Genomic DNA, 110,217 nt, shown 5'->3' on the forward strand with positions numbered 1-110,217 from the left:
CGCGTTCGAGCTTCCGGATCGACGCGCTCAGCGCGGACTGCACCACGTGCACGTCCTGCGCGGCCCCGGTGAAACTGCCGCTGCGCACCACCGCGAGGAAGTGCTCGACCTGCCTCAGCTCCATCGGCCGACCTTAATGCCCGGCGCGCTCCTCCCCCACCGGGGTGACACCCCCGCACATCATCCAGGACGGCCGGAAAACGATCGTCACGCTGGGGAAGACAAGTCCACTCCGTCGTGTGGCCACTTCAAGATCAACATCCGAGGAGTGGCCGTCCTCCGTTGACGCACGGTGTTTTCCGGCCCGAGTAAAGGTTTTCCGGCCCCGACCGGGCGTACGGAACCGAAGCACGGCACCGCGGCCCGGTCGCTGGTAGCGTCCGCCCGGCCCGGCCAAGATCGCGTTTTTCCGCGCCCGGCCGGTGATTCCCCTCCGAAGCACACTTCAGACAAGGCGACCGTTGACCCACCTGACCCACCTCGCCCCGCGGGAGCCCGCCCCGCCCGGCACGCCCGACTGGCACGTCACCGCGTTCCTCGGACCGCGGCCGGGCGCCGGCGACCCCGCGCAGCTCGACGCGGTGCGCGACCTCCGCGCGCGCATCCTCTTCGACCACGGGCGGCGGCCGGCGTTCCTGCGCGCCGACGGCACCCCCGTGGACGACCAGGACCTCGACTTCGGCGCGTGGCACTTCATCGCCCGGCGCAGTCCCGCCGGACCGCCGCTCGGCTACATCCGGCTGTCCACACCGGACACCGGCGCGCTCTTCCAGTCCCGGGTCTTCCTCGGCGACGCGCGGTACGAAGAACTCCTGGCCGCGGAAGGGTTCGCCGGCAGCGAAGTGTTCGAGCACAGCCGGCTCGTCGTCGAGCACCGGGCGCGCAAGCTCGGCCTCGGGCAGTACCTCAACGCGCTCGCCATCGCCGCGGCGCACCACCTCGGGGCGCGGGCGATGATCGGCACGTCCGGCACGAAGGACGGCCAGGACCGGTTCCACGAGCGGTTCGGCTTCCGGCCGGTGCCGGGCACCCGCCGGTACGTCCAGCGCTACACCGAAGACGTCGTGATCATGCTCCACCGCGTCGCCGACGGCGCCGGCCGCCACCACGACCTCGTCACCCGGCTGCGTCCGGAGTTCCCGGTGATCGCGGCCGCGGGCGGGGGCCCGGTCGCCGGCGCCCCGCCCGCGTCCCGCACCGCTCCGGCCGGCCTGACCACCGCGGCCGCGCCGGACCGCGACCGGTGGCGGCCGGAGCTGTTCACCCCCGCCGAGGCCGCGGGCCTCGACGGGCTGAACCGCCTGCTCGCGTCCGGCGACGTCCGCGAGGTCCACGACACGCTCGACGACCAGCTCACCGAACTGGTCCGCAGCCGGGAGCCGGCGTGCCGGGAAGCCGGCGAGCTCGCGCGCAAGAAGCGGGACCAGCTGGGCGGCCTCGAGCCGTGGCAGTACGGCACCTGGGTCTGGTACCCGTGGTCCGGCCGGCTCGTGCACCTGCTGCCGCGCGAGGAGTTCCGCCTCGTCCGCACGGACCGCAACCGCGGCCGGATCGAGCGGCCCGAGCAGCGCCGCCTGTTCGGCAAGCGGATCGGCGTCATCGGCCTGTCGGTCGGCAACAGCGCCGCGCTGACGTTCGCGCTGGAGGGCGTCGGCGGGGCGTTCAAGCTCGCCGACTTCGACGCCTTCGGCCTGTCGAACCTCAACCGGCTGCGCGGCGGGGTGCACGACCTCGGGGTCGGCAAGGCGGTGCTGTCGGCGCGGCAGCTGGCCGAGGTCGACCCGTACCTCGACATCGAGATCGAGCGGGACGGCCTGACTCCGGACACCATCGAGGCCTTTTTCGACGGCGGCCTCGACCTCCTCGTCGAAGAGTGCGACACGCCGTGGGGCAAGGTCGCGGCCCGCGAGTACGCGCGGGACCTCGGCATCCCGGTGGTGATGGACTGCAACGACCGCGGCATGCTCGACGTCGAGCGGTTCGACCGCGAGCCCGACCGGCCGCTGCTGCACGGCCTGCTCGGCGACGTGAAGTCCGTCGACCTGCTCGACCTGAGCCCGCAGGACAAGGTCGGCCTGGTGCTCACGATGGTCGACCCCGAGCGGATCAGCCCCGAACTGGCGGCGTCGTTCGGCGAGCTCGGGCGCACGCTCAGCAGCTGGCCGCAGCTTGCTTCCGGCGTCGCGCTCGGCGGCGCGCTGTGCGGCGAGGCGGCCCGGCGCATCCTGCTCGGGCTTCCGTGCGGGTCGGGGCGGTTCTACACCGACCTCGAGCAGCAGCTGCGCCCGTCCCGGAACGTGTACGCCGGGGGTGCGGTGTGACCGGCCTCGGCGTGCCCGTGACCATCGCCGGGACCGGGGTGCACCTGCCGCCGGAGGTCGTCACCAACGCCGAGCTCGCCGAGACGCTGGACACGTCCGACGAGTGGATCACCAGCCGCACCGGCATCCGGACCCGGCGGCGCCTCGCGCCCGACCGGGCGACGTCCGACATGTGCGTGCCGGCGGCCCGCGCGGCGCTGGCGGCGGCCGGGCTCACCGCGCTCGACGTCGACGCGATCGTCGTCGGCACCTACACCTACGACCAGCCGCTGCCGTCGACGGCGCTGATCGTCAAGGACCTGCTCCGCGCCGACCGCGCGCTCACCCTGGACGTCACGCAGGCGGCGTGCGCCAACGGGGTGCAAGCGCTGTTCCTCGCGGCGCACCTGCTGCAGACGTCGGCGGCCTCGACGGTGCTGGTCGTCGCGGCCGACTGCGCGTCCCGGGTCACCGACCCGGAAGACCGCACCACCCGGGTGTTCTTCGGCGACGCGGCGGGCGCGGCCGTCCTGACCCGCGCCGCGGCGACGGGCGCGGGCCTGCTGGGCTGGGACTTCGGTGGCGAGCTGTCCCACGACGTCGAGATCCCGGCCGGCGGTTCGCGGCTCCCGGCGGGCGCCGGGACCTTCGCCGAGCGGCGGCACTACCTGAAGATGGACGGCCGCGCGGTCTGGAACACCGCGACCCGCTGCCTGCCGGACAGCATCCTGCGGGCCGCCGGCCACGCGGGCGTGCCGATCGAGGACGTCACGCACTTCTTCCTCCACCAGGCGAACCTGAACATCGTCACGGCGGCGCTCGACAAGCTGGGCGTACCCCGCGACCGGGCGCCGATCACGGTGGACCGGCTCGGCAACACCGGATCGGCGGGAGTGTTCACGGCACTGGACGAGCGGTTCGGCCGCGGCGGGGTCCGGCCGGGCGACACGTACGTGGTGTCGTCGATCGGGGCGGGGTTCCAGTGGGGCACGCTGTGCTTCCGGCACGCGTGAGCTGAGCCGTCCGGGGCCGGCCTGGTAGAAACGGCAGGTCCGATTCCACCGTTCGCCGTACCGGGGGTGTGATGACCGCCGGGCCGGTCGAGGCGCAGTTCCGGGCGGCCGTGACGCGGTTCGCCGGACCAGCGCGGGCGGGGGCGACGTCGGTGGTCGGGGTCTTCGGCGTCGTCGCGGCGCCGGTGAACGCGGTGCCGCTGGCGTTCGGGCTGCTGGCGCTCACGCTCGTGGCGAGTGCGGCGGACGTCTTCACGCGTCGTTCGTTCGTGCTGTCGGTGCTCCGGGCCGGCGCGGTGTGCGGGTGCCAGCCGTGGCTCACCTCGGTGCCCGGCGAGGCGAGCCTGTGGGCGCTCAACGTGCTGACGATCACCGCGATCACGTGGCAGTGGGAGCACCCGCCGCGCGTGACCGGCCCGGCGCTGGCCGTGTTGCTGGCGACGGGGATCGTGGCCGGTCCCGGCGGGTGGCTGCCGGTGGTGCTGCGGGTGGTGGTGGAGTCCGTGCTGGCGCGGCTGGCGTTCGTCCTGCTCATCCGCTCGACGGCGCGCACGGACGCGGTCCGCGCCGAACAGGCGGCGCTCGTGCAGGCCGGGGCCCTGGACCGTGACCGCCGCCGCCGTGAGCGCGAGTACCTGGCCCTGCTGCACGACACGGCGTCGGCGACGTTCTTGGCGGTGGCCACGGGCACGGCCACCGACCCGGCGGCGGTGGCCGGCTACGCGGCCCGCGACCTGGCGATCCTGACGGACGACGCCGACCGCACCCCGGTCGACCTCGAAGCCGGCCTCCGCATGGTGCTGACCGGCCGCGCGCTGCCGGTGTCGGCGGTGTGGGAGCCGGTCCCCCGGATCCCGGCGGCCGCGGCGCTGGCCCTGGTGCGCGCGGCGGAGGAGGCCCTGCGCAACGCGGAGCGTCACTCGGGGGCGGAGGCGGTTTTCGTGCGCCTGGCGGCGGGCCCGGGAGGGGTGACGGTGACGGTTGCGGACAACGGATCGGGCTTCGATCCGGCACAGGTCTCCCCGGCCCGCCGCGGCGTCCGCGGCTCGGTCGTGGAGCGCATGAGCGCGGTCGGCGGGACGGCGGAGGTCGAATCCCGGCCCGGGGCGGGGACAACGGTGACGTTGCGGTGGTCGCGTGCCTGACTTCGCCCGTCTCGAGGCGGCTCCCGAGATGATCGGGTCCCGCTCCGCCGCCACCCCGAGCGGTCTTCTCACCGACCCCGCTGTCCGGCTGGCCGCCGCCATCCGGATCATGCTCGTCGGCGTCACCGTCTCCATCCAGTTCGGGCTCGGGCTCGTTCCGCTGCTCCGGCACCACTCCGCCTACCGGCCGCCGCTCGCCGCCGATCTCGCCTTCGTCGCCTTTGCCCTGGTCACCGGGGTGTGCGCCGGGTGGGTGCTGCGCCGCAAGGCGTTGCCCGTCGCCGTCGCCGCCGCCGGGACGCTCGTGGTGCTCGCCGCCTCCGGCGCCGCGACCGCCGCACTGCCGGCGGACACCTACTTCCGGGAGGCGCACTGGTCCTTCGGGCTCGCCGGCTGGCCGCTGCTGGTCCTGCTCGCCGACCGGACGCCCGCTCTGGTCACCGCGATCGCCGCGCACACCGCCCTCACCGTCACCCAGTTCCTGCTCGACGGCACCCCGATCCGCACCGAGCTCGGTGACGCCGCCATCGTGCTCTTCGGCGTCACCACCTTCCAGCTCGCCATCGCCGCTCTCATCCGGCTGCTCGACCGGCGCGCGGGCGAAGCCGCCGCGGCCGCCGCCGAAGGGGAACGCCTCGCCACGCGGGCCGCGCTCACCGCGCAAGCCGGGCACGAGCTGCGGACCGGGTTCGCCGAACAGCTCGGCGCCACCCTGCCGCTGCTGGCCGGCCTCGCCGACGGCACCGTCGACCCCCGCACACCCGAGGCCCGCGCCCGGTGCGCCCTCGCCGCCGCGCAGCTGCGACGGCTCTTCGCGGAGAACGACGACGTGCCCGACCCGCTGGTGCACGAGGTCGGCGCCTGCTTCGACGTCGCCGAGCGGCGCGGGGTCACCGTGGTGCTCGCCGTCAGTGGCGACCCTGTCGACGTCCCGCCCGCGGCGCGGCGTGAGCTGACCGGGCCCGTGCTCGCCGCCCTGACCACGGCCCGCACCCGCGCGCGGGTGAGCGTGCTGCGCACCCCCGGCCTGGTCCGGGTCGCCGTCGTCGCGGACACTGCGGGCGGCGACCCCGGTTTCGCGGGATCGGCGGCGGTCCCCGTCACGTCCCGGTCCCGGGACGGTCAGCTCTGGATGGAGGCGCAGTGGCGACCCGAGTGACGGCGGTCGTCGTCGACGACCACCCGGCGGTGCGCGCCGGGGTCGCGTACTGGCTGGCGGCCGGCGCGCCGCCGATCGACGTCGTCGCCGAGGGCGAGGACGTCAAGGCCGCCTGGCTCGGCGCCGGCGCCACCGCCGACGTCGTGATCTTCGACCTGCACCTGGGCGGGCCGGCACCCGCGTTCGGCGACCTGCGGCGGCTCGCCGAGGCCGGCCGCCGGGTCGTCGTCTACTCGATGCGCGCCGACGACGACGTCGTCCTGCAGTGCCTCGAGCTGGGCGCGCTCAGCTACCTGACGAAGGCCGAAGGCGGGGAGCACCTCGTCGAGGCGACCCGGGCGGCCGCCGCGGACCGGCCCTACACGCCGCCGTCGCTGGCCGGCGCGCTCGCCGGAGACCGGTCGGAGACGCGGCCCGCGCTTTCGGCGCGGGAGGCCGAAGTGCTCGTCGAATGGTTCCAGTCGGAGTCGAAGGAGTTCGTCGCGCACCGGCTCGGGATCTCCGCGAGCACGGTGAACTCCCACCTCGAACGCATCCGCGTCAAGTACGCGCGCATCGGCCGCGAGGCGCCGACCAAGGCCGCGCTCGTCGCGCGCGCCATCCAGGACGGCCTGATCGGCGTGGACGACTTGTGACCCCGGTGTGGTGCGAACAGCCCACACCGCGGCCCGGCCGGCCGGGTTAGCGTCCCGCTACGGTGCCGCGCGGGCGCGCCCGCGAACACCCTGGGGGTGCGGTCGCGCGGCGCCCGCGCGGCGCTCTCCCCCGCCGGAACTCCTCCGGCGGGCAGCACGAGGAGATCCATGAAGCACATCCGCACCACCCTGCTCGCCGCCTGCGCCGCCACGCTCCTGCTGTCCGCGTGCTCCGCCGAACCCGGTCAGGCGGCGCCCGCCGCGCCCCCGAGCGCCCCGGAGTCTTCCGCCCCGGCCAAGCCGAGCGAGTCCGCGACCGGCGCGGCCGCGCCCGCCGGCGACGTCACCAAGCCCGGTACCGAGCTGAAGCTCGGCGACCGCGCGGTCGTCCCGTTCAAGTACGGCACGAACAAGTCCGGCACGATCGCGATCACCGTCACCGCGATCGACAAGGGCGCCAACGCCGATCTCGCGAAGTACGGCGACAAGGCGAAGGGCATCACGCCCTACTATCTGCGCGCGACGATCGAAAACGTCGACGGCGCCGACCTTTCCTACTCCTCGGTGACCCTGCGGGCTCTCGGCGCCGACGGCCGGTCGACCGGCGTGATCATCACCGGCAGCACCGACCAGTGCAAGTCCGGCACGGCGGGCAAGGACTTCACGACCCCGGGCGCGAAGTTCGAAAGCTGCACGCTGCAGGGCGCACGCGAAGGGTCGGCGGTCGCGGCCGCGACCTTCGACAAGGGTGACGGTTACGACAAGTCGCCGCTGGTGTGGAAGAGCTGACCCAGCGTCATCAGCGTGGTCCTGCTCAGCGGCCGGTGACGTCCATCCGCACGTCGCCGGCCGGGACGACGTAGACCGGGTCGGAACCCTGGCGCCAGTGGTCCGAGACCAGCAGGTAGCGGTCCGGGAGCGGCCGGAGCAGCACCAGTCCCGTGTACCGGAACTTGTACTTCGTGTCCGGCTGCGCCAGCGCCACGACCGTCACCCCGGGTCCGGACACCGCGAGCCGGTCGACGCTGTAGAGCGTGATCGCCGGGCGGGACGGCAGGCTGGTCGCCACCGCGACCGCCGCCTGCTCACCCGTGCGGCGCGCGTAGTCCGCGACACTCCACAGTAGACCGATGAGCGCCAGCACCGCGAGGATCAGCGGCCGCAGCCCCGGTTTCGCCGGTTCCGCCGGCCGCGGGGCCGCCCGCAGCCGGTCCGCGTAGGCGAGCAGGCCGGCCGCGGTCAGGAGGGTCAGCGGCAGCGCGATGTCCGGCGCCCAGGACACCGTCACCGGCACCAGCATCCCCATCGCCAGCACGCCCAGCGCCACCCCGCCGAGGACGTACGCCGTGGTGATGCCCGCGTCCGCGAGCACCCGGCCGCGCGCCGGACGGCTGGTCAGCGCCGCCGGCAGCACCACCGTCCGGTGCACGGTGACCGCCAGCAGCGCGAGGATGCCGACGCCGATCAACGGCAGGAACGTCGCGTTGACGCTGCGCAGGGTGTAGTCGGCGGGCGAAAACCCCAGCAGGCTCACGTCGATCCCGAAGTACCCCCACGTCGCCTGCGTGCGCACCCAGCCGAAGTAGAACAACACCGACGACAGCAGCACGGTCTGCGAGAGCACCGCCGTCGCACGGGTCCACCACCCGGCCGGCCGCGCGACGGCGGCCGGGGCCGGGCGGCGGGTGTCACGGAGCCGAGCCGGTCGACGGCGCGGGCGCACCGCTGTCCTCGGGCTCCGTGGTGGTCGGCGCCTGCGACATGGTCGGCTCGGGCAGTGTCAGCGACGGGCCGGTCGGGTCCGCCGCCTGCGGGGACGGGCTCGCGCCGGGCGGCAGCGAGTCACCACCCACCGGCGCGGTGTCCGACGACGTCGCCGGCGCGCCGGAGCCACCGCAGCTTTCGGCCGACACCAACGGAACCAACCCGAGCACGGCGACAACACCGGCCACGCGGATCAGGGATCTCATGCCCGGGACAGTCGCCGGAGCGCGAGCCGGCGTAACCGCGCTCCCCCGGATTCCCCCCAACGGCCGAACTACTTCGGCGCGGCCCGGACGTGGGCGCGCTCGCCCTGGCGGCCGATGAGGCTGAGGAACTCGACCGGCCCGTCGCCCGTCGCCCCGAACCAGTGCGGGGTGCGGGTGTCGAACTCCGCGGCCTCCCCCGGTTTGAGGACCAGGTCGTGCTCGCCGAGGACCAGGCGCAGCGTCCCGTTCAGCACGTAGACCCAGTCGTAGCCCTCGTGCGTGCGCGGGCTGGGTTCGACGTCCCCGGCGGGCAGGACGAACTTGTACGCCTGGATTCCGCCCGGGCGGCGGGTCAGCGGCAGGATCGTCGAGCCGTCCTGGCCGGCGATCGGCCGCAGGTGCACCCGCGGGTCGCCGGTCGGGGGCGCGTCGACCAGCTCGTCGAGCGTGACCTCGTAGGCCCGCGCCAGCGGCAGCAGCTGTTCCAGCGTGGGACGGCGCAGGCCCGCTTCGAGCCGTGACAGCGTGCTGGCCGAAATCCCGGTCTGCTCCGCCAACGCCGTGAGCGTGGTCTCGCGCTGCAGCCGGAGCCGCTTCAGCCGTGGCCCGACGGCGTCGAGCGTCCGGTCGGTCGTTTCGTCCATCCGGCCATTTTGCCATTCGGCAAGAAACTTTGCCAGATGGCGCGGTCCGGGCGCACGGTGGCCCGGTGAACGCATTCGACCAGCCCTACTGGGAAGACCACTGGCGGCAGGCCCACCACGGCCCGGGCACGCCCAACCCCCACCTGCTCCGCGAAACCGGTGACCTGACGCCCGGCACGGCCCTCGACGCCGGCTGCGGCCAGGGCAGCGAAGCCCGCTGGCTCGCGGCCCGCGGCTGGGCCGTCACGGCGGTGGACATCGCCGCCGAAGCCCTCCCCGCCTCGGCGGGCGTCCGGTGGGTCCGCGCGGACCTGACCACCTGGGCGCCCGGCGAGCGGTTCGACCTCGTCGTGACGCACTACGCCCACCCCGCGATGCCGCAACTCGCCTTCTACGAACGCATTTCCGGCTGGGTGGCCCCCGGCGGCACGCTGCTCGTCGTCGGCCACCGGCACGGGCACCACCACCCCGACGAGGCGTCGGTGACGCCCGAGGCCATCACCGGAGCACTCGGCGACGGCTGGCGGACCACCACCGCCGAAACCCGCACCCGGTCCGCGCTGAACGGCCGCGGCTCGCTGCACGACGTCGTCGTGCGCGCCACCCGGGAGGACGCATGACCACCATCACCGACCCGCGCCGGCGGCGCACCGTCCTGGTCGGCGTCTGCCTCGCGCTGATGGCGGTGATCGCGTCGGTGTCCGGGCTCAACGTCGCCCAGCCCGAGCTCGCGGTCGAGTTCGGCGCGTCGCAGGGCACCGTCATGTGGATCATCAACGGGTACACGATCACCCTCGCGGCGCTGCTCCTGCCGCTGGGCGCCGTCGGCGACCGCTGGGGCCGGAAACCGGTGCTGCTGGGCGGGTTGACGCTCTTCGGGCTGGCGAACGGCGTGGCGGGTCTCGCGCCGTCGGCCGGGATCCTGATGTCCGCGCGGCTGCTGAGCGGGGTCGGCGCGGCGATGATCATGCCGGTGACCTTGGCCGTCATCACGGCGACCTTCCCGGACGAGGAACGGTCCCGGGCGATCGGCGTGTGGACCGGTGTCGCCGGGGGCGGCGGCATCCTCGGGATGTTCCTGTCGGCCGTGCTGGTGGACGTCGCGAGCTGGCGGTGGCTGTTCGTCCTGCCGGTCGCGCTCGTCGTGGCCGCGGTGGCCGTGACGCTGCGGGCGGTGCCCGACTCCCGCGAGCAGACGCGGCACGGCTTCGACGTCCTCGGCTCGCTGCTGTCCGTGGTCGCCGTGGTCGGCTTCGTTTTTGTGCTGCACGAAGGGCCGGAACGCGGGTGGGCCGCGCCGGTGACGCTGCTGAGCCTGGCGGCCGGGGTCCTCGGCGCGGCCGGTTTTGTGGCCTGGGAACTGCGCAGCCCGGCGCCGCTGCTCGACGTCCGCCTCTTCCGCGAGCGCGGCCTGGCCAGTGGTTCCGTGGCGCTGCTGGCGGTGTTCGGGGTGCAGGCGGGGATCTTCGTGGTGCTCTTCCCCTACTTCGAAGCAGTCCTCGGCTGGTCCGGCTTCCGCTCGACCCTGGCGCTCATGCCGACGGCGCTGCTGATGATGGTCGCGTCCGGGCTCGCGCCACGGGTGGCCGAGCGCGCCGGGGTGCGCGCGACGATGGCGGCCGGGATCGTCCTGGGCGCCGCGGGCCTGGTGCTCATGGCGGTCTTCGTCTCGGTCGGCGGCGGCTACCTTTCGGTGCTGCCCGGCATGCTCGCGATGGGGCTGGGCATGGGGTTGACGATGACGCCGGCCACCGAAGCCATCACCGGCGCCCTGCCGCGGGAGCGCCAGGGTGTGGCGTCCGCGCTCAACGACGTCACCCGGGAGCTGGGCACCGCGCTCGGGGTCGCGCTGCTCGGCACGGTCCTGGCCGCCGGTTACCGCGGCGCCCTCGGTTCCCGGTTCGACGGCGTTCCTGCGGAGCTCGCCGAGAATGCGCGCCGGGGTGTCGCGAACGCCGTCGCGGCCGGCTCGCCGGCGGTGGCCGACGCGGCGCGGCAGTCCTTCGTGGACGGCTGGCAGCAGGCGATGTGGGCCGGCGCCGGGGTGCTGGTGGTCGTGCTCGGCCACGTGCTCCTGCGCGGCCCGGGGCGAAAACCGTCTTTTCGCCGGTATACAACCAGCAGGAAGATCGGTTAGCTTCCGCTGGTGAAGTTCACGAGTGCGCTGCTCTCTACGATGCTGGCAGTAGGCGCCCTGGTCCCCCTCGCCCCGGCTCCGGCCCGGGCCGAGGCGGACCCGGCGCCGTGGGCCGGCCCGCTCAGCACGCGCGGCCGCTACATCGTCGACGCGAACGGCGACCGCTTCAAGCTGAAGGCCGCCAACTGGCACGGCGCGAGCGGCACGTGGACCGGCTCGGGCGACGTGAACGACCCCGCGAACCACCACGCCGGGGAGATCGCCTACCAGACCCCGCTCGGCCTGGACCGCGTCTCCGTCGACACGGTGATCGACGGGCTCGCGCGGCTGGGCCTCAACAGCGTGCGGCTGCAGTTCTCCAACGCGATGATCCACGACACCCGGCCGGTCCCCGACCTGCCGGCCAACCCGGACCTCCACGGCCTGACGCCGTTGCAGGTCTACGACCGCGTGGTCACCCGCCTCACCGCGCGCGGGTTCGCCGTGATCCTCAACAACCACACCACGACTTCGCGCTGGTGCTGCGGGCTCGACGGCAACGAGCGCTGGAACACCGCGCAGACCGAGCAGCAGTGGCAGGACGACTGGCTGTTCATGGCCCGCCGGTACGCCGCGAACAAGCGCGTGGTCGGCGCGGACCTCTACAACGAGGTCCGCCGCAACACCTTCGACGACCCGAACTGGGGCTGGGGCAACGACAAGGACTGGCAGCGCGCGACCCAGCAGGTCGCCGACCGCATCCTGAGCGAGGCCAACCGGGACCTGCTGATCATCGTCGAGGGCATCAACTGGACCGGCCTGCCCATCGACGGCTTCGCCCACGGCCGCCCGACCCTCGAGCCCGCCCGCACGCTGTCCCACACGCTCGTCGAGTCCGGGAAGCTCGTCTATTCCGCGCACTTCTACGGCTACACCGGGCCGAACCACTCCGGTGCCACCGGCATCGGCGAGACCCACGACCCGCGCTACCGCGACCTCTCGCCGCAGGAACTGCGGGACACGCTGTACCGGCAGGCGTTCTTCGTCTCGGCCGACACCGGCAAGCACTACACCGCGCCGCTGTGGATCAGCGAGTTCGGCGAGGGCCGGCACACGACCGACCCGGCGTCGCGCGCGTTCTTCGAGAACTTCGTGAACTACCTCGCCGAGACCGACACCGACTTCGCCTACTGGCCGGCGGTCGGCTTCCAGACCGACGGGACCGGTGACGGCTGGTCGCTGCTCGCCTACGACACCGCCGGGCGGCGCATCGACGTCCTCGACGGCACGGACTGGCGCGGGCCCGCGTGGCAACGGCTGATCACCGCGCCGTCGCGCACCGGGCGGATCCCGGCGGCCGACCACTGGTCGATGCTCAACCTCGACTACGCGGACTTCCCGGCGTCACTCACAGTCCGCGCCAAGCCCGACTGGGATCCGGGTGCCCGCAAGGGCGCCTGCCCCGACGGCCAGCGGCTGACGGGCCTGGCCCACACCGGCGGCCGCGGCCTGTGCACCGGCACGCTCCTGGTCCCGTCCGCCTACACCACGGTCCGCGACGAGTCCTTTGTGGACACCGACTGGGCGTCCGGGTACACGAAGGTGCAGTGCCCGGCCGACTCCGCCGTGGTCGGGTACAGCGTCAAGGGCGCGGCCTTCTCCGCCGTGCTGTGCGGCAGGTCCGCGACACCGCTGGGCCGCACCGGGCGCACGGTCTGGTTCGACCGCGGGGACAACCGGCCCGCCGGCGACCCCGGCGGCGACTTCGCCTCCGGCAACTACAAGGGCCAGTGCGCGCCGAACGAGTACGTCGCCGGCGTCGCCTACACCGGCCGCATCGGCTCCGGCAAGACGCCGGACGCGCTGTTCTGCCGCTCCTGAGTCACCTCCAGGCTCAGCGCGACCGCCCGCTCGGCCAACGGGGACAGCGTCCGGTCGGCCGGCCACGCCAGCCAGATCTCCCGTGGCGCCGGCGCGGGCTCGAGCGGGTGCGTGACCAGCCCGTCGTCGTCCGGCCGGCCGTCGAGGGTCAGCATCGGCATGACGGCGATGCCGAGGCCGGCGCGCACCATCGACAGCACACCCTGGTTGTCCGCGGTGCGGAACACGATCAGCGGCGAGACCCCGGACTCGGCGTACACGCGTTCCACGCGCGCCTGATCGCAGATCGGCGGCTGCGCGACCATCGGCGTCCCGTGCAACGCCGTGAGCGGCACCGGCCCCGGCGCGAACGTGCCGCGGCGGGCGACCACGGCGTACGGATCGGCCAGCACCCGCGTCTGCTCGACGTCCCCGCCGACCCGGCCGTCGAAGAACAGCAGGTCCAGCTCGCCGATCCGCGGCTCGTCCGTCTCCTCCTCGAAGAGGCGGACGTCGGCCGCCGGGTGCTCGTCCCGCAGCCGCCGGACCACCGCGGGCAGCAGGACGTTCGTGACGCTCTGGAAGGTGCCGATGTCGACCCGGCCGTCCCCGGCCTTGAACCGCTCGACGGCGTCCTCGGCCGCCGCCGCGCGGGCGAGGAGCTCCCGGCCGTGGGCCAGGACGACCTCGCCGAGCGGGGTCAGGCGCACCGCCTTCGGGCCGCCCGGGCGGTCGAACACCGCGCCGCCCACGGACTTCTCCAGCGCGGCGATCTGCTGGCTGACGGCGGACTGGGTGTAGCCGAGGCGCTCGGCGGCCCGGCCGAAGGTGCCTTCGGCCGCGACGGCTTTTCGCGATCACTCGGGGCCCCTAACGTCCCTTTCATGACTCCTCGGCACGCCCTCTGGCTCCCCTTGTTCGACGCCCTGGCCGACCCCGCGCTGATCGCCCGCCTCGCCGCCGAAGCCGAAGAAGCCGGCTGGGACGGCCTGTTCGTCTGGGACCACCTGCGCTGGCGCGAGCCGGTCACCGCCGTCGCCGACCCGTGGATCACTCTGGCCGCGGTCGCCACCGCCACCTCGAAACTCCGTTTCGGCCCGATGGTCAGCGCGATCACCCGCCGCCGCCCGGTCAAGCTCGCCCGCGAAACCGCCACCCTCGACCGCCTCGGCGGTGGCCGGCTCACCCTCGGGGTCGGCCTCGGCAGCGACCGGTTCGGCGAGGAGTTCTCCCGCACCGGCGAGGAAACCGACGACAAGGTGCGCGGCCGCATGCTGGACGAGGCCCTCGACGTCCTGGCCGCCGCCTGGTCCGGCGACGTCGTGCACCACCACGGTGAGCACTACACGGTGGACGGCATCCGGTTCCTGCCCACGCCGGCGCGGCGGATCCCGGTGTGGGCGGCCGGGTTCCCGGGCAAGCTCCGCCCGATGCGCCGGGCCGCGCGTCTCGACGGCTTCTTCCCGGTCAACCTCACCTCACCGGACCAGTTCGCCGAAGTCGTCGCCCAGGTCGAAGCCCTGCGCACGACGACCGGGCCGTTCGACCACGTCGCCGAAGTCACGCCCGGCCAGGACAGCTCCCCGTACGCGCGGGCCGGCGCGACCTGGCTGCTGACCGCGTTCGACCCGGAGTCGCTGTCGGCCGACCACGTGCGTGGGGTGCTGCGCGACGGCCCGCGCTAGCGGATCCGCAGCTTCCGCATCAGCTTCAGCCCGGAAAGCATGCCCTCGACGTACTTTTCGTAGCTCTGGCCGGCCCGCGGCCCCATGACCTGCTTCTTGAGCACGGCCCGGTTCTGCACGTCGGTGTACTTGAGCAGCCCCTGGTCGCCGTGGCGGGCGCCGACCCCGGAGCTCTTGACCCCGCCGGACGGCGTGCCCTTGGCCGCGAACGCCGTGGCGAGGATGTCGTTGATGTTGACGTTGCCCGACTCGATGCGCGCGGCCACGGCGGCCGCGGCGCCGACGTCGCGGCCCCAGACCGAGGCGTTGAGGCCGTAGTCGGTGTCGTTGGCGAAGGCGACGGCCTCGTCGACGCTGCCGTACTTGTGCAGCGCCACCACGGGCCCGAAGGTTTCGGTGACCCCGCAGTCCATGTCCTTCGTGACACCTTCGAGGATCGTCGGCTCGAAGAACGCCGGGCCGAGGTCGGGCCGCGGCTTGCCGCCGCAGAGCACGGTCGCGCCCTTCGCGACGGCGTCGTCGACGTGCGCCTTGACCCGGCGCATGTGGTCGACCGAGACGAGCGAGCCCATCTCGGGCCCGAAGTCGTAGGCGGCGCGGACGTCGAGCGCCTTCGCCTTGGCCACGAAGGCGTTCTTGAACTCGTCGTAGCGCGACTCGGGCAGGTAGATCCGCTCGATGTGCATGCAGATCTGGCCGGTGTTGCCGAACGCGCCGAAGATCGCGCCCTGCGCGGCTTCGGCGAAGTCGGCGTCTTCGAGCACGATCATCGGGTTCTTGCCGCCGAGCTCGAGGCAGCAGCCGATGAGGTTCCGGCCGGCCCGTTCGCCGATCACCCGGCCGGTGGCCGTGGAGCCGGTGAACATCACGTAGTCGGCGTGGTCGATCAGCGTCGGCCCGACGTCCGGGCCCTCGCCGCAGACCACCTGGAACAGGCCCGCGGGCAGGCCGGCCTCCTCCAGCAGCTGGACGCCGTAGAGCGGCGACAGCGCCGTTTTGTTGTCGGGCTTGAGCACCACGGCGTTGCCGGCCATGAGCGCCGGGATCGCGTCGGAAATGCCGGTGGCGAACGGGAAGTTCCACGGCGCGATGACCCCGACGACCCCCTTGGGCCGCCGGATCTCGGTCGACGTCGTCAGCAGCGGCACCGGCCCGCCGCGCTTCGTCGGCGCCAGCAGTTTCGCGGCCCGCTTCAGGTAGTGGCTCATCACCATCGCCGGGTCGCAGGTCTCTTCGATCGCCATCCGGCGGTTCTTGCCGCTCTCGACCTGGATGAGGTCGGCGACGTCGGTCGCGTGGGCGACGAAGAGCGCGTGTGCCCGCTTGAACACCGCCAGCCGCCGCTTGAGCGGGGTCGCGGCCCACTTCGCCTGCGCCGCGCGGGCGACGGCGAAGGCCGCCTCGATGTCGGCCGGCGCCGACTGCGGCAGCTCGACGAGCGTCTCGCCGGTGTAGACCTCGGTGAGCGGCCAGGTCGCGCCGGCCGGGCCCGGCACCCGGGCGACGAGCCGCCGCAGGAGCGCGTCGGTCACCGACGCCGGACGGGTGAGCTGGAGCGGGGTGAGGGTCATGGCCGGCTTCCCGTCAGTGGTCCGCGAGCACGAGGTGCGCGCCCATCTCGCCGATCATGATGCTGGGCGCGTTGGTGTTGCCGCCGGTGATCGACGGCATGATCGAGGCGTCGCAGACCCGCAGGCCGTCGACCCCGCGGACCTTGAGGTCGGGTCCGACGACGGCGAGCTCGTCGACGCCCATCCGGCAGGTGCCGACGCCGTGGTAGACCGACGTCGCGCGGTTGAGGATCGCGTCGCGCAGCTCCTGGCCCTTGAGCTGCGTGCCCGGGTGGATCTCTTCCTTGACCGAGCCGTTGAACGCCTTCGACGCGAAGATCTCGCGCACCAGCTCCGAACCCTCGCCGAGCACTTCGAGGTCGGCCGGGTCGGCCAGGTACTGGAAGTCGATGAGCGGCGCCGCGGTCGGGTCGCCCGACGCGAGCCGCAGCGTGCCCCGGCTCTTCGGGTAGATCAACGTCGTCAGCACGGTCAGCGCCGGGCGCTTGTCGACGTCGTGGCGGATCGGCGCGTCCTGGTTGGGCGAGACGTACGCCCACGGCAGCAGGTGCAGCTGGAGGTCGGGGACGGCCTCGGCCTGGGACGTCTTCAGGAACGCGACCGCTTCGAAGACCGAGTTCGCCAGGAAGGTCGTGCCGGGGCGCATCAGCTCCCGGGCCAGGCCGCGCGCGAAGTAGCCCGGCGTGCCGGAGTTGCGGCTCGACGAGACGTGGAAGGTCAGCGCGTGGAACATGTGGTCGTGCAGGTTGTCCCCGACCGGCAGGTCCGCGACGACGCCGATGCCGAGCTCCCGCAGGTGCGCCGCGTGGCCGATCCCGGAGAGCATGAGCAGCTGCGCGGAGCCGACGAACCCGGCCGAGAGGATGACTTCCTTGCCGGCGCGGATGGTGCGCCGGCGGCCGCGGTCGAGGACTTCGACCCCGGCGGCGCGGCCGTTCTCGATGAGCACCTTCGTCGCCAGCACCCCGGACTGCACCTGGAGCGTCGCGGGCGCGAGACCGTGGACGTAACCGCGCGACGCGCTGTAGCGCAGGCCGTCGGCGGCGTTCTGCTGCATCCGGCTGACGCCCTCTTGGGACTCGGCGTTGTAGTCGTCGAGGATCTTGCAGCCGACGGCGTCCGCGGTGGCCTGGATGAACTGCAGGGTCCCCTCTTCGGGGCGCTTGTTGCGGGTGACGCGGATCGGGCCGCCCGCGCCGCGGAAGGCGTTCTCGCCGTCCTCGAAGTCCTCCATCCGCTTGTAGGCGGCGTTCACGCTGTCGGCGTCCCAGCCGGTATTGCCTTCGGCGGCCCAGGAGTCGAAGTTGGCGCGGTTGCCGCGGACGTAGACCATGCCGTTGATGGAGCTGGACCCGCCGACGACCTTGCCGCGCGGCACCGGCATCCGTCGATCTAGAACGTGTTTCTGCGGGACGGAGTAGTAGCCCCAGTCGAAGGGCTTCTTGAGCTGGGGCACGGCGTGCATGGGGCCGACCAGCCCGGGCTTCTTGATCATCATCTTCTGGTCGGACTTGCCGGCTTCGAGGACGATGACACTGGCTCCCGCGGCAGCCAGCCGCCCGGCGACCGCGGCACCCGAACTCCCCGACCCGACGACCACGTAGTCGGCCTCATCGCCGCGCGGCGCCCTGTTCGCCATTTCCGCTCCTCGGTCGGCCCGCCCCAGAACTGTAACCTGTTCTAGTTCGGTCAACCGTATAGCGTCCCGGCCGGGTTCCGCAATGGCGGACGCGTCGCTCAGCCCCGGGCGTTCGGATCGATCACGTCGCCGGCCAGGCCGGTGGCGGTCTCGCTGAGGGAGCCGGTCGAGTCGAGGAACTCCTGCCCCTGGGTGGTCGCCGACCCGACCGCCTCGGTGGCCCCGTCGACGGGCAGGTCGACGCCGGTCAGTTCGGTGACCTTCTCCCCCACTCCGCCGAGCTGCCCGTCGTCCAGTTCGCCGGGCGCTCAAGGGGTCGTGAGTGTTTAGTCGGGTTAGAACCCTACTTACCACTCACGACAAGCCACGCCAGACCACCAAACGTTCGCCGCGACCACCCCGGCGCAGGACGCGTGCGTGACGACAGTGAAGCGCTGCTTGTCGTCAGACGACCGTGAAGCTCGCCGTCAACGTCGCCGCCGAGCTCGTGCCCACGTAGACCTCGATCTTCCCCGGCTCCACCCGGAACTTCGCGCCGTTGTCGTAGAAGCCGACGTCCTCCGGGGTGAGCGTGAACGACACCGTCTTCGACGCGCCCGCGGCCAGCGTCACCCGCTCGAACCCGCGAAGGCGACGAACCGGCTGAACGATCGAAGCGACCGGATCACGCAAGTACAGCTGCACGACCTCATCGCCCGCACGGCCGCCGGTGTTGGTCAGCCGCACGCTCACCTGGACCCGCCCTCCCCGCGCCGGCATGCGGGTGTCCGAAAGACGCAGGCTGTCGACCCGGAACGTCGTGTACGACAAGCCGTGGCCGAACTCGTAGAGCGGTCCGGACTCCAGGTCGAGGTACTTGGACGTGTACTTGTTGACCGGGTCGGCCGGGCGGCCGGTGTTCTCGTGGTTGTAGTAGATCGGGACCTGCCCGACCGCGCGCGGGAAGCTGACCGGCAGCTTGCCGCCCGGGTTGACCACGCCGAACAGGACGTCCGCGACCGCGTGCCCGCCCTGCACCCCGGGTGCCCACGCCTCGAGGATCGCCGGCGCGTTGTCGTGCAGGTACGGGATCGTCAGCGGCCGGCCGTTGACCAGGACCACCACGAACGGCTTCCCGGTCGCCTTGATCGCGGCCACCAGCTGCTGCTGCACCCCGGGCAGGTCGATGACGCTGCGCGCCGCCGCCTCGCCGCTCATCGCGGCGGTTTCGCCGACCACCACGACCGTCACCTCGGCCGCGCGGGCCGCCTGCTGCGCGGCGGCGAACCCGCTCGTGTCGGCGCCCTCCACCGTGCAGCCGGCGGTGTAGGTCACCGTGGCCCCGGGCGCCGCCGCCTTGATGCCGTCGACCACCGTCACCGGCGGGGTCGTGCCCGCGCCGGTGCCGAGGCCCGACCAGGTGCCGTTCAGGTCGTAGGTCGCCGTGCCGAGCGGGCCGACCACCGCCACCGAGCGCACGGTCTTCGCCAGCGGCAGCAGTCCCTCGTTCTTCAGCAGCACCATGGACCGCCCGGCGGCCTGGCGCGACGCGGCGAGCGCGGCCGGGGAAGGCGCTTTCACCTCGCCCGGCTCGTCGACGTACGGACGCTCGAACAGCCCCAGCCGGACCTTCACCAGCAGGATCCGGCGGACGGCGTCGTCGATCTGGTCGCGGGTGATCCGCCGCTGGTTCAGCAGCTGCTCGCCGTACTTCACGTAGTTGGTGCTGACCATCTCCATGTCCACGCCCGCGGGCAGCGCCGCCGCCGCGGCGTCCGCGCCGTCGCCGGCGAGCCCGTGGTTGATCAGCTCCTCGATGCCGGTGTAGTCGCTGACGACGAACCCGCGGAAGCCGTAGGCGCCCTTGAGGACGTCGTGCAGGACGTAACCGTTGCCGTGCGCGGGCACGCCGCTGATCGTGTTGAAGCTGGCCATCACGGTCGCCACGCCGGCCTCGACACTCGCCTTGAACGGCGGCAGGTAGAGGTTGTGCAGCCGCTGCAGCGAGATGTCGACGGTGTTGTAGTCCCGGCCGCCTTCGGCCCCGCCGTAGGCGACGAAGTGCTTGGCGCACGCGGCGAGGCGGTCCGGTGACGAGTAGTCGTCACCCTGGTACCCGCGGACCTTCGCCACGGCCATCTTCGAAGCCAGGTAAGGATCTTCGCCGTACCCCTCGGCGATGCGCCCCCAGCGCGGCTCGTGGGTGACGTCCATCATCGGCGCGTAGGTCCAGTGGATGCCGCTGTGGCGGGCCTCCTTCGCCGACACCGTCGCGTCGGCCCCCGCCACGGCCGGGTCGAAGCTCGACCCCTGGGCGAGCGGGATCGGGAAGTTGGTCGTGTACCCGTGGATGACGTCGAGGCCGAAGATCAGCGGGATCCGCAGCCGGGTCTGCTCGACGGCGATCTTCTGCAGCGCGTTCAGCTTCGCGGCGCCCACCACGGAGAACACCCCGCCGAGCTGCCCGGTCGCCAGCGACGTCCGCGCGAGGTCTTCGGTGCCGACCAGCTGGAGCTGGCCGAGCTTCTCGGCGAGGGTCATCTTCCGCAGCAGGGACTCGACCCGTTCGTCGCGGTCCGGCCGGCCGGCCGGACCCGCCGGGTCCGCGGCGGCGGCGCCCGGGGCGAGCAGGCCGACCCCGCCCGCGGTGAGGATCCCGCCGACCCCGGCGAGCAGGCTCCGCCGGTTCACACCGTCGGCGGCCGGGCGATCGGCAGCGTGGCTCTCGGACTGCTCCATGGCGGGGACCCTTTCGCGAGAGAACTCGGGGCGCACAGGATAGGCACGAAAGGCCGCCGCCAGCAGCACGAATGGCGCCCTCTGTTCGGCCCTTCGGCGGGTTGTGGTCCGGGCCGGGAAGCCCCTACGGTCGGAAATTCGCGAGCCACTGGGGGAAGCCGTGCGAATGTCCGGAGCTGTCCTCACGAGTGTGCTGCTGCTGACCGGCGCCACTCCGGCGACCGCCGGCACGGAGTGGGCGCCGTCGCCGATCACGTGGACGACCTGCCCGGACGAGCCGGACGGCGAGTGCGGCACACTGCGGGTGCCGCTGGACTGGGACCGGCCCCGCGGGCCGGAGATCACCCTCGCGGTGGCGCGGCACCGCGCCACCGATCCCGCGCACCGCATCGGCGTGCTGCTGGCCGACGCCGGCGGCCCCGGTTCGTCGGGCGCGGAGTTCGCGCTGGCGCCGGGCTACTTCAGTCCCGAGGTGCGGGCCCGGTTCGACGTGGTCGGCTTCGACCTGCGGGGCACCGGGAACAGCGAGTTCATCCGGTGCGAGCCCGAGCCGGGCGGCCCGGACGACACGCCCGCCAGCCCGGCCGAGTTCGACGCTTTCCGGCGGTACAACCGGCAGGCGGTGGCGGACTGCCGGGCGCGGAACCTACCCGTGTTCGACCACGCCGACACCGCGGTCAACGCCCAAGACATGGACGCGCTCCGGCGGGCCCTCGGCGAGGAGAAGATCAGCTTCCAGGGCATCTCCTACGGCACCCTGCTCGGGCAGCAGTACGCCGAGGCGCACGGCGACCGCGTCCGCGCGATGGTCCTGGACGGCACCATCGACCACAGCGTCGACACCCGGCACTTCGTCGGCGACCGCGCCACCGCCGCCGACGACCTGTTCGGGCAGTTCACCGCGTGGTGCGGCCGGACCCCTTCGTGCGCGCTGCACGGCCAGGACGTCCGGGCGGTGTGGGAGCGGGCGCTCGTCGCGGCCGACGGGATGCCGTTGCCGTCCGGCTGGCTGCCGGAATGGGCGTTCTCGGACATGTACACCCCCGACTGGGACGCCCTCGCGACGCTGGTCGCCGACACCGCCGCCGGCCGGCCGCCGGTGCGCGCGCAGTTCGAGTACAACTACCGGTCGGTCCGCCTCGCCGTCGTCTGCCAGGACTTCGACCTCCGGATCGGCACTTTCGCGCAGTACTCGGCGATGCGCGCCGAAGAGCTGCGCCGGGCGCCGATCATGCGGGGCAGTGTCCTGGGGCACGGTGAGGTGATGGCCTGCACCGGCATCCCCGGCCCGCCCGCGAACCCGCCGCACCGGCTCGACCTCGCGCGGGCGCCGCGGATCCTGCTGCTGAGCTCGCGCCACGACCCGGCGACGCCGTACGCGTGGGCGCTGAACATCCACCACCAGGCGCCGGCGAACACCACGCTGCTGACGTACGAGGGCTCCGGCCACGCCGTCTACCAGCGCACCCCCTGCACCCGGGCGGCCGTGGACGGCTACCTGCTGACCGGCCGGGCGCCCCGGCACGACCTCAGCTGCCCGGGCTGACCCGCGCGTCGCGGTTCACCACCCGCAGGATCAGCCACTGGTCGAACCACGCGCCGGCCGTCGTGACGACCAGCATCACCAGACCGATCACCAGGTGCGTGTAGCTGTGCAGCGGCGCGGCGCTGTCGGTCAGCTTCGTGAGCCCGAACTGCAGTCCCAGCCGCAGGACGAACAGGACCGCGACCAGGCCGAGCGCCTGCTTGCTGCGCCACACCGCGCGCAAGTACTTGCGGCGGCGGGAAAGCAGCGTGAACCACAGCGTCAGGTGCACCGCGACGAGCACCAGCGGCAGCAGGGCGACCCACGAGTAGCGGTCGCTGAACTGCCGGGTCAGGTCGTTGCTGGCGACCAGCAGCCCGACGAGCACGAAGTACCAGCCCGGCAACCCTTCGACCGGTCCCTGGACGGGTCGTGCGCCGGTGATGAACTCTGCCTCCCGCATGGGAACCCTCCGTCTGTCGTCGTCTCGTCCCGAGTCTCACGGGAACCACGGGCGCCGCGATCAACCGGCGGTACGAGATCGCCCGGCCGTCTCGTACCCGGGTATGAGTTCCGGCCGCGGAGGCGGCGCGGGCGCGTCTCGTGAGGCACCATCGGCAGATGACCTTCGAAGGCCGTCCGTGATCACGCGGATCCCGTGGAGCGGCCGCCGGGGCCCGCTCGTGGCCGAGGCGGTTGTGCTCGCCGTGCTGGTGGTGCTCGACATGGTGCTCGCGGTCCGGGCGGGTCCGGTGCGGGGCGAGCTCTCCACCGTCGCCCTCGAGTTCGCGCCCGGGGTCGGCCCGGTCGTCGCGCTGCTGGCCGTGCTGCGCCGCCGGTTCCCCGACCACATCGCCGTCCTCGCCACCGCCGTCTCGGGGCTTTCCTTGCTGGGCACGGTGATCACGGCCGCCGTCGCCGCGGCGGGCTCGCGGCTCCCGCCGCAACCCGGCGCCGCCGAGACCCTGGCGATCGCGCTCGTGGTCGGCGCCTGCTGCCACCGGCTCTCCCCGCGTTCCGCCACCGCGCAGGCGGTTCTCGGCGGCTGCGCGGTGACGCTCGCCCCGATCCTGCGTTACGGCACGGACACCCCGGCCGCGCTCTACTCCGCCGGAGCCGCCGTGGTCTGGGGCGCCGCGCTGGCCGGCGGCCTGGTGCTGCGCGACGCCGAAGTCCGCGCCCGCGTGGAAGTCCTGGAGGTCCGCAACACCGAACGGCTGCGCCTGGCCCGCGAGCTGCACGACCTGGTCGCCCACCAGGTCACCGGGATCGTCGTGCGGGTGCAGGCCGCCCACCGCGTCGCCGAACGCACCGGCGGCGACACGACGACGTTCGCCGAGCTCGAAACCGCGGGCGCCACGGCCCTCGCGGCCATGCGCCGGCTGGTGGGCGCGCTGCGGACCGGCGAGGAGGACCTCTTCGTGCCGCCCACCGATCTCGCCACCGCGGTGGACCGCGCGGTCGGCGACGACGAGCGCATCCACCTCGACGTCGGTCCCGGCCTCGCCGGGGTGCCGGTCGCGCCCGAGGTCGTGACGACCGCCCACCGGCTGCTCACCGAGTCGCTCACCAACGTCCGCCGGCACGCGCCCGGCGCTGCCGAGGTGCGGGTGCTCGTGCGGCACGAACCGGACGGCGCGCTGCGGATCGAGGTGGTCAACGACGGCGCCGCGAAACCCGCCCGCCGGGGTGGCTACGGCCTGCTCGGGATGGCCGAGCGGGTGGCCGCGGTGGGCGGTACGGTGCAGGCGGGACCGGCGGACGGGCAGCGCTGGCGCGTCGTCGCGCGGCTGCCGCTCGAACCGGGCTGACCGCCGACGAGGGGAACCGGGTGCCGACGCGAGTGCTGATCGCCGACGACCAGGCGATGGTCCGCGCGGGGTTCCGGCTCATCCTCGAGGGCGAACCGGACATCGAGGTGGTCGGCGAGGCCGCCGACGGCGACCAGGCGGTGCGGCTCGCCCGCGAGCTGCGCCCCGACGTCACGCTGATGGACATCCGGATGCCCGGCGTGGACGGGCTGCGGGCGACCGAGCTGCTCGCCGGCCCGGACGTCCCGGAGCCGCTGCACGTCGTGATGGTGACGACGTTCGGGCTGGACGAGAACGTGCACGCGGCCCTGCGCGCCGGCGCCTGCGGGTTCCTGCTCAAGGACGCGGGGCCGAACCTGCTCGTCGAGGCCGTGCACGCCGCCGCCCACGGCGAAGCGCTCGTCTCCCCCGCGATCACGACCCGGCTGCTGGCGCACTTCGCACGCCGCGACCCCGGGCGCGCGACGGAGCTGGCGAGCCCGCTGACCCCGCGTGAGCTCGACGTCGTCCGCGCGGTCGCCCGCGGCGAGACGAACGACGAGATCTGCCGCTCGCTGGTGGTGTCACTGCCCACCGTCAAGACGCACATCGGCGCGGCCAAGCGCAAGCTCGGGGCGCGCAACCGCACCGAAATCGCCATCTGGGCCTGGGAAAGCGGCCTGGTCCGCTGACCGCGGCACCCGCACGACGACGGTGCGCGCGACAACGTCGCCGAACCGCTGACGGCGGCGGGTCACCAGCATCACGACGATCCCGACCAGCCCCCAGGCGAAGCCGTCGACCATCATCAGCAGCTCCCGCACGACGAACACCGACAGCGGCGGGTGGCCCCCGTCGAGCGTCACGACCCGCAGCCGCAGCCACCGCATCGCCGGGGTCTGGCCGCCGTGCCGCCACGGCCACCAGGTGGTGACGAACCAGAAGCCGACGAAGTCGAGCGCCAGCATCGTGTAGACGACGGCTTTGAGGAACCCGAGCAGCGCGGGCCCGTGCGGGTGGAAGAGCCAGATGACGGCGATGGCGAGCAGCAGCATGGGGAGGAAGACGAGCATCTCGTCGAGCAGGAACTGCACGAGCCGCCGCCCGACGATGCCGCGTCCGGTCCGGGAACCGCTCATCAGCCCATGATCTCCGCCCGGCGGCCCCGGCGCGCGCTGAGCGCGTGTCTCATACCCCGGGCCGAGGCGGAACCGGCGAGTTCGTCCTCCGGGCTGATCACCGGCGCGCGCGGCGAGGCCAGGCTCGGCGCGGACGACCCGACGACGGAAGGACTCCCGGTGCGCACCACCCGGACAGGATTGGCCGCCCTGGCGGCCCTGCTCGTCGCGACCACGGCCACCACGGCCGCGGCCGCCGATCCCCTCACGCCCTACACGACCCAAAAGCTCACCTGGGGCGACTGCCCGTTCAAGCCCGCCGCGAACGACGCGCCCGTGCAGTGCGCCCGGGTGGTCGTCCCGCGGGACTGGGCCGACCCGGCGTCGGGGCACGACCTCGAGGTGTCGATCAGCCGGGCCGCGGCCACCGGGGAGCGGCGCGGCGCCCTCCTGCTGAACCCCGGCGGGCCCGGCGGCCAGGGCACCACGCTGGCGGGACCGCTCGCGGCGCTGGAGCCGTCGGTGCACGCGCTCTACGACTTCGTCGGCATGGATCCGCGCGGGACCGGGCAGGCCGGGACCGACGACCACGGCTTCCAGTGCCAGGTCCCGGCCGGCCGGCTCCCGCAGGGCGCCCTCGACGCCCGGGACCGCTCGGCCGGAAGCATCGCGCGGCACCAGCAGGTTCCGCGCGCCATCGCCGAGGCGTGCCAGAGCGACGCGCTCGCGCCGTTCGTCACCACCTGGCAGACGGCGCACGACATGGACCTGGTCCGCGGCCTGCTCGGCGACGAGAAGCTCAACTACCTCGGCTACTCCTACGGCACCTGGCTCGGCGCGAAGTACGCGTCGCTGTTCCCGGAGCACACCGGCAAGACCGTGCTCGACTCCAGCGTCGACTTCGAGGGCCGGCTGCAGGCCGACTTCGAGGCCTTCCCGGTCATCGACCAGCGGCAGTTCGACGACGTCTACCTGCCGTGGCTGGCCCGCACCTTCCCGGACCAGCTGGGCCGGACGGCCGCCGAGGTCAAGGCGAAGTGGGAACGCGTGCGCGCCTACTACGGCACCCAGGGTGTCTCCCCCGACACCTTCGACAGCATCTTCGTCGGCAACGGCAGCCCGATCCAGTGGCTGCTCGGCGCGCTGGTGTTCCTCCAGGGCGCGGCCGCGCTCGACGGGACGTCCGCCACGCCGCCGCCCGCGCTGGCCGGGCCGCTGGACGCCGCGTCGCGCGAGAAGTTCGGGGTGCCCGCGGCCGAGCTGACCCCGGCGCGGGTCGTCGCGCTCGCGCCCGACTACACCCAGGTTCCCGGCACGCGCTACGCCGTCGCCTGCGGTGACCAGCCCACCCGCAGCTCGGCCTGGTACAAGCGGCTCAGTGACCGGCAGGGCCCGCAGTACCCGCTGTTCGGCTGGGCGTACGGACTCGGCGAGGCGTGCGGCTTCTGGTCGGACGCGCCCCGGCACGAGCTCCCGGACGTGCCCGCGGAAGTGGCGGCGAACATCCTGGTGGTGCAGGGCGAGTTCGACCCGCAGACCGGCTACGAGCAGGCGAAGTCGGGGGCGCGGGCGGCGGGTGTCCCGCTGGTCTCGGTGGACGACTCGCCGTTCCACGGCCAGTACGCGCTGGCCGGCAACCCGTGCGTCGACGGGCTCGTGAACGTGTTCCTCACCAAGAACTCCCGGCCCGGCGCGACGACCTGTCCCGGCGTGCCGCTGCCCGGCGAGGATCAGGTGTACCCGGTGGCCGGGCCGGTGCGGAACGGAGCGCCGTCCGTCCAAACGCGACTCGCGGACGGGACTTCGGCGCTGCGCGGCCGGCTCCAGGACGAGGTCAGCGCCCTCAACCGGCGGTGAGCTCGCGGCTCTGCTCGCGGATCGACTCCACCGTGAACCCGGACAGCACCACCCGGGCGGAGCACCGGCTCACGCCGGACCCGGCCGAGGGCACCCGGCGGAGCACCACCTCGTAGCGGCGGTCCCGGGCGGCCACGACGACCGTCCGGGAGTCGCCGTGCGGGTGCTCTTCGAGCGCCAGCACGGCGTCGAGGCTCCGGAGACCCGTGCGGTTGCGGACCGCGATCTCCGCGTACTGCGCCCACGGGGTCTCCGCCGAGGTGCGGCCGCGCAGGTGGTCGAGGCGGACGTTGCCGTGCAACGCCTCCTTGGCCACCAGCTCGGCTTCCGGCATGCCGAGGCCGCCGTGGATGAAACCGTCGGGGACCGTCAGGAGGTTGCCCGCCCAGCGGTCGCCGCCGACGTGGCTGACCTCCCAGACCAGGCCGGGGTGGTTCTGGGCCAGGCCGGTCGCCACCGGGCGGCCGAAGACCGCGCAGCACATGTCCTTGCTGCCGTGCGTGCAGACCAGGAACAGCGGCCCGGCCACCGGGGCGCCGTGCCCGCGGCGGCCGGCGGCCACCGCTTCGAGGTCGACGTCGGAGAGCTCGTCCAGGGACAGGCGTTCCAGCCAGCGCTTGCCCGGCCGGCCGCTGGCGACGAACACCGTGCGCGACGAACCCGGCACCCGCGCGTGGCGGCCCGGTTTCCGGATGAGCAGCGGGCGCAGGCCGGCCTCCCGGGCGGCGTCGAGCCGCCGCCCGGGGAACAGCTCGTCCAGCGTGGTTTCGAGGGCATCGGGCGCCCAGGCGCCGGGCTGCTCGATGAGCAGCCAGGACGTCATGTGGCCGGCGGTGCCGGCGGGCTCACCCCCGAGGGCTCGGGTGAGCGCGGCGCACCCCGGCGCCGCACCTGCGTGTCCGGCGCAAGCTCCTCCTGGTGCCTCGGAGCTCGACTTAGGCATGCCTAAGCGTACCTGACTAAGCGGGCGCCAGCAGCCCCTGTGTGACCAACTCTCCGAGGAACGCTCTCAGCGTCGCCCGGTCGAGTGCCGGCGCGGCCTCGGCGAGCGCCCCGAACGAGCGGGGTGAGCCGCTCAGCAGAGCGTCGAGCACCGGCCGGGCGGCCGCGGCGAAGACCAGCCGTTTTCCGGCCGCGAGCAGGGCGATCGTGCCGTCGCCGTCCGCCAGTGCGGCCCGCGGGGTGAGCATCCGGACCTCGAAGTCGTCTCCCGGCGGGAGCCGCTCGCCGGTCGCGGCCCACGGCAGGCCGACCCGCGGGTGCGCGGGCGCCTGGGCGTCGCGGTCGGCGAGGAACCGGTCGACGAGCTCGTCGGTCATCAGCTCGGTGATCCGCTGCCGCAGCTCCGCCGCCCGTTTCGTCCGGTCTTCCGGCGCGGCGAACCGCGGCAGGTCGGCGCGGAACAGCTCGTCCGCGCGCACCTGGTCGGCGAGCCACGCCACGAGGTCGACGCCGTTGGCCGCGTTGAAGCCGATGGTCAGGTGCAGGGACTCCTCGCCGACGGCGGAGACGTCGTGCCAGTGCCCGCGCGGCACGTAGAGCACGTCGCCCTCTTCCAGCAGGAAGTCCTCGAGGGGCTCGCCCTCCGGTTTCGGCGGGAGCTCGACGTCGCGCTGCAGCGGCGAGGGGCGGGTGAGGCCGTGCAGCCGCCACCGCTTCCGGCCGGAGATCTGGATGATGAACGCGTCGTGGTCGTCCCAGTGCACGTCGAAGCCGTGCGTGGTCCCCCACCCGGCGTAGAGGTTGACCTGGACACGCTCGCGCAGGTCGTGTTCGAGCCGGGCCGTGAGGTCGCCGACCTGGTCGACGAGCTCGTTGACCGAGTCGAGCACGAGGGTGGCGCCGGCGCGCAGGTGCTCGGCGAAGGGCGCGGACAGCACGCGCGGCACCAGGCCGGTGCGCCGGGTCGGCACCATCTCCGTGTAGGTGTGCGCCGGCACGACCTCGCCGTCGAGGGCGAGGCGCAGGCGCGGGAAGTCCAGGCGGTGCTGCCGCAGCACGCGGTCGATCTCCCGCCACGGGAGCAGGGCGGCGAAGCGCCCCTTCTCCCCCGGGAACCGCCGCGGGGACTTCCCCAGCACGTCGTCGAAGAACTGGCCGGCCTCGAGGGGTGCCACGAGGTCGGCCAGTCCGGGAATCTCCGTCACGACGGCTTCGGCTAGTCGTTGCCGTCGTTGTCGGCGACCGCGCCGTTGGCCTTGCCGCGGTCGACGGCCGTCGGCAGCGGCTCGACACTGAGCAGCAGACCGCTGGCCTGGTTGTCGCTGACCGTGTTTTCCTGCGCCATCCGGGACCTCCCAAACGTCGACGACTGGATTTCCCACGCTACGTGAGAGAAGCGTGACGGTCATCGATCATTTGAGTAGTCCCGTTCCCCCGTCCGGCGAAGATCAGCGCGGGGTGACCAGCGCCGGGATCGAGGTGTGGCCGTTGGAGAGGAACGACGGGACGCCGGTCAGCTCGCCCGGATCGACGGCCAGCCGCAGGCCGGGGAACCGGTCGAACAGCGCCGGCAGCGCGATGGCGGCTTCGAGCCGGGCCAGGGGCGCGCCGAGGCAGAAGTGGACGCCGTGGCCGAAGGCCAGGTGCTGCTTGTCTTCGCGGCCGAGGTCGAAACCGTCGGCGGTCGCGCCGTGCTCGGCCGGGTCGCGCCCGGCGGCCGCGTAGGCGGCGAGGATCGCCTCACCGGCGCCGATGACCACCCCGCCGCCGAGCGTGATGTCGTCGACGGCGTACCGCAGCGGCAGGTACGGCACCGGCGCCTGCCAGCGCAACGTCTCTTCGATCACCTCACTCCACGTGTGCTCGCCGCGCCGGACGGCCGCCAGCTGCTCCGGATGGGTGAGCATCGCGGTGACGGCGTGGTCGAGCAGGTTCACCGTCGTCTCGTGGCCCGCGGTCAGCATCAGGATCAGGGTGTCGACCAGCTCGTCGGCCTCGAGCCGGCCGGTGTCCTCGGCGCGGGCCGCGATCAGCCCGCTGGTGAGGTCGGCACCCGGGTCGGCGGTCTTCTCGGCGACGAGCCCACGCATGATCTCGTACAGCTCCAGCGCGTTCGCCTGCGCCCGGGCCGGGGTGACCGTGGTGTCGAAGATCGTGTCGACGACCGTGCGCAGGGCCTCGCGCCGCCCGGCCGGCACCCCGAACAGCCGGCAGATCACCTCGACCGGCAGCGGGTAGGCGTAGCCCTCCCGCAGGTCGACCGGCTCGCCGCCGGCGCCCGCGCGCTCGATCTCCGCCAGCAGCCCGGCCGTGATCGTGGTGATGTCCGGGCGCATCGCCTCGACCTGGCGCGGGGTGAACGCCTTGGCCACCAGCGTCCGCAGCCGGCGGTGGTCGGGGCCGTAGGTGGTGAACATGTTGCGCACCGAAACCCAGATGCGCAGCGGCCAGTCTTCGGAGATCCGGCCTTCGCGCCAGGCCGTCCAATGCCGGTTCGGGTCCTTCGAAACCCGGGGATCGGTAAGGAGTTTCCGCAGGACCGCCGCGTCGGGAACGGCCCAGGCCCGGACACCGCCGGGCAGTTCCACCAGCCGGGCCGGACCCGCGGCCCGCAGCCGCGCTCCCTCCCCGTGGACGTCGTGACCGAAGGTGTCGAGGACCAGCGCGTCGCCAGTTGTCATTCACCCGACGATATTCAGTTCCCGGCGACGCGCGGGCGCCGCGGGAAAACCTGTCACAGCAACGTAAGACTCGCTCAGGCGGCGCGGGCCCGCCGGTCGACGTCGTGGCGGCGGCCGCCGTGGAAGACGAGCGGCTGTTCGCCGGCGCCGCGGCCGGCGGCGACCACGCGGCCCAGGAAGATCGAGTGGTCGCCGCCCGCGCTCGCCTGCTCGAGCTCGCACTCCAGCCACGCCAGCGCCCCGGTGAACAGCGGTGCGCCGGTCTTCGGCCCGATGCGGTGGCCGACCGGGCCGAACTGGGCCATCCCGCCGGGACGGCGCCAGTCGGCGAAGTAGCCGGCCAGCTCGTGCTGGTCGGCCGCCAGGACGTTCACCCCGAACGAGCCCGCGGTGACGATCGCGGTGTGCATCCGCGCCGCCTTCGCCACGCAGCACAACACCATCGGCGGCTCCGGTGACACCGGCGCGAACGCGCTCGCGGTCATCCCGTGCGCGTCCTCGCCGCCCACGGTCAGGACCGTGACGCCGGTCGCGAACTGGGCCATCACCTGACGGAACCCGGGTTGCGGCGCGAGGCGGCGAGCCCGCGCCGCCGGCACCCGCTTCAGCGCCCGAACCGGTCCGGACATGGCACACCTCTTTCTCCGCCGTCGAAAACCCTCGCCTCCAGTGCAGCCCGCGCGCCGCACACCCGCTACTCGTGCGCTGCGCATCCCCGGGGCGTGAGCGCTTCACATCCGTTCCTCGACCCGCGGGGCGGATCGTGGTCGGCACGCAAGAACGGCAGCGGAACGGAGGAACCCATGGAAACGACCGCGACCACGGCCGACCGGCGCACGGAGGCCGTGCCCGTCCAGCGGGGCGAGCACCGGCGGATCGACATCCCGGCGCAGCGGACCGGCGCGCCGCCGGCGGAACGCGAATACGTCCGCGAGCACATCGTCCTCGGGTACAACTGAGCCGCGCGGCCCCGGCGGCGCCACCCAGGGTTCCGGCAAGGCCGGATTCGCGCGGCCGAGCTGCCGTCGGCTCCGACCGCGACCTTGTGTGTCGCGAACCGGGTGTCAGAGCGTGCCGGGGCTCGGGCCACCGGGGCCGGCGCTCAGCCGAGCGCGACGTCCGTCGACCGCACCGGGACCGCGTCCAGCGCGGCGAGGGCCGGCTCGTCGAGCTTGATCCCGCCCGCGGCGACGTTCGCCTCGAGGTGCGCGGTGTCCGCCGTGCCCGGGATGAGGTGCACGTTGGGCGCGTGGTGCAGCAGCCACGCGAGACCGACCTGCGACGGCGTGCAGCCGAGCGACTCCGCCGCGGTGTGCACGGCCGGCTCGTCGGTCACCTTCGGCAGGCCGGGGAAGGCGCCGCCGAGCGGGAAGAACGGCACCCACGCGATGCCTTCGGCGACGCACAGCGCGAGCATGTCCTCGTCGGCGCGCCCGACGAGGCTGTAGGCGTTCTGCACGCAGGCGATGCCCGCCGGGAGCGCCCGGCGCAGGATGTCCGTGGTCACGGCGCTGAGCCCGATCGCGCCGATCTTGCCCTCGTCGCGCAGGGCCGTCATCACCTCGAGCTGGTCGTCGAGGTCCACCACCTGGTCCCCTTCGGCCGTGACGCCCGGCCGGGTGTCCGCGCGGCGCAGGTTGACCAGCGGGATCCGGTCCGTGCCGAGGCTGACGAGGTTCTGCTCGACACTCGCCCGCAGCTGTTCCGGCCGCTGCGCCAGCCGCAGCGGGATCGGGCCGTCCGGGTCGGGGTCGGCGCCGACCTTGGTGGCGACCAGGACGTCTTCGCCGGACTCGAGCGCCTCCCGGATGACGCCGTTGACAAAGCCGTTCCCGTAGAACTCGGCGGTGTCGACGTGGTCGACACCGAGCTCGAAAGCCCGGCGCAGCAAGGAGACGGCGGCCGCGCGGTCGCCGCGGAGGCGTTCGAGCTGCATCGCCCCGTAGCCGACCCGCGAGACGGTGCGGCCGGCGAGCGGGCCGGTGGGTGCGTTCGAGGTCATGGTGATCCGCCTTCGTGCGATGATGGAGAAGCGGAGGGACCTCCGCTAAGCCGAAGATAGCACAACCGGAGGGGCCTCCGTTTTGACTTCGCCCGATCGAGCCGTCCGCGCCGACGCGCGCCGCAACCGCGAGAAGCTCGTCACCGTGGCGCGCGACGCCTTCGCGGCGGCCGACGGCGCCGTCTCGCTGGAAGCCGTCGCGCGCGAGGCCGGCGTCGGGATCGGCACGCTCTACCGGCACTTCCCCACGCGAGAGGCGCTCGTCGAAGCCGTCTACGCCGCCGAGCTCGACGACGTCGCCACCAGCGCCGCGACGTTCCTCGCCGAGCTCCCGCCGGAAGCCGCCCTCCGCGCGTGGATGAACCGCTACGCGGCGTTCGTCGAAACCAAGCGCGGGATGGCCGACGTCCTGCGTGCCGGCTGGGCGTCCGGCCGGATCGCGACGCCGGTGACGCGGCAGCGCATCACCGCGGCGATCGGCTCGATCCTCACCGCCGGCGCCGAAGCGGGCGTCTTCCGCGCCGACCACGACCCCGAAGACGTCACGACGTTGCTGCTCGGGATCTTCCTGGCCACCTCGCCCGGGCCCGAGCCGGAGCGGATCGCCCGGCTGCTCGACCTCGTCGTCGACGCCCTGCGCCCCCGCTGAACCCGGCCGCCACGCTAGGGTCGGTCCCACCTTTGACCGTTGAGGAGACATCAGTGGTAGCCGAAAGCGAGCGGCCCCATCGGCTGGCCGGAATGCTCGGAACCGAGCGTGAGCGGCTGATCGCCCGGTGGGCCGAACTGGCGGGCTCGGCGGTCCGCGGCCGGCTGACCACCGTCGAGCTCGAGCGCGACCTCCGTGACCTGTACGGCTCGCTCGTCCCCGTCGTCAGCCTGGACGGGAACCTCGACCGCGCCGAGTACGGCGAGATCAAGGCCCAGCTCGCCGACCTTTCGCGGTCCCGGGCCCGCCAGGGCTTCAGCCCGTCCGAGACCGCTTCGAGCGTCTTCGCGCTCAAGCAGGCCGTCTCCGAGCTGACCGAAAACGAGGACAGCGCCGAGGTGTTCCGGGAGGTGCTCGCCTTCTCCAGCCTGCTCGACACGCTCGGGCTCTGGACGTTCGAGACCTACGCCGCCGCCCGCGAAGAGATCATCAAGGAGCAGTCCGAGCAGCTGCTCGAGCTGACGACCCCGGTCGTGAAGCTCTGGGAAGGCGTGCTCGCGGTGCCGCTGGTGGGCACCCTCGACTCGGCGCGCACGCAGGTCGTGATGGAGAAGCTGCTGGAGTCGCTGGTCGAGACCGGCTCCGAGCACGCGATCATCGACATCACCGGCGTGCTGGCCGTCGACACGCAGGTCGCGCAGCACCTGCTCAAGACCGTCGTCGCGGCCCGGCTGATGGGCGCCGAGTGCACCATCTCCGGCATCCGGCCGCAGATCGCGCAGACCATCGTCGCGCTCGGGATCGAGTTCGGCGACATCACCACCAAGGCGACCCTGGCCGACGCGCTGCGGCACGCGCTGCACCGCGACGGCGTGGTCGTGAGCCGCTCCGGCGAGCGGACCCGCTGATGGACCGCGTCCCCATCCTCAAGATCGGCGACATGCTCCTCGTGTCGATCCAGATCGACCTGCAGGACCAGAGCGTGCTGGCCCTGCAGGAGGACCTCGCCGAGAAGATCAGCACGACCGGCGCGTCCGGCGTGGTCATCGACATCTCCGCGGTGGAGATCGTCGACTCGTTCATCGGCCGGATGTTCGCGACCATCGCGTCGCTGTCGAAGCTGTTCGACGCCGAGACGGTCGTGGTCGGCATGCGGCCCGCGGTGGCGATCACGCTGGTCGAGCTCGGCCTGACCCTCGGCGACGTGCACACCGCCCTGGACCTGGACCGCGGGATCTCGGTCCTGCAGAAGCTCACCGCGCGAAGGAGGGGTGCGTCGGTCGAGCAGGACGATGAATCCGTCCGGGTCACCGGATGACCGGCGCCGCGGACGGACCCGACGAGATCGCGATCCGCGCCGACGAGGACGTCGTCCGGGTCCGGCAGCTGGTCCGCGCCTACGCCCTGCGGCTCAAGCTGTCGCTGGTGGACCAGACCAAGCTGGTCACCGCCACCAGCGAGCTCGCCCGCAACACGCTCATCTACGGCGGTGGCGGGTCGGCCCGCGTCGAAGAGGTCGACAACGGCCGCCGCAAGGGCGTGCGCGCCACCTTCCACGACGACGGCCCGGGCATCCCGGACGTCACCGTCGCCCTGGCCGACGGCTGGAGCAGCGGCACCGGCCTCGGGCTCGGCCTGGGCGGCGCCAAGCGGCTGGTGGACCAGTTCGACCTGGACACCGAGGTCGGGCGCGGCACGAAGGTCACCGTCGTGAAGTGGGCCCGATGATCGACGGCGCCTGCCTCCCGGTCACCGAGGACCTCGCCTGGGTCCGGGTGGAGCACGGCACCGCGCACGGCCGGGCCCGGCGCGCCGCGGCCGGGCTCGCCACCCGGCTCGGGTTCGACGAGGTCCGCGCGGCCGAGGTCGGCCTCGCGGTCACCGAGCTGGAGACGAACCTCGCCAAGCACGCCACCGAAGGCGTCCTGGTCGTGCGGGTCGTCCGGGCGGTGACCGAGGCCGCCGTCGAGGTGGTCGCGATCGACCACGGCCCCGGCATGGCCGACGTCGACCTGTCCCGCCGGGACGGCGAGTCCACCACCGGCTCGCTCGGGGTCGGGCTGGGCGCCGTGGCCCGGCTCGCCGACACGACCGCCGTGCTCTCCGAACCCGGCCGCGGCACGGTCGTCACCGCGCGCTTCCACCCCCAGCGCACGGCGCCGGCCGAGCTGTCCGGGGAGACTGCCACGGGCATCACCCGGCCGATCGGCGGCGAAGACGTCAGCGGCGACGCCTACGCCGTGCACCAGGAACCCGGGCGGCTGCGCCTGATGATGTGCGACGGGTCGGGGCACGGCCCGCTGGCGGCCGCGGCGGCCCGCGCCGCGGTCGAAACCTTCTGCGCCCACGCGACCGAACGCCCGGAGGTGCTGGTGAAGCGCATCCACGAGGCACTGCGCGGAACCCGCGGCGGCGCGATCGCGATCGCCGACGTCGACGCGGCCGCGGGGACGGTCCGGTACGCCGGCCTGGGCAACATCGCCGGCAGTGTGGTGGCCGACGGCCGCAAGCAGGGCATGGTCTCGGTCCCGGGTGTCGCGGGCTACCAGGCCCGCACGATCCGCGCCTTCGACTACGCCCTCCCGCCCGGCGCGACCGTGGTCCTGCACTCGGACGGCCTCACCGAGCGCTGGAGCGTCGAAGGCCGCGAGCGGCAGTTCGCGGCCGGCCCGCTCGAGATCGCGGCCTGCCTGCTGCGTGACGCCGGGACCCGCAACGACGACGCCGGCGTCCTCGTCGGCAAACCACGCCCATGACCGCGCGGCGGCGCGACGAGCTCATCCGCCTGCCGATCGCGGCCGAGACCGACGTGTTCGCCGTGCGCCGCTGCGGCCGGGAGGTCGCCGCGGCCGTCGGCTTGGAGGGCCAGGACCAGGTCCGCGTCGCCACCGTGCTCAGCGACGTCGGCCGCGACCTGGTCGCCGCCGGAGTCCAGGCCACCGTGCGGTTCGTGCTCGCCGACGCACCGGCGGCGCTCGTCGCCGAGTTCAGCTGGCGCGGCCGGGCGGCCGAAGCGGTCCTCGACGCCGGTCGCGCTACCGCGGAGCGGCTGATGGACGGCCTGGACGTCACCTGCGAGGCCGGGCAGAACGTGGTCTCGCTGCACAAGCTGCGTTCCTCCGGGCTCCGGACGCCCGCACCCGCCGACCTCGCGCGGCTGCGCGAAGTCCTGGGGCAGCACGGGATGAGCACGCCGATGGACGAGCTGCGGGCCCAGAACCAGGACCTGCTGGAGACCCTGGAAAGCCTCGAAGCGAAGAGCCGGGAACTCATGCGGGTCAACGAAGAGCTCGAGGAGACCAACCACGGGGTGGTCGCCCTCTACAAGGAGCTTTCCGAAGAGCTCGAAGAAACCAACCGCGGGGTGGTCGCGCTCTACGCCGAGCTGAACGAGAAGTCCAGCCAGCTCAAGGCGGCCAGCGAGGCGAAGACCCGGTTCTGGTCGAACATCAGCCACGAGCTGCGCGCGCCGATCAACTCCGTCATCGGCCTCGCCCGGTTGCTGAGCGGGCCGGGCGCCGACCCGCTCACCGACGACCAGCGGCGCCAGGTGGGGCTGGTCAACGACGCCGGTTCGACGCTGCTGTCGCTGGTCAACGAGCTGCTCGACACCGCGAAGGCCGAGTCCGGCCACCTGGTCGCGCAGCCGTCCCAGGTGGACCTGGTCGCCGTCTGCCTCCAGCTGCGCGGCGCCCTGCGGTCCACGGTGGCCTCGCCTGAGGTCGAGCTGGTGATCGAGGTCCCCGAACCGGCTCCGCAGCTGATCACCGACGAGACGATGCTGGTGCGCATCCTGCGCAACCTGCTGTCCAACAGCCTCAAGTTCACCGAGCGCGGCGAGGTCCGGCTGACCGTCGGCGCGGACGACGACGACGTCCGCTTCACGGTGTCCGACACCGGCATCGGCATCCCGGCCGACCAGCAGGACCGCGTCTTCGAAGAGTTCCACCAGGTGCCCAACGACCTGCAGGCGCGGGCGCCGGGCACCGGGCTCGGCCTGCCCTACGCACGGCGGCTCGCGGAGATCCTGGGCGGCGGCCTGGAGCTGTCCAGCGAGCCCGGCACGGGCACGACCGTCGTGCTCCGCCTGCCGCGCCCCGACCCGCGCCGGGCGACCCCGGTCCGCGTCGGCTCGCTGCTCATCGTCGACGACGACGCCGACTTCCGCGTCCGGCTCGCCCGGCTGGTCGGCGACCTCGCCGCCGACGTCCGGCACGCCGCGGACGGGCGGGAGGCGATCGAGGTGTTCGACGGGCACCGGCCGGACCTGGTCTTCCTCGACCTGCTGATGCCCGGCATGAACGGCCGCGAAGTGCTGCAGGTGCTGCGCGAAAAGCCCGGCCTGCGCGACATCCCGGTGGTCGTGGTCTCCTCGGCGGTGCCGGAGGGACTGGACCTCACCGGCGCCGGGCTCCGGGCGGGTCTGCTGCTCAAGTCGCAGGTCTCCCCCGAAACCCTCAGACTGGCGGTCGGTGAAGCCTTCGCGGTCGTGGCCAGGACGGTGCCCAGATGAGTGATCCCGGCGAGCGCGCGAGAGCGAGCATCCTGGTCGTCGACGACCTCGAGGCGAGCCGGTACCTGACCAGCAGCTGGTTGCGCCGCAACGGTTACCGCGTCACCGAGGCCAAGACCGGCCGGGAGGCACTGGCCGCGCTGGACGCCGAGCCGCTCGACCTCGTCCTGCTGGACGTCAACCTCCCGGACATGAGCGGCTTCGACGTCTGCGACCGGGTCAAGGGCGACCCACGGACCGCGGCGATGCCAGTGATCCACATCTCGGCCACCGCCATCGAGGTCGAGGACCGCACCACCGGGCTCGACCGCGGCGCGGACGGCTACCTCGTCGAGCCGGTCGACCCGGGCGAGCTGGTGGCCACCGTCGAGGCCGCCCTGCGGTACTACCGGGCCCGGACGCGGGCCGAACGGCTGGCGGTGCGGCTGGACCGGCTGACCCACGCCACCCGCGCCATGAACAGCGCCACCACGTTCGACGACGTGCTCGTCGCGGCCGCCGCGGGCGCCGCGGCCGTCTTCGAGGGCCCGGCCACGGTCCTCAGTTCGAGTCACCACGGTTTAGCCCGCTCGGCCGCCACGGACGGGCCAGGCCGGACGCCGCTCGTGCGCTCCGACACGTTCCGCGCGTTGGCGGAGGTCACCCGGTCGGTGAGCGCGGCGAACCCGGGCACGGAGGCTTCCTTCGCCCAGCTGGTCACCTCCCCGGACGGGACCACCCTCGCGTTCGCCCAGGCGAACCCGTCGCTGGTCCCCCTCGTACTGACCGTCGAGCCGGGCGCGATCCGGTCGGACGACGACCGCAACCTCCTGCTGCAGCTCGGCCAGGCGACGGCGCTGGCGTGCGAGGCGATGCGGTCGTTCACCGAGGAACACCAGCTCGCCCTCACCCTGCAGCGCAGCCTGCTGCCCCGACATCTGCCGGTGTCGCCCGGGCTGGAGATGTGCGCCCGGTACGCGCCCGCGAGCGCCAACGCCGAGATCGGCGGCGACTTCTACGAGGTGTCCGACCTCGGCGGGCGCCTGCTCATCGCCGTCGGCGACGTGGTCGGGCACTCCCTCGAGGCGGCCACGGTGATGGGTGAGGTCCGCCACGCCCTGCGCGCCTACGCCGTCGAAGGGCACGGGCCGGTCGAGATCCTCGAGCGGCTGGACGCCATGCTGCGCCGCTACCACCCGCGCGGGCTCACCACGGTCAGCCTCGTCGTGCTCGACCCGGCGACGGGCGCCGCGGAGGTCGCGAACGCCGGGCACATCCCGCCGTTGCTCGCCGACGCGTCCGGCGCGCGCTACCTCGGCATCAAGGGGCCGCTGCTGGGCCTCGGGCTGCCGCGGCCCGCGGCGACGTCGCTCACGCTCGACCCCGGCACGCTGCTGCTGCTCGTCACCGACGGCCTGGTCGAGCGGCGGGGCAGCGTCGTCGACGACGGCATGGAGCTGCTGCGCACGGCCGTCGCCCACGACGCCGATCTGGAAACCCTGTGCGACACCCTGCTCGCCCGCTTCGGCGCGGCCGCGGAGGACGACATCGCGCTCCTGGCGCTGCGACGCAGCTGAGGCCCAGGCGCGGCTGCTAACGTTTCCGCAGACGCGGTTGAGCACCAGCCGCGGTGCTCTAGCCGTGTGCTCCCTGCCGGCGCACGCCGATCCGGAGGAGCTCACCCTTGGCGGCCCCGCCCGACTTCGCCATCGCCATCACCTCGACCGACCACGAGACGCTGCTCCGCGCGGTCGGGGAGATCGACTCGGCGGTTTCCGAAGACCTGCGCACCCAGCTGACGACCGCGATTGGCGACGGGCGTCCCGTCATCGCCGACCTGACGGACGTGACCTTCTGCGACTCCAGCGGCCTGACCGCGTTGGTCCACGGCCACACCACCGCCGAAGAGGCGGGCACGGAGTTCGTGATCGTCACCGCGCAGCGCGCCATCCTCCGGCCCGTCGCCCTGCTGGGGCTCGCCGACCTCCTGCGCATCCACCCGGACGTCGAGACAGCCCGGGCCGCACTGGGCCCGAAACGCGAGTAAACGTCGCGAACCTGGGTATTCTCGACGTGGAAACGATCACATCCGGGCGGTTCCGCGCCACCGGGCCGTCGACGGGAGGAGTTTCACCGTGGCGGTGACCTGGGATCGGGATGACCAGGCCGGCTGGCAGAGCCTGGACCTCACGGGCGCCGACCTGACGGACCTGGCCGCCGCCCGGCACTGGGCCGCGGCCCGGCTCGCCACGCTCGGCGAAGCGCACCGGATAGACACTCTGCTGGTGGTGGCCGAACTGCTGGACAACGCCTACCGCCACGCCAACGGCCCGGTGCAGCTACGGCTGTTGCGCAGCCACGACCCGTGCGAGACCGCGGTGGCGGTCACGGACACCGGCGCCGAAGCGCCGCGGCTGCGCACCCCTGACGGCGAGGGCGGGCGCGGGCTGCGGCTGGTCGACCAGATCTGCTCGGCCTGGGGTGTGAGCCACCACGACGAGGGCAAGGTCGTGTGGGGCCGGCTGGGGTGCGCGAACTCGGGGCTCGCCTGCCCGCCGGTTCCCGGGTAGCACTCTCCTTTGTGGACGGTTCCGCGGGCGCCTAGTCGCCGATCTGGGCGCGCAGCTGGTGCAAGGTCTTGGTGAGCAGCCGGGAAATCTGCATCTGCGACAAGCCGACGCGAGCGGCGATCTGCGACTGCGACAACCCCTCGAAGAACCGCATCTCGAGGATCGCCCGCTCGCGTTCCGGCAGCCGTTTCACCAGCGGGGCCAGGGATTGGCGGTCCTCGACGAGCTCCATCCGGGCGTCCGGCTCGCCCACCGTGTCGGCCAGTGACAGCCCGCCTTCGTCGAGCGGGCGGTCCAGGGACGACGTCTCGTAGCAGTTCGCGGCGAGCAGGCCTTCGCGCACGGTCTCGACGTCGAGGCCGAGGTGGCTCGCCAGCTCGCTGGGCGTCGGCGCCCGGCCCAGCTGCTGCGCGAGGTGCGTCGTGCCGCGGGAAAGCCGGCCCTGCAGCTCCTGCAGGCCGCGGGGCACCCGCACCGCCCAGCCGCTGTCGCGGAAGAAGCGGCGTACCTCACCCATCACCGTCGGCACCGCGAAGGACAGGAAGTCCGCGCCCTTCGTGGGCTCGAACCGGTCGACGGCCTTGACCAGGCCGATCCGGGCCACCTGCACCAGATCGTCGCGGGACTGCCCGCGCCCGCTGAACCGCACCGCGACGTGTTCGGCGAGCGGGAGGAACTCGATGATCAGCCGCTCGCGAAGGGGTTCGCGGGCGGGGTCGCCGTCGGGCAGCGCGGCCAGCCGGTCGAACAGCGGGCGGCAGTGGGAGTAGTCGTCCCGCTTGCGCGGGCGGGGAGTGTCCACAGTGACCGGCGCGACGGGCAGGACCGCGGGAGCGCTCATCGAACGCACACCCCGCCGGGCCGAGTGGCACTGATGCGCACCGCCATGCGATCCTCCTTCTTCGCGCGAGGAAGTACCCACGACGGGGAACCGGCAAACCACGTGCCCACCACACTGCGGACACCGCCCGCTCCGGGGAAACTGGAGCCGTGTCCGGCAACGAAACCCCCGAAGTCCCCCACGACCCGTCGATCTTCCGGTGCACCGTCAGCCGGCGCGGCGACGCGGTGGTGCTCGCCGTGCTGGACGAGCTCGACCTGTTGACCGTCCCCGAGTTCGGCCGCACCCTGACCGCCGTCCAAGCCGCCGCGACCGGCCCCGTCGTGCTCGACCTCACCGGTGTGACGTTCCTCGACTCGAGTGGCATCAACGCCATCGTGCTCGCGGGCCGTCCCCCCGAAGACTCGTCGCACCGGCTGCGGGTTGTCGCCACCGGTCCCACGGTCCTGCGGACCATCCGGCTCGCCGGCGCGCACGAGCTGCTCGTGCTCGCCCCGACCGTGGACGAGGCACTCGCCATGCGGTGATCTCAGCCCCGCTTCGGTGCGTGCCGGGTCACGACCCGACGCGCGCCATCGCGCCCGCGATCAGCGTCGCGAGCGCGTGTTCCAGCGCGGGCGCCATGTCCAGGCGGAACCCGGCCAGGCACGGGTCCGCCTCGTAGGCGGCGAGCGCGCTGGCCGAGGGCTGGGTGTGCGTCCAGAGCCCGCCGGTCAGGATCATCGCCAGCAGGCAGACCGACTCCGCTTCGGCGCCGACCTCCGGCAGGTACCGGCGCATCAGGCCGACCATCGTGTCGAGGCCGGCGAGCGCGGACCGCTTGTAGCGCACGACGACGTCCACCGACACGTTGTGCTCCAGGACCGCGGCCTGGGCGGCGACGAGGTCGCACAGCACCGTCCGCCGGGCCAGCGTGCGCGCGACGATCGCGGCGAACGCGTCGGCCCGCGCGCCGGCCGGCAGGCTCGGGTCGACGCCGCCGGCGAGCTCGCCGGCCGCCTCGGCCAGCCAGTCGTCCAGCGCCTGCTGCAGCAGTTCGAGCAGCACCGCTTCCCGGGATTCGAAGTAGCGCAGCACGTTCGACTTGGCCAGGCCGACCCGGCGGCTCAGCTCGGTGAGGCTCACGTCGGCCACCGGCATCTCGTCGAGCATCACCAGCGCGGTGCCGAGGATCTTGCGGCGCCGCTCCTCCCGCTGCTCGGCGCTGCGCGCCCGCTGGAACGTCATGCGACCCAGCGTAACCCCACCGGGGCGGATTACGGACTGGCGGTCTCTTGACAACAGACCGCCGGTTCCTTAACGTCGGTCTTAACAGACCGACGGTCCGCAAAGGCCGGCAACGAGTAGGGGAACCGCCATGAGCAAGCAGTGGAGCGACCAGGACGTCCCGGACCAGAAGGGCCGCGTGGCCGTCGTGACCGGCGCCAACACCGGCCTCGGCTTCGACACCGCGAAGGTGCTCGCCGAGCGCGGCGCGTCGGTGGTGCTGGCCGTTCGCGACGTCGAGAAGGGCAAGCAGGCGGCGGCGCGCCTCGGTGGCGACGTGACCGTGCAGGAGCTGGACCTGGCCTCGCTGGACTCCGTCCGCGCCGCCGCGGCCGACCTGCACACGACGGTGCCGAAGATCGACCTGCTGATCAACAACGCCGGCGTGATGTACCCGCCGCGGCAGACCACGCGCGACGGGTTCGAGCTGCAGTTCGGCACCAACCACCTCGGCCACTTCGCGTTCACCGGCCTGCTCCTGGACCTGCTCCTGCCGGTGGCCGGCTCCCGCGTGGTGACGGTCGCGAGCATCGCCCACCGCATCCGCGCGGCGATCCACTTCGACGACCTGCAGTGGGAGAACTCCTACGACCGCGTCGCGGCGTACGGGCAGGCGAAGCTGGCCAACCTGATGTTCAGCTACGAGCTGCAGCGCCGCCTCGCCCCGCACGGGACCACGGCGGCGGTGGCGGCGCACCCGGGCGTGGCCCGCACCGAGCTGATGCGCAACTCCCCCGCGATCACCCGCGCGCTGTTCCCGGTGGTCGCCCCGCTGATCAGCCAGAGCTCGGCGATGGGCACCCTCCCGATCCTCCGGGCGGCCACGGACCCGGCCGCCCTCGGCGGCCAGTACTACGGCCCGGCGGCCCCGGGCGGCTACCGCGGACGACCGGAAGTGGTGGCCTCGAGCCCCCAGTCCTACGACCTGGCGACCCAGCGGCGGCTGTGGGCGGTTTCGGAGGACCTGACCGGGGTGAAGTACCCCCTCGCCTGACGCGGCGGGGAGTTCACGAGCGCCGCCGGTGCCGCTCGTGCCCCGCCCCCACTGCCATGAGTGACTCATTCACCTCGCCGGACGACATGAATGAGTCACTCATGTCGTCCCGGCCGAGCTCGAGCCGGCGCGCTCCCACAGCCGGATCCGGACACCGGACTCCCGCCCCCGCGGCCAGTTCCGGACATTCCCGCCCCATTCCCGGCGAACCTCCCACCCCTGCGGGCACGATCGAACCGAACCCACCAGGCGGCAGCGCGCCACCGGTGTTGATTGTCTGGTGGTTTCTGAGTTGTTCCGTTTGTCCTTGTCTCGTGTTATGTTCGGTTCGACGAGCCCGCCGTAGTGCTCCGGGCTCCGCGTGCACCCCCGTTCGCCGTCCCGCCCGGAGTTCTCCGCCGTCCCCGCCAGGGCGGTTCACGGCTTCCGTGCGCATTCCGTCCGAGGAGTCCGATGCGCCGCCTCGTCACCCTGGTTCTCGCGCTGCTGTGCGCGATCGTCGTGAGCCCCGCGCTGCCGGCCGCGAACGCCGCACCGGCCGCCGTCGTGCCGAAGACGCCGCCGCTCACCACGCCGTGGACCTCGCAGGTGAGCACCACCAACCCGCTGCCCGAGTACCCGCGGCCGCAGATGACGCGGCCCGAGTGGCAGTCGCTCAACGGCGAATGGGAGTTCCTCAACCCCGCCGCCGGGCCGAACAACAGCGTCGACCGGTACGCCACGCCGCCGTTCGGGCAGACCCTGCCCGAACGCATCCTCGTGCCCTACCCGGTCGAGTCCGCGCTGTCGGGCATCATGCGCAACGACAACCGCGACGTGATGTTCTATCGCCGCACCTTCACCGTCCCCGCGGCCTGGGCGGGCCGGCACGTCCAGCTGCACTTCGGCGCCGTCGACTACGAGGCCACCGTGTGGGTCAACGGCGTCCAGGTGGCCACGCACAAGGGCGGTTACGACCGGTTCGAAGCCGACGTCACCGCCCAGCTCACCGGGGGCACGAACGAGATCTTCGTCCGCGTCTACGACCCGACCGACGGCCGCGGCGAGAAGCAGCCGCTCGGCAAGCAGGTCACCAACCCCTCGGGCATCTTCTACACGCCCAGCTCGGGCATCTGGCAGACCGTCTGGCTCGAGCCGACCGCCGCGTCGTCCATTTTCTCCGTCGACGTCTACCCGAACCTGGCGAACAACACCGCGCGGGTGCGCGTCTTCGGGCGCGGTGACGTCAGCGGGTACTCCGTGCTCGCCGAGTCGATGACCGGCGGCGCCGTCGTGGGCAGCGCGACCGGCGGGTTCACCGAGTTCTCCGTGCCGGTGCCGAACGCGCGGCGGTGGTCACCCGACGACCCGTTCCTCTACGACCTGCGCGTGTCCCTGCGCAACGCCGCGGGCACCACGGTCGACCAGGTCGTCAGTTACTTCGGCATGCGCGAGGTCGGCACGAAGACGATCAACAGCGTGGTGCGCCCGACGCTCAACGGCGAGTTCGTCTTCCAGATCGGCACCCTCGACCAGGGGTTCTGGCCGGACGGCCTGTACACCGCGCCGACCGACGACGCGCTCGCGTCGGACCTCCGGAAGCACAAGGACCTCGGCTTCAACATGGTCCGAAAGCACATCAAGGTCGAACCCGCACGCTGGTACTACTGGGCCGACCGGCTCGGGTTGCTGGTGTGGCAGGACATCCCGTCGACCACGGCCGCCGAGTCGAACCGGACGCCGGCGCAGATCGCCGAGTTCGAGACCGAGGCCCGCGAGATCGTCGACGAACACCGCTTCTCCCCCGCCGTCGTGACCTACGTGCCGTTCAACGAAGGCTGGGGCGAGTGGAACTTCGAGGACACCAAGCGCGTCACGAGCAGCCTGGAGAGCTACGACCCGACCCGGCTGATGAACCCGCACAGCGGCATCAACTGCTGTGCCGCCAAGGGTGACCCGGGCACCGGCGACCTCATCGACTGGCACGTCTACACCGGACCGGACGCGGCCCCGCCGTCGGCGACCCGCGCGTCGGTGCTCGGCGAGTTCGGCGGGCTCGGGCTGCGCAACCCCGGCCACGAATACAGTCCGGACGGCCGGTTCTTCGCCTACGAGCAGATGTCGAGCGCCGACCAGCTCAACGACCGTTACACCGGCATGGTCCGCGACGTCCGGCAGCTGATGACCACCAAGGGGGTCTCGGCGTCGGTCTACACCGAGATCACCGACGTCGAAGGCGAATACAACGGCCTCTACACCTACGACCGGCGGGTGCAGAAGGTCGACACCGCCCGCGTCCGCGCGGCGCACGCCGACCTGATCGCCGCGTCGAAGAACCTGAACGCCGCCGTGCCGCTGACCCTGGGGCACCTCCGGTCGTTCAAGGTGACCACCCCCGGCTTCACCGACCGGTACCTGCGGCACTCGGACTCCTTCGCCCGCACCGACGTCCTGACGACGGCGAGCCCGGACGGCGCCCGGCAGGACGCGTCGTTCCGCACCGTCGCGGGGCTGGCGAACCCGCGGTGCTATTCGTTCGAGTCGGTCGACTTCCCCGGGAAGTACTTGCGGCACAGTGAAAACCGCGTCCGGATCGACAGTGACACCGGTGGCTCGTTCACCGCGGACGCCACCTGGTGCGACCGCCCCGGCCTCGCGGCCGGCGGGACGTCGTTCGAGTCGTTCAACCTCCCGGGCCGCTTCCTGCGGCACTACAACGAAACCGTGTACCTGGCCGTCAGCGGTGGCCCGAACCCGTGGGACACGGCGACGAGCTTCGCCGCGGACGCGACCTGGAACGTGGCCGCGCCGGCGTTGTGGCGCAGCTCGGTGCCGCTCGCGGTGAACGCCCGGCAGTCCCTGCGCGTGACGACGTGGGGCTACACCGACCGCTACCTGCGGCACGCCGGCGGCCTGGCCTACACCGAGGTGGTCAACAGTGCCAGCAGCGCGCTGCTCAAGCAGGACGCCACCTACACCGTCCGGCGCGGGCTCGGCGAGTCGTCGTGCTACTCCTTCGAGTCGGTGAACTTCCCCGGCCAGTTCCTGCGCCACCAGGACGGCCGCGTCCGCAACTCACCGGACGACGGCTCGGCCCTGATGCGCGCGGACGCGACGTTCTGCACCCGGCCGGGGCTCGGCGGCACGGGGGTGACGTTCGAGTCGCTCAACATCCCGGGTGCGTTCCTGCGGCACTACGACTCCCAGGTCTACATCGCCTCGGGCGCGGGGGCGAGCACGGGCTCCGATCGGCCGCAGACGCTGACGGCGGACAGCAGCTGGGCCGTCTCCCCGCCCTGGGCCCCGTAAGCCGTCACCAGCTGACCGGGACGGCGGCGGGACCTTGGCATCCGGCGCCACGGGAGCTCCTCGACCGGGCCAGCGCCGCACCGAGGCAGTGGTGCGGCCCGTGGCCGAAGGTGAGGTGCCCCGGCGTGCGGGTCGTGTCCACTGTGGCCGCCAGCACGCCGTCGAGCCAGCCCCGCAGCTCGTCCCGCGCCGGCGGCGGGATCCCCAGCAGCTCGTCGAGCACCGCGAGCGCGAGCGGGATCGAATACCCGGCCAGCACGTCCCCCGGCGGGCCCGCCGCGACGAGCCGGGCGGCCAGGTCCGCGTTCGAGCCGCAGTCGGCCAGCGGTGAGCTCGCTGATCGAGATGTCCGGCACCTCGACGAGCACCAGGTAGATCTCCGGCACGTCGGGATCCGATTCGTCGCGCATCCCCGGGCCGCGAGCTCCATCAGGTGCTTGCCGAGCAGGTACAGCTCGCCGGCACGTGGCCGGTCCCAGAGTTCCGGAACCGGCCACGGCAGTGCGTCAGCGAAGGTCCTCACGGGACAGTTCGACCGGCGCGGGCCGCACCGCGAGGGCGTGCACCGCCAGCCGTTCGGCGAGCTGCAGCGACTCCGTCGACGCCGGCAGCTCGTAGAGGTCGGCGGCTTCGAGGTCGACCTGGTAGCCGAGGTCGTCCAGCGACGCGGCGGTGAGCCGGCTCAGCGGGTTCGGCGCCGGGTTGACGAAGCCCGTCATCAGCTCGTTGCCGAACGTGCGGTCCCGCCAGTGGACGTCGCGAGTGCCCGGCTGGCCGGTGTTCTCGACCGGCACCCGCACCGGGTCGCCCGAACCGTTGCGCAGCTTGTGGTACTCGGCCATCGCGGCCGGCCCGGAGAACGTCGGGTCCGTGGTGCCCTTGCCGACCAGCAGGCCCTTGGCCTCCCAGAGCGAGCCGACCCCGACGACGTGGCCCATCTCGTGGGTGATCACGTCGCCGAGGATGCCTTCGGCCTCCATCTTGGCCAGGTCGACCTTGTCGAAGGTCATCTCGCCGCGCGCCGGCAGCAGCGCCGTCCGCTCGCCGCCGGCCGGGCGCACGTGGGTGATGTGGGCCTGGCCGAGGATGTGACCCTCGCCGTCGATGTCGGCGCCGCGCGCGATGATGAGGACGTCGTCGACCGCCTCGTCGCCGACGACGACGTCCGGCAGGTCACCGACGATCACCTTGGCCCACCGGTCGGCGGCCGCGGCGAAGGCGTCCATCTGCGACTGGGTCAGGCCGCCCGCGAAGCGGACCGTGATGGTGAACGGCGACGTGGTGCCCGCGAGCAGCAGCGCGCGTTCGGCGTCGGCCCGGGCGTGGTAGAGCTGGGGTTCCGGCATGGTCGTTCCTTCCCGATGGTGGGCATACCAGTCGGATCCGGGAACGGCCGGGGAAATACACCGCTCAGTACGTCGGGGCCGCGGAGCTCTCGCACCACCGCGCGGTCGGCTTGACGATCGCGAGGGTCAGCGTCGCGCCCGCCGGGAGCAGGACCAGCAGCAGCCCGAAGATGGCGCCGCCCAGGTAGGCGCCGCCGACGCCGCTGTCGAGCAGGCCCAGGCCGATCGCGCTCAGCACCAGCGAAACGAGCGCTGTCAGGATGGCGACGCCGCTGCCGATGACCGTGAGCAGCCGGCCCAGCGGCTTGCGCAGGAACAGGAGGATGCCGCCGGGGATCAGCGTGCCCACGAGCACCAGGTCCTCGACCACGGACAGGACGAACAGCCAGTCCACAAACCCCCGGCTCAGCGTGATCACGCCGCCGATCAGGCCGATGGCGCTGAACAGGCCGCCGAGGATCGCGAGCACCCCCGCGGTGATCGCGGTGGCGCCGCTCGGCTTCGGCGGCTGCATCCCGTAGCCCGGGTACGGGGCCTGCGGGTACGGCTGACCGTAGGGCTGCGCCGGGAAACCACCCGTGGGCGACGGGTACGGCGGCTGCCCCGAGTAGGGCTGCTGGGCGGGGTACGGCGGCTGCGGCTGGCCCGGGTACGGCGGCTGGCCGGGGTTCGGCGGATACGTCATGGCGTCCTCGGTCTCGCTGACCGCCCCCCTGCGGTGCGCCACCTCGCTCCGGTGGCTACGGCCGAGGTCAAGCCTCTCACGAGCGGCCCCGCCGTGGGGCCCGCAGGCCTACCGCGCGCCGGGACCGCGCTCGGACAGCTCGACGACGCGGCCGTCGCCGTCGGACGGCGCGTGCTCGGAGGCCGGCTCGTCCGGCGGCCGGGCGTCGAGGATGTCGGTCGCCCGCACCAGTCTCGACGGGGTGTCCGGCGCCGCGCTGCGGGGCCGCACCGGCACCCAGGTGGTGCTGGTGTGCTCGTCGCGCAGGCTGGGGCCGGCGATGGTGCCGGTCCGTTCCGGCGCGGCCGCGCCGGACCGCTGCCCCGGCTCCCGGCGTCCGCGGTACCGCACCTGCCAGCCCGGCGGGTACCCGCCGCCGTGCCGCGCCGGCCAGTGCCGGCCCGCCTCGGTGCCCTCGGCCATGCGTCCACCCCGCTCGCTCGAAGATCGTCCAGGGGCGCCGGAGCGCGGCCCCAGCTTAGGCCAACTGGCGGAGTGCGGCCGTCATCCGGCCGGGTGGTTCCGCCCCGCGCGGGGTCCATTGAGGACGGCTACTTCTCCGCTTCTCCGGCGGGCCCGGCCTCGAGGCGGGCGTGCAGCCGCTCCCGGATCTCCTCCGGCGTGTAGGCCCGCCGCCGGCGCTCCTGCCGGGCGATCACCACCCCGGTCGCCGCCACCCCGACCAGCCCGGCCAGGCCCACTGTCTTCCACCAGCGCATCGGCCTAGGCTACTGCCGTGCCGGGCACCGAGGTCGAACTGGACGAAGCCGTGGCCGTGACGCGCACCGGCGACCTGTGGCTGTTCCGGGGGCACTCCGCCGCCGACCGGACCATCCGCGTCGTGACGAACAGCCCCGTCAACCACGTCGGCATGGCCGTGGTGATCGAGGACCTCCCGCCGCTGCTGTGGCACGCCGAGCTGGGGCGCGCCCTGCCGGACGTCTGGTCGGGCACGCACCAGCGGGGCGCCCAGCTGCACGACCTGCGGCGCGCCGTGCTGGTCTGGGCCGAGAAGTACCACCAGCAGGTGTGGCTGCGGCAGCTCGACCACCCGGTCGGCCGGGAGCTGGAGGACGCCGCCCTGCGCACGGTCGCCCGGCTCGACGGCACGCCGTTCCCCTCGACCGCCCGCCTCGCGGCCCGCTGGCTCGGCGGACGGCTGCCGTCACGCAAGCGCGACAACCGGGACGTCGCGCTCGAAGCCGCCTATTGCGCCGAGATCGTCGCGCTGACCTACGAAGCGATGGGGCTGCTCCCGGCCGGCCGCCGCCCGAACTGGTACGACGCCGGCCGCTTCTGGAGCGGTGACGAGCTCGAGCTCACCGGCGGCGCCGAGCTGGGCGCCGAGATCGCGGTGCGCCTCCCCGGCTGACCCGGCGGTCCACAGTGGACGATCACGCGGCCGGCCTCGATCGACGCCGGCGGGAACCACGGCCCCGCCGCGTACGACCTGTGGGAGGGAGAAACGCCGACCACAGGGAGACGGACATGGAACGCAGGGACTTCCTCCGGGTGTCCGCGGCCTCGACCGGGGCCGCGGCCCTGGGCGGCTTGGCCACGGCGGGGACGGCGTCGGCCCGCTCCGGGCCGCCGGCGGTGCGGATCCTGATGTACGACGGTGTCGAGGAGCAGGACGTCATCGGGCCCGTCGCGGTGTTCGGCCACGCGGGCCACACGGGCGGCGACGTCCGGCTCAGCCTGGTCAAGCCGGGTGGTCCAGGAGAGGTCGCGGGCACGTTCGGCACCCGGTTCGCGGTGCCCGCCGCCTGGGACCCGGCCGAGGGCGACATCCTCGTCGTTCCCGGCGGCGGTTACGCGGCGAAGGACGGCCCGGGGGTGAACACGCTGATCAAGGATCCGGCCGTGCTGCGCGGCCTGGTGCGCGCGCACCGGTCGGGCGTCCTGGTGGCGGGCGTCTGCACCGGCGTCATGGCGCTCAGCGCGGCCGGCCTGACGCACGGACGTCCGTGCACGACCCACCACCTCGCGAAGGCGGACCTCGCGGCCCAGGGCGCCCAAGTGGTCGACGCCCGCGTGGTCGACGACGGTGACCTGGTCACCGCGGGCGGCGTCACGTCCGGGCTGGATCTCGCGCTTTGGCTGGTCACGCGGTATCTGGGCGCCGCGGTGGCCGTGAGTGTCGAGTCTGTGCTGGAGTACGAGCAGCGGGGAGCGGTCTGGCGCCGCCCTTAGTGCAGCTGCCGCCAGGCTTCCCGACGGCGGCGCTGGGCATCAGGATCCGCGACCGGCGCCGCCGACAACAACCGGCGCGTATACGCGTGTGCCGGTGCCGTCAGCACCTCCTTCGTCGGGCCCTGCTCGACCACGTGGCCGCGGTGCATCACCGCCACCCGGTCGGCCAGCTGCTCGATCACCGCCAAGTCGTGGCTGATGAACAGGCACGCAAAACCGAACTCGTGCCGCAGCTCGCGCAGCAGGTCGAGGATGCGGGCCTGGATCGTCACGTCGAGGGCGCTCGTCGGCTCGTCGGCGACCAGCAGGTCCGGGCGCAGCGCCAAGGCACGCGCGATGCACGCGCGCTGCCGCTGCCCGCCGGACAGCTCGTGCGGGTAACGCGTCCGCAGCGACGGCGAAAGCTGCACCGCCGACAGCAGTTCGGCGACCCGTCCGTCCACTTCGGACGAACGAACGGCCTTGTGCAGCCGCAGCGGTGTCGCGACGCTCTCCCCCACCGTCGTCCGCGGGTTGAGCGACGACAGCGGGTCCTGGAACACCACGCCGATGCGCCGTCGCAACGCCTTCGCCGCGCGGCCGCGGACCCGGGTGATGTCCGCGTCGCCGATGTGGATCGAGCCGGCCGTCGGGGCGAGCAGCCCCGTGACCGCGCGGGCCACCGTGCTTTTGCCCGAGCCCGACTCGCCGACCAGGCCGAGGATCTCCCCCGGCTCGACGTGCAGGCTCACGCCCTCCGCGGCCCGCACGGCGTGGGCCCGGAACCGGCCGCGGTAGGTGACCGAAAGGTCCGCCACCCGCAGCAGCGGCGCCTGGGCGGGAACATCCGAAACCGACTCGACGGCGGGGTGCTCGGCGGCGGCCACGTGCCCCGGCGCCACCTCGACGTCCGCGGAGAGGGCCCGTTCGAGCCCGGTGGTGGCCGCGCTGCTCAGCGACACCACCGAACCGAGCAGCTGCCGCGTGTAGTCCTCGGCGGGCGCGGTGAAGACCGAGCGGACGTCGCCGTGTTCGACCACCCGGCCCTCGTGCATCACCACGACCCGGTCGGCGAGGTCGGCGACCACGCCCATGTCGTGCGTGATCAGCAGGATCGCCGTGCCCAGCCGCGCCCGCAGGTCCCGCAGCAGCTCGAGGATCTCGGCCTGCACGGTGACGTCCAGGGCGGTGGTCGGCTCGTCGGCGATCAGCAGCTTGGGCTCGTTCGCCACCGCCATCGCGATCACGACGCGCTGCAGCTGGCCGCCGGACAGCTCGTGCGGGTACGACCGGAACCGCTCACCCGGCGAAGGCAGCCCGACCAGGCCGAGCAGCCCGACCGCCTTCTCCCGGGCAGCGGCGGCGGACAGCTCCTGGTGCGTCCGGATCGCCTCGACGAGCTGGTCGCCGATGGTGAACACCGGGTTCAGCGCGCTCATCGGCTCCTGGAACACCATGCCGACCTCGCCGCCGCGGACCTCCCGCAGCTCGGCCGGCGTCATCGTGTAGAGGTCCCGCCCGGCCAGCTCCGCCCGCCCGGAAACCCGGGCCGTGGGCGGGAGCAGGCCGAGCAGGGACATCGCGGTGACCGTCTTGCCCGAGCCGGACTCCCCGACCACCGCGACGACCTCGCCCGCGTGGACCTCGTAGCCGACCCCGCGGACGGCTTCGACGTCCCCGAACGAGACCGTCACGTCGTGCAGGCCGAGGAGTCCGGTCACTGGACGATCCCGAACTTGCGGTAGTCGACGTAGGCCGGGAACTTCCCGATCTGCACGGCACCGACGTTCGACCCGTGCAGGAACGAGTTGCGCGTGTAGATCAGCGGCACGACCGGCGAGTCGGCGAGGATCTTCTTGTCCAGCGCCGCCCACTTCTTCCCGGCTTCGGCCGGGTCGACGGTGGCCTGGGCTTCACCGATCAGCCTGTCGACGTCGGGGTTGCTGTAGCGCGACTCGTTGTACCCGCCGTTGCCGATCTCGGTCGACTGGAACAGCGGCTGGATGTTCGCGTTGGCCGACGGGATGTCCGGCTGCCACGAGGTGAGCGTCAGGTCGTAGTCCGACAGGCCCTTGGTGTCCACTTCGGACGTGTAGGTGTCCTGGTCGAGCGGCTTGATGGTGATCTTGATGTTCGCCCGCGCGAGCGCGGCCTGGATCGCCGCGGCCTTCTCCGGGTAGCCGTTTTCGTTGTGGGTGGCCAGGACCAGCCCGTCGAGTCCGTTCGGCAGGCCCGCCTCGGCGAGCAGCTGCTTGGCCTTGGCCGGGTCACCGGACGGCGGCGCCGGGAAGAGGTCGTACTGCTCGCGGCCCTGCAATCCCGGGGTGATCAACGTGGTGGCGACGTCCCCGGCCAGCTGGGCGCTGCCCGCGCTGGCGACCTGGTAGGCGGCCTTGTCGACGGCGTACTGGAACGCCTCGCGCACCTTCGGGTTCGTCAGCTTGCCCCGCTGGACGTTGAGCGAAAGGTAGGCCAGCGCCCCGGATTCCGACGTCACGAGCCGGGACTTCGCCGACGCGCTGCCCTGGATCTGCGCCAGCTGGGCCGGCGAGGCGAAGGACATGCCGAAGGCGTTGCGGTCGTTGCCGGTGTCGTCGATCAGGCGCTTGGAGATGACGCTGGTGTCCTGGCCGAGCTCGAAGGTGATGGTGTCGGCGTTGGCGCTGCGCGTCGGGTCGGTCGCGCGGTCCCAGTTCGGGTTGCGGACCAGCTTCGCGGACTTGCCGCGCTCGTAGCTCTGGATCTGGTACGGGCCGGTCGCGACCGAGTGGTCACCGTAGTTCGCTTCGGCGCCCTTGCCCTTGGGCACCGGGGTGAACGCCGGGGTGCTGGCGACCCAGTTCCAGTCGCCGTACGGGCGCGCCAGGTGGAAGACGATCGTCTTCGCGTCCGGCGTCTGGATGGAGTCGAGCTCCTTGTTGCCGTCGTACGGGCCCTTGTACGCCAGGCCCGGCGAGAGCAGGTCCTTGTGGTAGGCCAGGCCACCGGAGAACGCGGGTGCGAAGGAACGTTCCAGGCCCCACTTGACGTCCGCCGCCGTGATCGGCGTGCCGTCGCTGTACTTCAGGCCGTCCTTCAGGGTGAACGTCCAGGTCTTGCCGCCGTCGCTCGGGCGGCCGGTGTCGGTGGCCAGGTCCGGCACGACCGTGGTGTCCTTGCCCGGCGCGACGTCCCACGACGTGAGGCGGCGGTGGACCAGCCCGAGGGTGGTCACGACGAGGTTGGAGCTCTTCGCCGGGTCCCAGGTGATCGACGGCGAGTCGTTGAGCAGGACCAGGTTCCCGCCGGGCTTGACCGTGCCGCCTTGCGACGTCGGCGCGTCGTTGGCCCCGCACGCCGTCAGCAGCATGATCGCCGCCGTGGCCCCCGCAACGAGCCAGTGTCCCCGTTTCATCAGTTCCCCTTCAGACAAGGCGGGCTCGCGGATCGAGCGCGCCGTAGCAGAGATCGACCAGGAAGTTCAGGAGCGTGACCAGCAGCGCCGAGAACAGCGTCACGCCGAGCAGGACCGGGAGGTTGAGCGAGGCGATCGCGTCGACGAGCAGCCGCCCGACCCCGGCCATGCCGAAGATCCGTTCGGTGATCACCGTGCCGGCCAGCAGCGACCCGAGGTCGACGCCGAACACCGTCACCACCGGCAGCAGGACGTTGCGCAGCGCGTGCCGGCCCACCACCTTCCGCTCGGTGAGGCCTTTCGCCCGTGCGGTGCGGATGTAGTCCTCACCGAGGGTCTCCAGCATCTGCCCGCGGGTCAGCCGGGCGTAGATCGCGGCGTGCAGGAACGCCAGCACCAGCCACGGCAGCACGAGGTGCCACGCCCACTGCGCGGGATCCTCGGTCAGCGGCACATAGCCGTTCTTCGGCACGACGTCGAGGGCGAAGGCGAAGATCGTGATGCCGATCATCCCGGCCAGGTAGGCGGGCATCGACACCCCGGCCATCGCGGCGGCCATGGTGATCCGGTCGACGGCGGAACCGCGGCGCAGCGCGGAAAGCACACCGAGCCCGACACCGAGGACGATCCAGATCACCGCCGCGCCCAGCGCCACCGAGAAGCTGACCCCGATCCGGCCGCCGATCTCGCTGAGGACGTCGACGTCGTTCTGGAAGTCGTACCCGAAACACGGCGCGGTGCAGTGGATCGCGGTGACACCGACGCCGAACGTGCGGCCGCCGAAGATGCCGCCGAGGAACTCGAAGAACTGCTGGTACCAGGGACTGTTGTAGCCCATGAACTCCCGCGCCAGCTCGAGGCTTTCCGGCGAGCACGGGCGGCCGCACGCCATCCGCGCCGGGTCGGCGGGCAGGACGTAGAAGACGACGAACGTCACGAAGGCGACGACCAGCAGGACCAGCAGCATCCCGGCGAACCGGGTCGCGACGAAGCGGGCGGTGCGCATCAGGCCGCGCCCCCGGACCGCGGGTCGAGCGTGTCGCGGATCGCGTCGCCGACGACGTTGAACGCCAGGGTGATGAGGAACAGCAGCGCCCCGGGGAAGACCAGGTACATCGGGTCCGTCTCGAAGAAGTCGATGGCCGCGCTGATCGTGCGGCCCCAGCTCGGGGTGGGCGGCAGCACGCCGACGCCCAGGAACGACAACGCGGCTTCGCTGCCGATCATCGACGGGATGCCGAGGCTCGCGACGACGATGATCGGCGCCCAGAGGTTCGGCAGCAGCTCCTTGGTGAACACGTGCCACGGCCCGCCGCCCAGCACCCGCGCCGCGGCGACGAAGTCGCGCTTGGCGAGCGTCAGCGCCTGCGCACGCACGATCCGCGCCACGCGGGGCCAGCCGAACAGCCCGAGGACGACGACCAGCGTGAACTGCCGCGGGAAGTCGACCGGCAGCACCGCGCCGAGCGCGATCATGAAGATCAGGTACGGGAAGCCGAGGATGACGTCGGCGGTCCAGGTGACCAGCCGGTCCCACCAGCCGCCGAGGTACCCGGCGCTGACGCCGATGACGACGCCGAGCGCGGTGGCCAGCACGGTCGCGCCCAGGCCGACCAGCAACGACGTCCGGGCGCCGTGGGCGACGAGCGCGAAGAGGTCGACGCCGGTCAGCGGCTCGACGCCGAACCAGTGCGCCGCGCTCACCCCGCCGAGCGACCCGGCGGGCAGGCCGGTCGGGCCCAGCGTCGAGATGTCCGGGACCAGGCTCTGCCCTTCGGCCAGCACGAACAGGTCGGCCCCGGCGGCCAGCAGCACGATGACGACGACGAGGAGCGCGCAGACGGACGTCCACCACCCCGAGCGGACGGCACGCCACACCGCGGCGGGCAGGGAACGCGCCGCGAGCGGCGGGAGGGCGGGGGCGGGCAAAGGCACCTTCAAGGTTCAGCCGATCGAGTGACGTCCCGGACCTTAAGCAGTTCCGCGGGTGAATAACGGGCCGTCCCACGATGTGGACGGATACTTCCCTCCCTTGCCCGTAGCGTGGAACTCGGGCACCACGACCCGTCGCCGGGAATCGCGGACCGGGGCCCAGGTTATTCCCGGGACGGCGAACCGTCCCAGCAGTTGGCCGTCCCGGCCCGGCACCCGCGATCGGGCGCAGACTGCAGGCACCTGCCGAGGAAGGGAACGCCGGGATGGCCTCAGGAAACGGACCACGGATCGCCGTCGCGCTGGACGGCGCCGGCTGGCACCCCGCCGCGTGGCGCGAGCCCGGGGCGCGGCCGGCCGAGCTGCTCACCGCCGGCTTCTGGGCCGACCAGGTCCGGGAGGCCGAAGCGGCCAAGCTCGACTTCGTCACCTTCGAGGACTCCCTGGCGCTGCAGACCGCGCAGGCCCTCGACCGGCCCGGCGAGCGCACCGAAGTCGTCCAGGGCCGGCTCGACGCGGTCCTGATCGCCGCCCGGGTGGCGCCGCTGACCTCGCACATCGGGCTGGTGCCGACCGCCGTGGTCACCCACACCGAGCCGTTCCACCTGTCGAAGGCGATCGCCACGCTCGACTACGTCAGCGCCGGCCGCGCCGGTGTCCGCGTTCAGGTCGCCGGGCGCGCCGAGGACAACCGGCACTTCGGCCGCCGCGAGTTCGGCGAGTTCCGGCTCGAGGACTCCACCACGCCGGACGTGCCGAGCCCGCTCGTGGACCTGTTCGACGAGGCCGCGGACTACGTCGAGGTGCTGCGCCGGCTCTGGGACTCCTGGGAGGACGACGCCGAGATCCGCGACGTCGCCACCGGCCGGTTCGTCGACCGGGAGAAGCTGCACTACATCGACTTCGAAGGCCGCTGGTTCAAGGTCAAGGGCCCGTCGATCACGCCGCGCCCGCCGCAGGGCCAGCCGCCGGTCAGCGTACTGGCGCACGCGCCCGTCCCCTACCGGCTCGCCGGGCGCTCGGCCGACGTCGTGTACGTGACGCCGTTCGACCGCGAGCAGGCCGCCACGATCGTCGGCGCCGTGCGGGACGAGCAGGACCTGGCCGGCCGCGGTGGCGAGACGCTGCACGTCTTCGGGGACGTCGTGGTGTTCCTCGACGAGACCGAGCGAGCCGCCGCCGACCGCAAGAAGCGGCTCGACGAGCTGTCCGGCGCGGAGTACTCCTCCGACGCGTTCGTCTTCACCGGCACCCCGGCCGGGCTCGCCGACCTGCTGCTCGGCTGGCAGGGCGCCGGGCTTTCCGGCTTCCGGCTGCGCCCCGCCGCGGTGCCGCACGACCTGACCGCGATCACCCGGGGGCTGGTCCCCGAACTGCGGGCCCGCGGGGCTTTCCGCACCGAGTACGAGGCCGCCACCCTGCGCGGGCTGCTCGGCCTCGCCCGCCCCGCCAACCGCTACGCGACCGCCTGAGGAGGCCCGAGATGTCCCAGCCCCGCAAGCAGATCCACCTCGCGGCACACTTCCCCGGCGTGAACAACACGACCGTGTGGAGCGACCCCGAGGCCGGCAGCCACATCGAGTTCAGCTCCTTCGTCAAGCTCGCGCAGACCGCCGAGCGCGCGAAGTTCGACTTCTTCTTCCTGGCCGAAGGCCTGCGGCTGCGCGAGCAGAACGGCGAGATCTACGACCTCGACGTCGTCGGGCGGCCGGACACCTTCACCGTGCTGTCGGCGCTGGCCGCGGTCACCGAGCGGCTCGGCCTGGCCGGCACGATCAACTCGACGTTCAACGAGCCGTTCGAGGTGGCCCGCCAGTTCGCCTCGCTCGACCACCTCTCCGCCGGGCGCGCGGCCTGGAACGTCGTCACGTCGTGGGACGCCTTCACCGGCGAGAACTTCCGCCGCGCCGGGTTCCTCCCGCAGGACCAGCGCTACGAGCGCGCCGAGACGTTCCTGCGGACCGCGTGGGAGCTGTTCGACTCCTGGCGCGGCGACGAGATCACCGCCGACGCGAAGACCGGCGAGTTCCTCCGCGACCCCGCCGCGGGCGCGTTTTCCCACCACGACAACCACTTCGCCATCGAGGGCCGGTTCCCGGTGCCGCGCAGCCCCCAGGGCCGGCCGGTGGTCATCCAGGCCGGCGACTCCGACGAGGGCCGCGACTTCGCGGCGGCCACCGCCGACGCGATCTTCAGCCGGTACGGGACCCTGGAGGCCGGGCAGGCGTTCTACTCCGACGTCAAGGGCCGGCTGGCCAAGTACGGCCGGACGCCCGAGCAGCTGGTGATCCTCCCGGCGGCGACGTTCGTGCTGGGCGACACCGACAGCGACGCCCAGGAGCGCGCCCACGTCGTGCGGCTGCAGCAGGTCAGCGGGCAGACCGCGATCAAGTTCCTCGAGCAGCTGTGGAACACCGACCTGAGCGACCACGACCCGGACGGCCCGCTGCCCGCGATCGACCCGGTGCCCGGTGAGAACACGATCGCCCGCGGCCGCGCGAGCGTCCGCATGTACCGCGACCCGCTGGCCACGGCCCGCGAATGGCGTCAGCTCGCCGAGGCGAAGAACCTGTCGTCGCGAGAGCTGATCATCGAGGTCACCGGCCGGCAGACGTTCATCGGCTCGCCGTCGACCGTCGCCGCGAAGATCGACGAGCTGGTCCAGGCCGACGCGAGTGACGGCTTCATCCTGGTCCCGCACGTCACCCCCGGCGGGCTCGACGAGTTCGCCGACCGGGTGGTGCCGCTGCTGCAGGAACGCGGCTCGTTCCGCACCGAGTACACCGGCACGACCCTGCGGGAGCACCTCGGCCTCGATCCGCTGCCGTGAGGCGCCGCCGGCGGTAGGTTGGCCCGATGGTGCGCGGAGCCGACCGGGCCGAGGGGATCCTGCTGACCGGCGTGGTGCTTGTCGCGCTGGTGGTGACGGGAGTCCAGGCCCGCGCGCTCGGCACGTGGTTCCTCGAGGTCGTCTGGGTGCTGATCGGCCTGCCGCTGGTTCTGCTGCTGCGCAAGCGGTTCCCGTTGACGCGGCTGCTGTGCTGGCTGCTGGTGCTGCACACACCGCGCAACGACTACGACCGGCTCGGGCACTTCGTCCAGGGGTTCGTGCCCGCGATCGCGGTGCGTGAGGTGCTGCTGCGCCGCACACCGCTGCGGGCCGGCCGATGGGTGGCGTTCCTGACGGTGAGCGTGTGCCTGGCGATCAGCGCGTGTTTCGAGTTCGTGGAGTGGTTCAGCGCCCTCGCGGCCGGCTCGGGCGCGGACGACTTCCTGGCCACCCAAGGGGATGTCTGGGACACGCAGTGGGACATGTTCCTCTGCCTCTGCGGCGCCGTGGTCTCCCTCCTCGTGTGGCGGCGGCTGCACGACCGGCAGCTACAACTTGATCACGACGCTGCGCCGAGCGGGTGACGCTGTTATGAACCCGGCGGGGCCGCCCGTGCCGGACACGTGCAAGATCACCGTCGACGGCAAGGTCGTCTCGGAGAACTCCCAACGCGGTCGCCGCCCTGTGCACCTTCCAGCCGTGAGCTGATCACCGGTCCGGGGTGACCTCGACCAGCCGGTACGGCCGCAGGGCCACCGGCCCCAGCAACCCGGACGCCAGCACCTGCCCGCGGGTGTTCGCGCCGGTGTTGGTGACCCGGACCCGCAGGCGGTTCACGCCCGGGCGCAGCGCCGCGGTCACGTCCAGGCGGTACGGCGGCCACAGCCGCGAGCCGACGACGACGCCGTTGAGCTCGACCTCGGCCACCTCGTGGACCTCGCCGAGGTCGAGGCTCCACCGCCGGCCGGGTGACGCCGGTGCGGTGAACTCCTTGGTGTACCAAGCAGAACCGGAGTACGCCGGGTTCAGGTCGGTCCAGGAACCCAGCGGCCGGGTGCGCACCGGGGAACCCTCGAAGTTGAACGCCCAGTCGCCGTCGAGCGGGAGCGCCGTCAGCGGGTCGGTCACCCGGGCGCGCCCGGTGAACGAGCGGCGGCCGTCGGTCGTGGTGACCGTGACCTCGCCCGGCGCCGTCACCCGCAGAGTCGCGGCCCGGCCGTCGGCACGGACGCGTTCCACCGGCGCCGACGCGGCCACCGCGTGGGCGGGCTCCGGTCCGGCCCGGAACACCACCAGCAGGGTCGCCTTCGGTTCGAGCCGCAGGACGGTCGCTGTGCCGGCGGGCGAACGCCGCCAGACTCCGGCCGGTGTCACGGTTCCCGTGTCGGGGTCCCACACCTCGGGCACGCCGGTCGCCGGGAACGTCGCGGTCACATCGACGGCTTCCGCGCGCTCGTTGAGCACCACGAAGGTCGCGCGGCCGTCCCCTTCGAGCCGCAGGACCCGGACGTCGGCGTGCGGCGGGTCCAGCACCGCGGCCGCCCTCCCCGACGCGGCCGTCGCCGCCGCGGCGGAGTCGGCCGCGCGGACCACCGAGCGGACGGCGAACAACTCGGCCAGTGCGGCCCGCAGGCCCGCGTGGTCACCGCCCGCCTCGCGCGCCGGCTCGCCCACAACGATCACCTGGCCGCCGCCGCGGGCGAACCGGAGCAACGTCCGCAGCGTGCCGAGCGCGAGGATCGGCGTCCGCGGCACCACCACGGTCAGGTAGGCCTGCTGCCCCACGACGAGCCTCGACCCGTTCGGCCGGGCGTGGGTCATCAAGGCGGGGTCGGCGTCGAGCGCGCCTTCGTCGAGGAAGTCGAAGTCGACCTGGACGTCTTCCAGCGCGTGCGCGGCGCCCAGGAACTCGGTGTCCAGAGTGGACATCTCCGGAGTGTCCTGAGTGGACTCGGCGGCGCGTTGCGGCTGCAGGAGCGCGGTGCGGGCCCTGGCCGGCAGCCGGCACGCTTCCATCAGCCGCCCGATCCAGTCGTTGAGCGGCGCGGACACCGCCCACCACGGGTTGGCCGGCTGGAACGGCGGCGGGTAGACGATCTGGCTCTCGTCGCTGAACCGGGCGTGCAGCAGCGTGTGGTTCACCCCGCGCACGGCGAACGCCCCGACGACTTCGCGGACCAGCGCCGGGGTGACCGCCCAGCCGGTGCCGCCCATCGCCTCGAGGTAGACCCGCTCCAGCCCGAGCTGGTGGGCGGTGCTGGCCGGCCACCGGGACAGCGTGCGGTGGTACCCGCGCTGGTAGTGGTCGAAGATCAGGTCGGTGCCCGGCACCTGCGCCCACTGGTTGGTCGTGTTCAGGTTGCCGGAGCTGCGCAGCTGCTCCCCCGGCCCGTATTCGTCCCACAGCGGGTTCGAGATCAGCCGCAGGCCGTGCGCGGCCATCCACTGCCCCTGCGTCCGGTAGTACGCGGCCGCGAACCGGTTGCTGACCGCGCGCCAGAAGACCCCGCGCAGCCGCAGGCCGTCCGGACCGAGGTCGGTGTGCACGGCGGTCAGCGCGATCCCCGGCGTCACCCCGAGCCGCTTCAGCTCCGCGTCCAAAGTGGACGACCAGGGCACGGTGTCGAACGGGCCGTCGGCCGAGGCGAGGTACGGCTCGTCGTCGGCGAAGCCGCGCAGGACCGAGCCCACCGCCCACGGGAACCGCCGCAGGTACTCCCCCGGCACGGCGTCGACGAACAGCCGCACCGCTTCGTCGTCGAGCAGGTCCAGGTAGGCGCGGCCGGTGCCGGTGGGGGTGCTCAGCGGGCGGAGGGTGAACAGGTCCAGCCGCCAGCTCCCGGCGGGCGGGGTCCACGTGCCGCCCGCCCGCGCCTGCTCGGTCAGGTCGACGAGCGAGCCGGGGTCGGAAGAGGAGTCCGGCCGCGCGGCCGCGGCGACCAGCGGCACCCCGGTGGCGGGCAGGGCGAAGGCGTCGAGCGCGGCCGAGCTGTCGAACGTCTCCGCGTACAGCACACCGCCGGCCGGGTCCCGCACGGTGAGGCCGGCCCACGACGACCGCTGGCTCGCGACCGCGCGCACGCCGACCCGGCCGGTCGTGTGCGTGATCTCGGCCGGTGCCTGCGCGACGCCGTCCAGCGTCACCGTCAGCGTCGTCCCGCGGACCCGCACGAGCAGCTCGTGGTCCGCGGCGGGGTCGAACCCCGCGACCGGTGAACCGCTCCGGACCAGCGTGAACGCGCCGCCGGTCTGCTGCCAGACGTCCACGGCGCCGTCGGCGCGCAGGTCGGCGAGGACCCCGTCGGCCTCGCCGGCGCTGCGGACCATGAGCCCGGCCGTGGCGCGCTCGATCCGGACCACTGCGACGACGTCGTAGTCCTGCCACTGGGTGCCCTCGCGCAGCAGCGTCACGCCGTCGCGCGCGCCCGCGTCGACCAGCAGCCGGCCGCCCGACACCGAGAGCCCGCGGCTCACCAGCGGCACCGGCTCGCCGCCGGCGACGGTCAGCGTCTGGTGCCCGACGCCCTTGAGCCGGAGATCCGGCCGCGGCTGGTAGACCCGGGTGCCGACCCGGCCGCCGTCGACGACGAGCCCGCCGGCGCGGCCGCTCGGGAAGTAGTCGTCGTTGAACAGCCAGAGGTGCATGTCGTGGCGCTGGGCCTCGCGCAGGGTGAACTCGATGAGCGTGAACCAGTCTTCGGTGAAGAACGCGGGCCGCAGCGCCGCCGTGTCGAACGGGAACACCAGCACCTCGTGGACACCTCGGCTCCGCAGGTCCGCCAGCCCGTCGGCGACAAGGGCCGGGGTGACGGCGCCGTTCCAGAACCAGAGCACGGTGGGCCGCGAGTCGGGCCGCGGGTCAGCGAACCGCTTGGCCGCGTCACCCCCGCCGTCCGGCGCGGCGTAGGCGATCGGGAAGCCGCCCGCCGTCCCGGCGACGGCCGCGGCCGACACGAGCGCGAGCACGCGCCGCCGGGACAGCCGGAAGCCGCCGTCGGTTGCCGGATCGTGCTCGGTCATCGTGACCCCCCGTGGAGTTGAAACGATTCAAGGCAGGCGGAAAGCTACGTGACCCAGGTCATAGCCGTCAAGGATTTGGCCGGTAAGCTGTCCGGTGGTTTTCTCCCCAAGATCATTTTCAACCGGTGGGGCCCGGGACACGTAGTAGCCGGTGTGAGGCCTCGAACCGCCGACGACGGCGAAACCACGCAGTGGGCCCGGCTCGCCGGGCGCGGTGACCAGGTGGCACTGGAGCGTTTCCTGCGCGCGACCCAGCCCCGGGTCTGGCGGTTCGCCGCCGGGACGAGCGGCCCGCGGCTCGCCGACGACCTCACCGAGGAGACCTACTCACGCGCGCTCGCCGAGCTGCGCCGCTTCCGCGGCGAACGGCCGGCCGGGACGTGGCTGCTGTCGATCGCCCGGCAGGTGGTGGCCGACGGCGACCGGGAAAGCGCTCCCGCGCGCGGCGAGGCGATCCGCACCCTCGAACCGGATCGCCGGGACGCGTTCGTGCTCACCCAGACCCTCGGACTGTCCTATGCGGACGCCGCCGAGGTGTGCGGGTGCCCGGTCGAGGCCATCCGGACCCGGGTGGCCGAAGCGCGTGAAGACCTCCTCGCGGCCGAGGTCTCCGTCCGACGCCCCGCGGCCGGCTGATCCCCGTGAGCTGCACGGAACTGCGTGAATCACTGTCGGCCCGCATGGACGGCGAGTCCACTTCGGACGACGGCTTCCTCGACGGCCACGTCGCGTCCTGCGCCGGCTGCCGGTCCTGGGAGGAGCGGGCCGTCGCGCTGCGGCGGACGATGCTGCTGCGCGAGGCGCCCCCGGTGCCGGACCTGACCGGCCGGCTACTCGCGAACGTCCCGGCGCCGCGTGCCGAGCAGTGGGGAGTCCGCGTCGCCCTCGCCCTCGTCGCGCTCGTCCAATGTGGACTCGGTTTCGGCGGCCTGCTCATCCACAGTGTCCAGAACGCCGGTCACGCCGGAATGGCGGACATGGCCGGGATGTCGATGCCGGGGATGGCGGGAATGGACGGCATGACCACGGTGGCGCACCTGAGCAACGAGAGCGCGGCGTGGAACCTCGCCCTCGGCGCCGGCCTGCTGTGGGCGGCGCTGCGGCCGCGGGTCGCGGGCGGGCTGCTGCCGGTGTTCGCCGGGTTCGTCCTGGTGCTCGGGATCGTGTCGGCGGTCGACGGCTCCGGCGGCCTGGTCGCGGCCGGACGGTTGTCGGCGCACGTGCTCGTGCTCGCCGGGGTTGCACTGCTGTTCGTCCTGCACTGGCAGCTGCGGCGGTCGCCGAAGCACCGCTAGGGTGGGCCCCATGGGGACGATCAGGCAGGTCCAAATCACCTTCGACTGCGCGGAACCCGAGCGGGTCGCCCGGTTCTGGTGCGAGGTGCTGGGATACGTCGTTCCGCCGCCCCCGAAGGGTTTCGAGTCCTGGGCGGAGTTCGACCGCTCACTGCCGGCCGACCGTCAGGGCGCGGCGTTCGCCTGTGTCGACCCGTCGGGCGCGGGCCCGCGGCTGTTCTTCCAGCGGGTCCCCGAAGGCAAGGTCGCCAAGAACCGGGTCCACCTCGACGTGCGAGCCGGAACCGGCCTCGTCGGCGACGAGCGCCTCGCGACGCTCGAGGCCGAGTGCGCCCGCCTGGTCGCGCTGGGCGCGGTCCACGAGCGGACGCTGTACGCCGACGGTGTCGAAGAGTCGTGCATCGTGATGCAGGACGTCGAGGGCAACGAGTTCTGCCTGGACTGAGCTCCGGGTCACCAGGGACCGGTCCCGGGCCGGGCCCACCACGCTGGGTACATGACGGAACCGGTTCCGCGACGCCCTCCGGCTCTGGTCGCCGCCCTGGTTGTGCTGCCACTGGCAGCCTTCCTGTTCGGGATGACCGAGACAGCTGAGCCGCTGCTGGCGGTTCGCTTCAACTGGGCCCGGGGTGACATCGCGGTGTCCTACGCCCTGATCGGCACAGCCCTCTTCGCGGCGGGTGCCGTGCTGGCTTGCCTGCCCGAGTCGACCCAGTACTACCGGCTGGCCGCGCAGTGGCGAATACGCGCGAAGAAAGCACCCTGAGCAACTCCACCTCAAGAGGCTTGACGCTGCCCACGTTCAGGTATCTACTTCGTTGTCACATATATGCCAACAGTTCATGTATATGAACGGAGTAGCAGTGTTGCCGCTCAGAACTCTCCGGCGTTTCGGCGTCCTGGCGACGGCGACGGCCGTGCTCAGCCTCCCGCTGACCGGACTCGCCTCAGCCGACACCGACACCACCTCTGCCGGGCCGTGCTCCCTGCCCGTGCTCTCCCGGCTCTGCCCGCCGAAGACCGTCGTGCTCGACGGGAACCGGTTGCTGCTGAACAAGCTCGCGCTGCTCGTCGGTGACCGGACCACCAAGACCGCGCTCGGGAACCTGCTCAAGCAGGCCGACGTCGCCGTCACGGCCGGGCCGTGGACCGTTGCCGACAAGGAGCGGGTGCCGCCCAGCGGGGACAAGCACGACTACCTCAGCCTCGCCCCCTACTGGTGGCCCAGCCAGCCGAAGACCCCGCAGAACCCGCTCGGCTGCCCGTACGTGCAGCGCGACGGCGTCCTGAACCCCGAAACCACGGCCGTCCCGGACAAGGCCGAGCGGCTCAAGGCGTTCAGCTCGATCTACCAGCTCTCCCTCGCCTGGTACTACACCGGCAAGGCCGACTACGCGAAGCGCGCGGCGCTCGACCTGCGCACCTGGTTCCTCGACGCGGCCACGAAGATGAACCCGAACCTGAACTTCGCCCAGGGCATCCCCTGCAAGAACGACGGCCGCGGGATCGGCATCATCGAGTTCTCCTACACCTTCACCCAGGTGCTCGACGCCGCCGCGATCCTGAGCACCGGCGCGCCCGGCTGGTCGAAGGGGGACGAAAGCGCGTTCAAGAGCTGGTCGGGTGACTTCCTGACCTGGCTGCGCACCAGCCAGTACGGCAAGGACGAAGCCGCGGCCCAGAACAACCACGGCACCTTCATGGACATGCTGACCGCCGGCATCGCGCTCTACACGGGACAGTCCGGCGTCACGAAGGACATCCTCGAGAAGGCCAAGGCGGGCCGGATCGACCACCAGATCGCCGCCGACGGCAGCCAGCCCGAGGAGGTGGCGCGGACCCGCACCTACCACTACTCGACGTTCAACCTGGTCGCGCTGACCCGGCTCGCGCAGATCGGCCGGCACGCCGGCGTCGACCTGTGGGGTTACCGCAACCCGCAGGGCGGCAGCATCTTCAAGGCCGTCGACTTCCTGCTCCCGGCGGCCACCGGCGGCGCGTCGCAATGGCACTACCCGGATCTGAACTTCCTCCAGTACGCGGCCCTGGACAGCGTCCACGCAGCGGCGGATGCCGGTGACCGTGACGCGCGGGCGGCGCTGCCGAAGGTCCCGGCCCCGCCGGGCGGCGACCTCTACCCCGTCCGCCCGGCCGCCGAGCAGCTGGACGACATCTCCACGACCGGCTGAGGCGTTCCCGTGGTGCCGGTCTCCCCCGCGGCCGGCACCACGGGACTCACACCGCTTCCGGCGCGGGCGCCCGGTGGGCGGCCGCGTAGTGCGCGGTCCCGATCGCGCCCGCCACGGCGAGGACGAACCCCGCGACCGCCGCGGCGGTGAAGCCCGCGCGGACGCGGTCGTCCAGCACCACCACCCCGATCAGCGACGACACCGCCGTGTTGGTGGTGAACATGATCGCGGTGACCGCGGTCGCGCGGCCGCGTTGCAGGGCCAGCGCGAACGCGATCGCCGCGGCGAGCCCGTTGGTGATCATCGCCCAGATCGCCGGCTCCAGCGCGAGGCGCCAGACCGGGCCCGACGCGTCCAGCGTCCGCGCCGAGATCCCGACGGCGCTGAACCCCAGCCCGGCGCAGAACCCCAGCACGATCGGCGTCCAGCGCCCCTCGACACGCTGGGCGGTGAACGCGGTCGCCGCGATCAGGACCGCCACCCCCACCAGCGCGAGCTTCCAGCCGGTCGACAGCGGCTCGGCCGGCCCGGGGTCCGCGGACAGCCCGAGCAGGACCAGGCCGGTCGCGCCGACGCCCAGCGCGGCCCAGCCGGCGCTCGCCAGCCGGACCCCGAGGATCGCGGAGATCGTCGCGGTGACGCCGACGCTGAAGGCGAGCACCGACTGGACCAGGAACAACGGCAGCCGGTGCAGCGCGGCGGCGGCGAAGACGAACCCGAGCAGGTCCACCCCGACCCCGAGGAAGTACAGCGGCTGCCGCCGCAGCCCGACGAGGTCCTGCGGCGAGCCACCGTAGGCGCCGGCCTTCCGGACCCCGGCGGACTCCAGGATGGAGCCACTGCCCGAGGCGACGGCGGCCAGCACGGCGAGGACGTATCCGAGGATCACGGCCTGAGTCTCTCAGCCGGCTCCGGACGCTCTCACCTCGGACCGCCGAGCACGGCTTTCAGGAGTCGGTCGTCTTGGCGCAGGACACCGGCCGGCCGGGGCCGGGGGCCGTCGCCCTGGCCAGTTCCTGCTCGCCGTCCAGCAGAATGCGGCAGCTCAGCGTGAGATCGCCCGTCGGGGTGGCCGTGAGCTCCGCCTGTTGACCCGCGGTCACGATGACCTCCTGCTTCCACGGCACGCCGACCGGGCCGGCGACCGTGTGCTGCTTGACCTCGTCGTTGTAGCGGTTCGGGGAGTTCGCGTAACCGACCTTCGCCAGCGTCCCGCCACTGGGGCCGGTCACCTCGTAGGTGATCGCCCAGGACTTGCCGGTGGGGTTGGCACACGCCGTGACACCCGCCAGCGCGCCGCCGAGGACCACCGTCGCGAGCACTGCCTTGATCATCATGGTCAAAACCGTAGGGCCCCCGGACCGCGACGGCATCGGACCGAAGACCGATCATCCGATAGTGCGATGGTCCTGGTCCTGGTCCCGCACGCGCAGCGCCGGGCCGACCCAGCGGCGGACGAGCGCGCGCAGCTCGTCGTCGGTGAGCTCCGGGGTGGCCGGGAACTGCAGGAACGAGATGAACAGCCGCATCAGGATCTCGGCCAGGCCGCGCAGGTCGTCGTCGGTCTCGACGCCCGCGGCCGCCCAGTCGACCGGCACGGTGCGGAGGATCCGCGCGCCGAACGTGAACGCCTCCGGGGCGAGCACCCCGACCGTGAAGAAGTCGGCTTCGCCCGCCTTCAGCAGCAGGCCGAGGTGGGGCTCGTCGGGGACGGTCCGGAGGGCGAACACCACCGACTCGACCGCGGCTTCGGCGGGACTGCCGAACGAGGCCAGGTGCCGCTCCATCCGCCCGGCGAACTCCTCGACCCCGGCGAGCGCGACCGCGCGCAGGATGTCCTTCAAGCCCGGGAAGTAGCGGTAGACGGTCTGGCGGGTCACCCCGGCCTCGGCGGCGACGTCGGAGAGGCTGGTCTTGGCGAGCCCGGCGCGATCGAGGCACGCCGTCGCCGCCTCGACGATCCGGCGGCGCGCCTCGTCTTCGGTGCCGGGCGGGTTGCCCTGCCAGCCGTGGAACCCCATGCGCCCCATCTTCCCCGAGCCGGGCGGCTCAGACGGCGGCAGGGGCCGTCCGCCGCGCGCCGTACAGCGCGGCCAGCAGCAGACCCGCCCCGAGGAAGCAGGCGAGCGCGTACGGGCCGCTTCCGACCGGGGTGCCGTCGTCGGTGACGCCGTTGTGCGCGCCGAGGTACGCGGGCAGCGCGGCGAGCCAGCACACCGCCAGCCCGCCCAGGTAGACCGCGGGGTAGATCCGGGCGAACGCGGTCAGCGGCACGTCCGGCCCGCGGTCCGGCGACCGCAGGTGCGCGACGACGATCCCGGCGCCGACGACCCAGAGCAGGGCCAGTTCGACACCGAGCACCCACGCTTGCGCGGGTGTGTTCCCGGCGAAGAGGCTCGACGGCAGCCCGCCGACCGCCATCGTCAACGGGGTCAGGGCCCCGGCTACGAGCGTGCGCCAGACCAGCGGCCACCCGCGTCGCGGGCCGCCGGCCAGGCGCACGACGAGGTAGGTCAGGCCGCCCATCGAGACGGAGGCGAACAGCAGCATGCTGGTCATCGGCACCGCGGCCAGCGCCGGGTGGTTCACGATGCGGTTGCCCGGGTTCCACGCCCACCACCTCAGCTGCGGGCCGAGCTGGTCGAAGATCTCGTAGAACACCTGGCAGGTGAAGGCGACGGCCACCGAACCGGCCAGCGGGCCCCGGCTCCGGAAGAGCCCGAGCGACCGCACGAGCTCGTAGGCGAGCTGGCTGATCACCGGGTAGAACGCGACGATGTAGAGCGGCAGCCGGTCCGCCATGAACTGCACGGTGAACTCGTTGTGGGCGAAGACGAACCCGTACTGCCGGTCGAGTCCGAACCACTCCGGGAAGTACAGCGGCGGTTCGGTGACGAAGAGGTAGACCAGCGAAGCCCACCACAGCGCCAGGTTCACCGGGTCACCCGCGCGGTACCGGCGGAGCGCGTGCACCAGCGCGAAGACCGCGCCGCCGACGACCAGCACCTCGAGCAGCGGCATCGTCCAGTGCGCGAGTGTCCACGGTGGACGGACCGAGACCACCGGAGCGACGGCGTGGCAGTCGAAACCGAGACCGCGCGTGACGGCTTCGGCCTCGGGTCCGCACGCGGTGCTCACGCCGCGGCCGGTGAGTAGTCCGTCGCCGGCGGCTCGGCCTGGGGGTCGAACCCGAAGGGCACCCGGTGCCGGCCGAGCACCGCGCGGACGCGGTAGCGCACGAGCGCGGCGAGCACCCGCGGGTTCCGCAGCATCTCCCCCAGCGACTCGTCCATGTTGAACACCTTGGCGAAGTGCTCGTCGACCACTTCGTACTCCCGCGCGGCGCCGACGATGAGACTGAACGCCGGCCCGGACACCGCGTCGAGGACACGGCGCTTCCATTCGGGCGCTTTTTCGGTGCCCTCGGCGCAGGCGTAACCCTGGTCCCGCGCCATCGCCAGGCGCCACGGCACCCCGAGCAGCTTGCGTTGCGCGCGCAGGAACCGCGGGACGAACGCCGCGTCGAGCCGCCCGGCGCGGGCCAGGTGCTCCCGCAGCAGCAGCGCCGACCCGGCCGCGGAGCTGATGCCCTGCGCGTAGAACGGGTTGAACGCGCAGATCGAGTCGCCGACGAACACCAGCCCGGCCGGTGGGGTGCGCAGCCGGTCGTAGCGCCGCCACTTGTTGCCGGTCGAGCGGGTCAGGTGCACCTCGGACGTCGGGGCGCACCGGTCCATCGCGGCGGCGAACAACGGCGTCCGCACCCGGCGGGCCGTCTCGACGAACGCGTCCGCCGTGCGGGGCATGGCCAGGCCCCACGAGCCCATGCACGCGATGACGCGGTTGCCTTCGATCGGGAAGAAGTTGACCAGGAACTCGTGCTCGGCCGGGTGCGCGCCCCTGTCCGGCGTCGGCATGATCACCAGGTGCCGCCACCACCACGACGCCGGGCGCGCCGCGGGCTCGGGCAGGTCGTACCAGCGTGAGGTGTAGGTGACCTTGGCGTCGAGGGTCCGCACCTCGGGCTCGGGCCAGCCGGCCGCCGCCAGCCAGCCGCCGGCCGGGGAGCCGCGGCCCATCGCGTCCACGACGAAGTCGGCGTCGACGTGCTCGCCCGCGAAGTCGACGCCCGTGATCGCCCCGGCTCGCACGGTCAGGCCGCTGACTGCGGCTCCTTCGCGGATGACGACGTTGGCCAGCTCCCGCACCTGCTCGCGCAGCACGCGCTCGATGAGGATCCGCGAGCTGTAGATCATCGTCATGGCGCTGCGCTTGCGCGCCGACCAGCCCGGGCCGTCGAGGTAGGCGGCGTCCAGGGACGGCATCAGGTGCAGCCCGCCCGCGGCGATCAGGGCGGCTTCGAAGCCCGGGAACAGCGCCCCGATCGCGCGGCGGCCCGAGTTCAGCAGGAAGTGCGGGTGCTTGCTCTGCGGCACCCCGCGCCGGTGCTCCGCCCCGGCCGGCAGCTCGTCGCGTTCCAGCACCAGCACCCGGTCGAAGTGCGGGGCGAGCGCGCCGGCCGCGCACAGACCGGCGGCGCTGCCCCCGAGGACGACGGCGGTGTTCCCGAGCCGCATGCGGACCCCTTCCGTCATTCATACAAATGGACACCAAATGTATGAATGACGGCGGGCACTGTCAAGGCAGCTCCAGCAGCGCCAGCGGCACGTGGTGCTGGCCCGCGTGGATGTCCCGGTCCCGCAGGCCGCCCTGCGGAACCGGCCGGGGGAAGGAGATCTTGACGACGTTCAACGCGGAGATCCGGAAGATCCGCACCCCGCCGGCCGGCACGCCGTACAGCCGCGCGACGACGTCCTCGTTGAGGAAGGTTTTGTCCGCCGCGACTTGGTAGCCCGCTTCGTCGCGCATGAACAGCTCCATCGTGACCCAGAACGGGCCCGCGTTCTTCGACCGGACCTCGAGGGCGCGGTCCTGCAGGGTTTCAGGCATCGGCACGGGCCTTCCGGAGCTCGGTGCGGAACAGGGCGGTCGGCGTCTCGGTGTCGACGACGTGGTTGAGGACGAACTCGTAGGCCGGGCCGCGCTCGGTCTCCGCCGGCGACGTCGGGAAGGCGAGGCTCGGCAGGTACGGCATGTCCGGGGTCGGCAGGTGCAGCATCAGCGGGTTGGCGATCTTCGCGACGGCGGTGGCGGTCGCCTGGTCGGCCGCGTGCACCAGCAGCATCACGCCCACTTCGCGCGCGGGGGTCGTCGCGGGGTCGAGGTCTTCGAGGATCGCGTTGTGGCCGTAGAGCCGGATGTCGAGCTCGTAGCCGTCCTCCCCCAGCGCGAGCGTCTGCTGCACGCGCTCGACGAGCACCTTCCGCAGCAGCGCGGCCCAGTCCTCGATGCCGGCCAGGATGTGCGGGTCGCGGATGGCGGTGAACGACATCGTCTCGTAGCCGGTGAGCCGGGCGCCCTCGAGCTTGATCGTGTGCTGCGCGGCGGGTTCGAACGCCGAGCCCTCGACGCGCACGATCCGGTCGTCGACGGCCCGGTAGGTGGCGGCGGAGACGTCGAGCGTCCCGGCGGGCTCGCGCATCCGGAACGGGTCGGCGGTCTCGTACAGCATGTGCGCGGCCACCGATGTCGGGGTGCAGGCCGCCGTGGGGTCCAGCGGTTCGATCGTGAAGCCGGTGCGGTCGATCCGCGCGAACACCCCGCCCGAGCGCGGGTTGGTCGTGCACTGGCCGCCGCATTCGACGATCTTCGACGCGTGCCAGACCGGACCGGGCGGCATCCCCCGCATCAGCGCGAAAGCGGCGGCGACCGCGGTGTCGGTGGCGCGTCCGGCCAGCACGACGTCGGCGCCCGCGCGCAGGGCCGCCTCGATGGGCTCGTGGCCCATCATCCCGACCACGCGCACGCAGCTGTCGAGGGTCGCGGCCTCGAGCGGGCCGAGCGGCGGCAGCGGGTGGATCGCGCCCTCGGCCAGCCGGCGCCGGAGGTAGGCGGGGTCCTGCTCGCTGTAGATGGTGGCGACGGTCAGGTCGATCCCTTCCGCCGCCAGGATTTCCGCGGTGATCCCGGCGAGCCAGTCGACCCCGCTGTCGGCCCCGCTCGTGCCGCAGGACCCGACGACGAGCGGGATCCGGGCCTTCGCCGCGGCGCGCAGCAGCACGCGCATGTCCCGGGCCACGGCCGCGGTCGACGTCTTCGGGGCGCCGGAACCGAGGTAATGGGGACCGGAGTCGGTCGAACCCCCGTCCACGGCGATGACGTCGGCGCCGAGGGCGAGGCCGCGCTCGACCGTCGCCTCGGCGAACCCCGCGCCGATCATGCCCGCGGGCACCAGGACGCCCACTGAGTCGTTCACTCGTTTCTCCTTCGTGTGACGGGGAAAACCGGGCTGCGCGGCGCACCGCGCAGCGAGGCCAGCAGCTCGTGGGCGGCGCCGGCCACGGCGGCCCGGCGGGCTTCGGTGGTCTGGCCGCCCAGGTGCGAACAGACGGTGATCCCGTCGACTCCGCGCAGCGGGCTGTCCGGCGGCAGCGGCTCGGTCCGCACGACGTCGAGCGCCGCGCCCGCCAGCCGGCCCGAGCCGACGGCCTCGGCGAGCGCGGCTTCGTCGACGAGCGCGCCCCGCGCGGTGTTGACCAGGATCGCCGTGGGTTTCATCAGGGCGAGCGCGGCCGCGTCGACGAGATTCCGCGTCCGCGGGGTCAGCGCGGTGTGCAGGGACACGAAGTCCGCTTCACGCAACAACTTCGGCAGCTCGACGAACTCGACGTCCGGGTCGCCGCCGTCCGGATGGGCGGTGGCGCAGACGATCCGCATACCGAACGCCCGGGCGAGCGGGACGACGGCGCGGGCGGCCGGGCCGTGCCCGACGAGCCCGAGGGTGGCGCCGCGCAGTTCGCGCCCGCCCCGCCGCGGCCAGCCGCCCGCGCGCACCCCGGCGGCCGATTCGACGAGCCGCCGGGACGCGGCGATCAGCAGCCCCATCGTGTACTCGGCGACGGCGTTGCTGTTGATCCCCGGCAGGTTGCTGACCCGGATGCCCAGCCGGCCGGCGGCCTCGACGTCGACCGAGTCGTACCCGACGCCCGACCGCACGATCGCGCGCAGGAGCGGTGCGCGTTCGAGGACTTCGGCGGTCAACGGGTCGTTGCCGATGATCGCGCCGGTCGTGTCCGCCAGCGCCGCGACCAGCTCCGCACCGCGCGGCCGGACGACGTAACGGAGGTCGTGGCCGGCCGCGGTGAGCAGCGCGTGGGCCTCGTCGCCGGGGCGGGCGTAGTCGGTGGTGACCAGGATGACGCTCACAGCGCGACCTCGGTCCCGGTCGGACGGCGCCGCAGCACCCACACGACGGCGGCGACCGCGAAGACCGTGAGCAAGGCCGCGTCGACCGGCATCAGGTCCCAGCCGCTGACGTCGACCATCCCGCCGACCACGGCGGGCCCGAGGAAACCGCCGCCCGCCCAGCCGACGGTGTAGAGCGCGGTGTAGGTCCCGAGCACCCGGCTGGACGGCGCGAGGTTCCACAGGACCACCGCGGCGTTGATGACGAACCCGGCGGCGCCGACCGCGGCCACGCACAACGCGACGATCGTCGCGGTGGCGGTGTGCAGGAGCGTGCCGATGGTCAGCGCCAGGACGAAGACCGTCATCCCCAGCGCCATCACGCGCAGCCGGCCGATCCGTTCGGACAGCAGCGCCAAGGGGTACGCGGCGAGCAGGAACGCCACGCCGCTGGGCAGCGTGAGCCCGCCGGCCTTGCCGCGGGACAGCCCGAGGGCTTCGATCCCGTAGTTGGTGACGAGCGAGCGGGACGCCGCCCAGGCCGCGCCGAACAGCAGGATCGCCAACAGCACCAGCAGCCGCGTGCGGTCGGGGTCACCGGCGAGCTCACGCAGGATGTCGCGCATGCGCGGTTTCGGGACGTCTTCCTGCTCCGGCTTTTCGTCCTCCGCCACCGCCGCCCGGTAGGCGGGCGACGCGCTGTCGCGGACCCGCAGCACGAGCACGGCCGCGGAGACCAGCATCAGGACCGCGGGCACCGAGAAGGCCAGCACCGGGTGCGCGTCGACGAGGAAGGTGCTGATCAGCGCCGAGACGATGATGGTCAGGCTGGACGCGATCTTCACCGCGGCGTTCGCCCGGCTGCGGCGCTCGGGCCGGATGAAGTCGGGCAGCAGCGCCTCCCCCAGCGGCTTGAAGCTGTTCGCCACCAGCGCGTAGGCGAACATCAGCGCGATGAGCGCCGGCAGCGACGACGCGAGCGGGATGCCGGCGAACAGCAGGGCGGCGACCGGCATGCCGGCGGCCAGGTACGGGATCCGGCGGCCCCAGCGGGTGCGGGTGTTGTCCGACCGGTTGCCGATCCACGGCTGGATGAACACGCCGAGGATGTTGTCCATCCCCATCAGCAGCCCGATCACGGCGGCGCTCCCGACGTGCTCGCGCAGCAGCGGCGGCACCTGCGCGTCGTAGAAGTTCCACGTCGACTCCTGGGCGAAGACGGCGAGGGCGACGAAGAACGTGATGTGCCGGCCGATCTTCCGCCCGCTCGGGGCGTCCACTGTGGTCATCAGGAGTCCTCCGGGTCGCCGCGGCCGCGTCGCCGCTGCGGTCACCCTAGAGATGCTATAGCAAAATTGTCAACGGTGGCATATCCGGTTGCCATGGCCGACGCTAGGATGGGGGCATGGAGACCCCCGTCGCGACCGAGACCCTCGCCGACCGCACGTACCGCGCGGTGCAGTCCGCGATCGCGGCGGGTGAGCTGAGCCCGGGTGAGAAGGTGACCGAGCGCGGCCTGGCCGAGCGCTTCTCGGTGAGCCCCACGCCGGTCCGCGAAGCCATCCGGCGGCTGGAGCAGGACGGCCTCATCGAGCGCGCGGGCCCGCGCACGGTGGTCGTGGCGGCGATCGGCGACTCGGCGATCGAGGACCTGGCCGAGGTCGAGGTCGCGCTGCGCGGGCTGGTCGCGCGCTTCGCCGCCCGCCACGCGACGCCGGCCCAGCTCGACCGGCTCGACACGATCCTCGACGAGGCCGACGACCTGGTGATCGTCATGCGCCAGCGGCACGCCGGCGGCCAGCCGGTCGACCGGTACGTCGGCACGCTGCTGGACACGATCCAGCGCTTCAACGACGCGGTGAGCGCGTGCGCGGGCAACCCGGTCCTGGTCCGGCTGCTGGAGCAGAGCCGCGTGTTCTCCCGCGACGAGCGCCGCAGCCGCCTGACCGACCACGTGCTGGCCGACGACCGCTTCGGCGCCGAGCGTTATTCGAGCCACCGGGCACTCGTCCACGCCTTGCGCGCGGGCGACGCGGCGAAGGCCGAGGAGATCGTCATGAAGGACGCCCGCGGCGGCCTCGACGACCTGCTGAAGAAACCGGCGGCCGGGGCGAACTAGCCCCAGCACCACCGCATTCCGCGGATCCCGGGCGCCACCCCGGTGCCGAAGACGTGCGCCGGGGACACCGCCGACAGCGGCACCTCCGTGACGTCGCGTTCCGGCCCGCCCGGGGAGTCCCGCCGGTACGCGTGGCAGCTCGACGGCAGCGCCTCCGGCGCGAAGTGGACTTCCAGCAGGTGCTCGGGCACCGGGTGCCGGAACCGCCGGTCGTAGCTGGTGTCGGGGACGTCGTCGGTGTACTCGAACTCGTACTCCAGGATCGCCGTCTCGCCCAGCGCCAGCGGCCGGCTCGGCACCAGCTCGCTGAGCACGAACCCCGGCTCGGGCAGGACTTCCGTGCGCGCGGGCTCGCAGTAGCGCGTCGACACCAGGCGCGGCGGGCGGCCCGGGGTGCAGCCGCGCAGCGCGACCAGCTTGGCCTGCACCGGTTCGTCGACCGCGCGCACCACTTCGCGCACCCGCAGCCGGGTCAGCGCCCCGTCCGCGGCGACGTGCAGGGTTTCGTGGAGGCTGAGCACCACCAGGGACGTCTCGTCCGCCGCGTCGAACGAATGCAGCACCGACAGGACGCGGTTGCGCGGGCCCCAAAGCCGTTCCCAGCCCACGACTCCCGGCGCCGCCACGTGGTCGGGCCGGGCGAGCAGGCCGGTCAGCGAACCCGCGGGCAGGCCGAGGATCCCTTCCAGCACCTCGACCGCGCGCAGCGACTCGGGGCGTTCGGGCCGGGTCCGGCCGGTCCGCCAGTAGCTCAGCGTCGTGGTGCTGACCGGGACGCCGGCCGCGGCCAAGCGGCCCTTGAGCCGCGCCAGGCCCAGCCCGCTGCGGTTGATGGCCAGCGAAAGCGCCCGGCTGAACGGGCCGGCGGCGAGCGCGTGCGCCAGGTCCCGCCCGGGCTCCGGGGCGGGGGCCGCGAACAACTGCATCCAGGTCCTCGGTGATCCGGACGGAAACGGCCTGCCCGGCGGATCGCCGGTCCGCATTCGGTCTAACAGCCGTGGACGGCGGCTGTCATCCGACGAACGTCGGCCGTGCCCGGAGAGCGGACGCCCCGGGAAAGCGCAACCCGCCGAAGGAACCGTCCTGTTCCGTTGATCGGCTCGGGCCTTCCAGCGGATTACCCGGAGCGCACCGCCCGCTTACGTTCGGTGAGTCCCCACCGGTCCCCCAAGGAGTCCCGAAATGCGTGAAACCCCCGGACGGCTCACCCGCGCCGCCGCCGTGCTCGCCGGTTCCTGCGCCGTGTTCGCGACGCTCGCCGCCGCCCCCGCGTCGGCGAGCACCCCGGTCACCCCGCTCTCCCCCGCCGCCCAGCCGTCGATCATCGGCGGCAGCACGGCGCAGAACCCCGGTTACATCACCCGCTTCAACGGGCACGCCAACGGCTACACGTTCTTCTGCACCAGCACCCTGATCGGCGCGCGCTGGGTGCTGACCGCCAAGCACTGCATGTACGACAACAACGGGCAGCGGCTGACCGACATCGACCTCTACGTCGGGTCGAACAGCGCTTCCGGTGGGGTGCACGCGAAAGCGGCGTCCACCTACCTGTACTCGGGCGGCGACCTCGCCCTGATCAAGCTGAACACCACTGGTGGCAGCACTTTCGCGCAGCTCGCGAGCAGCTCTTCCGACGCCGAAGAGGGTGACGCCGCCCGCGTGTACGGCTGGGGCGCGACCCAGTCCTCCGACGAGGGCAACCACCAGTCGAGCGTGCTGAAGCAGGCGTCGGTCCGGATCTCCGACACGAGCGACACCGACTACTTCGGCGGCCCGGCGATCTCGGCCGACACCCCGAACGGCGCGGTCGCCGGCGGCGACTCCGGCGGCCCGATGCTCGACGGCGGTGTGCAGGTGGGGGTGTGCTCGACCAGCGACCGGTCCAGCACCACCACCTACGGCAGTGTCGCCGCGGGCCGCTCCTGGATCCGCCAGACCAGCGGCGTCTGACCGGTCGCGGGGCCGCCGCCGACCGGCGGCCCCGCGGCTTCACCCGCTCTGGGCGGCGATCCCGCGGCCGATGAGGTCGTCGGCGTCCACACCGGACTCGACGAGCAGCGCGCGCGTGTGCTGCCCCAGCGCCGGAACGTCACCCATCACGGCTTCGACGTCGGCGAAGGTCACCGGCGGCAGCAGCGCGTCGACCCGGGCGTGCTCGGTGCCGATCTTCCGCCAGCGGTCCCGGGCCCGCAGCTGCGGGTGGTCGACGACCTGGGCGACCTCCTTCAGCTGGGCGGCCGGCACGCCCGCCGCGGCGAGGCGGGCGTCCAGTTCGGCGTTGGACCACTGCGCCGTCCGGGCCGCGACCGCGGCGTCACACTCGCCGCGATGGGCCACCCGGGAAACGTTGGTGGCGAAGCGCGGGTCGTCGGCCAGCTCGGGCGCGTCGAGCACGTCGGTGACCAGGGTGCGCCAGCCGGTGTCGTTCTGGACACCGATCAGCAGCTGGCCGTCGTGAGTCGGGAACGCGTCGTACGGCGCGATCGAGCTGTGGCTCAGCCCCATTCGCGCGGGCTGCGTCCCGCCGTACATCTGCGTGTACAGCGCATATCCCATCCACTCGACCGTCGCCTCGAGCATCGAGACCTCGATCGTGGCGCCTTCACCGGTCCGCCAGCGCCGCAGCAACGCCGCCAGCACCGCCTGCGAGCAGTACATCCCGGACGCGATGTCGGCGGTCGGGATCCCGGTCTTCGCGGGCGCGTCCGGCGTGCCGGTGATCGCGATCAGCCCGGCTTCGGCCTGCACCAGCATGTCGTAGGCCTTGCGCTGCTCCATCGGCCCGCCGGTGCCGAACCCGGACAGGTTCACCACGACCAGTTCCGGGTGCCGCGCGCGAAGGTCGCCGAAGCCCAGCCGGTCCGCGGCGCCGGGCGCGAGGTTCTGCAGGAAGACGTCCGCCTTCGCGACGAGCCGCCGCACGACGTCGCGCCCCTCCGGCGTCTTCAGGTCGACGGCGAGCGACTCCTTGCCGCGGTTGAGCCACACGAAGTGTGCGCCGCTGCCGTGCACGACGTGGTCGTAGGCCCGGGCGAAGTCACCCCCGTCGACCCGCTCGACCTTGATCACCCGCGCGCCGAGTTCGGCGAGGGTGCGGCTCGCCAGCGGCGCGGCGACGGCCTGCTCGAGCGCGACGACGGTGACCCCGTCGAGCGGGCGCGTCACGACTGCTTCTTCTTCTCGGCCCGCACCAGCCCGCCGCCGATGATCAGCCGCTGGATCTCGCTCGTGCCTTCGTAAAGCCGCATCAACCGGACGTCGCGGTAGATCCGCTCGACCGGGACCTCCCGCAGGTAACCGGATCCGCCATGGACCTGCACCGCCAGGTCGGCGACCTTGCCCGCCATCTCCGTGCAGTACAGCTTCGCCGCCGACGGCGCGATCCGCCGGTCCTCCCCCGTGACGTACAGCCGCGCCGCCTCACGGGCCAGCGCGCGCCCGGCGAGCACTCCGGTCTGCTGGTCCGCGAGCATCGCCTGCACCAGCTGGAAGTCCCCGATCGGCGTGCCGCCCTGGGTGGCGGTCGCGGCGTAGGCGACCGACTCGTCCAGCGCCCGCTGAGCGGCGCCGACGGCGAGACCTGCCATGTGGATCCGGCCGCGAGCCAGCGACGTCATCGCGGCCTTGTACCCGACCTCGCCGTCCCCACCGACCAGCGCCTCCGGGCCGACCCGGACCTCAGAGAAGGTGACGTCGGCGGTGCGGGAGCCTTCCTGGCCCATCTTGGCGTCCTTGGGGCCGACGGTGATGCCGGGCGTGTCGGCCGGGACCAGGAACACCGCGATGCCGGTGCCGGCCTCCGACGCGGGCCGGGTGCGGGCGAACACCACGAACAGCCCGGCTTCGGTGGCGTTGGTGATGAACTGCTTGCCGCCGGTGATCACCCAGCCGTCACCGTCCGGTTCGGCCGTGGTCCGCAGGCCCGCCGGGTTCGAGCCCGCGCCGGGCTCGGTGAGCGCGAACGACGCGACGACGTCACCCGAAGCGATCTTCTCCAGCCACCGCGCCTTCTGGTCGTCGGTGCCGAAGCCGACCAGGACCTGCCCGGCGATGCCGTTGTTGGTGCCGAACATCGACCGCAGCGCCAGCGACGTGTACCCCAGCGCCATCGCGACCTCGACGTCCTGCACGAGGTCGAGGCCCAGCCCGCCCCACTCCTGCGGGATCGCGTACCCGAACAGCCCCATTTCGGCCGCCTGCGCGCGCAGGTCGGCGGGGATGGCGTCCGTCGACATGATCTCCAGCTCGCGGGGCATGACACGGGTGCGCACGAAGTCGTCGATCTGGCCGAGGACGTCCGCGAAGACGTCGTCGGGGACGTCGGGGTTGCCGGTGTACATGACTTTCACTATCGCAGATCCACGCGGTCCCCCGGCCCCTGCCGGGCGCGGCGGAACCGGGCGGGGGTCGTCCCGAACTCGGCCCGGAACGCGCGGGTGAACGCGGATTCGGACTGGTAGCCGACCCGGCCGGCGACCGTCGCGACCGTGGTGTCGCCGGCGCCGAGCAGCTCGGCCGCGGCCAGCAGCCGGGCGCGGGTGAGGAACGTCCCGACCGTCATCCCCGTCTCCCGCCCGAAGTGCCGGAGGAACGTCGCCCGGGACATCGCGGCCGCGCGGCTGAGCCGCTCGATCGTCCACTCCGCCCCGGGCTCGTTCAGGACACTTTCGACGCAGGCGGCGATGCGCGGGTCGGTCGCGGCGGTCCACAGGGTGTCCGTCGTGGCGGCGCCGCGGGACGTCCGGAGCACCATCGCCAGCAGCACCGTGCACAGCGCCGCGAGGATCGCCGCCGTGCCGTCGCCTTCTCGCGCGGCCTCCCCGCGCAGCAGGGAACTCACCGTGCGCAGCACTTCGCCGGTTTCGGCTGACTGTCCGAACGAGACGTGGACGGCGTCGGGCAGGCTCCGGAACAGCAGACCGCCGGCGCCCGCGTTCATCGTGAAGCGGCCGCAGAACAGGTCGATCACCGGGTCACCGCCGCGCTCGCTGCGCGTGGTCACGAACGCGTCCCCGGCCGTCTCCGCGATTCCCCGCGGCCGCCCGCGCCCAGCGGTGATCACCCGGTGTTCGGCGCCGCTCGGGATCAGCACGACGTCCCCGGGGCGCAGCTCGAGCACCCGGGCGCCGACGTGCAGCCGGCACTTCCCTTCGAGCAGGACGTGGAACGGCACCTCCAGCTCGGCGTGGCGGGCGACGTCCATCCGGGTGGCCGCGCCCAGCAGACAGCGCTTGTCGAGCCGGGCGCCGACGCGCGCCATCCGCAGCAACCGGCTCACGGTGTCCATGGTGATACTTTGGGGCAGAAAACCGATCCGGGCAAGCCTGGTCGTCTCATCGGACCGGCAGCAGACTCGGTCGTATGGAAACCACCTCGCTCACCGCGGACGTCCTGGTCATCGGTTTCGGCAAGGGCGGGAAGACCGCCGCGCACACGCTCGCCGCCGCCGGCAAGCGTGTCGTCCTGGTTGAACGCTCCGCGAACATGTACGGCGGCACCTGCCCGAACGTCGGCTGCGTGCCGACCAAGATGCTCGTCCACTACGCGAACTCCCGCCGCATCGAGGACGACGCCCAGCAGTTCTTCGCCACGTCGATCGCCGGAGTCCGGGCCCTGACCACTGCCTTCCGCGCGGGCAACTTCGAGTCGCTCGACGGCCAGGAGACCGCGACCGTCATCACCGGCACCGCCCGGTTCGTCGACCCGCACACCGTCGCGGTCGGCGAAGGCGACCACCGCATCGACGTCACCGCGCCGGTGATCCTGGTCAACACCGGCTCCGCGCCGGTCGTCCCGCCGATCCCCGGCCTGGCCGGCAGCAGGCACCTGGTCAGCAGCACCGAGCTGACGCAGGCGGCGACGCTGCCCGAGCGGCTGGTGGTCGTCGGCGGCGGGTACCTCGGACTCGAGTTCGCCTCGATCTACCAGCACTTCGGCACGCACGTCACCGTCGTCGAAGCGGCCGGGCGGCTGCTGCCGCGGGAAGACGAGGACATCGCCGCCGCCGTCCGGGAGATCCTCGAAGGGGACGGCGTCCGGATCATCACCGGGGCGAAGATCATCCGGGTCGAGGACAGCGGCGCCGTCGCGGTCGTCGAGTACGAGAAGGACGGCGCGCGCCACACCGTCGAGGCGAGCGCGCTGCTGCCCGCGACCGGCCGCCGCCCGGTCACCGAGGACCTCCGCCTCGACGCGGCCGGCGTCCGGACGCTGCCCACCGGCGCGATCGAGGTCGACGAACACCTGCGCACCAGCCAGCCGCACATCTACGCCCTCGGCGACGTCAACGGCGGACCGCAGTTCACCTACGTCTCCCTCGACGACGCCCGGATCGTCCTGGACCAGCTGCTGGGCCAGGGAAAGCGCACGACGGCCGACCGCGTCGCCGTGCCGCACACGCTGTTCATCACCCCGCCGCTGGCCACCGTCGGCCTGACCGAGCACGAAGCCCGGGCGCGGGGGCTGAACATCAAGGTGTCCCGGGAAAAGGTCGCCGACATCATCGCCATGCCGCGCGCCTACACCGTCGAAGAAACGCGGGGGGTCATGAAGTTCGTCGTGGACGCGGACACCGACCTGATCCTCGGCGCGGCGCTGCTCAGCATCGACGCGCAGGAGATCGTGAACACCGTCGCACTGGCGATCCGCCACCACATCACGGCGACGGAGCTGCGCGACTCGATCTACACCCACCCGAGCTCGACCGAAGCCCTCAACGAGGTGTTCGACCAGGTTGTCGGCTGAGCGCCGGCTCGGGTCAGCTGTCCGATGTGGAGTCGAGCGCCCGCTTCCGGAACCGGGCGGGCGTGCTGCCGAGCGACGCGCGGAACGCCTGCCCGAACGCCGACTCCGACCGGTAGCCGACCTCGCTCGCCACCCGGCCCACCGAGTGGTCCGACCGCGTCAGCAGGTCGGTCGCCACCATCATCCGGATCGCCGTCACGAGGGTCGCGACCGTGGTGCCGGTGCGGGCGGTGAAGTGCCGCACGAACGTGGCCCGGGACATCGACGCGGCGGCGGCCAGCCGGTCGATCGTCCACGCCTCCCCCGGCCGGTCGACGATGCCGGCGATCACGCGGCCCAGCGCGTCGTCACCCATCGCCGTCCACAGGGCCGGCGCGCCGAGGCGCGGCTCGGGGCGGCCGCGCAGGGCCATGGCGAGCAGCGCGTCGCACAGGGCGGCGACCACGGCGGCGGTGCCGGGGCCGTCGACGCGGGCCTCGCCGCGCAGGACCTCCGCGAGCGTGCACGCCGGGGTGTCCAGCGAGACGTGCACCAGCGGCGGCAGCAGGCGGAACAGCAGCGAGCCGGCGCCCGGCTCGAAGCGGTAGCGGCCGCAGAAGAGGTCCAGCTCGGGCTCGGTGCCGACCGTCCGGCGGGTCGGGAACGCCGCTCCCGGCTCCTCCGCGAACCGCCGCCGCCGTCCCGAAGCGGCCGAGACGGTGTGCGCGCCGCCGTGGGCGAGCAGCACCAGGTCCCCCGGGCCGAGCTCGGCGGTGTGCGGCCCCGAGGTCACCGTGCAGCGGCCGTCGAGCACCAGGTGGAAGGGCACCTCGCCCGGGCCGGCCGCCGGGTGGTCCAGCGCGAAGCGCCCGGCGAGCAGGCAGCGCACGTCCACCCCGCCCTCCGGCCGGGCCAGCCGGACCAGGCGGCTCACGCCGTCCATGAGCCGGTTCCGACAAGGATTGAGCTGTTCACGCGTGGTCGTCTCTCCTCGCCCGGCCGATGATGGACACATGGAGCATAAGCACTTCGACCTGCTGGTGATCGGGTTCGGCAAGGGCGGCAAGACGCTGGCCGCCACGATGGGGCGGCTCGGCAAGCGGGTGGCCATGATCGAGCAGTCCGATCGGATGTATGGCGGCACGTGCATCAACATCGGCTGCGTCCCGACGAAGGCGCTCGTCCACCACGCCGAGCACCCCGGCGCCGGCAGCTCGGCGGAGCGCCACCACCAGGCGGTCGAAGACACGCGCGCGCTCACGACCACGTTGCGCGGCAAGAACTTCGCGATGCTCGACACGCTCGACTCGGTCACGGTGATCACGGGCCGGGCGGAGTTCCTCGACGCCAAGACCGTGCGCGTCACCGCCGGCGCGGACGTCCTCGACCTGAGCGCCGACACCATCGTGGTCAACACGGGCGCGGTGCCGGCGGTCCCGCCGATCCCCGGCCTGCGCGGGAGCGGGCACCTGCTCACGAGCACGGACCTGATCGACCTCGACCACCTCCCGAAGCACCTGGCGATCCTCGGCGGCGGTTACGTCGGCGTGGAGTTCGCGTCGATCTACGCCCAGTTCGGCAGCGCGGTCACGGTGCTCGACGCGGGCCCGCGGATCATGCCGCGCGAAGACGAGGACATCGCAAGCACGGCCACGGAGATCCTGCGCGGCGCGGGTGTCGAGTTCGTCCCGGGCGCCCAGGTGACGGCGGTGCGCGACATCGACAACGGCGTCGAGCTGACGTACGAGGTGAACGGCCGAACCCATACCCTGGCGGCCGACGAAGTCCTGGCGGCCACGGGCCGCACCCCGGCGACGGCGGGCCTCGGCCTCGACCGCGCGGGAGTCCGCACCCGGGCGACGGGCGCGATCGAGGTGGACGAGTACCTGCGCACGAGCGTCCCCCACATCTACGCGGTGGGCGACGTCAACGGCGGCCCTCAATTCACGTATATCTCTTTGGACGACAGCCGAATCGTGACGGACCAGCTCACCGGCGCCGGTTCGCGGTCCACTGTGGACCGGAAGTTCGTGCCGTACACGGTGTTCATGACGCCGGCCCTGTCCCGGGTGGGCCTGACGGAGCGGGAGGCGGTCGACCGGGGGCTGCGAGTGAAGGTGGTTTCCAAGGCTGTCGCGGACATCGCGGGGATGCCGCGGGCGAAGATCGTCGGCGAGACCCGTGGGGTGATGAAGTTCGTCGTCGACGACGATACCGACCAGGTGCTGGGGGCGGCTCTGCTGAGTGTGGATTCGCAGGAGCTGATCAATGTCGTGACGCTGGCGATGCGGCAGGGCACGACGGCCGGGGTGCTGCGGGATGCGATTTATACGCATCCTTCGTCCACGGAGGCGTTCAACGAGGTTCTGGCGACCCCGCCGGTGCGGACGACCTGAGCCGCGGGCTACGCTCAAAACGATCACCCCCAGCGCCCGATGCGCCAAGATACTTGAACGAGCAACTAGACGCGAGTACTAGTGGTAGCAGGACCGGCACGGTCCGTTCGCTCTTCAGGGGAGAATCATGCGCATTGGGTTCAGCCTTCCGGTTTTCGGCAAGGCCGCGGCCACGCCGGGCGGGATCGCGCGGTATGCGCGCGAGGCCGAGCAGGCCGGCGCCGCCAGTCTTTGGGTCGGGGACCGGCTCCTGTCGCCCGTCAAGCCCGTTGTGCCCTATCCGGGTTACGACACCATGCCGGAGGAGTTCCACACCGCCCACGACCCGTTCACCGCGCTGGCCGTCGCCGCCGCGGTGACCGAGACCGCGATCCTCGGCTCCAGCACCATCAACGCCACCCAGTACCAGCCCGCCAACTTCGCCCGGCTACTGACCAGCCTCGACGTCGCCAGCAACGGACGGCTGCTGCCCGGCCTCGGCATCGGCTGGTCGCCGGACGAGTACGCCGCCGTCGGGATTCCGATGGGCGAGCGCGGGAAGCGGCTCGACGACCTGCTCGACCTGCTCGACACCTGGTGGGCCAAGGACGTCGTCTCGCACGAAGGCGTCGGCTACTCGATCGCGGAGAGCCACGTCGACCTCAAGCCGGTGCGCAAGCCGCCGGTGCACCTCGCCGGGTTCGGAGAGAAATCGCTGCGGCGGGTCGCGCAGCGGGCCGACGGCTGGCTGCCCGTCTGGTCGGTGCCCGAAGCCTTCCCCGCGGACGTGCTCACCTCGACGCTGGCCAAGCTCCGCGCCGACGCCGAGCAGGCCGGCCGTGACCCGCAGGCGCTCGGTGTCGCGCTGCGCGTGAACGCCGCTCCGGGCACGACGGCGGAGGACATCGCCGAGTCGGTGACGAAGATCGTCACGACGCTCGAGCCCGACCACACCTTCGTGGACCTCACCTACCTGACCGCCAGCGTCGAGGAGCACCTCGACCTCACCGGCCGGCTGCTCGACCTGACCGCCCAGGGCTGAGCCACCCCCGGGCGGGCCCACCGGAGCCCGCCCGGGGTCAGGCCGTCCGGATCCTGATCGGGCCCCGCCATTCGCCGTCGGGGTCGAGGAGCTCGCCGCGCTGAATCACCCGGACCCGGCCGTCCCGCGCCAACTCCCGGGCCAGTTCGCGGGCCTCGGGCAGCAGGGGACGCCAGTCGTCGGCCACCGCCCGGGCCGCGTCCGACGGGCACGTGCTGCTCTCCGCGCCGCGCGCCGCGGCCAGGGCGAGAATCGCCGCCCGCAGCCGGTCAGGCGCGGTGGTCAACGCGATCCGGGCCTGCTCCGCGCCGGGACCGCCGCCGTCCCGGATGCGCTCCAGCTCTCGCCGTGGACCGCTCATCCCGCCAGGATCGCACCGCGCAGGCCAGCGCGCAGACCGCGAACCCGGCCCCGAGCAGACTCGAGCCCACCCAGCCGTAGGCCGTGAAGACGGCGGTCGTCGACGCCGCGCCGAGCGCGGACCCGAGTGCGTAGAAGACCATGTAACCGCCGATGACCCCGCTCGGCCGGTCCGGGAACGCCGCGGTGAGCCCGTGCTGGTTGCCGACGTGCACTACCTGGACGGCGAAGTCGAGCACCACGATCCCGGCGGTGAGCAGCCACAGCGACCACGGCAGCTGCGCGATCGCCGCCCACGACACGACGAGCAGGGTGAGCGCGAGCCCGGTGACCGGCGCCGCCCGGCCGGCGTCCGCCCACCGTCCCGCCCGGGCGGCGCCGAGCGCGCCGGCCAGCCCGGCGATGCCGAACAGCCCGATCCGGCTTTCGCTCAAGGAACCCGCCAGCGCCGGCGACAAACCGCTCCACAAGATCCCGAACGACGCGAACAGGAAGAACGCGACGAGCCCGCGAGTCAGGAAGGTCCGCTGCCGGAACAGCCCGCCGAGGGACACCAGAGCCCGCCGGTACCCCGAGGAAGCGCGCTCGTCCGGCGGCAGCACCACGAGGACCAGGACCGCGAGCCCGAGCGACAGCGCCGCGAGCACGGCGTAGACGCTCCGCCAACCCCACGCGTCGGCGAGCAGGCCGGTGACCACCCGCGCACCCAGGATTCCCCCCACGACGCCCGAAGTCACTACGCCGATGGTCCGCCCGCGTTCGGCGGGCGCGGAAACCGAAGCGGCGTAAGCCACCGTCGTCTGCACCACCACCGCGAACGCCCCGGCCACCGCGAGCCCGGCGAACGCCATCCCCGCGCCCGGAGCCGACGCCGTCAGGACCAGGCCCACCGCGGTCAGCGCCAGGTGCCCGGCGATGAGCCGGCGCCGGTCGGCGACGTCGCCCAGCGGCACCAGCAGCACCAGCCCGGCGAGATAACCGAGCTGGCCGGCCGCGACGAGCCACCCGGACAGCCGCGCCGGCACCCCGAGGTCGTGACCCATCGGGCCCAGAACCGGTTGCGCCGCATAGATTCCCGCCACCGCGACCCCGCACACCACTGCGAGCAGCAGCCGTCGTCGCCCGTCCATCACTCCCCCGATCAGTAGCAGTTTGCAACCAAACCGACCGTACGGCAGAATGGTTTCGATCCGCAACTCTTCGGAGGTGTCATGCCCTGGACCGACCCCCAGTGCCCGGTCGCCCGCACGCTCGACCTCGTCGGCGACCGCTGGAGCCTCCTGGTCGTCCGTGACGCCATGGACGGCGCGCGCTCGTTCACGGAATTCCAGCGCCGCACCGGGATCGCGCGCAACATCCTGACCGACCGCCTCCGCAAGCTCGTTGAGCACGGGCTCCTCGCCCAGCGCACGGCGGCCTCGGGACGGCGGCGGGAGTACGTGCTCACCGACGCCGGCCGTGATCTCTTCCCGGTGGTCCTCACGTTGCGGCAGTGGGGAGAACGCCACGCCTTCGCCCCGGGCGAGCCGCACTCCACGCTCGTCGACGGACGGGGCGTCCCGGTGCCGGAACTGGTCCCGTCGGGAACCGACGGCGAGGTCGTCGACGCGGACACCACACACGTGCGGAAGATCGGCTGACCCGGGCGCCTGGTCAAACGGGCCGCGGTGAGCAAGGATCCGCAGATGCCCGACATCAGAGGATTCAGCCTCTTCGCCCGGATCGGGCTGACCTGCTACGCCGTGGTGCACCTGGTCGTCGCCTGGCTCGCGGCCCAGGTCGCGCTCGGCGACAACGAGAAAGCCGACAAGGCCGGGGCGCTGCAGCTGGTCGCTTCCGGCGGCGGCGCGTGGCTGCTCTGGCTGATCACCGCCGGGACCGGACTGCTCGCCGTCTGGCAGCTCAGCGAAGCGATCACCGGCCACCGCCACGTTCCCGCGCGACGGCGGCGGATCCGCCGGATCACCAGCGGGCTCGAGGTCGTCCTGTACGGCCTGGTCGCCTACAGCGCGGGCAAGACCGCGGCCGGCGGCTCCGGCAAGGCGGGCTCGATCGTCGCCGTGGCACTCGGCCAGCCGTGGGGCGCCGCGGTGGTGATCACGGCCGGCGCCGCGGTCATCGTCGCCGCCGCCTTCCTCGCCTACCGGGGCGTCCGCAAGAAGTTCGTGCAGGACCTGGACTTCGGCGGCGCCTCCCGCGGCCTGCGCCGGTCGACCGAGCAGCTCGGCCAGGTCGGCTGGTGCGCGATGGCAGTCGCCTACGGAACGGTGGGCGCCATGTTCGTGCTCGCCGCGCTCACCTACGACCCGGCGAAGGCCGGCGGCCTGGACCCCGCGCTCAAGACCCTGGCCGCGCAGCCGTACGGGCAGGTCCTGCTGCTGACGCTGGCCGCGGGCATCGCGGTCTTCGGGGTGTTCGCGCTCCTCGAGTCCCGGTTCCGCAAGATCTGACCGCTCGGGTGAGCTTCGCCCCGATCACCGCTCGGCGAACCCGACTCGCCAGTAGGCTCCACCTCGTGAACGGCCCCGAGCCCTGGCACGCCCGCACCCGGCGGTTCCTCCGCACGACCGACGAGCGCGACCGGCTGGTGCGCGCCGCCCGGCTGGTGCGGCGGCTCGTGCCCGGTGACGACCGGCCCGACGACCCGCTCAGCCCGTCCGACGGCCGGTCGTCCGACCGGATCGCGCGGCTGCTCACCGACGCGGGCGCGGACCGGCCCAGCGCATCCCGTGAGCTCGGGCTGGCCGCCGTCCAGGCCTGGCAGGCCGCCACCCGCCGCACCACGCACCCCGACACCGCGGCCGGGATCACCGTCCTGTTCACCGACCTGGTCGGCTTCTCCTCGTGGGCACTGCACGCCGGCGACGACCGGGTGCTGGCCCTGCTGCGCTCGGTCGCCGACGTCAGCAAGTCAGTGATCACCGGGCACGGCGGCTCGGTGGTGAAAGGCCTGGGTGACGGCGTGATGGCGGTCTTCACCGACTCCGCCCGGTCGGTGGTCGCCGCCCACGAGACCTGCTCGGCCGTCGCCACCGTGGCGGCCGAGGGTTACCACCCCCGCCTGCGCGCGGGACTGCACCGCGGGCACCCGCAGCGGGTCGGCGCGGACTACTTCGGCGTGGACGTCAACATCGCGGCCCGCGTGATGGCCGCGGCCGGCGGCGACGAGGTCCTCGCGAGCGCGGCGGTGCTCGACGCGCTCGACCCGGACACGGTCATCACCCGCCGGCGGCGGGGGTTCCGCGCGAAGGGTGTGCCGGCCGACCTGCAGGTGTACTCGGTGGTGCCGACGTACCGGTCGTGACCCGCCCGTCGCCGTGCCAGCGCAGCAGGAAGCGCAGGGCCTCTTCCGACGGCGAGCCGGGCTCGGCGGTGTAGGCGACCAGCAGCTGGTCGGGGTGGGTGTCGACGGAGAACTGCTGGACGTCCAGCTCGACCCGGCCCGCCACCGGGTGCGCGTAGGTCTTGACCAGCTGCCGCGGCCCGCGGACCTGGTGGCTCGCCCACCAGGCGCGGAAGTCGGGGTCGCGCACGCTCAGCTCGCCGACCAGCGCGCTCAGGGCGCGGTCGTGCGGGTCGCGGCCGGCCTCCATCCGCAGCACCGCCACGCACTCGCGGGCCGACCGCGGCCAGTCCGCGTACAGCGTGCGGAACTTCTCGTCGAGGAACGTCAGCCGGATCAGGTTGCGCTCCTCCGCGGGCAGGGCGCCGAAGTCGGTCAGCAGCGCCTCGGCGCCGCGGTTCCACGCCAGCACGTCCATCCGGCGGTGCAGGACCAGCGCGGGGACGTCGGCCATCGTGTCCAGCAGCTGCCGCAGCCGCGGCGCGACCTCCGGCCGGGCGGGCCGCCGCGCCGGACCGGTGACGTCGGCGACGGTGAACAGGTAGTCGCGTTCGTCGGCGGCCAGCCGCAGCGCGTCGGCGAGCGCGTCGAGGACCGGGCGCGCGACCCGGCGGGTCCTGCCTTGCTCCAGGCGCACGATGTAGTCGACACTCACGTGAGCCAGCTGCGCCGGCCGCACGATGCAGCGGGTCGTGGATCGACAGCACCGACACGCCGGTCTGGATCCGGACCCGGCTGGTCGTCGCGGCGATCGCCCCGAGCAGCACCGTCACCCCGCTGCTCAGGAAGTGCCCCGCGTGGCGTTCCCCGAGCGCGACGGCGTCGAACCCGAATTCCTCCGCGTACCGCGCCGGGGTGAGCGCCTGCGCGAAGCGTTCGTCGGTGCGGATCAGCCGGCCGGTCACCGGGTTCGTCGGGTGCGGCAGGATGTCCAGGACCTGAAATCTCCTTTTGTGCTCCGTTCTCACGCTGGTCGATCGGATCATGACCTGCGCTTTTGCCGCCGTGGCAGTGGTTCCGCATCCTGAGCGGCCGTGCGCTCGCCGCCGCTTGCGGGGATAACTGGGAACCATGCCCGACGTCCCCCTCGCGGTGCTCGACCTCGTCCCGATCAGCTCCGGGTCCGACGTCGCGCAGGCCGTGCGCAACACCGTCGACCTCGCGCGGCGAACCGAAGAGTTCGGCTACCACCGCTACTGGTTCGCCGAGCACCACCTCAGCCCGGGGATCGCCGGAGCGTCGCCGCCGGTGCTGATCGCGTTGGTCGCCGGGGCCACCACGCGGATCCGGCTCGGGTCCGCCGGGGTCCAGCTCGCGCACCGGACCCCGCTGGCCGTCGTCGAGGAGTTCGGCCTCCTCGAAGCGCTCCACCCCGGCCGGCTCGACCTCGGACTCGGGCGCAGCGGCAAGCAGCTCGTCCGCGAGTACACCGCCGCGGCCCAGCGGCCGCCCGCGCCCGAGCGGGTCGCCGACGGCGTGCTGATCCCGCGCAAACCCGACTTCAGCAGGCTGGTCGCGTCCCCGCTCGTCGGGCTCACCTTTGCGCTCCTGCAGCAGCCCGGCGCCGAGTCCCCCGACTACGGCGAGCAGGTCGACGACATCCTCGCCCTGCTCGGCGGCACCTACCGCTCCGCCGAAGGGCACCAAGCCCACGCCGTGCCGGGAGAAGGCGCCCGGCCGGAGATCTGGATCCTCGGCAGCAGCGGCGGGCAGAGCGCCGCCGTGGCCGGCGCGAACTCCTTGCGGTTCGCGGCGAACTACCACGTCAGCCCCTCGGGGGTGCTCGACGCCGTGGCGGCCTACCGGCAGGCGTTCCGCCCGTCCGACACGCTGCCCCGGCCCTACGTCGCGGTGTCCGCCGACGTCGTCGTCGCCGAGGACGACGCCACCGCGCGGGAGCTCGCCACCGGATACGCCCTGTGGGTCCGCAGCGTCCGCCGGGCCGGGGGCGCGATCCGCTTCCCGAGCCCGGCCGAAGCCGCGGCCCACCAGTGGACCGACGAAGACCGCGCCCTCGTCGCCGACCGCGTCGACACCCAGTTCACCGGCTCGCCCGCGACCGTGGCCGCGAAGCTGCGGCAGCTGCGCGACGCGACCGGCGCCGACGAGCTCGTGATCACGACCATCACCCACGAGCACGCCGACCGCGTCCGGTCCTACGAGCTGCTCGCCGAGCACTGGCACGGCTGAGTCGCCCGCCTCAGCCCGGGAGGGTGTCCTCGCCGCCGGTGAACATGGCGGCCAGCGCCTCCGGGACCTCGTCGCCGAACAGGCTCTCCAGCAGGAAGGCCTCGTCGAGCGGGGTCGCGCTGCGGGTGAACATCGCCTGCTCGTACTCGGTCAGGGCGGCTTCGACGTCGCCGAGGTGCGCGGCGAGGGCCTGGCCCAGCTCGGCGCCGTCCAGCATGGCCAGGTTGGCGCCTTCGCCGTTCGGCGCGGTGAGGTGGGCCGCGTCGCCGACGAGGGTCGCGCCCGGCACGCGGTCCCAACGGTGCCCGAACGGCAGGGTGTGGTGCGGCCGCAGGACCGGCGCGGTGTCGGCGTCGGTGATCAGCGCGGTGAGCTCCGGCGCCCAGCCGTCGAACTCCCGCGCGATCCGCGCCCGCGCCGCGGCCGGGTCGGCGAAGTCGATCGAGTCGAACCACGCCAAGGACTCGGTGAACGCGATGTAGGCGTGCAGAGTGTCCCCGCTTTCGCGGTGCGCGTTGATCGCCCGGCTCTCGGTGGGGCCGTTCGCGACCATCGTCCCGCTGCCGACCGCCTTCGCCGTCGCGGGGTGGCGCGTGTCGGCGTTGAAGAGGTAGGTCTCGACGAACGCCGTGCCGACGTACTCGGGGGTGGCGTCGGTGAGCAGCGGCCGGATCCGCGACCAAGCGCCGTCCGCGCCGACCAGCAGGTCCGTGACGACGCTGCTGCCGTCGGCGAAGGTCACCTCGTGACGGCCGTCGCCGAGGGTGCGGCTGCCGGTGACCTTGTGGCCCCACTTGACGGTGCCGGCCGGGAGCGCGTCGAGCAGCAGCTGCCGCAGCTCCCCGCGCTGCACCTCGGGGCGGCCGCCGGTGCCGTCGTCGACCTTCTCGAACAGGACTTCGCCGGTCTGGTCGAGGATCCGCATCGCCTCGCGACCCTCGAGGACCAGGCCTCGGAACTCGGCCGTCAGTCCCGCGGCCGCGACGGCGAGCTGCCCGTTGTAGTCGTGGATGTCGAGCATCCCGCCCTGCATCCGCGCCATCGGGGACGGCTCCGCTTCGTAGACGGTGGCCGGAATGCCGTGGACGTGCAGGACGCGGGCGAGCGTGAGGCCACCGAGCCCGGCGCCGATGATCGTGACTGGGGTGTTCATGCGAGCTCCTTCGCCGTGTCTGGAATTACGTTCCAGACTCTGGCGCGGGCACCTGGCACCGGACGCACACGGCGCTGGCACCGGCCTGGCACCCGGTGTCAGCGGCCGGCGAGCAGCGTCTCCGCAAGCCGCTTCGCGACGTGGAACGGTTGCACGACGTGGGGCCATTGGTGCTCAACTCCGTCCTCATCGGAGTGACGAGCACTGCTTATTGGACGTTCTCGAGCACCCGGCTCACCGAGGCCGGACTGAGCCCGGTGGCGGCGACCTGGTGCTGGTTCACCATCGGAGCTGCCGGTCTGCTCGATGGTGTGGCGGGCCGCGCCGCGGAACGGCTCGGGCTGCGGGCGGTCAACCTCACGACGTGGACGCTCGCGGCGCTGCTTTCCAGTGCCCTCTTCGGAATCACGTACATGGCGCTGACGGGGCTGTGCATCCTTTGGGCGGCGCGGGTGTTCCCGACGCGGCCCGCCCGCGGGGTCACGTGGTCGTTCGCCGGGCTCGGGATCGGCCAGACCGCGGCGTCTCCCCTGGCCGGCGCGCTGGCGGCCGGCGTCGGGTTGCCCATGGTCTTCGGGCTGACCGGTTTGGTCGCCCTGCTCGCCTGGAGCCAGCTCCACCCGCGAGCTAGCTAGCCGGCAGTCAGGCTGATCAGCTCACCGAGGACATCGGCGAGGATGTCGGCCAAGGAACGCTCCTCGCCATCGCGGATCCACTGCGTGAACGCGATCCCGAACACCGTGGTGCCCGACTGCGCGGTCAACGTCGCCGCCGGTTCCTCGATCCCTCGCGCGCGGAAGGCCTCGGCGAGCGAGGTCGCGAGGCCGGCCAGCTTGTGCAGCTCGCGTTCCTGCAACGCCGGGTTCCGCTCGATCACGGACTGGCGGACCCGCGAATGCGGCCGGCGCTCGTCCGGGAACAGCACCGACGCCGACCGCAGCGCGGCGGCGAGGACCTCGATCGGTGGCGCGTCCGCCGGGGCCGCGTCGACGCCGTCGAGGAACGCCTGGACGAACACCTGCTGGCCGTGGAAGAGGACTTCGCGCTTGTCGCTGAAGTGGCGGAAGAAGGTGCGTTCGGTGAGGCCGACCGACTGCGCGATCTCCGCGGCGGTCGTCTCCTCGAAGCCGCGGTCGGCGTACAGCTCGAGCGCGGCCCGCTGCAGCCGCTCCGGGGTTCCCGGTTCCCAACGCACCATGCCGCCGAGTCTAGTGATCCCGAGCCGGTGATGACAGCGGCTGACTTCAGGGCGTAGGGTCGATGTCAGTCACCGACATCAGTCACTGACATCACTGAGGAGTGCACGTCATGCGTGTTTTTGTCACCGGAGCCTCCGGCTGGATCGGCTCCGCCGTGGTCGACGACCTGCTCGCGGCCGGCCACGAGGTCACCGGGCTGGCCCGGTCGGACGCCTCCGCCGCGGCCGTCGAGGCCAAGGGCGCTCAGGTCCGCCGCGGTGACCTCGACGACCTCGACGGGATCCGCGCCGGCGCCACGGCCGCCGACGCCGTCATCCACCTGGCGAACAAGCACGACTTCGCGAACCCGGCCGTCTCGAACGCGGCCGAGCGCGGCGCCGTCCAGACGATCGGCGACGCGCTGGCGGGCACCGGCCGACCGTTCCTGCTGGCCTCGGGCATCGCCGGGCTCGCCCAGGACCGGCCGGCCACCGAGGCCGACGCATCCCCGTTCCACGGCCCGGACGCCCCGCGCGGCGGCAGCGAGAACCTCGCGCTCGAGTTCGCCGAACGTGGGGTGCATTCCGTCAGCCTGCGGTTCTCCCCGACCGTCCACGGCACCGGCGACCACGGGTTCATCGCCGTGCTCGCCGCGGTCGCCCGCGAGAAGGGCGTCTCCGGTTACCCCGGTGACGGCGCCAACCGCTGGGCCGCCGTGCACGTGGCCGACGCCGCCCGGCTCGTCACCCTCGGCCTCGAGAAGGCCCCGGCGGGCAGCCGCCTGCACGCCGTCGCCGAGGAGGGCGTGCCGACCCGCGAGATCGCGGAGGCCATCGGCCGGGCGTTCGACCTGCCCGTCGCGTCCGTCCCGGTCGACGACGTCGTGGACCACTTCGGCTGGATCGGCCGCTTCTTCGGGATGAACGGCGCGGCGAGCAGCGCCCAGACGCGGGAGCTGCTCGGCTGGACCCCGGCCGGCCCGACGCTCATCGAGGACCTCGACGCCGGCGCGTACGGGACGTCCCGGTAGGCCTCAGGATCCCTCGGCCAGCCGCGCCCGCCGCTTCTCGAGGAAGGTCCGTTCGGTGTCATTGCCGGCCAGGCCGATCGCGTCGTCGTAGGCGGCGAGGGCGTCCGCGGTGCGGCCGAGCCGGGTGAGCAGGTCCGCGCGGGTGGCGGGCAGCAGGTGGTAGCCCGGCAGGTCGAGGTCGTCGACGATGGCCAGCGCCGCCGCCGGGCCGTGCACCTCGGCGACGGCGACCGCGCGGTTGAGCGCCACGATCGGGGTCGGGGTGTGCCGCAGCAGCTGGTCGTAGAGCGCCAGCACCTGCGTCCAGTCGGTCGCCGGGCCGTCGGTGTGCACGGCGTTGATCGCGGCCTGCAGCTGGTAGGGCCCGGGCTGGTTGCGGCGCAGGCACCGCCGCACCAGCTCGTGGCCTTCGGCGATCAGCTCCCGGTTCCACAACGACCGGTCCTGCTCCGTGAGCACCACCAGCTCGCCGCTCGGGCCGACGCGCGCCGGCCGGCGGGCTTCGGTGAGCAGGAGCAGGGCCAGGAGCCCGATCACCTCGGGCTCGTCGGGCATCAGGTCGGCGAGCGCCCGCGCCAGCCGGACGGCTTCGAGGCACAGGTCCGTCCGCACCAGCTCCCCCGACGTCGAGGTGTAGCCCTCGTTGAACACGAGGTAGAGCACGGTGAGCACCGGGCTCAGCCGGTCCGGCAGCTCCGCGGCGGCCGGCACCCGGTACGGGATGCCGGCGTCGCGGATCTTCTTCTTCGCGCGGACGATCCGCTGCGAGATGGTCGCCTCCGGGACCAGGTAGGCGCGGGCGATCTCGGGGACCTCCAGCCCGCCGAGCAGGCGGAGGGTCAGGGCGGTCTGCGCCGGCGCCGACAGCGCCGGGTGGCAGCAGGTGAAGATCAGGCGGAGCTGGTCGTCGCGCACCGGTCCCACCTCCTCCGGCTCGTCGGGTTGGTTCAGCAGCAACGCCTGCGCGTGCCGGGCTTCCCGGGTGGACTCCCGGCGCAGGCGGTCGATCGCCCGGTTGCGGGCGGTGGTCACGATCCACGCGCCGGGGTTGGGCGGCAGCGCGTCCGCCCACTTCTGCACGGCGACCGCGAAGGCGTCCTGAACGGCCTCCTCGGCGAGCCCGATGTCACCGAGGAGGCGCGTCAGCGTGGCCACGCACCGGCCGTACTCCGCGCGGTAGACGCTGTCCAGGTCCATCCGCTCAGGCCCCGGACGCGCCGTCGAACGGGCGCACCTCGATCGGGCGCCCGCAGGCCAGCGCGCACTTCTCGCCCCAGGCCAGCGCCTGGTCGAGGTCGTCGCACCGGACCACCCAGAACCCGGCGAGCTGTTCCTTCGTCTCGGCGAACGGGCCGTCGGTCATCGTGGTCGCGCCGTGGGCCGGGCGGATCACGGTGGTGGCGTGCGAGGGCAGCAGGCCCCCGACGAAAACCCACGCACCGGCGGCCCGCATCTCGTCGGTGACCTGGCCGGTCCGGGCCATCTGCGCCCGGGTTTCCGCTTCGGTTTCCGGAACGCTTTCGTCGAACTGGACGGCGAGCAGGTACTGCTTCACGGTGAGCCCCTTCCCCGGTTCAGGCGGCCAGCCGGCGCGCGACGGCCGGGATCACGATCGCGGCGGCGAGGTGCGTCAACATCAGCAGCACCTTCGTGGCCATCGACGCGTCCGCGAGCACGTCCGGCACCAGGGACAGCGCGGTGAGCACGAGCGTGGTGCGGACGAAGACCGGGCGCGGGTGGCGGGCCAGGCGAGCCAGCACGAGGGCCAGGACCAGTCCGGCGACGGAGAAGACGGCGGTCAGCACGGCGAACCCGGAAACCGGGATCGGCGCCCCGCCGACCTCGACGGGAATCCCGGCGAACCGCCCCGCGGCGGCGATGACCGAGGTCGCCACGGTGGCGACGGCGGCCGCGGTCAGACCGCCGGTGACCAGGGGTTTCGCGGGAGCGGTGGTGGTGACGGACATGGTGACCTCCGACAAACGGCGGCCGGCCCGGTGCCGGCCTCTCACCTTGGCTACGAACGGCCGCGACCCCGTTCGACATCGCCGTGGAAAAAGTTCTGCCGGATTTCCGGCACCGGGTTGTCCGCCTCAGCCGGGCCGCACGGCGGTGGCGAGAATCCCGGCCACCGCCGCCATGCCCGCCGCGTTCGGGTGGTACGGGTACGCCGGGGACGCGGGTGCCGCGCCCTCCAGCCAGCGGGTCGCCGGTTCGGTGCACAGGCCGTGACGGGCGCTGGGCACGCGGATGTCCACATAGGACGCGCGCTGGCGCGCGGCTTCCCGGGCCAGCGTCACCGCCAGCCGGTCGAGCGCCGACTGGATGAAGGCCGCGTCCGCCGGGGTGTACGGGTCCGCCGGGTAGCAGCCTCCGGGTCGCCAGTACGTCAGGTACCCCGTGACCACCACGCGGGCGGCGGGTGACCGGCGGTGGATCTCCGCCAGCGCGGCCGCCACCTTCGGCGCGGTGGCCTCGATCCGCCGGGTGAACTCGTCGCCGTACTGCTCGCGACACGACGGCCGGACCGGCTCGGCCGGGCTCGCGCACGAGACGAACGCCGAGCTCAGCCGGATGTCGTTGGCGCCGATCGCGACCGTGACCAGGCCGGTGTCCGGGCGCAGCTCGTCGAACTGCGGCGCGACGACCCCGCCCTGACGGCCGGTGAAGTCGGCAGTGGTCGCCCCGGAGCAGGTCACGTCCGTGAGCTCGGCGCCGAGCCGCGCGGCCAGCAGGTGCGGCCAGTCGTGGTCCGAACGCAGGCACACCGCGTCGATCTGCGCGGGGATGCCCGGCCCGGCGGCCGACGAGTCGCCCAGGGCGACGTACCGCAGCGGCGCCGGGGTCACGACCAGCCCCGCCACGAGCGCCGCCACCAGTGCGAGCTTCACCGGACGGTCTCGGGCGTCACGACGCGGTTTTTCGCCGCGTCACGCCGGATCGCGATCGCCAGGGCGGGCACCAGTGCGACGGCGACCGCGGCCGCCGCGGCGAAGACGTAGTACGGCGCCACCAGGCTGTGGGTCGAGCTTTCGATGAGGCCGTAGACGTACGGGCCGACGAACCCGCCGGTGATGCCGAGCATGTTGATGAACGCCAGGCCGGCCGCCGCCATCAGGCCGGAGAGCCGGGACATCGCGACCGACCAGAACAGCGGCAGCGTGCCGAAGGCGAAGAAGTTCGACACGAACAGCAGGCTGATGCTCCACACCGGGTTCCGCGAGACGAGGAAGCCGACGAGCACCAGCAGGACGGCACTAGCGCACACCCCGATCAGCACGACCTCGTGCCCGTGCCGGCGCTTGAACCAGGGGAAGAACAGCACCCCGGCCAGCGCCGAGATGCCGCCGCTGCCCGCCACCAGCCCGATCAGGAACGGGCTCGAGAGGCCCAGTGACTGGATGTAGGCCGGGAAGTTGAAGCCGATGCCGCCGCCGATCGACTGGTTGATCAGGTAGATCGCGCCGAGCAGCAGCACCGTCGGGCGGCCGAACGCGAGCCTGAGGTTGCCGCGGACCCGCGTCGGCGAAGGGGCGTCCTGCCCGGACGCGCCGGCGGTCAGCGCGGCGGCTTCCTCGGCGGTGAGCCACTTCGCGTCCTCCGGACGGCTGGGCAGCGCGAACCAGACCACCACGCCGACGAGGACGGTGACCAGCCCTTCGACCAGGAACATCCACTGCCAGCCGCGCAGCCCGCCGACGCCGTGCAGCTCCATCAGCGCCCCGCCGAGCGGCGACCCGATGATCACCGCGACGCAGGGCGCGGTGTAGATCAGCCCGACGATCGTGACGCGGTGCTTCTGCGAGAACCACTGCGTGACCATGTACATCATCGCCGGGAACAGACCGGCCTCCGCGGCGCCGAGCAGCAGCCTCAGGACGTAGAACGAGAGGTCGTTCGAGACGACCATCATCGCGGCGGAGACCAGGCCCCAGGTCACCGCGATGCGCGTGATCCACAGCCGGGCGCCGACCCGGTAGAGGACGAGGTTGCTCGGCACTTCGAGCAGCGCGTAGCTGACGAAGAACAGGCCGGCGCCGAGACCGTAGGCCGCGGCGCTGATCCCGACGTCGGCCGCCAGCGCGGTCTTCGCGAGCGCGACGTTGGTCCGGTCGACGTAGGACATGAAGTAGGCGATGCCGAGCACGGGCAGCAGCCGTGTGACGGCCTTCTTGGTGGCGAGTTCGTGCACGAGGTCTTTTGCGTTCGTCATTGGACGCCTTCCCGGACTTCCAAGCCGTCTGACCTGCAATACTACGGAGTATCACGGTAGAATCGACCGCGTGGCGGTGTCAACCGCCGGACGTCGCCCGTGCGACGATGGGCGGCGGCCAGGAGGAGGACGGACAGGTGAGCGCGAGCCCCGATCTCGAGCCGGACGCGCGGCGCAGGATCCTCGACGCCGCGGCGGAGGCGTTCATGGCGCACGGGTTCGCCAACGCCACGATCGACGACATCGCCCGCGAGGTGGGCGCGACCAAAGGGCTGGTCTACTACCACTTCCGCTCGAAGTTCGACATCTTCCTCGCCGTCTACGAAGAGGCGATGGGCCGCGTCCGCGACCGGGTCGAGCTGCACACCCGCGGCCCCGGCACCGGCCGCGACCGGCTCGAGGCCATGGCGGTGGCGCACCTGGTGAACCTGATGACCGACCTCGCCTACCACCACGTGGTGCACCAGGCGGTGCGCGGCCAGGTCGCGGTCGCGCTCAAGACCCGCCAGCGCGACACGCTGCAGGAGCTGAACAAGCTGCGCGCCGACTACGAGCAGCTGTTCCGCGGGGTGGTGGCCGACGGCGTCGCCGACGGCTCGCTGCGCGCCCTCGACCCGTCCCTGACCACGCGGACCCTGCTCAGCAACCTCAACGCCGTGGACACGTGGTACCACCGAGTCGGCGGCCAGACCGCCGCCGAGCTCGAAGACCTCGCCCGCCGGATCGTCGACCTCCTGATCGGCGGCCTCGGCACTCCGGCGAGTTGATCGTCGGCGCAACCTTCCGTCCCCTTCGCGCGTGTTCACCTCGACGGCCCGGGCAGTCCGGGCCGCCGAGCACAGGGGGTTTCCTTGACCATCCGGAAAAGATCGGCGCACCGCCGGGTTTTCACCGCGGCCGCGCTCACGCTCGGGCTCCTGACCGCCGGGGCCGGGGTCGCCTCGGCCGACCCCGATCCCGCCCCGCAGGCCGACGTCGCGCTCAGCGTGTCCGCGCCGCGCCACATCCTGCCGGTGGGCGGCTGGACCTCGGTGTCGGCCGAGGTCCGCAACGCCGGCGACGCGCCGGCGTCCGACGTCACGGTCAGCATGGCGCTGTCGAACGGCCTGCAGATCACCGGCACCTCGACGAGCAGCGAGTGGGACTGCGCCCTGGAGGGCCAGGTCATCCGCTGCTCGCACGTCGGCGACCTCGCCCCGGGCGCGACGGCGTACCCGGTCTTCGTCACCGCGGGGGTCACCGGTGTGGACCCGGGTGACACGCAGTCCGCGACGGCGTGGGCGACCACGACCTCGCCGGAAAGCCAGGCGGGCAACAACAACGCGTACCAGCCGATCACGATCGTCGGCAAGGGCACGGTCCAGGGCCTCTTCTGGAACGACCGCAACGCCGACGGCGTCCGCCAGGACGACGAGCCGGCCGTCAACGCGGGCAGCATCACGATCCGCGCGCTCGACGACGAAGACAGCTACGGCTGGGCGAACACCTCCGACGGGACGTTCTCGTTCCCGGTCCCGGCGAAGCGCTACCGCGCCGAGGTCCGCGTCTGGCCGGACGAGTGGACCTTCACCACGCCGAACGTCGGTGACGACGCCACCGACTCGGACTTCACCGAGATCCCCGACAACGGCTGGCAGCGCACCGCCGTGACGGACGCCTTCACCGTGGCGCCGGGCGGGACGATCACCGTCAACGTCGGTCTGGTCGCGGTTCCGCGGGGCTGATGTCGAATCGGGGCGGGCCCGTTCGTAGCCACAGTGAGCGCCGGCTACGGACCGGCCTGCACCCGAGGAGGACACCATGACCGCGACCTACACCTTCGACGTCTTCTCCAGCCTCGACGGCTTCGGCTCCCACCACGGCGACTGGGGCGGTTACTGGGGCAAGCAGGGCCCCGAGCTGCTCGAACGCCGGCTTTCGCTGTACGAGCACGACCAGCGCATGGTCTTCGGGGCAGCCACACACCGGACGAACGTCGAGCTGCTGGGCGCGTTCACCGGCCGGCTCGACCCCTGGGTCGAGCGGATGCGGAGCCTGCCCGCGACGGTCGTGTCGAGCACGCTGCGCGAACCGCTGGACTGGCCGGACGCGACCGTCGTGCGCGGGGACGCCGTCGACGTCGTCACCCGGCTGAAGGCGGAGTCCGACGTGCCGCTGCGCTCCCACGGCAGCCTGTCGCTGAACCGGGCGCTGCTGGCCGCCGGCCTGGTCGACCGCATCCAGGTGACGCTCTTCCCCGTGATCACCGGGCAGACCGGGGAGGGCCCGATCTTCCGGGACGCGGCCGACTTCGACCTCGAGCTGCTCGAGAGCCGGACGCTCGACGGCCACATCCAGGAGCTCGTCTACCGGCCCACCCGGCACGCCTGATCAGCTGACGAAACCCGCCGACTTCAGCCAGTCGCGCGCCACGGCGGCGGGCTTCTGGCCGTCGACGCTGACCTTCTTGTTGAGGTCGGTGAGCGTCGCCGTGTCGAGCTTCGCGGCGATCGGCGTGAAGACCTGCTCAAGCTGCGGGTACTTCTGCGCAACGGCGCCGGCGATCGAAATGGCGGGGTTGTAGGTCGGGAAGAAGTGCTTGTCGTCGTCGAGGACCGTCAGCTTCTGCCCGGCGACGCGCCCGTCGGTGGAGGCCACCGACCCGAAAGCGCAGGTGTCCCCCTTGCCGATGCTCGGATACACCACGGCGTCGTTGAGGACGTGCACCTGTGCTTCGGGGAGGGTGAACCCGTAGGTCTTCTCCACTCCGGGGAACCCGTCGTCGCGGCTCTTGAACTCCGGGCCGATGCACGTCGAGGCCGCCGCCGGGTCCCGCTTCGCCAGCGCCGCGTAGTCGGAGATCGTCTTGACGCCGGTGCGAGCGATCGCCGCGGCGTTGCCGGCGATGGCGTAGGTGTCGTTCGCCGGCGAGCGGGCCCACCAGGTGACACCGTGGGCCGCGTCGGCCTGCTTGACGGCGTCGTACTGCGCCTGCGGGTCGGCGATCGGCTTGGTCTCGTTGAGGTAGCTGATCCACGCGGTGCCGGTGTACTCCCAGTACAGGTCGACCGCGCCGCTGGTGAGCGCCTGGCGGACGTTGCTCGATCCGGTGATGTTCGTCTTGTCCTGCGGGCTGGCCCCGGCCGCCTGCAGCGCGACGAGCGCGATCTGGCCGAGCAGCAGCTGCTCGTCGAACTCCTTGGAGCTGACGCGGATCTGCGCGCCGGCCAGCGCGTCGATCTTCTTGATGGAGCCCGCCCCCACCTGGGCGCCGGTCTCGTCCTTGCCGATCGTGCAGCCGGCCGCGAGCGCCGCCGCCGCGGTGAGGGCGAGCACGGCGGCCGCCGTGCGCTGGAACATCCGCATGGGTTGGTCCTCCTTGGTTCGGTCGGGCTACAGGCCGCGGGGGTGCAGAACCTCCTCCGCGACCAGCCCCAGCCAGTCCGCGAAGAGCGCCAGCGCGGCGACGATGATGCCGAAGGTCAAGCTCAGGAACGGGCGGTACAGCCCGATCCCGGCGACGAGCCCGCCGCCGAGACCACCGCCGTCGATGAACGTCGCCAGCGTCGCGCTGGCCACGGTGAGCACGAGCGCCGTCCGGATCCCGGCGAGGATCACCGGGACGGCCAGGGGCAGTTCGATCCGCCAGAGGATCGCCGTCCGGGTCATGCCCATGCCGCGCGCGGCGTCGACGAGCGTCGGGTCGACGCCGTCGAGCCCGACCATCGTGTTGCGCAGCACCGGCAACGTCGCGTAGACGACCAGCGCCGTCACCGCGGTCGCGGTGCCCGTGCCGGCCCAGAGCGCGAGCAGCACCACGAGCCCGATCGACGGGATCGCCTGGCCGAGGTTGCCCAGCCCGAGCCCGATCGGCCGGGCCCACCGGGCGCCGGCGCGGGTGAGCAGGATGCCGAGCGGGAGCGCGATGACGATGGTGCACACGGTCGAGATCAGCGTGAGACGCAGGTGCGCGCCGAGTTCGGTGAAGATCTCGCCGCTGTTGAGGTAACGCTGCTCGATCGAGTCGGCCGGGTGCGCGCGCACGATCAGGAAGAGCGCCAGCAGCCCGAGGGCCAGCAGGACCGGGCGCACCAGCAGCCCGAGCCGGCGCCGGCGCGGCCGGGTGGCCGACGCCGGGGCGGGGGTGTCCTCGGCGGCCGCGACCACCGGCGGGGCCGGCTCGCCGTCGGGCCGGAGCGCGGCGAAGATCGCGGGCCCGTCGCACACCGTGCCGTCCTCGGGCACCACGACCGCCGTGCTTCCGGTGCGCACCATGGTGTCCAGCGCGTCCCGCAGGGTCGCCTCGCGCGAGACCGGCGGCAGCCCGTCCGGCCCGTCCGCCGGCCGGAGGTCCAGGTCGCCGACCCGGATCAGCGCGAGCCGCTTCAGGTTCCGCTTCGAGCCGGCGAAACTGGCGACGTAGTCGTCGGCCGGCGCGGCGAGGATCGCCTGGGGTGTGTCGTACTGCGCGAGCACCGACCGCGGCCGCAGCACCGCGATCCGGTCGCCGACCTTCAGCGCCTCGTCGAAGTCGTGCGTGACGAACACGATCGTCTTGCGCACTTCCCGTTGCAGGCGCAGGAATTCGTCCTGCAATCGGGCGCGCGTGATCGGGTCGGTGGAGCCGAAGGGCTCGTCCATCAGCAGCACCGGCGGGTCGGCGGCCATCGCCCGCGCGACACCGACCCGCTGCTGCTGGCCGCCGGAAAGCTCACGCGGGTACCGGGTGCCGTGCTCGCGCGTCAGGCCGACGACGTCGAGCAGCTCTCGCACGCGGCCCGCGACGCGCTGCCGCGTCCAGCCGAGAACCCGCGGCACCACCCCGATGTTGGCGTCCACCCGCAGGTGCGGGAAGAGCCCGACCTGCTGGATGACGTAACCGGTGTGGCGCCGGTGCTCGTCGAGGTCGAGGGCGGCGACGTCGGCGCCGCCGACCGTGACCACGCCCGAGGTGGGCTCGACGAGCCGGTTGATCATCCGCATGGTCGTCGTCTTACCGCATCCGGACGGCCCGGTCAGCACGACGATCTCCCCCGCGGGGATCCGCATCGTCAGGCGGTCGACCGCGGGCGCCGCCTGGCCGGGGTACTGCTTGCTGAGCTCCCGCAGCTCGATCGTCTCGCCGGCGGTGCCGACCACCCGCGCCGGGGCCGCGGTTTCGCGGGTGCGCGGACGGCGCCCCGCCGTCAGCTTGCCGACCAGCACGAACGCCAGGTCGAACAGCAGCGCCAGCACCATGATCCCGAGCGTCCCGGTCAGCACCTGGTTCAGCGAGTTGACCGAGCCGAACCGGCCGAGGCCGTCGAAGATCTCGTTGCCCAGCCCCGGTCCCTTGACGTACGCGCCGATGGCCGCGATGCCGATCGTGATCTGCGTCGACACGCGGATGCCGGAGAGGATCACCGGCCAGGCCAGCGGCAGCCGCACCCGCCACAGCAGCCGCACCCGGCCGAGCCCCATGCCGCGCGCCGCGTCCACCACGGCCGGGTCGACCCCGCGCAGGCCGACGATCGTGTTGCGCGTGATCGGCAGGAGCGCGTAGAGCACCAGCGCGCACAGGACGTTCGTCAGTCCCAGCCCGAACGGTCCGATCAGGATGCCCAGCAGCGCGATCGACGGGATGGTCAGGAACGCCGCGGTCGTCGTGGTCGCGATCGACCCGAGCCACGGCCGCCGGTAGGTGAGCAGGCCGAGGGTCATCCCGATCAGCACAGCCAGCGCCATCGCCGCGAGCGTGAGGTCGACGTGCAGGATCGCGTCGTTGACCACGTCGATCCAGTTCTCACGGAGGTAGTCCGAAAGGCTCAGGGCCGCGCTCCTCACTCCTCGCCGGGCGGAAAATGACCGACCGTCCCCTCCGGGGCGGGTTCAGCCCAACACGTCCGCGGTCTCCTGTCCACCGGCGTACCGTGACAGCTTCGGATCCTGTTCACTCCCCCGCCGGAGCGGCACATGGACGCACCGAGGAAGACCGCGCTCGTCGCGGGCGCGCTCTACCTGCTCACCTTCGTCTCGATCCCGACCCTCGCGCGCTACGGCCCGGTACGCGAGCGCGGTTACGTCACCGGGCCCGGTCCGGACACCGGCGCCGTTGTCGGCGGGATCCTCGAGGTGGTCGTCGCGTTCGCCTGCGTCGGGACCGCGGTCGTGCTGTTCCCGGTCGTGCGGCGGCAGAACGAAGCGACGGTCGTGACGTTGCGGCGGTCCGGCGCCGGTGACGGCGCGCTGGTGACGAGCCAGGCGCTCGTCGCGCTGTACGACCGGCTGTTCCTGCTGGGGCAGAGCCTCATGCCGGTGGTGAACGCGCTGCTGCTCGGTTCGCTGCTGTACCGGGCGCGCCTGGTGCCGCTGGCGGCGGCCGCGCTGCCGATCGCGCGGTGGGAACTGTCGCTGGGGCTTTGGCTCGTGTTCAAGGGGTTCAAGCCGTCGCCGGTGCTCTCGGCTGAGTCTCCGGCGCCCGAAGGTCTTCCGCAGGCGCGGTGACCGATCCGAAAAGGAGGCAGCGATGGCGGAACCGGCCTACGTGCCCGCGGCGGAAGCGGACCTCGTCAGCGAACTGACCGTCGGCGCGCTGCTCCGCGAGGCGGCCGAACGAGCACCGTCCGCGCTCGCGCTCGTCGAGGGTGTTCCCGACCCGGCGGCCCGGCGCCGCTGGACGTACTCGGATCTCCTGACGGAGGCCGAGGCGGCGGCCCGGGCGCTGCTCGGCCGGTTCCGGCCCGGCGAGCGGGTGGCCGTGTGGGCGAACAACATTCCCGAGTGGGTCCTGCTGGAGCTGGCGGCCGCGCTCGCCGGGATGACGCTCGTGACGGTCAACCCCGCGCTGCGCGAGGGCGAGCTGCGGCACGTCCTGAGCCAGTCGCGGGCCGCCGGGATCTTCCTCGTCGCGGAGTACCGCGACAGCCCGATGGCGGACCTGCTCGACCGGGTGCGGCCGGAGCTCCCGCACCTGCGTGAGACGGTCCTGTTCCAGGATTGGCCGGCTTTCCGCGCATCCGGCTCCCCCACCGAGACGCTGCCAGTGGTGCACCCCGGCGACCCCGCCCAGATCCAGTACACCTCCGGCACGACCGGCACCCCCAAGGGAGCGGTCCTGCACCACCGCGGCATCACCGGCAACGCGCGGTTGTCCTACGTGCGGACGCTGGAAATGCGGCCCGGGGAAGCCTTCGTCAACCCGATGCCGCTGTTCCACACCGCCGGCTGCGTGCTGGCCACCCTGGCGCCGATCGCGTCGCTGGGCACCCAGGTCCTGCTGCCGTGGTTCGACCCCGGGTTGCAGCTGGAGCTGATCGAAGCCGAACGCGGGGTGGTGTTCGGCGGTGTCCCCACCATGCTGCTGGCCCTGCTGGGCCACCCGCGGTTCGCCGGGACGGACCTTTCTTCCGTGCGTTACGCCCTTTCCGGCGGCGCGACGGTCCCGCCCGAGCTGGTCCGGCGCGTCGAGGCCGCGGTGGGGGTTCCGATGAGCATCGTCTACGCGCAGACCGAGGCCTCCCCCGGCATCACGATGACCCGGCTCGACGACAGTCCCGAGGACCGGGCCGGCACGCTCGGGCGGCCGCTGCCCGGCTGCGCCGTCAAGATCACCGACCCCGCCACCGGCGAGGTGCGCGCCCGCGGCGAGGTCGGTGAGGTGTGCACCCGCGGCTACCACGTCATGACCGGCTACTTCGACGGGCCCGACCAGACGGCCGAGGCGATCGACCCGGCGGGCTGGCTGCACACCGGCGACCTCGCCGCCATGGACGACCGCGGGTACCTGCGCATCGAGGGCCGCGTCAAGGAGATGATCATCCGCGGCGGTGAGAACATCTACCCGCGGGAGATCGAACAGGTCCTGCTCGACCACAAGGCCGTCTACGACGTCGCGGTGGTCGGCGTCCCCGATCCCGAATGGGGCGAGCAGGTCGCCGCGTTCGTCCGGCTCGCGCCGGGTGAGACCGCCGACGAGGCGGAGCTGTTCGCCCACGTGCGCGAGAACCTCGCGCCCCACAAGACACCCCGGGTCTGGCGCTTTGTCGACGAGTTCCCGTTGACCGGTTCGGGGAAGATCAAGAAGCACGTGCTGCGCGACTCGCTCGCCGGCTCCTGAGCTACTTGCGCTTTCCCCACCGCTCGTCGGCCGGCTCCTCGCCCCGGCGCAGCGCGTCGAGGTAGGCGCGGTCGACGGCGAAGCGGGCCGCCACCTCGGGGCCGGTGGCCACGGCTCCGTGGCCGGGGATCACGATGTCGACCTCCTTGGCGGCCTCGGCCAGCCGGTCGAGAGCCGCCGGGTAGGCGTCCTCCTGGCCGGTGCGGCGGGGGTCGAGGAGCGGGATCAGGACGTCGGAGAGCATGTCGCCGGCGAGCAGGACACCCCGGTCCGCGAGGAGGACGGCGGCGTGGCCGACGGCGTGCGCGTCGTGCTCGATCACCTCGCCCTGCACGGGTCCGCCGTCCGCGGGCAGTGGCGTGACGAGCGCGACCAGGTCGAGCGGAACGCCGGACGTGCTTTCCACCGCCATCGCCTGCGCCCGCTCGCGAGCTTCGGTGGCGACCGCGGCCGCGGCGGCGGTCGCGTACCGCGGCACGTCGCCGAAGCGGGAATGCCAGAGCAGGTGGTCCCAGTGCGGGTGCGTGCAGAACCCGGCGACCACCGGGAAGCCGAGCCGGTCCAGGTCGTCGGCGAGCTCGTCCAGCTCGGCGCCGCTGATGCCGGGGTCGACGAGGACCACCCCGTCCTCGCCGCGGACGACGGTGGTGTTGCTCCAGACCCATTCGCTCTGCCGGACCCACACGCCTTCGGCCACCTGATTCAGCATCGGCACACCGTGTCAGGCATCTCCGCCGGACGCAATATCGTCGTTTCCTCGTCTCCGAGCGTGACACCTCCTACTCTCACTTGGGTGGACGGCATCGACAGTCTCCGGCACGCCATCGAAACGATCCCCATTCCCGGCGCCCCGCCCCGGCTGTCGCGGCAGGGCGCCGCCGTCGGGCTGGCGCTCCTGGACACCTCCCTGCGGCTCAACCACGTGCGCCGGCTGACCGAGCGGCTGACCGTCGTCGAGCACGGGACGGCGCGGCGCAGCACCGAGGTCGACGTCAGCCTCAAGCTCCTCGACGAGGGACAGCGCCAGGCCACCGCGCAGCTGCAGGACCTCATCGGCCAGGAGCACGGCGAGCGGGCCGCCTCCCGGCCGGCGCGGCAGCGGTCCCTGTGGGTGCCGCTGGCCCGGCTGCCCCGCCGCGACGTCTCCCCCGTCGACGTCTTCGACAGCGCGGGCCAGAAACTGCCGCGGCTCACCCAGCACGAGGCGTCCCGGCTGGTCGCCTCCGGGCTCTACCGGCTGCTGCGCGGAATCCTCGCCGGCGACGAGAACGCGCAGACCGCGAAGCACGAGCTGAACACCTTCCTGTTCCAGGTGCACGAACCGCGCTGGCTCATCCAGCAGGCGCTGCTGACCCTGCTCACCGAACGGAACCACCCGGACGCGGAGTTCACGATGGCCCCGGCCGAGGGCACGGTCTCCGGGTACGGGCGGCAGTGCCGCGAGCTGGCGCTGGACATCCTCGCCGGCTGTTCGGAGCTGCTGGTCGAGTACGCGTACCTGCTGAACGTCGCGGTCCGCGACTACATGCTGGTGGTGGCGCTGGACGACTCGGTCGAGGAACACCGGCTCAGCTACGAAACCCCGCTGCACGTCGACGCGCGCCAGCCCGCCGCGAAGGAGCAGTGGCGGCGGCTGGCCTCCAGCCAACGCGGGTACGTCGTCAGCTACGAGACCATGATCCCGGCGACGCTGAAGTCCTACCACCTGGTGGCCCGCACGGCGCCGGAGGCCGAGATCGCCCGGATGTACCTGTCCACCGACGCCGACCAGCACCAGGTGGACGGCCTGGCCGAGGACCTGGTCTCGCTCGCCGAACGGCAGGACGCCGCGCCGCTGCAGGAGGCCGACGGCGCCCGGCACAAGATCCTCGAGCTGCAGGCGCAGACCGTGCTGCGCCGGCTGGCGGACCTGCTGCGCCGCCGCAAGTGGGAGGCCGGCCAGTCCGGAGTCGAGCTTTCGCCGCGCAGCCTGCCCGCCTGCCACCGGCTCGCCGCCGCGGCCACCACCGGCGAAGCCGTGCGGACGGACTCGGGCGAGCTGGACAACTCGCTGCGGCGGCACCCGGTGTTCACCGCCGCGAACCTGCGCCAGGCCGCGCAGGAGCTGACCGACCGGGAGTTCGGGCAGGACCTGGTCCTGGTCAACGGCATCGCCGACAACGAGGCGCGGGCGTACTGGCGCCGGTCCGGCGGCCGCGACTCGCGCGGTGACCACGTCCGGGTGCGCGCGACGCTCGTGCTCAAGGACTCCACGAAGTCCGGCCCGCTCAACGTGACCTTCTACGCGCTGGCCGTCGCGACGGTCTCGTTCGTGCTCGGCTGGATGCTGGTGGGCAGCCCGTGGCCGTACGGGCGCGCCGCCACCGAAGCGCTCGGCCACATCGGTGACGGCCAGTCCGTGATCACGATGTTGCTGCTGCTGCCGGGTTTCCTCTACAGCCGCCTGTCGCTGCCCCCGCGCCGCACCGTGCTCGGGTACCTCGGCACGCTGCCGCAGGCGCTCGTCCAGCTGAGCATCGCGGCCGTCGCCGGGTTCGCCGCGGCCGTCGCGACGCAGAGCCCGGGCGAGGTCGTGCAGGTCACGCTCACGATCGCGGTCGGCTTCCCGGTGCTCGCCGCGCTGGTGCTGCTCGGCCAGGCGTCGTGGCGCGGCTCGGCGATCCCGTTGTCCCGCATCGGGGCGCCGCGCTGGGCCGGCGCGGGCGCCTGGGACCGGCACCGGACGCTCGACGCCGACGTGCGGTTCGACTCGTCCGGAGGGTGGTGACCATGCGCAGCCGGCGGATCTCCGTGCGGAACG

At 72.8% G+C, this 110,217-nt stretch carries 111 protein-coding genes and 2 pseudogenes (2 of these 113 only partly in view); 55 read left to right on the forward strand and 58 right to left on the reverse strand.

Annotated features, from left to right (window positions below):
* On the reverse strand, positions 1-124 hold the beginning of the coding sequence (locus ACZ63E_RS18450) for a LysR family transcriptional regulator (RefSeq protein ID WP_465337258.1). It extends 740 nt beyond the left edge of the window; 124 of the gene's 864 nt are visible here — the first part of the coding sequence; its start codon is at positions 122-124; its stop codon lies beyond the left edge, outside the window.
* A 337-nt stretch (positions 125-461) separates the two neighbouring features.
* Here ACZ63E_RS18450 and ACZ63E_RS18455 point away from each other — a divergent pair, with 337 nt between their 5' ends.
* From ACZ63E_RS18455 to ACZ63E_RS18480, 6 genes are all read left to right on the forward strand, one after another.
* Positions 462-2,321: a ThiF family adenylyltransferase gene (locus tag ACZ63E_RS18455; protein WP_465337259.1), complete on the forward strand. Its 1,860-nt coding sequence runs from the start codon at positions 462-464 to the stop codon at positions 2,319-2,321.
* Positions 2,318-3,313, forward strand: a complete 996-nt coding sequence (locus ACZ63E_RS18460) for a 3-oxoacyl-ACP synthase III family protein (RefSeq protein ID WP_465337260.1) — start codon at positions 2,318-2,320, stop codon at positions 3,311-3,313. The genes ACZ63E_RS18455 and ACZ63E_RS18460 overlap by 4 nt, the downstream gene beginning before the upstream one ends.
* A gap of 71 nt (positions 3,314-3,384) precedes the next feature.
* On the forward strand, positions 3,385-4,458 hold the full coding sequence (locus ACZ63E_RS18465) for a sensor histidine kinase (protein ID WP_465337261.1): 1,074 nt from the start codon (positions 3,385-3,387) through the stop codon (positions 4,456-4,458).
* Positions 4,451-5,617: a hypothetical protein gene (locus ACZ63E_RS18470; protein ID WP_465337262.1), complete on the forward strand. Its 1,167-nt coding sequence runs from the start codon at positions 4,451-4,453 to the stop codon at positions 5,615-5,617. Before ACZ63E_RS18465 ends, ACZ63E_RS18470 begins: the two co-directional genes overlap by 8 nt.
* Positions 5,602-6,252 carry a response regulator transcription factor gene (locus tag ACZ63E_RS18475; protein ID WP_465305928.1) on the forward strand — a complete coding sequence of 217 codons (651 nt, stop codon included), beginning with the start codon at positions 5,602-5,604 and terminating at the stop codon, positions 6,250-6,252. The genes ACZ63E_RS18470 and ACZ63E_RS18475 overlap by 16 nt, the downstream gene beginning before the upstream one ends.
* Positions 6,253-6,420: 168 nt before the next feature.
* A complete protein-coding gene (locus tag ACZ63E_RS18480) occupies positions 6,421-7,041 on the forward strand; it encodes a hypothetical protein (RefSeq protein WP_465337264.1) in 621 nt (206 codons plus the stop codon).
* 25 nt (positions 7,042-7,066) lie between these two features.
* On the opposite strand, the gene ACZ63E_RS18485 is transcribed toward ACZ63E_RS18480, so the two are convergent.
* The 3 genes from ACZ63E_RS18485 to ACZ63E_RS18495 form a co-directional block, all read right to left on the reverse strand.
* Complete coding sequence (locus ACZ63E_RS18485) at positions 7,067-7,876, reverse strand: hypothetical protein (protein WP_465337265.1); 810 nt, start codon at positions 7,874-7,876, stop codon at positions 7,067-7,069.
* A gap of 64 nt (positions 7,877-7,940) precedes the next feature.
* Positions 7,941-8,222, reverse strand: a complete 282-nt coding sequence (locus tag ACZ63E_RS18490; RefSeq protein WP_465337266.1) for a hypothetical protein — start codon at positions 8,220-8,222, stop codon at positions 7,941-7,943.
* Positions 8,223-8,290: 68 nt separating this feature from the next.
* Entirely contained in the window at positions 8,291-8,866 is a 576-nt protein-coding gene (locus ACZ63E_RS18495) for a helix-turn-helix domain-containing protein (RefSeq protein ID WP_465337268.1), read from the reverse strand.
* 65 nt (positions 8,867-8,931) lie between these two features.
* Here ACZ63E_RS18495 and ACZ63E_RS18500 point away from each other — a divergent pair, with 65 nt between their 5' ends.
* From ACZ63E_RS18500 to ACZ63E_RS18510, 3 genes are read left to right on the forward strand one after another with little or no spacing between them, the layout of a single operon-like run.
* Positions 8,932-9,486, forward strand: coding sequence for a class I SAM-dependent methyltransferase (locus ACZ63E_RS18500; protein WP_465337270.1), 555 nt, complete (start codon positions 8,932-8,934; stop codon positions 9,484-9,486).
* Positions 9,483-11,003 (forward strand): MFS transporter, encoded by a 1,521-nt coding sequence (locus tag ACZ63E_RS18505; RefSeq protein ID WP_465337272.1) that lies wholly within the window; start codon positions 9,483-9,485, stop codon positions 11,001-11,003. The genes ACZ63E_RS18500 and ACZ63E_RS18505 overlap by 4 nt, the downstream gene beginning before the upstream one ends.
* Positions 11,004-11,042: 39 nt before the next feature.
* Positions 11,043-12,863, forward strand: a complete 1,821-nt coding sequence (locus tag ACZ63E_RS18510) for a glycoside hydrolase family 5 protein (protein WP_465337475.1) — start codon at positions 11,043-11,045, stop codon at positions 12,861-12,863.
* On the opposite strand, the gene ACZ63E_RS18515 is transcribed toward ACZ63E_RS18510, so the two are convergent.
* Together ACZ63E_RS18515 and ACZ63E_RS18520 are read right to left on the reverse strand one after the other, a co-directional pair.
* Positions 12,806-13,552 (reverse strand): LysR family transcriptional regulator substrate-binding protein, encoded by a 747-nt coding sequence (locus tag ACZ63E_RS18515; RefSeq protein ID WP_465337477.1) that lies wholly within the window; start codon positions 13,550-13,552, stop codon positions 12,806-12,808. The genes ACZ63E_RS18510 and ACZ63E_RS18515 overlap by 58 nt on opposite strands.
* A pseudogene (locus ACZ63E_RS18520) lies at positions 13,541-13,678 on the reverse strand (LysR family transcriptional regulator); the annotation flags it as partial. The gene ACZ63E_RS18515 and the pseudogene ACZ63E_RS18520, both read right to left, overlap by 12 nt.
* A 48-nt stretch (positions 13,679-13,726) precedes the next feature.
* Between ACZ63E_RS18520 and ACZ63E_RS18525 the strand changes: the two are divergent.
* Positions 13,727-14,527 carry an LLM class flavin-dependent oxidoreductase gene (locus tag ACZ63E_RS18525; protein ID WP_465337273.1) on the forward strand — a complete coding sequence of 267 codons (801 nt, stop codon included), beginning with the start codon at positions 13,727-13,729 and terminating at the stop codon, positions 14,525-14,527.
* Here ACZ63E_RS18525 and ACZ63E_RS18530 read toward each other — a convergent pair.
* The 4 genes from ACZ63E_RS18530 to ACZ63E_RS18545 all read right to left on the reverse strand — a co-directional run bounded on the left by ACZ63E_RS18530 (position 14,524) and on the right by ACZ63E_RS18545 (position 20,455).
* Entirely contained in the window at positions 14,524-16,098 is a 1,575-nt protein-coding gene (locus ACZ63E_RS18530; RefSeq protein WP_465337275.1) for a succinic semialdehyde dehydrogenase, read from the reverse strand. The two genes, ACZ63E_RS18525 and ACZ63E_RS18530, sit on opposite strands and share 4 nt — an antisense overlap.
* A 13-nt stretch (positions 16,099-16,111) precedes the next feature.
* The gene (locus tag ACZ63E_RS18535; RefSeq protein ID WP_465337276.1) at positions 16,112-17,737 is read right to left on the reverse strand and encodes a GMC family oxidoreductase; all 1,626 of its coding nucleotides are present in this window, start codon (positions 17,735-17,737) and stop codon (positions 16,112-16,114) included.
* A 98-nt stretch (positions 17,738-17,835) separates the two neighbouring features.
* A complete protein-coding gene (locus ACZ63E_RS18540; protein WP_465337277.1) occupies positions 17,836-18,009 on the reverse strand; it encodes a hypothetical protein in 174 nt (57 codons plus the stop codon).
* Positions 18,010-18,181: 172 nt separating this feature from the next.
* Positions 18,182-20,455 carry a glycoside hydrolase family 3 N-terminal domain-containing protein gene (locus ACZ63E_RS18545; RefSeq protein ID WP_465337278.1) on the reverse strand — a complete coding sequence of 758 codons (2,274 nt, stop codon included), beginning with the start codon at positions 20,453-20,455 and terminating at the stop codon, positions 18,182-18,184.
* A 166-nt stretch (positions 20,456-20,621) separates the two neighbouring features.
* On the opposite strand from ACZ63E_RS18545, the gene ACZ63E_RS18550 reads away from it, so the two are divergent.
* A complete protein-coding gene (locus ACZ63E_RS18550) occupies positions 20,622-22,001 on the forward strand; it encodes an alpha/beta hydrolase (protein WP_465337280.1) in 1,380 nt (459 codons plus the stop codon).
* Here the strand turns inward: ACZ63E_RS18550 and ACZ63E_RS18555 are convergent.
* Entirely contained in the window at positions 21,985-22,443 is a 459-nt protein-coding gene (locus ACZ63E_RS18555) for a hypothetical protein (protein WP_465337282.1), read from the reverse strand. The genes ACZ63E_RS18550 and ACZ63E_RS18555 overlap by 17 nt on opposite strands.
* 178 nt (positions 22,444-22,621) lie before the next feature.
* Here ACZ63E_RS18555 and ACZ63E_RS18560 point away from each other — a divergent pair, with 178 nt between their 5' ends.
* Both ACZ63E_RS18560 and ACZ63E_RS18565 read left to right on the forward strand, forming a co-directional pair.
* Positions 22,622-23,791, forward strand: a complete 1,170-nt coding sequence (locus ACZ63E_RS18560) for a sensor histidine kinase (protein ID WP_465337283.1) — start codon at positions 22,622-22,624, stop codon at positions 23,789-23,791.
* A 20-nt stretch (positions 23,792-23,811) separates the two neighbouring features.
* The gene (locus ACZ63E_RS18565) at positions 23,812-24,462 is read left to right on the forward strand and encodes a response regulator (protein WP_465337285.1); all 651 of its coding nucleotides are present in this window, start codon (positions 23,812-23,814) and stop codon (positions 24,460-24,462) included.
* Here the strand turns inward: ACZ63E_RS18565 and ACZ63E_RS18570 are convergent.
* Positions 24,355-24,909 (reverse strand): RDD family protein, encoded by a 555-nt coding sequence (locus tag ACZ63E_RS18570; RefSeq protein ID WP_465337286.1) that lies wholly within the window; start codon positions 24,907-24,909, stop codon positions 24,355-24,357. The two genes, ACZ63E_RS18565 and ACZ63E_RS18570, sit on opposite strands and share 108 nt — an antisense overlap.
* A gap of 159 nt (positions 24,910-25,068) precedes the next feature.
* On the opposite strand from ACZ63E_RS18570, the gene ACZ63E_RS18575 reads away from it, so the two are divergent.
* Entirely contained in the window at positions 25,069-26,745 is a 1,677-nt protein-coding gene (locus tag ACZ63E_RS18575; protein WP_465337287.1) for an alpha/beta fold hydrolase, read from the forward strand.
* Here the strand turns inward: ACZ63E_RS18575 and ACZ63E_RS18580 are convergent.
* The 5 genes from ACZ63E_RS18580 to ACZ63E_RS18600 form a co-directional block, all read right to left on the reverse strand.
* Positions 26,732-27,568, reverse strand: a complete 837-nt coding sequence (locus ACZ63E_RS18580; RefSeq protein WP_465337288.1) for a sucrase ferredoxin — start codon at positions 27,566-27,568, stop codon at positions 26,732-26,734. The two genes, ACZ63E_RS18575 and ACZ63E_RS18580, sit on opposite strands and share 14 nt — an antisense overlap.
* A 136-nt stretch (positions 27,569-27,704) precedes the next feature.
* Positions 27,705-28,892, reverse strand: a complete 1,188-nt coding sequence (locus ACZ63E_RS18585) for a cupin domain-containing protein (protein WP_465337289.1) — start codon at positions 28,890-28,892, stop codon at positions 27,705-27,707.
* An 11-nt stretch (positions 28,893-28,903) separates the two neighbouring features.
* Complete coding sequence (locus tag ACZ63E_RS18590) at positions 28,904-29,032, reverse strand: hypothetical protein (RefSeq protein ID WP_465305974.1); 129 nt, start codon at positions 29,030-29,032, stop codon at positions 28,904-28,906.
* Between the two features lie 103 nt (positions 29,033-29,135).
* The gene (locus ACZ63E_RS18595; RefSeq protein WP_465337290.1) at positions 29,136-30,368 is read right to left on the reverse strand and encodes a cytochrome P450 family protein; all 1,233 of its coding nucleotides are present in this window, start codon (positions 30,366-30,368) and stop codon (positions 29,136-29,138) included.
* Positions 30,369-30,442: 74 nt separating this feature from the next.
* Positions 30,443-30,997 carry a flavin reductase family protein gene (locus tag ACZ63E_RS18600; RefSeq protein WP_465337291.1) on the reverse strand — a complete coding sequence of 185 codons (555 nt, stop codon included), beginning with the start codon at positions 30,995-30,997 and terminating at the stop codon, positions 30,443-30,445.
* A gap of 174 nt (positions 30,998-31,171) precedes the next feature.
* Between ACZ63E_RS18600 and ACZ63E_RS18605 the strand changes: the two genes are divergently transcribed.
* Positions 31,172-31,327, forward strand: coding sequence for a hypothetical protein (locus ACZ63E_RS18605; protein ID WP_465305979.1), 156 nt, complete (start codon positions 31,172-31,174; stop codon positions 31,325-31,327).
* Positions 31,328-31,470: 143 nt separating this feature from the next.
* Here ACZ63E_RS18605 and ACZ63E_RS18610 read toward each other — a convergent pair whose 3' ends face one another.
* Entirely contained in the window at positions 31,471-32,370 is a 900-nt protein-coding gene (locus ACZ63E_RS18610) for an aldo/keto reductase (protein ID WP_465337292.1), read from the reverse strand.
* Between the two features lie 82 nt (positions 32,371-32,452).
* On the opposite strand from ACZ63E_RS18610, the gene ACZ63E_RS18615 reads away from it, so the two are divergent.
* From ACZ63E_RS18615 to ACZ63E_RS18655, 9 genes are all read left to right on the forward strand, one after another.
* Positions 32,453-33,019 (forward strand): TetR/AcrR family transcriptional regulator, encoded by a 567-nt coding sequence (locus tag ACZ63E_RS18615; protein ID WP_465337293.1) that lies wholly within the window; start codon positions 32,453-32,455, stop codon positions 33,017-33,019.
* A 92-nt stretch (positions 33,020-33,111) separates the two neighbouring features.
* Positions 33,112-33,927, forward strand: coding sequence for an STAS domain-containing protein (locus tag ACZ63E_RS18620; protein ID WP_465337294.1), 816 nt, complete (start codon positions 33,112-33,114; stop codon positions 33,925-33,927).
* Positions 33,927-34,337 (forward strand): STAS domain-containing protein, encoded by a 411-nt coding sequence (locus ACZ63E_RS18625; RefSeq protein ID WP_465337295.1) that lies wholly within the window; start codon positions 33,927-33,929, stop codon positions 34,335-34,337. The genes ACZ63E_RS18620 and ACZ63E_RS18625 overlap by 1 nt, the downstream gene beginning before the upstream one ends.
* On the forward strand, positions 34,334-34,747 hold the full coding sequence (locus ACZ63E_RS18630; protein WP_465337297.1) for an anti-sigma regulatory factor: 414 nt from the start codon (positions 34,334-34,336) through the stop codon (positions 34,745-34,747). The genes ACZ63E_RS18625 and ACZ63E_RS18630 overlap by 4 nt, the downstream gene beginning before the upstream one ends.
* The gene (locus tag ACZ63E_RS18635) at positions 34,744-35,775 is read left to right on the forward strand and encodes a SpoIIE family protein phosphatase (protein WP_465337479.1); all 1,032 of its coding nucleotides are present in this window, start codon (positions 34,744-34,746) and stop codon (positions 35,773-35,775) included. The genes ACZ63E_RS18630 and ACZ63E_RS18635 overlap by 4 nt, the downstream gene beginning before the upstream one ends.
* Entirely contained in the window at positions 35,772-37,532 is a 1,761-nt protein-coding gene (locus ACZ63E_RS18640; RefSeq protein ID WP_465337298.1) for an ATP-binding response regulator, read from the forward strand. Before ACZ63E_RS18635 ends, ACZ63E_RS18640 begins: the two co-directional genes overlap by 4 nt.
* Entirely contained in the window at positions 37,529-39,088 is a 1,560-nt protein-coding gene (locus tag ACZ63E_RS18645) for a SpoIIE family protein phosphatase (RefSeq protein ID WP_465337299.1), read from the forward strand. Before ACZ63E_RS18640 ends, ACZ63E_RS18645 begins: the two co-directional genes overlap by 4 nt.
* Positions 39,089-39,195: 107 nt before the next feature.
* The gene (locus tag ACZ63E_RS18650) at positions 39,196-39,558 is read left to right on the forward strand and encodes an STAS domain-containing protein (RefSeq protein WP_465337300.1); all 363 of its coding nucleotides are present in this window, start codon (positions 39,196-39,198) and stop codon (positions 39,556-39,558) included.
* A gap of 88 nt (positions 39,559-39,646) precedes the next feature.
* Positions 39,647-40,081 carry an ATP-binding protein gene (locus ACZ63E_RS18655; protein ID WP_465337301.1) on the forward strand — a complete coding sequence of 145 codons (435 nt, stop codon included), beginning with the start codon at positions 39,647-39,649 and terminating at the stop codon, positions 40,079-40,081.
* Positions 40,082-40,112: 31 nt separating this feature from the next.
* Here the strand turns inward: ACZ63E_RS18655 and ACZ63E_RS18660 are convergent, their stop codons facing one another.
* Complete coding sequence (locus ACZ63E_RS18660) at positions 40,113-40,922, reverse strand: SigB/SigF/SigG family RNA polymerase sigma factor (RefSeq protein ID WP_465337302.1); 810 nt, start codon at positions 40,920-40,922, stop codon at positions 40,113-40,115.
* Between the two features lie 149 nt (positions 40,923-41,071).
* Between ACZ63E_RS18660 and ACZ63E_RS18665 the strand changes: the two genes are divergently transcribed.
* A complete protein-coding gene (locus ACZ63E_RS18665) occupies positions 41,072-41,449 on the forward strand; it encodes an STAS domain-containing protein (RefSeq protein ID WP_465306001.1) in 378 nt (125 codons plus the stop codon).
* 28 nt (positions 41,450-41,477) lie between these two features.
* Here ACZ63E_RS18665 and ACZ63E_RS18670 read toward each other — a convergent pair whose 3' ends face one another.
* Positions 41,478-42,149 (reverse strand): TetR/AcrR family transcriptional regulator, encoded by a 672-nt coding sequence (locus tag ACZ63E_RS18670; RefSeq protein WP_465337303.1) that lies wholly within the window; start codon positions 42,147-42,149, stop codon positions 41,478-41,480.
* A 130-nt stretch (positions 42,150-42,279) separates the two neighbouring features.
* Between ACZ63E_RS18670 and ACZ63E_RS18675 the strand changes: the two genes are divergently transcribed.
* Positions 42,280-43,182, forward strand: coding sequence for an SDR family NAD(P)-dependent oxidoreductase (locus ACZ63E_RS18675; RefSeq protein ID WP_465337304.1), 903 nt, complete (start codon positions 42,280-42,282; stop codon positions 43,180-43,182).
* Positions 43,183-43,635: 453 nt separating this feature from the next.
* A complete protein-coding gene (locus ACZ63E_RS18680) occupies positions 43,636-46,470 on the forward strand; it encodes an AbfB domain-containing protein (RefSeq protein WP_465337305.1) in 2,835 nt (944 codons plus the stop codon).
* Positions 46,471-46,474: 4 nt separating this feature from the next.
* On the opposite strand, the gene ACZ63E_RS18685 is transcribed toward ACZ63E_RS18680, so the two are convergent.
* From ACZ63E_RS18685 to ACZ63E_RS18705, 5 genes are all read right to left on the reverse strand, one after another.
* Positions 46,475-46,993, reverse strand: a complete 519-nt coding sequence (locus tag ACZ63E_RS18685) for a hypothetical protein (RefSeq protein ID WP_465337307.1) — start codon at positions 46,991-46,993, stop codon at positions 46,475-46,477.
* Positions 46,977-47,816, reverse strand: a complete 840-nt coding sequence (locus tag ACZ63E_RS18690; RefSeq protein WP_465337308.1) for a leishmanolysin-related zinc metalloendopeptidase — start codon at positions 47,814-47,816, stop codon at positions 46,977-46,979. The genes ACZ63E_RS18685 and ACZ63E_RS18690 overlap by 17 nt, the downstream gene beginning before the upstream one ends.
* Positions 47,817-47,880: 64 nt before the next feature.
* Positions 47,881-48,501, reverse strand: coding sequence for a hypothetical protein (locus ACZ63E_RS18695; RefSeq protein ID WP_465337309.1), 621 nt, complete (start codon positions 48,499-48,501; stop codon positions 47,881-47,883).
* A gap of 108 nt (positions 48,502-48,609) precedes the next feature.
* Positions 48,610-48,963, reverse strand: a complete 354-nt coding sequence (locus tag ACZ63E_RS18700; RefSeq protein WP_465337310.1) for a hypothetical protein — start codon at positions 48,961-48,963, stop codon at positions 48,610-48,612.
* A 128-nt stretch (positions 48,964-49,091) separates the two neighbouring features.
* Entirely contained in the window at positions 49,092-49,259 is a 168-nt protein-coding gene (locus ACZ63E_RS18705; protein WP_465337311.1) for a hypothetical protein, read from the reverse strand.
* Positions 49,260-49,276: 17 nt separating this feature from the next.
* Between ACZ63E_RS18705 and ACZ63E_RS18710 the strand changes: the two genes are divergently transcribed.
* Positions 49,277-49,912, forward strand: coding sequence for a hypothetical protein (locus ACZ63E_RS18710; RefSeq protein ID WP_465337312.1), 636 nt, complete (start codon positions 49,277-49,279; stop codon positions 49,910-49,912).
* A 116-nt stretch (positions 49,913-50,028) separates the two neighbouring features.
* Entirely contained in the window at positions 50,029-50,733 is a 705-nt protein-coding gene (locus ACZ63E_RS18715; protein WP_465337313.1) for a DJ-1/PfpI family protein, read from the forward strand.
* Here ACZ63E_RS18715 and ACZ63E_RS18720 read toward each other — a convergent pair.
* Genes ACZ63E_RS18720 through ACZ63E_RS18735 form a run of 4 tightly spaced genes read right to left on the reverse strand, consistent with a single transcriptional unit; the run spans position 50,730 to position 56,035 of the window.
* Positions 50,730-52,433 (reverse strand): ABC transporter ATP-binding protein, encoded by a 1,704-nt coding sequence (locus ACZ63E_RS18720; RefSeq protein WP_465337315.1) that lies wholly within the window; start codon positions 52,431-52,433, stop codon positions 50,730-50,732. The two genes, ACZ63E_RS18715 and ACZ63E_RS18720, sit on opposite strands and share 4 nt — an antisense overlap.
* Entirely contained in the window at positions 52,430-54,106 is a 1,677-nt protein-coding gene (locus ACZ63E_RS18725; RefSeq protein ID WP_465337317.1) for an ABC transporter substrate-binding protein, read from the reverse strand. Before ACZ63E_RS18725 ends, ACZ63E_RS18720 begins: the two co-directional genes overlap by 4 nt.
* 10 nt (positions 54,107-54,116) lie before the next feature.
* On the reverse strand, positions 54,117-55,112 hold the full coding sequence (locus ACZ63E_RS18730; RefSeq protein WP_465337318.1) for an ABC transporter permease: 996 nt from the start codon (positions 55,110-55,112) through the stop codon (positions 54,117-54,119).
* Positions 55,112-56,035: an ABC transporter permease gene (locus ACZ63E_RS18735; RefSeq protein ID WP_465337481.1), complete on the reverse strand. Its 924-nt coding sequence runs from the start codon at positions 56,033-56,035 to the stop codon at positions 55,112-55,114. The genes ACZ63E_RS18730 and ACZ63E_RS18735 overlap by 1 nt, the downstream gene beginning before the upstream one ends.
* A gap of 269 nt (positions 56,036-56,304) precedes the next feature.
* On the opposite strand from ACZ63E_RS18735, the gene ACZ63E_RS18740 reads away from it, so the two are divergent.
* Genes ACZ63E_RS18740 through ACZ63E_RS18750 form a run of 3 tightly spaced genes read left to right on the forward strand, consistent with a single transcriptional unit; the run spans position 56,305 to position 59,452 of the window.
* Complete coding sequence (locus ACZ63E_RS18740) at positions 56,305-57,510, forward strand: LLM class flavin-dependent oxidoreductase (RefSeq protein WP_465337320.1); 1,206 nt, start codon at positions 56,305-56,307, stop codon at positions 57,508-57,510.
* Between the two features lie 11 nt (positions 57,511-57,521).
* Positions 57,522-58,868, forward strand: coding sequence for an NtaA/DmoA family FMN-dependent monooxygenase (locus ACZ63E_RS18745; RefSeq protein ID WP_465337321.1), 1,347 nt, complete (start codon positions 57,522-57,524; stop codon positions 58,866-58,868).
* Between the two features lie 26 nt (positions 58,869-58,894).
* Complete coding sequence (locus tag ACZ63E_RS18750) at positions 58,895-59,452, forward strand: DUF2238 domain-containing protein (RefSeq protein WP_465337323.1); 558 nt, start codon at positions 58,895-58,897, stop codon at positions 59,450-59,452.
* 124 nt (positions 59,453-59,576) lie between these two features.
* Here ACZ63E_RS18750 and ACZ63E_RS18755 read toward each other — a convergent pair whose 3' ends face one another.
* Positions 59,577-62,888: a glycosylhydrolase-like jelly roll fold domain-containing protein gene (locus tag ACZ63E_RS18755; protein WP_465337325.1), complete on the reverse strand. Its 3,312-nt coding sequence runs from the start codon at positions 62,886-62,888 to the stop codon at positions 59,577-59,579.
* A gap of 153 nt (positions 62,889-63,041) precedes the next feature.
* Here ACZ63E_RS18755 and ACZ63E_RS18760 point away from each other — a divergent pair, with 153 nt between their 5' ends.
* The 5 genes from ACZ63E_RS18760 (at position 63,042) to ACZ63E_RS18780 (ending at position 66,372) form a co-directional block, all read left to right on the forward strand.
* A complete protein-coding gene (locus tag ACZ63E_RS18760) occupies positions 63,042-63,524 on the forward strand; it encodes a sigma factor-like helix-turn-helix DNA-binding protein (RefSeq protein WP_465337327.1) in 483 nt (160 codons plus the stop codon).
* Between the two features lie 5 nt (positions 63,525-63,529).
* Positions 63,530-64,183: a zf-HC2 domain-containing protein gene (locus ACZ63E_RS18765; RefSeq protein ID WP_465337329.1), complete on the forward strand. Its 654-nt coding sequence runs from the start codon at positions 63,530-63,532 to the stop codon at positions 64,181-64,183.
* Between the two features lie 10 nt (positions 64,184-64,193).
* On the forward strand, positions 64,194-64,628 hold the full coding sequence (locus ACZ63E_RS18770) for a VOC family protein (RefSeq protein ID WP_465337331.1): 435 nt from the start codon (positions 64,194-64,196) through the stop codon (positions 64,626-64,628).
* Positions 64,629-64,760: 132 nt separating this feature from the next.
* Entirely contained in the window at positions 64,761-64,949 is a 189-nt protein-coding gene (locus ACZ63E_RS18775) for a hypothetical protein (protein WP_465337332.1), read from the forward strand.
* Between the two features lie 97 nt (positions 64,950-65,046).
* A complete protein-coding gene (locus tag ACZ63E_RS18780) occupies positions 65,047-66,372 on the forward strand; it encodes an alginate lyase family protein (protein ID WP_465337333.1) in 1,326 nt (441 codons plus the stop codon).
* Positions 66,373-66,418: 46 nt separating this feature from the next.
* Here the strand turns inward: ACZ63E_RS18780 and ACZ63E_RS18785 are convergent, their stop codons facing one another.
* From ACZ63E_RS18785 to ACZ63E_RS18825, 9 genes are all read right to left on the reverse strand, one after another.
* Positions 66,419-67,261, reverse strand: coding sequence for a hypothetical protein (locus ACZ63E_RS18785; protein ID WP_465337334.1), 843 nt, complete (start codon positions 67,259-67,261; stop codon positions 66,419-66,421).
* Positions 67,262-67,319: 58 nt separating this feature from the next.
* Positions 67,320-67,709, reverse strand: a complete 390-nt coding sequence (locus tag ACZ63E_RS18790; protein ID WP_465337335.1) for an MmpS family transport accessory protein — start codon at positions 67,707-67,709, stop codon at positions 67,320-67,322.
* Between the two features lie 51 nt (positions 67,710-67,760).
* On the reverse strand, positions 67,761-68,393 hold the full coding sequence (locus tag ACZ63E_RS18795) for a TetR/AcrR family transcriptional regulator (protein WP_465337336.1): 633 nt from the start codon (positions 68,391-68,393) through the stop codon (positions 67,761-67,763).
* Positions 68,394-68,421: 28 nt separating this feature from the next.
* Positions 68,422-69,510 (reverse strand): hypothetical protein, encoded by a 1,089-nt coding sequence (locus tag ACZ63E_RS18800; RefSeq protein WP_465337337.1) that lies wholly within the window; start codon positions 69,508-69,510, stop codon positions 68,422-68,424.
* A complete protein-coding gene (locus ACZ63E_RS18805) occupies positions 69,507-70,949 on the reverse strand; it encodes an NAD(P)/FAD-dependent oxidoreductase (protein ID WP_465337482.1) in 1,443 nt (480 codons plus the stop codon). The genes ACZ63E_RS18800 and ACZ63E_RS18805 overlap by 4 nt, the downstream gene beginning before the upstream one ends.
* 61 nt (positions 70,950-71,010) lie before the next feature.
* The gene (locus ACZ63E_RS18810; RefSeq protein WP_465337338.1) at positions 71,011-71,322 is read right to left on the reverse strand and encodes a DUF4387 domain-containing protein; all 312 of its coding nucleotides are present in this window, start codon (positions 71,320-71,322) and stop codon (positions 71,011-71,013) included.
* A complete protein-coding gene (locus tag ACZ63E_RS18815; protein WP_465337339.1) occupies positions 71,315-72,688 on the reverse strand; it encodes an acyclic terpene utilization AtuA family protein in 1,374 nt (457 codons plus the stop codon). The genes ACZ63E_RS18810 and ACZ63E_RS18815 overlap by 8 nt, the downstream gene beginning before the upstream one ends.
* Positions 72,685-73,638 (reverse strand): phosphoglycerate dehydrogenase, encoded by a 954-nt coding sequence (locus ACZ63E_RS18820; protein ID WP_465337340.1) that lies wholly within the window; start codon positions 73,636-73,638, stop codon positions 72,685-72,687. The genes ACZ63E_RS18815 and ACZ63E_RS18820 overlap by 4 nt, the downstream gene beginning before the upstream one ends.
* The gene (locus ACZ63E_RS18825) at positions 73,635-74,906 is read right to left on the reverse strand and encodes an MFS transporter (RefSeq protein WP_465337341.1); all 1,272 of its coding nucleotides are present in this window, start codon (positions 74,904-74,906) and stop codon (positions 73,635-73,637) included. Before ACZ63E_RS18825 ends, ACZ63E_RS18820 begins: the two co-directional genes overlap by 4 nt.
* Positions 74,907-75,022: 116 nt before the next feature.
* On the opposite strand from ACZ63E_RS18825, the gene ACZ63E_RS18830 reads away from it, so the two are divergent.
* Positions 75,023-75,736: a GntR family transcriptional regulator gene (locus ACZ63E_RS18830; RefSeq protein WP_465337343.1), complete on the forward strand. Its 714-nt coding sequence runs from the start codon at positions 75,023-75,025 to the stop codon at positions 75,734-75,736.
* Here the strand turns inward: ACZ63E_RS18830 and ACZ63E_RS18835 are convergent.
* The gene (locus ACZ63E_RS18835) at positions 75,733-76,662 is read right to left on the reverse strand and encodes a hypothetical protein (RefSeq protein ID WP_465337345.1); all 930 of its coding nucleotides are present in this window, start codon (positions 76,660-76,662) and stop codon (positions 75,733-75,735) included. The genes ACZ63E_RS18830 and ACZ63E_RS18835 overlap by 4 nt on opposite strands.
* A 256-nt stretch (positions 76,663-76,918) precedes the next feature.
* Here ACZ63E_RS18835 and ACZ63E_RS18840 point away from each other — a divergent pair, with 256 nt between their 5' ends.
* On the forward strand, positions 76,919-77,686 hold the full coding sequence (locus ACZ63E_RS18840; RefSeq protein ID WP_465337347.1) for a S1 family peptidase: 768 nt from the start codon (positions 76,919-76,921) through the stop codon (positions 77,684-77,686).
* 39 nt (positions 77,687-77,725) lie between these two features.
* Here ACZ63E_RS18840 and ACZ63E_RS18845 read toward each other — a convergent pair whose 3' ends face one another.
* From ACZ63E_RS18845 to ACZ63E_RS18855, 3 genes are read right to left on the reverse strand one after another with little or no spacing between them, the layout of a single operon-like run.
* Positions 77,726-78,901, reverse strand: a complete 1,176-nt coding sequence (locus ACZ63E_RS18845; protein ID WP_465337349.1) for a CaiB/BaiF CoA transferase family protein — start codon at positions 78,899-78,901, stop codon at positions 77,726-77,728.
* Positions 78,898-80,076: an acyl-CoA dehydrogenase family protein gene (locus ACZ63E_RS18850; RefSeq protein ID WP_465337351.1), complete on the reverse strand. Its 1,179-nt coding sequence runs from the start codon at positions 80,074-80,076 to the stop codon at positions 78,898-78,900. The genes ACZ63E_RS18845 and ACZ63E_RS18850 overlap by 4 nt, the downstream gene beginning before the upstream one ends.
* A gap of 8 nt (positions 80,077-80,084) precedes the next feature.
* Positions 80,085-81,023, reverse strand: a complete 939-nt coding sequence (locus ACZ63E_RS18855) for an AraC family transcriptional regulator (RefSeq protein WP_465337353.1) — start codon at positions 81,021-81,023, stop codon at positions 80,085-80,087.
* A 74-nt stretch (positions 81,024-81,097) separates the two neighbouring features.
* On the opposite strand from ACZ63E_RS18855, the gene ACZ63E_RS18860 reads away from it, so the two are divergent.
* Complete coding sequence (locus ACZ63E_RS18860; RefSeq protein ID WP_465337355.1) at positions 81,098-82,480, forward strand: dihydrolipoyl dehydrogenase family protein; 1,383 nt, start codon at positions 81,098-81,100, stop codon at positions 82,478-82,480.
* Positions 82,481-82,493: 13 nt separating this feature from the next.
* Here the strand turns inward: ACZ63E_RS18860 and ACZ63E_RS18865 are convergent, their stop codons facing one another.
* On the reverse strand, positions 82,494-83,402 hold the full coding sequence (locus ACZ63E_RS18865; protein ID WP_465337356.1) for a cupin domain-containing protein: 909 nt from the start codon (positions 83,400-83,402) through the stop codon (positions 82,494-82,496).
* 70 nt (positions 83,403-83,472) lie between these two features.
* On the opposite strand from ACZ63E_RS18865, the gene ACZ63E_RS18870 reads away from it, so the two are divergent.
* Together ACZ63E_RS18870 and ACZ63E_RS18875 are read left to right on the forward strand one after the other, a co-directional pair.
* Entirely contained in the window at positions 83,473-84,855 is a 1,383-nt protein-coding gene (locus ACZ63E_RS18870; protein WP_465337357.1) for an FAD-dependent oxidoreductase, read from the forward strand.
* Positions 84,856-84,982: 127 nt separating this feature from the next.
* On the forward strand, positions 84,983-85,876 hold the full coding sequence (locus ACZ63E_RS18875) for a TIGR03619 family F420-dependent LLM class oxidoreductase (RefSeq protein WP_465337358.1): 894 nt from the start codon (positions 84,983-84,985) through the stop codon (positions 85,874-85,876).
* A gap of 37 nt (positions 85,877-85,913) precedes the next feature.
* Here the strand turns inward: ACZ63E_RS18875 and ACZ63E_RS18880 are convergent, their stop codons facing one another.
* Together ACZ63E_RS18880 and ACZ63E_RS18885 are read right to left on the reverse strand one after the other, a co-directional pair.
* Positions 85,914-86,162, reverse strand: coding sequence for a DUF3253 domain-containing protein (locus ACZ63E_RS18880; RefSeq protein ID WP_465337360.1), 249 nt, complete (start codon positions 86,160-86,162; stop codon positions 85,914-85,916).
* Complete coding sequence (locus ACZ63E_RS18885) at positions 86,146-87,366, reverse strand: MFS transporter (RefSeq protein ID WP_465337362.1); 1,221 nt, start codon at positions 87,364-87,366, stop codon at positions 86,146-86,148. Before ACZ63E_RS18885 ends, ACZ63E_RS18880 begins: the two co-directional genes overlap by 17 nt.
* An 81-nt stretch (positions 87,367-87,447) precedes the next feature.
* On the opposite strand from ACZ63E_RS18885, the gene ACZ63E_RS18890 reads away from it, so the two are divergent.
* The 3 genes from ACZ63E_RS18890 (at position 87,448) to ACZ63E_RS18900 (ending at position 89,540) form a co-directional block, all read left to right on the forward strand.
* Positions 87,448-87,876 carry a winged helix-turn-helix transcriptional regulator gene (locus tag ACZ63E_RS18890; protein WP_465337363.1) on the forward strand — a complete coding sequence of 143 codons (429 nt, stop codon included), beginning with the start codon at positions 87,448-87,450 and terminating at the stop codon, positions 87,874-87,876.
* Positions 87,877-87,921: 45 nt separating this feature from the next.
* The gene (locus ACZ63E_RS18895) at positions 87,922-88,686 is read left to right on the forward strand and encodes a DUF1206 domain-containing protein (RefSeq protein WP_465337364.1); all 765 of its coding nucleotides are present in this window, start codon (positions 87,922-87,924) and stop codon (positions 88,684-88,686) included.
* A gap of 65 nt (positions 88,687-88,751) precedes the next feature.
* The gene (locus ACZ63E_RS18900; RefSeq protein WP_465337365.1) at positions 88,752-89,540 is read left to right on the forward strand and encodes an adenylate/guanylate cyclase domain-containing protein; all 789 of its coding nucleotides are present in this window, start codon (positions 88,752-88,754) and stop codon (positions 89,538-89,540) included.
* On the opposite strand, the gene ACZ63E_RS18905 is transcribed toward ACZ63E_RS18900, so the two are convergent.
* Together ACZ63E_RS18905 and ACZ63E_RS18910 are read right to left on the reverse strand one after the other, a co-directional pair.
* Entirely contained in the window at positions 89,455-90,258 is an 804-nt protein-coding gene (locus ACZ63E_RS18905; RefSeq protein ID WP_465337366.1) for an MmyB family transcriptional regulator, read from the reverse strand. The genes ACZ63E_RS18900 and ACZ63E_RS18905 overlap by 86 nt on opposite strands.
* Before the next feature lie 43 nt (positions 90,259-90,301).
* Positions 90,302-90,652: pseudogene (locus ACZ63E_RS18910) on the reverse strand (LLM class flavin-dependent oxidoreductase); the annotation flags it as partial.
* On the opposite strand from ACZ63E_RS18910, the gene ACZ63E_RS18915 reads away from it, so the two are divergent.
* A complete protein-coding gene (locus ACZ63E_RS18915; protein ID WP_465337367.1) occupies positions 90,651-91,769 on the forward strand; it encodes an LLM class flavin-dependent oxidoreductase in 1,119 nt (372 codons plus the stop codon). The pseudogene ACZ63E_RS18910 and the gene ACZ63E_RS18915 sit on opposite strands and share 2 nt — an antisense overlap.
* Positions 91,770-91,779: 10 nt before the next feature.
* On the opposite strand, the gene ACZ63E_RS18920 is transcribed toward ACZ63E_RS18915, so the two are convergent.
* Positions 91,780-92,922, reverse strand: coding sequence for an FAD-dependent oxidoreductase (locus tag ACZ63E_RS18920; RefSeq protein WP_465337369.1), 1,143 nt, complete (start codon positions 92,920-92,922; stop codon positions 91,780-91,782).
* Positions 92,923-93,116: 194 nt separating this feature from the next.
* Between ACZ63E_RS18920 and ACZ63E_RS18925 the strand changes: the two genes are divergently transcribed.
* Positions 93,117-93,557: a hypothetical protein gene (locus tag ACZ63E_RS18925; protein ID WP_465337371.1), complete on the forward strand. Its 441-nt coding sequence runs from the start codon at positions 93,117-93,119 to the stop codon at positions 93,555-93,557.
* Here ACZ63E_RS18925 and ACZ63E_RS18930 read toward each other — a convergent pair.
* Positions 93,554-94,120, reverse strand: coding sequence for a TetR family transcriptional regulator (locus ACZ63E_RS18930; protein ID WP_465337372.1), 567 nt, complete (start codon positions 94,118-94,120; stop codon positions 93,554-93,556). The two genes, ACZ63E_RS18925 and ACZ63E_RS18930, sit on opposite strands and share 4 nt — an antisense overlap.
* Positions 94,121-94,230: 110 nt before the next feature.
* Between ACZ63E_RS18930 and ACZ63E_RS18935 the strand changes: the two genes are divergently transcribed.
* Positions 94,231-95,130, forward strand: a complete 900-nt coding sequence (locus ACZ63E_RS18935; protein ID WP_465337373.1) for an SDR family oxidoreductase — start codon at positions 94,231-94,233, stop codon at positions 95,128-95,130.
* Positions 95,131-95,133: 3 nt separating this feature from the next.
* Here ACZ63E_RS18935 and ACZ63E_RS18940 read toward each other — a convergent pair whose 3' ends face one another.
* The 5 genes from ACZ63E_RS18940 to ACZ63E_RS18960 all read right to left on the reverse strand — a co-directional run bounded on the left by ACZ63E_RS18940 (position 95,134) and on the right by ACZ63E_RS18960 (position 99,343).
* A complete protein-coding gene (locus ACZ63E_RS18940) occupies positions 95,134-96,327 on the reverse strand; it encodes an RNA polymerase sigma factor (RefSeq protein WP_465337374.1) in 1,194 nt (397 codons plus the stop codon).
* Between the two features lie 4 nt (positions 96,328-96,331).
* Entirely contained in the window at positions 96,332-96,685 is a 354-nt protein-coding gene (locus ACZ63E_RS18945; protein ID WP_465337375.1) for a YciI family protein, read from the reverse strand.
* Positions 96,686-96,704: 19 nt separating this feature from the next.
* The gene (locus ACZ63E_RS18950) at positions 96,705-97,097 is read right to left on the reverse strand and encodes a DUF6069 family protein (RefSeq protein ID WP_465337377.1); all 393 of its coding nucleotides are present in this window, start codon (positions 97,095-97,097) and stop codon (positions 96,705-96,707) included.
* Between the two features lie 126 nt (positions 97,098-97,223).
* A complete protein-coding gene (locus ACZ63E_RS18955; RefSeq protein WP_465337378.1) occupies positions 97,224-98,021 on the reverse strand; it encodes an SGNH/GDSL hydrolase family protein in 798 nt (265 codons plus the stop codon).
* Positions 98,018-99,343 (reverse strand): MFS transporter, encoded by a 1,326-nt coding sequence (locus ACZ63E_RS18960; protein WP_465337380.1) that lies wholly within the window; start codon positions 99,341-99,343, stop codon positions 98,018-98,020. The genes ACZ63E_RS18955 and ACZ63E_RS18960 overlap by 4 nt, the downstream gene beginning before the upstream one ends.
* Before the next feature lie 137 nt (positions 99,344-99,480).
* Between ACZ63E_RS18960 and ACZ63E_RS18965 the strand changes: the two genes are divergently transcribed.
* The 3 genes from ACZ63E_RS18965 to ACZ63E_RS18975 all read left to right on the forward strand — a co-directional run bounded on the left by ACZ63E_RS18965 (position 99,481) and on the right by ACZ63E_RS18975 (position 101,713).
* On the forward strand, positions 99,481-100,110 hold the full coding sequence (locus ACZ63E_RS18965) for a TetR/AcrR family transcriptional regulator (protein WP_465337381.1): 630 nt from the start codon (positions 99,481-99,483) through the stop codon (positions 100,108-100,110).
* A gap of 84 nt (positions 100,111-100,194) precedes the next feature.
* A complete protein-coding gene (locus tag ACZ63E_RS18970; protein ID WP_465337382.1) occupies positions 100,195-101,067 on the forward strand; it encodes an SdrD B-like domain-containing protein in 873 nt (290 codons plus the stop codon).
* Positions 101,068-101,143: 76 nt separating this feature from the next.
* On the forward strand, positions 101,144-101,713 hold the full coding sequence (locus ACZ63E_RS18975; protein WP_465337383.1) for a dihydrofolate reductase family protein: 570 nt from the start codon (positions 101,144-101,146) through the stop codon (positions 101,711-101,713).
* Here the strand turns inward: ACZ63E_RS18975 and ACZ63E_RS18980 are convergent, their stop codons facing one another.
* Together ACZ63E_RS18980 and ACZ63E_RS18985 are read right to left on the reverse strand one after the other, a co-directional pair.
* Complete coding sequence (locus ACZ63E_RS18980; RefSeq protein WP_465337384.1) at positions 101,714-102,688, reverse strand: glycine betaine ABC transporter substrate-binding protein; 975 nt, start codon at positions 102,686-102,688, stop codon at positions 101,714-101,716.
* A gap of 27 nt (positions 102,689-102,715) precedes the next feature.
* Complete coding sequence (locus tag ACZ63E_RS18985; RefSeq protein WP_465337385.1) at positions 102,716-105,145, reverse strand: ABC transporter permease subunit; 2,430 nt, start codon at positions 105,143-105,145, stop codon at positions 102,716-102,718.
* Between the two features lie 129 nt (positions 105,146-105,274).
* Here ACZ63E_RS18985 and ACZ63E_RS18990 point away from each other — a divergent pair, with 129 nt between their 5' ends.
* Positions 105,275-105,805 carry a DUF4386 domain-containing protein gene (locus ACZ63E_RS18990; RefSeq protein WP_465337386.1) on the forward strand — a complete coding sequence of 177 codons (531 nt, stop codon included), beginning with the start codon at positions 105,275-105,277 and terminating at the stop codon, positions 105,803-105,805.
* A 22-nt stretch (positions 105,806-105,827) separates the two neighbouring features.
* Positions 105,828-107,417 (forward strand): AMP-binding protein, encoded by a 1,590-nt coding sequence (locus tag ACZ63E_RS18995; RefSeq protein ID WP_465337387.1) that lies wholly within the window; start codon positions 105,828-105,830, stop codon positions 107,415-107,417.
* Position 107,418: 1 nt separating this feature from the next.
* Here the strand turns inward: ACZ63E_RS18995 and ACZ63E_RS19000 are convergent, their stop codons facing one another.
* Positions 107,419-108,126 carry an MBL fold metallo-hydrolase gene (locus ACZ63E_RS19000; protein ID WP_465337388.1) on the reverse strand — a complete coding sequence of 236 codons (708 nt, stop codon included), beginning with the start codon at positions 108,124-108,126 and terminating at the stop codon, positions 107,419-107,421.
* 84 nt (positions 108,127-108,210) lie between these two features.
* Here ACZ63E_RS19000 and ACZ63E_RS19005 point away from each other — a divergent pair, with 84 nt between their 5' ends.
* Together ACZ63E_RS19005 and ACZ63E_RS19010 are read left to right on the forward strand one after the other, a co-directional pair.
* Positions 108,211-110,184 (forward strand): hypothetical protein, encoded by a 1,974-nt coding sequence (locus ACZ63E_RS19005; RefSeq protein WP_465337389.1) that lies wholly within the window; start codon positions 108,211-108,213, stop codon positions 110,182-110,184.
* Positions 110,185-110,186: 2 nt separating this feature from the next.
* Positions 110,187-110,217: the 5' portion of a hypothetical protein gene (locus tag ACZ63E_RS19010; RefSeq protein ID WP_465337390.1), read on the forward strand. It continues 1,538 nt past the right edge of the window; 31 of the gene's 1,569 nt are visible here — the first part of the coding sequence; its start codon is at positions 110,187-110,189; its stop codon lies off the right edge, out of view.

This window comes from Amycolatopsis sp. NPDC104819 (genome assembly GCF_055583145.1).

Bases quoted from the DNA above. Each gene is read 5' to 3' on its own strand.
- ACZ63E_RS18530 (WP_465337275.1), bottom strand. From the start codon at position 16,098: ATGACCCTCACCCCGCTCCAGCTCACCCGTCCGGCGTCGGTGACCGAC.
- ACZ63E_RS18895 (WP_465337364.1), top strand. From the start codon at position 87,922: ATGCCCGACATCAGAGGATTCAGCCTCTTCGCCCGGATCGGGCTGACC.
- ACZ63E_RS18550 (WP_465337280.1), top strand. From the start codon at position 20,622: ATGTCCGGAGCTGTCCTCACGAGTGTGCTGCTGCTGACCGGCGCCACT.
- ACZ63E_RS18635 (WP_465337479.1), top strand. From the start codon at position 34,744: ATGATCGACGGCGCCTGCCTCCCGGTCACCGAGGACCTCGCCTGGGTC.
- ACZ63E_RS18960 (WP_465337380.1), bottom strand. From the start codon at position 99,343: ATGACGAACGCAAAAGACCTCGTGCACGAACTCGCCACCAAGAAGGCC.
- ACZ63E_RS18525 (WP_465337273.1), top strand. From the start codon at position 13,727: ATGACTCCTCGGCACGCCCTCTGGCTCCCCTTGTTCGACGCCCTGGCC.
- ACZ63E_RS18890 (WP_465337363.1), top strand. From the start codon at position 87,448: ATGCCCTGGACCGACCCCCAGTGCCCGGTCGCCCGCACGCTCGACCTC.
- ACZ63E_RS18750 (WP_465337323.1), top strand. From the start codon at position 58,895: ATGGTGCGCGGAGCCGACCGGGCCGAGGGGATCCTGCTGACCGGCGTG.
- ACZ63E_RS18725 (WP_465337317.1), bottom strand. From the start codon at position 54,106: ATGAAACGGGGACACTGGCTCGTTGCGGGGGCCACGGCGGCGATCATG.
- ACZ63E_RS18640 (WP_465337298.1), top strand. From the start codon at position 35,772: ATGACCGCGCGGCGGCGCGACGAGCTCATCCGCCTGCCGATCGCGGCC.
- ACZ63E_RS18950 (WP_465337377.1), bottom strand. From the start codon at position 97,097: ATGTCCGTCACCACCACCGCTCCCGCGAAACCCCTGGTCACCGGCGGT.
- ACZ63E_RS18600 (WP_465337291.1), bottom strand. From the start codon at position 30,997: ATGTCCGGACCGGTTCGGGCGCTGAAGCGGGTGCCGGCGGCGCGGGCT.
- ACZ63E_RS18805 (WP_465337482.1), bottom strand. From the start codon at position 70,949: ATGCGGCTCGGGAACACCGCCGTCGTCCTCGGGGGCAGCGCCGCCGGT.
- ACZ63E_RS18695 (WP_465337309.1), bottom strand. From the start codon at position 48,501: ATGACGTATCCGCCGAACCCCGGCCAGCCGCCGTACCCGGGCCAGCCG.
- ACZ63E_RS18670 (WP_465337303.1), bottom strand. From the start codon at position 42,149: ATGACGTTCCAGCGGGCGCGCAGCGCCGAGCAGCGGGAGGAGCGGCGC.
- ACZ63E_RS18920 (WP_465337369.1), bottom strand. From the start codon at position 92,922: ATGAACACCCCAGTCACGATCATCGGCGCCGGGCTCGGTGGCCTCACG.
- ACZ63E_RS18480 (WP_465337264.1), top strand. From the start codon at position 6,421: ATGAAGCACATCCGCACCACCCTGCTCGCCGCCTGCGCCGCCACGCTC.
- ACZ63E_RS18490 (WP_465337266.1), bottom strand. From the start codon at position 8,222: ATGAGATCCCTGATCCGCGTGGCCGGTGTTGTCGCCGTGCTCGGGTTG.
- ACZ63E_RS19000 (WP_465337388.1), bottom strand. From the start codon at position 108,126: ATGCTGAATCAGGTGGCCGAAGGCGTGTGGGTCCGGCAGAGCGAATGG.
- ACZ63E_RS18590 (WP_465305974.1), bottom strand. From the start codon at position 29,032: ATGGCGCAGGAAAACACGGTCAGCGACAACCAGGCCAGCGGTCTGCTG.
- ACZ63E_RS18840 (WP_465337347.1), top strand. From the start codon at position 76,919: ATGCGTGAAACCCCCGGACGGCTCACCCGCGCCGCCGCCGTGCTCGCC.
- ACZ63E_RS18660 (WP_465337302.1), bottom strand. From the start codon at position 40,922: ATGAGCGCTCCCGCGGTCCTGCCCGTCGCGCCGGTCACTGTGGACACT.
- ACZ63E_RS18645 (WP_465337299.1), top strand. From the start codon at position 37,529: ATGAGTGATCCCGGCGAGCGCGCGAGAGCGAGCATCCTGGTCGTCGAC.
- ACZ63E_RS18505 (WP_465337272.1), top strand. From the start codon at position 9,483: ATGACCACCATCACCGACCCGCGCCGGCGGCGCACCGTCCTGGTCGGC.
- ACZ63E_RS18715 (WP_465337313.1), top strand. From the start codon at position 50,029: ATGGAACGCAGGGACTTCCTCCGGGTGTCCGCGGCCTCGACCGGGGCC.
- ACZ63E_RS18935 (WP_465337373.1), top strand. From the start codon at position 94,231: ATGCGTGTTTTTGTCACCGGAGCCTCCGGCTGGATCGGCTCCGCCGTG.
- ACZ63E_RS18510 (WP_465337475.1), top strand. From the start codon at position 11,043: ATGCTGGCAGTAGGCGCCCTGGTCCCCCTCGCCCCGGCTCCGGCCCGG.
- ACZ63E_RS18595 (WP_465337290.1), bottom strand. From the start codon at position 30,368: ATGACAACTGGCGACGCGCTGGTCCTCGACACCTTCGGTCACGACGTC.
- ACZ63E_RS18495 (WP_465337268.1), bottom strand. From the start codon at position 8,866: ATGGACGAAACGACCGACCGGACGCTCGACGCCGTCGGGCCACGGCTG.
- ACZ63E_RS18730 (WP_465337318.1), bottom strand. From the start codon at position 55,112: ATGCGCACCGCCCGCTTCGTCGCGACCCGGTTCGCCGGGATGCTGCTG.
- ACZ63E_RS18975 (WP_465337383.1), top strand. From the start codon at position 101,144: ATGACCGCGACCTACACCTTCGACGTCTTCTCCAGCCTCGACGGCTTC.
- ACZ63E_RS18675 (WP_465337304.1), top strand. From the start codon at position 42,280: ATGAGCAAGCAGTGGAGCGACCAGGACGTCCCGGACCAGAAGGGCCGC.
- ACZ63E_RS18810 (WP_465337338.1), bottom strand. From the start codon at position 71,322: ATGCCTGAAACCCTGCAGGACCGCGCCCTCGAGGTCCGGTCGAAGAAC.
- ACZ63E_RS18545 (WP_465337278.1), bottom strand. From the start codon at position 20,455: ATGGAGCAGTCCGAGAGCCACGCTGCCGATCGCCCGGCCGCCGACGGT.
- ACZ63E_RS18995 (WP_465337387.1), top strand. From the start codon at position 105,828: ATGGCGGAACCGGCCTACGTGCCCGCGGCGGAAGCGGACCTCGTCAGC.
- ACZ63E_RS18535 (WP_465337276.1), bottom strand. From the start codon at position 17,737: ATGGCGAACAGGGCGCCGCGCGGCGATGAGGCCGACTACGTGGTCGTC.
- ACZ63E_RS18570 (WP_465337286.1), bottom strand. From the start codon at position 24,909: ATGAGCGGTTCCCGGACCGGACGCGGCATCGTCGGGCGGCGGCTCGTG.
- ACZ63E_RS18915 (WP_465337367.1), top strand. From the start codon at position 90,651: ATGCCCGACGTCCCCCTCGCGGTGCTCGACCTCGTCCCGATCAGCTCC.
- ACZ63E_RS18745 (WP_465337321.1), top strand. From the start codon at position 57,522: ATGTCCCAGCCCCGCAAGCAGATCCACCTCGCGGCACACTTCCCCGGC.
- ACZ63E_RS18980 (WP_465337384.1), bottom strand. From the start codon at position 102,688: ATGCGGATGTTCCAGCGCACGGCGGCCGCCGTGCTCGCCCTCACCGCG.
- ACZ63E_RS18790 (WP_465337335.1), bottom strand. From the start codon at position 67,709: ATGATGATCAAGGCAGTGCTCGCGACGGTGGTCCTCGGCGGCGCGCTG.
- ACZ63E_RS18610 (WP_465337292.1), bottom strand. From the start codon at position 32,370: ATGACCTCGAACGCACCCACCGGCCCGCTCGCCGGCCGCACCGTCTCG.
- ACZ63E_RS18830 (WP_465337343.1), top strand. From the start codon at position 75,023: ATGGAGACCCCCGTCGCGACCGAGACCCTCGCCGACCGCACGTACCGC.
- ACZ63E_RS18930 (WP_465337372.1), bottom strand. From the start codon at position 94,120: ATGGTGCGTTGGGAACCGGGAACCCCGGAGCGGCTGCAGCGGGCCGCG.
- ACZ63E_RS18555 (WP_465337282.1), bottom strand. From the start codon at position 22,443: ATGCGGGAGGCAGAGTTCATCACCGGCGCACGACCCGTCCAGGGACCG.
- ACZ63E_RS18990 (WP_465337386.1), top strand. From the start codon at position 105,275: ATGGACGCACCGAGGAAGACCGCGCTCGTCGCGGGCGCGCTCTACCTG.
- ACZ63E_RS18850 (WP_465337351.1), bottom strand. From the start codon at position 80,076: ATGTACACCGGCAACCCCGACGTCCCCGACGACGTCTTCGCGGACGTC.
- ACZ63E_RS18795 (WP_465337336.1), bottom strand. From the start codon at position 68,393: ATGGGGTTCCACGGCTGGCAGGGCAACCCGCCCGGCACCGAAGACGAG.
- ACZ63E_RS18860 (WP_465337355.1), top strand. From the start codon at position 81,098: ATGGAAACCACCTCGCTCACCGCGGACGTCCTGGTCATCGGTTTCGGC.
- ACZ63E_RS18580 (WP_465337288.1), bottom strand. From the start codon at position 27,568: ATGACGTCCTGGCTGCTCATCGAGCAGCCCGGCGCCTGGGCGCCCGAT.
- ACZ63E_RS18605 (WP_465305979.1), top strand. From the start codon at position 31,172: ATGGAAACGACCGCGACCACGGCCGACCGGCGCACGGAGGCCGTGCCC.
- ACZ63E_RS18740 (WP_465337320.1), top strand. From the start codon at position 56,305: ATGGCCTCAGGAAACGGACCACGGATCGCCGTCGCGCTGGACGGCGCC.
- ACZ63E_RS18770 (WP_465337331.1), top strand. From the start codon at position 64,194: ATGGGGACGATCAGGCAGGTCCAAATCACCTTCGACTGCGCGGAACCC.
- ACZ63E_RS18690 (WP_465337308.1), bottom strand. From the start codon at position 47,816: ATGCCGGAACCCCAGCTCTACCACGCCCGGGCCGACGCCGAACGCGCG.
- ACZ63E_RS18680 (WP_465337305.1), top strand. From the start codon at position 43,636: ATGCGCCGCCTCGTCACCCTGGTTCTCGCGCTGCTGTGCGCGATCGTC.
- ACZ63E_RS18940 (WP_465337374.1), bottom strand. From the start codon at position 96,327: ATGGACCTGGACAGCGTCTACCGCGCGGAGTACGGCCGGTGCGTGGCC.
- ACZ63E_RS18775 (WP_465337332.1), top strand. From the start codon at position 64,761: ATGACCGAGACAGCTGAGCCGCTGCTGGCGGTTCGCTTCAACTGGGCC.
- ACZ63E_RS18630 (WP_465337297.1), top strand. From the start codon at position 34,334: ATGACCGGCGCCGCGGACGGACCCGACGAGATCGCGATCCGCGCCGAC.
- ACZ63E_RS18705 (WP_465337311.1), bottom strand. From the start codon at position 49,259: ATGCGCTGGTGGAAGACAGTGGGCCTGGCCGGGCTGGTCGGGGTGGCG.
- ACZ63E_RS18700 (WP_465337310.1), bottom strand. From the start codon at position 48,963: ATGGCCGAGGGCACCGAGGCGGGCCGGCACTGGCCGGCGCGGCACGGC.
- ACZ63E_RS18870 (WP_465337357.1), top strand. From the start codon at position 83,473: ATGGAGCATAAGCACTTCGACCTGCTGGTGATCGGGTTCGGCAAGGGC.
- ACZ63E_RS18755 (WP_465337325.1), bottom strand. From the start codon at position 62,888: ATGACCGAGCACGATCCGGCAACCGACGGCGGCTTCCGGCTGTCCCGG.
- ACZ63E_RS18465 (WP_465337261.1), top strand. From the start codon at position 3,385: ATGACCGCCGGGCCGGTCGAGGCGCAGTTCCGGGCGGCCGTGACGCGG.
- ACZ63E_RS18855 (WP_465337353.1), bottom strand. From the start codon at position 81,023: ATGGACACCGTGAGCCGGTTGCTGCGGATGGCGCGCGTCGGCGCCCGG.
- ACZ63E_RS18885 (WP_465337362.1), bottom strand. From the start codon at position 87,366: ATGGACGGGCGACGACGGCTGCTGCTCGCAGTGGTGTGCGGGGTCGCG.
- ACZ63E_RS18875 (WP_465337358.1), top strand. From the start codon at position 84,983: ATGCGCATTGGGTTCAGCCTTCCGGTTTTCGGCAAGGCCGCGGCCACG.
- ACZ63E_RS18620 (WP_465337294.1), top strand. From the start codon at position 33,112: ATGCTCGGAACCGAGCGTGAGCGGCTGATCGCCCGGTGGGCCGAACTG.
- ACZ63E_RS18835 (WP_465337345.1), bottom strand. From the start codon at position 76,662: ATGCAGTTGTTCGCGGCCCCCGCCCCGGAGCCCGGGCGGGACCTGGCG.
- ACZ63E_RS18865 (WP_465337356.1), bottom strand. From the start codon at position 83,402: ATGGACGGCGTGAGCCGCCTGGTCCGGCTGGCCCGGCCGGAGGGCGGG.
- ACZ63E_RS18625 (WP_465337295.1), top strand. From the start codon at position 33,927: ATGGACCGCGTCCCCATCCTCAAGATCGGCGACATGCTCCTCGTGTCG.
- ACZ63E_RS18825 (WP_465337341.1), bottom strand. From the start codon at position 74,906: ATGACCACAGTGGACGCCCCGAGCGGGCGGAAGATCGGCCGGCACATC.